The following is a 113,892-nucleotide window of genomic DNA, read 5'->3' as shown; positions in this document are numbered from 1 at the left end:
GACGGTGGCGGCGCCTGCCGATGCGGCACCGGCGGCGAGGAGCCCGGCGGCCAGCGGGATCGCGAGCAGGGAGGAGCGCAGCCGAGCGCGGCGGCTGGCAGAGCGCGGGGTGTGGGCAGGGTTCGGCGAGGTGGACGGGTTGGTGTCGATCATGGCTCTTCTCCCAGCGTTAATAGCTCTTACAATAGTTAGAAGCTATAACACTGTGGGAATGAGTGGCAATAGGAAACGTGAGAAGCTCTAACTAGACGTCGACGATGTCACGCCGACCAGTGAAGGAGCGGCTGATGACGGACCCAGGTGGGCAGAGCCCGCGGGAGCGCTACCGGGCTCAGGTACGCGCGGAGATCAAGCGGCACGCGTGGGAGCAGATCGCCACAGCGGGAGTGGCCGCGCTCTCGCTCAACGCGATCGCCAAGCAGGTGGGCATGAGCGGTCCCGCCCTGTACCGGTACTTCGCCAGCCGGGACGAGCTGATCACCACACTCATCCGCGACGCCTACCGAAGCCTCGCCGACACTGTCCGGGCGGCGTCCCACTCCGGTGCCGACCTGATCGGGCTGGCCCGCGTCATCCGGGAATGGGCCCGGAGCGACCCACAGCGGTACTTCCTCATCTATGGCACGCCCGTCCCCGGCTACCACGCACCCGACGACACCACCAAGATCTCATTCGAGGTCATGACGGTGCTGCTCGAGGTCTGCGGCGCGGTATCGGCGGACAAACCGGCGACGCCGTTCGACGCCCACCTGGAAACCCACCGTGAGTGGGCCTTCGGCCACCCGGCAGAGGCCACGACTCTGCATCGCGCCCTGTCCTTCTGGACCCGCCTGCACGGCGTGCTCTCGCTCGAACTCGCCGGCCACTTCACCGGCATGGAGATCGACCCCGATCTGCTGATCGCCGACGAACTGAATGCCCTGCTCGCGCAATGACCGCGGTCGTACGGATCCCGCCGGGCAACCGGACGCCGAGCCGCCGGGCAGGGCGGGCCGACTTCGCACATCCTTCGGGGTTATGAGGTGGGTTCGGTACGGCAAGCTGATGGTCGCAGCCAGCGCGCCGCCGCCCGTCAACCCCCGAGAGACTTCCCGGCCCGACCACTAAGTTTGAGGGGTGGATGTGACGAGTGTGGGTCTCGGCCTGGCGGCGCTCGGCCGCCCCGCCTACATCACGCTGGGGCGGGAGGCCGACCTCGGCGATGATCGCGGCGTCGAGGCGATGCGGTCGCGGACGTGGGCGGTGCTCGACGAGGCGTGGCGGCTGGGTGTGCGCTACTTCGACGTGGCCCGTTCGTACGGCAGGGCCGAGGAGTTCCTCGCCGGATGGCTGCGGGAGCGGGAGATCGCGCCGGAGGCGGTCACGGTCGCGTCCAAATGGGGATACACCTACGTCGGCGGCTGGCGGATGGACGCCGAGCGGCACGAGGTGAAGGACCTGTCGGCAGAGCGGTTCCGGCGGCAGTGGGCCGAGACCCGGGCGCTGCTGGGCGACCATCTGTTGCTGTACCAGATCCATTCGGCCACGGTGGAGAGCGGTGTCCTCCGCGACCCGGAGGTGCTCGGCCTGTTGCGCGGCCTGCGTGCCGACGGGATCGCGATCGGGCTCTCCACCACGGGTCCGCGCCAGGAGGACACGATCCGGCAGGCGATCGGCACCGGGATCTTCGACACCGTCCAGTCCACCTGGAACCTGCTGGCGCGTACGGCGGGGCCGGCGCTGGCCGAGGCGCACCGGGCCGGGATGCGGGTGATCGTCAAGGAGGGGATGGCGAACGGGCGACTGGCCGGTCGCACGGCGCCGCCCGCGCTCGCCGACGCCGCGCGCGACCACGGGGTCACCCCGGACGCCCTCGCGCTCGCGGCCGTCCTCGCCCAGCCGTGGGCGGGGATCGTGCTGAGCGGGGCCGCCACGGCCGGCCAGCTCGACGCCAACCTGCGCGCGACCGGCCTCACCTGGGACGCCACGCTCGACCACCGCCTCTCCGGCCTGGCGGAGGACCCTGACACCTACTGGACCACCCGCGCCTCCCTGCCCTGGGGCTGAAACCTTCGGCGCGCCGGCTGGACTCCGGCGCGTGCCGGGCCATCCGAGCGTCTCTTCCCCGAGGCCGATCTCCAGCGCCTGTGGGTCCGGGGCCTGATCGACGCGTACGGCGGCGCGCGGAAGTTCGACCGGAGGCACGGCTGCCGCCCCTCCTGGGTTCGGCCCGGTGACCGCCGCCTGAGCGCTGGACGGTTGGCCGGCCTCGTCGTCCGCGTGCCGCGATCGTTATCCGGCCACCGGCGGCGGCACCGTTTCGCAGGCGCGCTGTATAGTCCGTCGCGGAGGCGCCGATGAGAACGCGGTTGCTGGCCGTCGTGGCCTGCCTGGTCGTGCAGGGCTGCGCCGCCGGGCCCACCCCGGCGGTCAGATCAGAGCCGCCACCCGCGCCCGAGTCAGCGCCCGAGCCCACCCCCACGCCGACGTCGGCCGACGAGGATGTTCCGCTGTCGGCGCGATGGGAACTCGTCCCCGGCCTGCCCGACGACCACAACTGGGAGCGGGGCCTGTACGACGTGAGCGCCGCCTCCCCGGACCGCGCCTGGGCCGCCGGCTACAAGGGCTGGGAGGACGGCGTGGAGATGACCCTGCGCCACTGGGACGGCTCCCGCTGGCAGTCTCTGCCGGCGGGCCATTCCGGTAGCCTCGCGGCGGTCGACGCCGACGGGCCGGCCAACGCCTGGGCGGTGGGCGGCGGCACCTTCGACGAGCCCGTCGCCCTGCACTGGGACGGCGGCTCCTGGCGACGTCATCAGTCGCCGATAAAGGCGCGAGACGTCGCGGTGGACGGCGGTCGCGTCGTCCTCATCTCGTCCTCGGAGGTGGTGCAGGGGGACGGCGCCCGCTTCATCCGGAAGCTCATCGTCAACCGGCCGGCCAACGAGCTGCACGCGGTGAGCGCGGGCGCGGGGCACACCTGGATCGCCGGATCAAGCATGGGGCAGCCGATGGTCTGGCACGGCTCGGCCCGCGGGTTCGAGCAGGCCGAGATGCCCAGGGTGCCGGGTGGCGGCACGCTGGGCGCCGTCTGGCAGAACAGCCCGTCCGACGTGTGGGCGGTGGGACAGACCGGGGAAAGCCCCCTCGTCCTGCGGTGGGACGGCGCCTCCTGGAAGCGGGTCGCGCTGCCGCCGGACTGGCGAGGCGAGCTGACCAGCGTGACGGCCTTCGGCCCCCGCGACGTGTGGATCGCGAGCCTGCGCACCGAGACCACTCCGCGGCACGTCGTGCTGCTGCACTGGGACGGCCGGATGTGGACGCGCGAGCGCTCGCCGTCGCCCGGCGAGGTGACCCGGGCGGTGGTCGAGCGCATCCCGGGCTCGTCCCAGCTGTGGCTGGCGACCTCGATCGTGGACGGCGACTCCGAGTCGATCGTCCTCTACCGCCGCCGCTGAGGTCAGGCGGCCACCAGGACCATTGGATGCGCGGCCGGGTCGACGGGCAGCGGGTCCCGGGGGAGGCCAGGTACGGGATCGTGCTTGCTTTCCCGTCCTCGAGCCGATCGTCGGGTGGTTTGGACTAGGCTCCTGAGCCATGTTCGCGACGGTCCAGCCGGAGGTCGCACTGCCGGGCGGGATGGTCAACGACCGGGTGGTGCGCGTCGGAGACACGGTCCGGCGGCCGCTGAGGCGGTCGGCCCCGGCCGTGCACGCGCTGCTCAGGCATCTGGAGACGGCCGGATTCAGCGGTGCGCCGCGGGTCGTCGGGATCGACGGGCAGGGCCGGGAGGTCCTGACCTATCTGCCGGGCGAGGCGGCGACGCGTCCGCTGCCCGAGCATGCCGTACGGGAGGAGACGCTGGTCGCGCTGGCCGGGTTGCTGCGCCGCCTGCACGACGCCTCCGCCGGGTTCACGCCGCCGTCGCCCGCGGACTGGGAACGGGGATCGAACGACGATCGGCCGCCCGAGGTGATCGGGCACTGCGACGTCACCCCGGAGAACGTGATCTTCCGTGACGGCGTGCCGTACGCGCTGATCGACTTCGACCTGGCCCGGCCGACGACCCGGCTGTTCGACATCGTGACCACGTTGCGGCACTGGGCGCCGATCGCCGATCCGGTGGACCGCGACCCGTTGCAGTCCGGGCTGGATGTGGGCGCCCGGATGCGGGTGTTCTGCGACGCGTACGGCGTGACGGCGCGTGATCGGCGGCGGCTGCCGGATCTCGCGCGGTTGCGGTTCGACAGGTCGTACGCGGAGATGCGGTCCCGGGCCGCCGACACCGGGGGAGCGTGGGGGCGGATGTGGGCCTCGGGGGCGGGCGAGCGCATCAGGCGGGCTCGTGCCTGGCTCGACACCCACGAAGATGGTCTTCGTGACCATCTTGTCTGATTTTCTCCCTGATTCATCCTCCGGCGTGACGAAGACGTTCCTCCCCGGGCGCCGGGCGGGGCCGGTGAGGGCCGAAGCGGTGGGGATGGCCGCCGGAGTCGCGCTCGACCTGATGGCCGGGGATCCCCGCCGGGGACATCCGGTGGCCGGGTTCGGGCGGGCCGCCGGGCTGCTGGAGCAGCGGCTGTACGGCGACGCCCGGGCGAACGGGGTCGCGCACGCGGGGATCTGCGTGGGGGCGGCGCTGGGGCTGGGGCTGGTGGCCCAGCGGGTGACGCGGCACAGCCCGGTGGGGCGGGCCGTGGTCACGGCGGCGGCGACCTGGGCCGTGCTCGGCGGCACCACCCTGGCCAGGGAGGGGGCGGCGATGGCCGAGGCGCTGGAGGCGGGCGACGTCGAACGGGCCAGGACGCGGCTGCCCCACCTGTGCGGGCGCGATCCGAGCGGGCTCGACGGTCCGCAGCTCGCCAGGGCCACGGTCGAGTCGCTCGCGGAGAACACCTCCGACGCCGTGGTGGCGCCGCTGCTGTGGGGCGCGGTCGCGGGCGTGCCGGGCCTGCTCGCCTACCGGGCGGCCAACACGCTGGACGCGATGGTCGGGCACCGTTCGCCGAGGTACGAGCGGTTCGGCTGGGCCGCCGCCCGGCTGGACGACGTGGCCAACCTGGCCCCCGCCCGGCTCACCGGCCTCCTCACCGTCCTCGCCGCCCCTCTGGCCGGCGGCTCCGTACGGCGGGCCGCGGCCGTGCTGCGCAGGGACGGCCACCGTCACCCCAGCCCCAACGCGGGCAGGTGCGAGGCCGCCTTCGCGGGCGCGCTCGACGTCACCCTCGGCGGGACCAACGTCTACGGCGGCCGCGTCGAGCACCGCCCGGAGCTGGGCGACGGCGGCGAACCGGCCGTCCGTGACGTACGGCGGGCGGTACGCCTGACCCGGGCGGTCTCCCTGGCGGCGGTCGTCGTCGCGGGGATCGTGGCATGGCGGAGGCGTTGACATGGCGCTGACCTGTGCGGCCGGGAGGGCCGGTGCGGCGGAGACATCGCGTGCCCGGGTGGCTCGGGATGCTGGGTGCCGTTGCGGTCGGGTGGCTCGGGAGGACGGATGCCGTTGCGGTCGGGTGGTTTGGGATGGCGGGTGCCGTTGTCCGGGGGTGGCTCGGGATGCTGGGTGCCGTTGCCCCCGGGTGGTTTGGGATGGTGGGTGTCGTTGTGGTCGGGTGGTCGAGGTGGTGGGTGCCGGTGCGGCCGGTAGGGGAGGGCTGAGATGAAGGGGGCGCTGCTGGTCGCGGGGACGACCTCTGACGCGGGGAAGAGCGTGGTCACGGCGGGGATCTGCCGGTGGCTGGCCAGGCAGGGGATCAAGGTCGCGCCGTACAAGGCGCAGAACATGTCCCTGAACTCCTTCGTCACCGCCGACGGAGCGGAGATCGGCCGGGCGCAGGCGATGCAGGCGGCGGCGTGCGGGGTCGCGCCCGCGGCGGACATGAACCCGATCCTGCTCAAGCCCGGCAGCGACCGCAGGAGCCAGGTGGTGGTGATGGGCAGGCCGCTCGCCGACGTGGACGCGATGGAGTACGGCGAGCTGAAGGACAGGCTGCGGGACGTCGCGGTCGCCTCGCTCGACCGGCTGAGAAGCGCCTACGACGTGGTGATCTGTGAGGGCGCCGGCAGCCCGGCCGAGATCAACCTGCGGCGCGGCGACATCGCCAACATGGGTCTGGCCCGCGCCGCGAACCTGCCCGTGATCGTGGTCGGCGACATCGACAGGGGCGGCGTGTTCGCCGCGCTGCACGGCACGGTGGCGCTGCTGGAGCCCGAGGACCAGGCGCTGATCGCCGGCTTCGTGATCAACAAGTTCCGGGGCGCGCGGGAGCTGCTGGAACCGGGCCTCGACATGATCAGGAATCTCACCGGCCGCCCGGTCCACGGCGTGCTCCCCTGGCTCGACGGGCTCTGGCTCGACGCCGAGGACTCCCTCGCCCTCGACAACAGGTCCGTGGTCACCCGCCCGCCGTACGGCAGGCAGACCCTGCGGGTCGCGGTCGTGCGGCTGCCGCGGATCTCCAACTTCACCGACCTCGACGCGCTGGCGAGCGAGCCGGGCGTGGTGGTGAGGTTCGTCACCGGCCCGGCCGAGCTGGACGACGCCGACCTGATCGTGCTGCCGGGTTCCCGCGCGACGGTGCACGATCTGGGCTGGCTGCGCGAACGGGGCCTGGCCGAGGCGGTGTCCGCCGGTGACCGTCCCGTCCTGGGGATCTGCGGCGGCTACCAGATGCTGGCCCGCACGATCCGCGACGACGTGGAGTCGGGCGCCGGCGTCGTGCCGGGGCTCGGGCTGCTGCCCGCCGCCGTGGAGTTCGGCGCGGAGAAGCGTCTCGGCCGCCCCACCGGCAGCGGGTACGGCATGCCGGTCGCGGCGTACGAGATCCACCACGGGGTGGTCACCGCCGACGCCGACGCCGAACCGTTCCTCGACGGCTGCCGGGCCGGAGCGGTGTTCGGCACCACCTGGCACGGGGCGCTGGAGAACGACGGCTTCAGGCGGGCGTTCCTGGCCGAGGTGGCGGCGCTGGCCGGTCGCGACTTCGAGCCCGACCCCGGCGTCTCCTTCGCCGCGCTGCGCGAGGAGCGCCTGGACGCCCTCGGCGACCTCGTCGAACAGCACGCCGACACCGCCGCCCTGCTGCGTCTCATCGAAGGCGGACCGGTCCCCGGGCTTTCCATCCTGCCTCCTGCGGGGAGAATGTCCCCATGAGGTTTGTACTGATCCTCCTTTTCGTGATCGCGCTGCTGGCAGTGGTGGTCATCGGCGTGAGCCTGCTGGTGCGGTCCACCACGAGCCGCAAGCCGCCGCCACCGCGCACCGAGGACCCCCGTGAGCTGCTGCGGCGTCGCTACGCCGCGGGAGAGATCGACGAGGACGAGTATCTGAGGCGGATGTCGGGGCTGTCGCAGGAATGGTGACGCTTCCGGATCCGGGCAGCGAAGACCCGGCCAACTGTCCGGATCACGGCGTTTCCCACCACGTCCGGCAGGAGCAGGATGCGGTGCATGACAGCAGTTGTGGAGACCGAAGGGCTCACCAAGTTCTACGGTGACCGGCGCGGCCTGGAGGATCTCGACCTGGAGATCCGGCTGGGCGAGGTGTTCGGTTACCTGGGCCCCAACGGGGCGGGCAAGACGACCACGATCAGGTTGCTCCTCGACGTGATCAGGCCCACGCGCGGCCGGATGACCGTGCTCGGCGTGGATCCGCGTGACGCGCGGGTGCGGGGCAGGATCGGTTACCTGCCGGGCGAGCTGGCCCTGGCGGGCAGGGAGAAGGCGAGCGAGTATCTCTCCTTTCTGGCGGCCGCGCGCGGAGGCGTGCCCAGGGAGCGGATCGCGGAGCTGGCCGACCGGCTCGACGCCGATCTCTCGGTGCGGATGGGCAAGCTCTCCAAAGGCAACAAGCAGAAGATCGGCCTGATCCAGGCGTTCATGCACGAGCCGGAGTTCCTGATCCTCGACGAGCCGACCAGCGGCCTGGACCCGCTCCTGCAGCAGGAGTTCCTGGCGATGGTGCGCGAGGTGCGGACCGCCGGGCGGACCGTGCTGATGTCCTCGCACGTGCTCGCCGAGGTCGAGCACGCCTCCGACCGGGTCGGGATCGTCCGCGACGGGCGGCTGGTGGCCGTGGAGGACGTCGCCGCGCTGCGGGAGAAGGCGGTGCGCAAGGTGGAGTTCCACTTCGACGCGCCGGTGCCCCGCGAGGAGTTCGAAGGGCTGCCGGGCGTGCGGGAACTGCGCGTCGAGGGGGCCAGCGTGCGCTGCACGATCGACGGCAGGCCGGACGCCCTGATCAAGGCCGCCGCCCGGCACACCGTGGTGCACATGGTGAGCGCCGAGCCCGACCTGGAGGAGATCTTCCTCACCTACTACGGCGACGAGGAGACCCGGCATGCCCGCGCTGCTGTCGAAGAGCCTGCGTGACTACCGCTGGACACTGATCGGCTGGACGATCGGCATCAGCGCGTTCTTCGGGCTCTACCTGTCCATCTACCCCAGCATCGTCCGGAACCCGGAGGTGTACGGCCCGGCGGCGCTGGCCAAGTTCCCCGGCGCGATGCGGGATCTGATGGGCGGCATGTCCGACTTCACATCCGGTGTCGGCTTCCTGCAGACCGTCGTCTACCAGTTGATCGGGCCGATGCTGCTCATCTCGTGCGCGACGATCCTCGGCAACCGGGCCATCGCCCAGCCGGAGGAGGACGGCACGCTGGAGCTCACCCTCACGCTGCCCGTCGACCGCCGGCGGCTGCTCCTCGCACGCTTCGCCGGGCTGGTGCTCGGCCTGCTCGTCATCGCGGCGATCACTTTCCTGCTGGTGTGGGGCCTCGCCGCGGCCGGCGGCATGGAGGTGGCGGGGAGCCGGATCCTGGCCGGGCACACCGGGGTCTTCCTGCTGGCGCTGTGCTGCGGCACGCTCGGCCTGGCCGTGGGGGCGGCCACCGGGCGCAAGATGTACGCCAGTGCGGTGGTCGGCGTGGTGGCCTTGGGCGGCTACGTCGTGGAGACGATCGGCAGGAGCGTGGACGCGATCTCCTGGCTCGGCTGGATCTCGCCCTTCCACTACTACCTCGACGGGCAGCCCATTCAGCAGGGTTTCCCCGTCGTGGACTACCTTGTGCTCCTCACGGCTACAGCTGTGCTGGCGCTGACCGCTGTCCTCGCCTTCGACAGGCGTGACGTAGGAGTCTGATGGACGTTCTCGCTCGGGTGAGCGAGGCCACGGGGGTGCCCGCCGACCTGCTCGCCGGGCACCTGCGGGCCCTGGCGGAGGCGTCCGCCACCGGCAGGCTCCCCGGCCGGCCGGAACTCGACGCCTACCGGCGGTGCGGAAGACAGGCCGCCGAGCGCGGCGTCCCGCTGCGGGCCATGGTGGAGGCGGCACTGCTGGCCGCCGAACTCGTGGGCCACACGCCGATGCCCGCACTCCGGCGGGCGGTCTCCGCGCTGATGGACGGCTACGAGGAGGCCCAGCGTTCCGCGGTCAGGCACGAGGAGACGGCCCGCCGCGCGTTCGTGGACGACCTGCTGCAGGGCCGATCGGAACGGCTGGCGGAACGGGCCGAGCACTTCGGGCTGCGGCTGGCCGAGACGTATGTGGTGAGCGTGGCCAAGGGCACGAAGCCGATGGCGGAGGACGACCCGCTCACCGGCCGGATCGAGCGCGACCTGCTCGGCAGGTTCGGCTCGCACAACATCCTGGTCGCGGTCCGCGACGGCCTGCTCGTCTGCGTCGTGCCCGGCACCCTCGCCGCGGCGGCGGGAGAGTTCGCCCATCACGTGCGGGCGGGCTTCCCGCCGGGCTGGCGGGTCGGCGTCGGCCGGCCGCACCGGGGGCCCGGCGGGGTGGTCACCTCGTTCAGGGAGGGGGTCAACGCGATCGAGCTGGGCGACCGGCTGGGCCTGCCCGTCCCGGTGCTCAAGGCGGCCGACCTGCTGGTCTTCCCGGTGCTGATGCGCGACCGCGCCGCGATGGAGGACCTGGTCGGCTCGGTCCTCAGCCCGCTGATCGAGGCCAGGGGCGGCGCCGGCCCGCTGCTGGACACCTTGGAGGCGGTCTTCGCCTCGCAGGGCAACCAGAGCGCGGCGGCACGCAGGCTGAGCATCAGCACCCGGGCCGTGACCTACCGCCTCGAACGCGTCCGCAGGCTCACCGGCTTCTCGCCCGACGACGCCACGCAGCGCTTCACCCTGCAGACGGCCGTGCTCGGCGCCCGCCTGCTCGACTGGCCGGCCCGGCCCCTCACGGAATGAGCAGCAGCTTGCCGGTCGTACGGCGCGCCTCCAGATCCTCGTGGGCCTTGCGGGCGTCGGCCAGCGGGTAGCGGCTGGAGATGGTGACCTTCACCTTGCCCGAGGCGACCCACTCGAAGACGTCGGAGGCGCGCCAGGTCAGCTCCTCGCGGGTGGCGATGTAGTGGATGAGCGTCGGGCGGGTGAGGAAGAGGGAGCCCTTCTGGTTGAGCACCATCGGGTCGATCGGGGGCACCGGGCCGCTGGCTCCGCCGTACAGGGCCATCATGCCGCGGGGGCGCAGGGAGGAGAGGCTGCCCTCGAAGGTGGTCGCCCCCACGCCGTCGTAGACGACGTCGACGCCCGAGCCGGTCAGGTCCTTCACCGCGTCGGCGAACCCCTCGTAGCGGAACACCTCGTCGGCGCCCGCCTGCCGGGCGAGCAGCTCCTTCGCCTCGGTGGAGACGGTGCCGAAGACGCGCGCGCCGTACATCTTGGCGATCTGGACCAGCAGCAGGCCCATGCCGCCCGCCGCCGCGTGGACCAGCACGTTGTCGCCCGGCTTCACCTCATGCACCGAACGGGTCAGGTAGTGGGCCGTCATGCCCTGCAGGGGCAGGGCCGCGGCCTCGTCGAGAGGGAGGCCGTCCGGGACCCGCAGCGCCTTGGTGGCCGGCACCAGGACCTGCTCGGAGTAGCTGCCGAGCACGCTGGACCAGGCCACCCCGTCGCCCACGGCGAACTCGGTGACGTCCTCGCCCACGGCCGAGACGGTGCCCGCCCCCTCGTTGCCCGGCACGAACGGCAGCGGCAACGGGTAGCGGCCCATGCGCTGGTAGACGTCGATGAAGTTGACGCCGGCCGCGGCCACGTCGACCAGCAGTTCACCGGGGCCGGGAACGGGTGTGGGGCGCTCGGTGTACTCGAGCGCCTCCGGCCCGCCTGCGGCGGTGACGACTATGGCTCGCATCGCTTCTGGACTCCCTTGATCGAGACGGCGTTACGGTCTTGCCCAACCTCGCCGGGGCCACACGTTGTTCCCGCGCGGTCATGAGTTTCGCGGTCAGGGGCTCTTCGTCCCCGGCTTGGGCCCGTGCACGGTGAAGTTGTCGAAGGACGCCTTCAGCGTCGCCGTGCTCTTCTCGCCGACCCTGGTCAATATGCCGACCTCGCCGTTGACGAGCGGGGCGTCCGCGTCGGTGACCGAGAGGGCCTCGTCGCCGTCGACCCACATCGTCAGCGTGACGCCGGTTTCGTCGCCGGTGCACTCGGCCTGGAGCCGCTTGGTCTCCTGGCCGGGCACGCCGCCGATGGACACCTTGCCGAGGTCGCCGCCCGCGTTCTCCTGGACCTTCCTGATCCGCGCGTTGCCGGCGGTGTCGAGCAGGAACTCGTAGCGGGTGGCGTCGGTCTCGTCGGCGCCCCTGCAGTACAGGCCGTACTCGCCGACGCCCGTGGTGCCCTTCCTGATGGCGGTGTCCACCCCGAGGAGCAGGCGCTCCGGCGTGGTGGGCGTGGGCGTCGCGCCGGGGCTGGGGGTGGCGGGCTGCTGCGGGACGTAGGGGAGGGGGGCGGTCTCCCGCTGGACCGGGTCCCCGCCCGTGACGTCCATGGCGTAGAACCCCTGGGGGGTGTAGCCGTAGTTGCCGTACGGCGGCCCGGTGTAGGTGCCGCCCTTCCAGCCGGTGCCGGTCGCGGTGAAGTCGTCCTGGTAGAGCAGCGCCAGACCCTCGGGCGGCCCGCTTCCACCGAGCACCTTGTAGAGCCCGAGGGACGCGCCGCCCACCATGAGGAGGGCGACGACCGCCCCGATCGCGAGCTTCCTGCGACCCGTCACGGCCGCCGGTCCCGGGCCGCCGGGGTGGGTGGGGGCGAGGGTCTGCCGCATCGTCGTGCCGGGCGATGGGGGATTCTGTGCCGGATTCTGTGCGAGGTGCTGGGGGGGATACGGCGGCGGGCCGGCCGCGACGCCGGGCCAGGGGGCGGTCGGCTGGAGGGGCGGGGCCTGCTGTTGCCAGGCGGCCTGGACCGAGTGGGCCGTCTGCTCGGGGGCGGCGGCCCGGCCGACCATGTGGTCGAGGAGTTGCTGGGCGGTGGGCCGCCTGGCGGGGTCCTTCGACAGCCCGTAGACCACCAGCTCGTGCAGCCCCGGGTCCATGCCCTCGATCACCGGCTCGGTGTTGAGCACCTGGTAGAGCACGGCGTGCAGCGCCTCGCCGCCGAACGGGGGGTTGCCACTGGCCGCGAAGGCCACCAGGCAGGCCCAGGAGAAGACGTCGCAGGCGGGGGAGACGGCCTCGCCGCGCAGCACCTCGGGCGCCATGTAGCGGGGGGTGCCGATGAGCTCGCCGGTCCCGGTGACGCCGCCGAGCGAGTCGAGCGCCCTGGCGATGCCGAAGTCGATCACCCGCGGGCCGACCGGGGAGAGCAGCACGTTGGAGGGCTTGAGGTCGCGGTGCACGACGCCGGCGCCGTGGATGGCGGTCAGCGCGGTCGCCACCCCGACGGCGAGCGCGTCGAGGCTGGAGTCGCGCAGCGGCCCCGACGCGGCCACGGCCTCCTCCAGGTTGGGCCCCGGCACGTATTCGGTGACGACGTAGAGCTGGTCGCCGTCGAGCGCGGCCTCCAGCACCGCGGCGGTGCAGAACCTGCGGACCCGCTGGGCGGCGTCCGCCTCGCGGCGGAAGCGCATCCGGAACTGCTCGTGCTGGCTGTACTCGGCGTTGATCACCTTGATGGCGACCTTCTGCCCCGGGTCGTCCTCGCCGAGATAGACGGTGCCCATACCACCTCTCCCGAGGCGCCCTAGCAACCGATATCGCCCGATCTGGCGAGGGTCATCCGGACTTAGGTTGTTCACTACTGGACCTAACCGCTATGCGTCGTCACGTGAAGGGGCTCAGCCTATCGAGTGCCGACTTGCGCTCGACGCCGTAAGAACATATGTTCGAGGTAGCAGCACCCGCCTTCCCCCGGGTGGCTCACGAGAGAGAAGCCTGAGCCACAGGGAGAAGAAGCGCCTTGAGCAGACTTTACGGTGACCCGATCGAGGTCTGGACCAGAGACGGTGACCCCGCGCAGTTCGTGTGGCGGGATCGCCTCTACGTCGTACGCCAAGTGCTCGACCACTGGGTCGTCGCCCGCGAATGGTGGAAGACCTCGGAGAACGACCCCGGCGAGCGCAGGTTCTGGCGCCTAGAGGCGAGCCCCGACAAACAGGTCGGCACCTATGAGCTGCGGTTCGACACCGCCGGCGGCGGCTGGCTGCTCATGAGGGCGTGGGACTGATGTTCGCTCACCTGCACGTCTCCTCCGCCTACTCGCTGCGCTACGGCACGGCCTTCCCCCGGGCCCTGGTCCAGCGGGCCGCCGAGCACGGGATGGACATCCTCGGGCTGACCGACCGCGACGGCCTCTACGGCGCGGTCAAGCACGCCCAGGCGTGTCTGGAGGCCGGGATCTCCCCGGTCATCGGGGTGAACCTGGCCTGCGACTCCGCCGCCCGCCGGATCACCGTGCTCGCCAGGGCGGACGGCTGGGCCGCGCTGTGCCGCCTGGTCACCGCCGCACACCAAGCCGGCGACCGGGGCGAGCCGCTGGTGACCAGGGAACTGGTCGGGCGGCACGCGGACGGGCTCGTGGTGCTGCTCGGCCCCGATTCCGACGTCGGGCTCGCCGCCGCCGAACGCCGCGACGACCAGGCCAGGAGCCTGCTGCTGGCGTGGCGCGCCACGGTCCCGCACCTCGCGGTCGAACTCGTCGACCAGTACGGCTACCGCGAGGCGATCACCGCGTCCCGGATGCTCGCCCTGGCCGAGACGGCCGGCGTGCCCGCGGTGCTGACCAACGCGGTGCGCTACCTCGACCCGTTCGACTACCAGGTCGGCGACGTGCTCGACGCGGCGCGCAAACTGGTCCCGCTGCACCCCCGCCACCTGGAGCGCTCGGCCTCGCACGCCTACCTCAAGAGCCACAAGGAGATGGCCGGCGTCGCCGCGCGGGTCTGCGGCGGCGACGCGCGGCGGGCCGGCCGCCTGCTGTCGGCCACCAGAGACCTCGCGGAGCGGTGCGCCCTCGATCCCCTGGAACTGCTCGCCCTGCGGAACGACCCACCCCGGCTGCACCTGCCCGAGATCGGCGGGGACCCGGTGCCGATGCTGCGCGACCGCTGCGCCGACGGCCTGTCGCGGCGCGGCCTGGAACGATCCACCCACGCCAGGGAGCGGCTCGCCGCCGAACTGGCCGTCATCGAGAAGAAGCAGCTGTCCGGCTACTTCGTCGCGGTGGCGGGGATCACCGACATGATCCGCGGGATGGGCGTGCGCTGCTCGATCCGCGGCTCGGGCGCGGGCAGCCTGGTCAACTATCTGATCAGGATCGGCGAGGTGAACCCGCTCGACCACGGCCTGCTCATGGAGCGGTTCCTGTCCGAGGGCCGGGTCGGGCTGCCCGACATCGACATGGACGTGGAGTCCGCCCGCCGCCTCGACTGCTACCGCGCGATCTACGAGCGGTACGGCGAGAGCCGGGTCGCGTGCGTGTCGATGATGGAGACCTACCGGGCGCGCAGCGCGATCCGCGACGTGGGCGCGGCCATGGGTCTGCCGCCGCACGAGATCGACGTGATCGCCAAGGCGTTCCCGCACATCAGGGCGAAGCAGATCCGGGCCGCCCTGTCCGACCTGCCGGAGCTGCGCGAGAGCGGGCTGAACGACCGGGCGCTGGAGACCGTGTTCAGGCTCGCCGAGAAGCTCGACGGGCTGCCCAGGCACATCGCCCTGCACCCCTGCGGCGTGCTGATCGGCAACGCCGGACTCCGCGACCGCACCCCCGTCGAGCGCAGCCTGCTGGAGTTCCCCATGTCGCAGTTCGACAAGGACGACGTGGAGGAGGCGGGGCTGCTCAAGCTCGACGTCCTGGGGGTGCGGATGCAGTCGTCCATGGCGTACACGCTCGGTGAGATCGAGCGGGTCGACGGGCTCGCCGTACGGCTCGACGCCGTCCCGCACGACGACCGGGCGACCTACGACATGATCTGCACGGGCCGGACCCTCGGGTGCTTCCAGATCGAGTCGCCCGGCCAGCGGGAGCTCGTGGCCAAGCTGGAGCCGCGCACGATGCACGACCTGATCGTGGACATCTCGCTGTTCCGGCCCGGGCCGGTCAACTCCGACATGATCACCCCCTTCCTGGAGAGCAGGCACGGCTGGCGGCCGGTGACCTACCCGCACGACGACATGCGCCCGGCGCTCGCCGAGACCAACGGCGTGGTCATCTTCCACGAGCAGATCCTGAGGATCGTCGATGTGATGACCGGGTGCGGCCTGTCCAAGGCGGAGCAGATCCGCCGGACGCTCGACACCCCGGAGGGGCGGGCCAGGGTCCGCGTCTGGTGGGAGGTCCACGTGCGGGCGGAGTACGACAGGGAGACGGTGGAGCGGGCCTGGCAGGTGCTCGACGCGTTCGGCGCCTTCGGCTTCTGCAAGGCGCACGCCGCGGCGTTCGCGCTGCCCACCTACCAGTCGGCCTGGCTGAAACGGCACCACACGGCCGCCTTCTTCGCCGGAGTGCTCACCCACGAGCCCGGCATGTACCCCCAGCGGGTGATCCTCGACGAGGCCCGTCAGTGCGGCGTGTCCGTCCTGCCCCTCGACGTCAACCGCTCGGGCCGGCAGTGGCTCGTGGAACGGATCGGCCCCAGAACCGAGGACCTGACCCAGGCCCCGGACCTCCCTGGAGACCCCCCCGCGGACCCCTCCGCCGACCTCCCCGCCGACCTTCCCGCGGACCTTCCCGCCGACCTCTCCGAGGGCCGGGAGACCGGCGGGCCCGCGCGGCTCAGGGTCCGCCCGGCGGATCTCGTACGGCAGGCGGACCCGCGGCTCGCGGAGCTCGCGGAACTCGCGGAACTCGGGCGGGGATACGCCCTGCGGGTGCCCTTCTCCGCCGTCAGAGGCGTCAGCGAGGCCGAGGTCGACCGCATGGTCACCGGCCGGCCGTACACCTCGTTGGCCGACTTCTGGGATCGTGCGCGGCCCTCGCGGCCGATCGCGGAGCGGATCGTGCAGGTCGGCGGGCTCGACGCGCTGCACGGCCTGAGCCCGGGCGGTCCCCGCTGGCGGCCCGGCGAGCTGACCAGGCGCGACCTCGTCGCCCAGGTCGGGGTGCTGGAACGGGCCTCGTCCTCAGGGGTCAGGGGCGAGTCGGTGCAGCTGCCGCTCGGGTTCACCGAGCACATCGTGCCCGGGGAGCTGCCGGAGATGACCGAGACCGAGATGGTGGAGGCGGAGCTGGCGATCCTCGACATGGACGTCAGCCGGCACGTGGTGAGCTTCCACGACGAGCTGCTCGACGCGATCGGCGTCGTGCGCTCCACGGAACTGCTCGCCCAGCGCAACGGCGCGGAGATCCTGGTGGCCGGGGTGAAGGTGGCCACGCAGACCCCGGCCGTCAAGTCGGGTCAGCGGGTCATCTTCACCACTCTCGACGACTCCACGGGCCCGGTCGACCTGACGTTCTTCGAGTCGGTGCAGGGACACTGCGCCGCGACGGTCTTCGGCTCGTGGCTGATGGTCGCCCGCGGAGTGGTCCGGCGCACGGGGGCCAGGGCGGTGTCGCTTCGCGCCGTCGACTGCTGGAACCTCGTCGACCTCGACGCGGTGTGGCGGGCGGAGGGCCTGCCCGCCGTACGGGCCCTGCTGGACGCGGCGCCCGCCCGGGTCACGGGGGTCGGGGGGCGGCGCATCGAGTACGCCAACGGGTTCAGGCTCTCGCCGTACGCCGACATCGGGCCCGCGCCGGGGGTGCGCACCCCGCCACGGCGGCTGTGGCACGCCAGTCCGGGCAGTTCGGGCCCGGGACCGACGCGGCGCAGCGCCTGACCTCCGGCGGCCCCGGTCCCCTCTGCGCGGACCGGGCTCGCGGCCGGGATTCGGTCAGCGGACGATGCGCGCCCGGGCCTGGAGCAGGGCGGCCACGATCACCTCTTCACGGTCGGGGTCGAGGCGGACGATGGGGATGGAGCAGCTGAGGGCCTCGTTGGGGACGGGTCCGAAGGTGAGGGCGACGGCGAAGCAACGCAGGCCGAGGGTCGACTCCTGTTCGTCGACGGAGTGGCCCCGGTGCCGGATCTCCTGAAGTTCGGCGCGTAACGCCGCCCGGTCGGTGATGGTGTTGACGGTGCGCGGCTCCAGGGTCTCCGGCAGAAGCTCGTCGACCTCCTCCCAGGGGCGCCCGGCGAGGATCGCCTTGCCGAGCCCGGTCGCCCAGGACGGCAGGCGCCGGCCGGGCCGGGAGACGACGGCGAGGGAGTGCCGGGAGATGTTGGTGGCCAGGTAGACGACCTCCGCGCCGTCGAGGCGCGCCAGATGCACGGTCTCGCCGAGCGTGTCGTTCAGCTCGTTCATCACCGGCTGTGCCCGCTGGACCACGTCGTCCCGCTCGACGTACGATGCCCCGGCGCGGAGCGCGCGGATGCCGATCCGATAACGGCCGAGGCCGTCGGTCTCGACCCAGCCCGTGTTCACCAGCGTGGTGAGCAGTGCGTAACCACTGGCCCGGGGGAGGCCCAGGGTGGTGGCCACCTCGCGCAGCGAGCACGGCTTCTCGATGGAGCTGAGGTATTCGAGCACCGCGATGGTCCGCTCGGCCGATTTCACGCTGCGGACGCCTCCGCCGGCATCGGCGGTTTGAGCTGACGGGTCCGGGATGACGGGACGCGTCATCGACCACCTCTTGACGTTTGTGGAAACACCAATTTAATGTCTCGGCTACAAGTATAGATACTGTCTCCATATGTAGACAAGAGGTTTACTGTTGATGCCCCCCACCGCTGAGCGAGTCGCCAGTTCGCTGTCCGGTCTGCTTGCCTTCCCGGTCACGCCCTTCACGGCGGCGGGGGACGTGGACCTGCCCCGTTTCCGGGCCCACCTCACCGACGTGCTCGCCGCGAAGCCCAGCGCGCTCTTCGTCGCGTGCGGGACCGGGGAGCTGGCGTCGCTGACGGCCACCGAGCACCGGACGGTGGTCGCCGCCGCCGCCGAGCACGTCGCCGGAGCGGCCCCTGTGCTCGCCGGGGTCGGCGGCGGCACGCGGACGGCCGCGGAGTTCGCCCGTGCCGCCCAGGCCGCCGGAGCGGACGGCCTGCTGGCGCTTCCGCCGTACCTGCAGGTCGGCCCGCCGGCCGGGCTCGTGTCCCACTACCGGGAGGTGGCCGCCGCCACGGATCTGGACGTGATCCTCTACCAGCGCGGCACCGCGATCTTCTCCCCGGCGGCGGTGGCCGAGCTCGCCGAGGTGCCCAACATCGTCGCGCTGAAGGACGGGCACGGCGACATGGAGCTGCTCCAGCTCATCGGCACCGCCACCGCCGGACGGCTCCCCCTGCTGAACGGCATGCCCACCGCCGAGGTCTTCGCCCGCTCCTACGCCGGTCTCGGTGCCCGCGCCTACTCGTCGGCGGCGCTGGCCTTCCTTCCGGAGGTCGCCGTCGCGTTCTTCCAGGCGTTCGAGAACGGTGACAGCGCGACTCAGGAACTTCTGCTGCGCGAGTTCTACGCCCCGTTCGCCGAGCTGCGCCAGACGACCCCCGGCTACGCGGTCTCCCTCGTCAAGGCCGGCCTGGACATCCGCGGCCGCTCCGCCGGGCCCGTCCGGCCGCCGCTGGCGGAGGTCACCCCGGAACACCGCGAGCAGCTCGCCCGCATCATCGACCGCGGCCTCGCCGCCATCAACGCGACGCCTGTCGCATAGCCCGCGGCCTGTCCAGAGACAGGCTGTTTCGGAGGAACCATGATCACTACACCACGAGCGTCCGCCACCCCCCGCCGCCGGGTGGCCACCGCCCTCCTGGCACTCGCCGCCATGCTGTCGGCCGGCGCCTGCTCGGTCGCGAACAGCGGCCCCGAAGCCTCGTCCGGCGCGGCGAACACCGTCCGCGTCGTGCTGCCCGAGGAGCCTCCGACGCTGGAGCCGTGCGACGCCTCCCTCACCGCGACCGGGCGCGTCACCAGGGCCAACATCACCGAGGCGCTCACCGAGCGGGACCCGGGCACCGGTCAGCTCCAGCCCGCGCTGGCGACCAAGTGGAACCAGGACTCGCCGACCGAATGGACCTTCACCCTGCGCGAGGGCGTGAAGTTCCACGACGACACCGCGTTCGACGCCAAGGCGGCCGCGTTCTCCATCGACCGCACCGTCGGCTCCAAGATCGACTGCAATGTCGACGGCTACGTCTTCGGCGGCATCGAGCTCACGGCGACGGTCGTGGACGCCTCGACGCTCAAGGTGAAGACGGCCAAGCCGGACCCGATCCTCCCGCTGCGGCTGTCCTTCGTCGAGATCGTGCCGACCACCACCAGCACCACGGGCAAGGTCCGCGAGCCCGTCGGCACCGGCCCGTACAAGATCGCGAAGTGGGACACCGGCCGCAGCCTGCGCCTGGACCGGTTCGCCGGGTACTGGGGCAAGGCGCCGGACTTCGCCGCGGCGGAGTACGTCTGGCGCGCCGAGGGCAGCATCCGCGCGGCCATGATCAAGAGTGACGAGGCGGACGTCGCCGTCGGCCTCGCCGCCGAGGACGGCGTCGGCGACGCCGCCGTGCAGTTCCCCAACAACGAGACCTCCTACCTGCGCATCGACGCCACCAAGCCGCCGCTCGACGACATCCGCGTGCGCCAGGCGATCAACAGCGCCATCGACAGGGACGGGCTCGTCGCCTCGGTCTTCGCCGGGCTCGGCAAGCCGGCGGGCCAGCTCGTGCCCGAAGGCGTGACCGGGCACAGCTCCGCCATCCAGCCCTGGCCGTACGACATGGCGCAGGCCAAGAAGCTGATCGCGGAGGCCAAGGCCGACGGCGTCCCCACGGACACCACCATCAAGATCATCGGACGGAACGGGATCTACCCCAAGGCCGCCGAGGCGATGGAGGTCGTGCAGAACTCGCTGATCGAGGCCGGGCTCTCGGTGAAGATCGAGATGCTCGACGTGAACGCCTGGCTGGAGTACCTGCTGGCCCCGTTCCCCAAGAACCTCGGCCCCACCCTGCTGCAGGCCCAGCACGGCAACCAGGCGGGCGACGCGGCCTTCACGATGGGCCAGATCTACGGCAGCAAGGGCGCGCAGAGCAGCTACGGCACCGCCGAACTGGACGACCTGATCGGCGACGCCGAGCAGGCCTCGGGCGAGGAGCGCCAGACGGCGTTCGCCAAGGCCCTGGAGTACCAGAACAAGGACGTGGTGCGGGACGCGGTCATCGCCCACATGACGGGCATCCTCGGCCTGTCGAAGAAGGTCACCTACAAGCCCAACGCCGCCACGAATGACGAGATGCGTCTCGCCGACCTGCACCCGGCCGGCTGAGGGGAGCACGAGTGCTGACCTTCCTGCGGCGTCGCATCGCGTCCAGTGCGCTCCCGCTGGTCGTCGTGATCCTCGGAGTGTTCTGTCTGGCACGCCTCACCGGCGATCCGGGGAATCTCTACCTGCCCCTCAGCGCCACTCCGGAGATGCGGGCGGAGTTCGCCGCCCGGCACGGGTTCGACCAGCCGTTGTTCGTCCAGTTCGGTGATTACCTGACCCAGGTGTTCCGGCTGGACTTCGGCGAGTCGCTGCGGACCGCCGAGCCCGCCGCCGACGCCGTGCTGCGGGCCTTCCCGGCGACGCTGCAGCTGGCGGGGGCCACGATGATCCTGGCGATCCTCGGTGCGGTCGTCGTCGGAAGCTGGGCGGCCTACCGCCCGAACTCCGTGGCGGACCGGGTGGCCAGCTTCACCTCGACGACCGCGGCGAGCATGCCGGACTTCTGGTTCGCCATCATGGGCGTCCTGGTCTTCGCCGTGGCCCTCGGCTGGCTGCCCACCTCGGGCACGGAGGGCGCGGCGGCGTGGGTGCTGCCGGTGCTCACGTTGCTGATCCGGCCGTTCGGCGTGCTCGTGCAGGTGGTGCGCGGGGCGATGGTCACGGCGCTGTCCGCGCCGTACATCAAGGTCGCCCGGAGCAAGGGCGCGGGAGAGGTGCGCGTGGTCTTCGGCCACGCCCTGCGCAACGCCGCGCCACCGGCGCTGACGGTGGCCGGCGACCTCACGGTCGGACTGGTCAACGGGGCCGTGGTCGTCGAGACCATCTTCGGCTGGCCGGGCATCGGCAAGCTGATGATCACCTCGATTCTGCAGCGCGACTTCGCGGTGCTGCAGGCCGCGGTCCTGGTGACGGCGATCACCATCTTCGCGCTCAACATCGTCATCGACGCCTGTTACGCGCTCCTGGACTCCCGGGTCCGCCAGGGCGTGACGACGTGACCAACGGAGACCCCATGTCCACGACTCGGGCCGGGCTGGACAGCCCGGCCGACGCTCCCGACCCGGGGCCCGCCATTCGGCGGGCCACCTGGTGGCGGCTGCTGCTGCGGGACCGCTTCGCCTGCCTGGCGGTGGTGATCCTGCTGTTCGTGGGCGCCGCCGCCCTGGTGGGGCCGATGCTGTTCGGCGATCTGGCCACCCGGCAGAACCTGCGCGCGGTCAACCGGCCGCCGTTCAGCCTCGACGACGGCTGGGCGTTCCTGCTCGGCAGCGACTCGCTCGGGCGCAGCGTGCTCGCCAGGCTCGTCGTGGCGAGCCGTACGACGCTCTCCGTCGCGCTCCCGGCGGTGGTGATCTCCCTCGTCGTCGGGTCGATCTGGGGCATGTGGGCGGGCTTCCACCGGGGGTGGCGGGAGAACATCTCGATGCGCGTCGCCGACGTCATCCTCAGCTTCCCCGCGCTGCTGCTGGCCGTGGTCGTGCTGTACGTCTTCTCGCCCAGCGCCGCGAACATCATCCTGGTCCTGGCGATCGCCAGAATCCCGATCTACCTGCGGGCCGCGCGGGCGGAGTCGGCCGAGCTGCAGAGCCGGCTGTTCGTCGACGCGGCGCGGACGTTCGGCACCAGAAGCTGGGCGATCATCGGCAGGCACGTGGCGCCGACCGTGCTGCCCACCCTGTTCACCGTCGCGTCCCTGGACTTCTGTTTCGTGATGCTGACCGAATCGTCGCTGAGCTTCCTGGGCATCGGCATCCAGCCGCCCGACATGAGCTGGGGCCTGATGGTCGCCCAGGGCCGGCAGGTGCTGCAGAGCGCCTGGTGGATCGCCGTCTTCCCGGGGCTCGCCATCGTGGTGACCACCGTCTCGGCGACCGTCCTCGCGTCCTGGGCACGTCTGGCCATGGACCCCGGCCAGCGGTGGCGGCTCACCCTGCCCCGCTCCCGCCGCGCGAACAAGGCCCTGGTCAAGGAGGTACGGCCGTGAGCGAGCGAAACGACACGGAGCCCGGCCGTCCGGTGCTGGAGGTGGATCGGCTGGCGGTCGACATCCGGACCCCCGCGGGGACGGTCCGCGCCGTACGCGAGGTCAGCTTCTCCGTCCGCTCCGGTGAGACGCTTGCGCTCCTGGGCGAGTCGGGCTGTGGCAAGAGCATGACGGCGCAGGCCGTCGTCGGCCTCCTCGACCCGGTGGCCCACGTGGCGGGCGGCGCCGTACGGCTGGACGGGACCGACCTCCTCACCCTGTCACCGGCGCAGCGCCGGCGGCTGGCCGGGCCCGGCCTGTCCATCGTGTTCCAGGACGCGCTCACCGCGCTGAACCCCGTCCAGACGGTCGGCGCCCAGCTCGCCGAGCCGTTCCGGATCCACCAGCGCCTGTCCCGCCGCGCCGCGCGGAAACGGGCCGTCGAGCTGATGGAACGGGTCGGTATCCCCGAGCCGGCCGCCCGCGTCCGCGCCTATCCGCACCAGTTCTCCGGCGGCATGCGCCAGCGGCTGCTCATCGCGCTGGCGGTGGCGCTCCAGCCCAAGGTGCTGCTCGCCGACGAACCCACCACCGCCCTCGACGTCACCGTGCAGGCCCAGATCATGGAACTGCTGCGCGAGCTGCGCACCGAGCAGCAGACGGCGCTGATCCTGATCACCCACGACCTCGCGGTCGTGGCCGAGCAGGCCGACCACGTGGCCGTCATGTACGCGGGCGCCATCGTCGAGACCGGCCGGGTGGCGGACGTGTTCTCCCGGCCGCACCACCCGTACACCCGCGGGCTGATCGACTCGGTGCCGGCCGACGTGGCGCGCGGCACCATCCTGAAGTCCATCCCAGGCAGTCCGCCCGACCTGCACTCGGTGCCCTCGGGCTGCGCCTTCCGCGCGCGTTGCCCGATCGCCCGGGACGTGTGTGCGGAGCAGCGCCCGGTCCTCGTCGAGGCCGGGCCGAAACGCCTGTCCGCGTGCCACCACTGGAGGGAGCTGAGCCATGACTGAGCCTGCCGCGCCGCCGCTCGCCGAGGAGACGGCCGTTCCCCTGCTGGACGTGACAGGGCTGACCAAGACGTTCCACGTGGCCCGCGGCCCCTCCGGCCGCAACCGCCTGCGCGCGCTCGACGGAGTCGACCTGCGGCTCGGGCACGGCGAGACGCTGGGCCTGGTCGGGGAGTCCGGCTGCGGCAAGTCGACCCTCGCCCGGGTCCTGCTCATGCTGGAGCGCCCGGACCAGGGCCAGGTCAGGTTCGAGGGCAGGGACCCGTTCGCGCTGCGCGGCAAGGAACTGCTCCGGTGGCGTCGCCGGGTCCAGATGGTGTTCCAGGATCCGTTCGCGTCACTGAACGCCCGGCTGTGCGCCGAGGACATCGTCGCCGAGCCGTGGCGGACGCACCGTGACATGGTGCCGGCGAAGGAGCGCGGCAAGCGGGTGGCCGAACTCCTTGAGATGGTGGGGCTGCGCGGGAGAGACGGCCGTCGTTTCCCGCAGGAGTTCTCCGGCGGCCAGCGTCAGCGGCTGGGGATCGCCCGTGCGCTGGCCCTCGAACCGGACGTCATCGTGTGCGACGAGCCCGTGTCGGCGCTCGACCTGTCGGTCCAGGCGCAGGTGCTCAACCTCCTCACCGACCTGCAGGCCAGGCTGGGCGTGTCGTACGTGTTCATCTCCCATGACCTGTCCGTCGTCCGCCACCTCGCCGACCGCGTCGCGGTCATGTACCTCGGCAAGATCGTCGAGACGGGGCCGACGAAGCAGGTGTTCGATCATCCGCGTCATCCCTACACCGCCGCGCTGATGTCCGCGGCGCCGGTGCTCGACGTCACCGCGGGAGTGCGGCGCGAGCGGATCCTGCTCAAGGGCGAGGTGCCCTCCCCGCTCGACCCGCCGTCGGGGTGCCGGTTCCGGACCCGCTGCTGGCAGGCTCGCGACGTCTGCGCCCAGGAGGTGCCGCCGCTGGAGCAGGCAGGCGACGAGTCGCCGCACGCGGCCGCGTGTCACTTCCCGCTCCAGGAGGCGGCCGCCGGGTCCTGAGAACAGGAGCGCTCCCGGCTAGTCTCCGGCGGCCCTGGCCCTGATGGCGACCATAGGGGAGGCCGGTGACGGCAGGGCCCCACGGCGTCGCGCGGCGTGCTCGGTCGCGCGGTGCGGGCGGGTGCTGACCACCTGGATGCGGGTGACCTCCCTGACCGTCGCCGCGCAGAGCAGGGCGGCCAGCGCCACGATCGACAGGTCGGCCGGGCCGAGGCCGGTGAGGGCGGACTCCGCGCTCGCCGGCACCCGCAGCGCGATCAGCACCGGCGCCGCCAGCGTGCACAGCCACCAGGCCGACAACAGCGCGAGCCAGCGGCGGCGCTGGTCGGCGGGTGGATCGGCGTCCCGCCAGGCCCGGTCGACCAGGAGCGGCGGGGCGACGAGGTTGACCACGGGCACGAACCAGCCGGCGACCACGCCGCCCGCCGGGCGCGCGAACGGGTCGTTGGCCTGGATGGCCCGCACCAGCCAGGTGAGGTAGGTGGCGGCGGCCGCGCAGGTGGTGGTGATCGTGAGCAGCACGAGGATGGCGAAGACCGTCACGGCTCCGACGACGGCCTGCGCGCGGGGAGAGTCGGGGTCGCCGCCCAGGGCGGTGATCTCGACGGCGAGCCGGCTTCCTCGGACCGCCTCGAAGATCACCAAGGCGGTCATGGCGGTGAGCTGGGCAAGGAGTGTCGCGTAGACGGCAGAGGCGGACCTCCGCGGTGGTGGCGGGGCAAGGCGCATGGTTCTCTCCCCCCGGCATGCGCTGAAGGACCTTGTCCCTACTTCTATCCCTTCAGCCCTTCCGCTAATCAGCTCACGACACCCGACTCCCAAGCCCAGGCCGCGACCTCCACCCGGTTCCGCGCGCCGAGCTTCGCCTGGATGCTGCCGAGGTGCGTCTTCACCGTGGAAAGAGAGACGAACAGCTCGCCGGCCACCTCCAGATTGGTCCGCCCTCTGGCCACCAGCCTGGCCACGTCGAGCTCCCGCTCGGTGAGCGGGACGCCGGGCGACCGGTCGCCGAACCGTCTCGGTTGCGCCAGGTGCTCAAGGAGCCGGACGGTGACCGATGGCGAGACCAGGGCGTCGCCCACGGCGGCCGCCCTGACCGCCTCGATCAGCAGCGTGGGACCGCTGTCCTTGAGCAGGAACCCGCAGGCCCCCGACCGCAGCGCGCCGTAGACGTACTCGTCGAGGTCGAAGGTGGTCACGATCACCACGCGCAGCGGATCGGGCACCCCGGGCCCGGAGAGGATCCTGGTGACCTCCAGCCCGTCGAGCCTGGGCATCCGGATGTCGAGCAGGCACACGTCCGGCCGCAGCCGCCGCGCCTGCTCCACCGCCTGCGCCCCGTCGGCCACCGCCGCCACCACGTCGATGTCGGGCTGGGCGTCCAGGATCATCCGGAAACCCGTCCGCACCAGTTCCTGATCGTCGGCGATCAGCACCCGAGTAGTCACCCGCTCGATTGTGCCAGCCGCCGGGCTCGGCCATTCGGCCGATCGGAACTGGACAGTCGGCCGATCCGCCGGTGGGCCGCCGGCCGGGAGGCTCGTCCCCATGAGTGAGGGAATGGTTCTGCACGGCCGGGGACTGGTCAAGCGGTTCGGACCGGCCGTGGCGCTGGCCGGTGTCGAGCTGGCCGTACGGCAGGGCGAGACGATCGCGATCATGGGTCCCAGCGGGTCTGGCAAATCCACTTTGCTGCATTGCCTGGCGGGGATCACGAAACCGGACGAGGGCGAGGTGACCCTGCTCGGACGGCGGGTGGACACCATGCGCGAACGGGAACGCAGCGCGCTGCGGCGCACCCGTTTCGGGTTCGTCTTCCAGTTCGGTCAGCTTCTTCCGGAGTTGGCCGCCGAGGAGAACGTCGCGCTGCCGCTGATGCTCGGCGGGGTGCCCAGGGCCAAGGCCGTGACGCAGGCCAGGGAGTGGTTCGGGCCGCTCGGCCTCGGCGGCATGGAGCACCGGCGTCCCGGTGAGCTGTCCGGCGGGCAGGCGCAGCGGGTCGCCATCGCCCGGGCCCTGGTCACCGGCCCCGCGGTGGTCTTCGCCGACGAGCCGACCGGCGCGCTCGACCAGAGCACCGGCCACGACACGATGCGCATCCTGGTGGAGGCGACCAGGCGCAACGGAGCCTCGCTGGTCGTGGTCACCCACGACCCGCAGGTGGCCCGCTGGTGCGACAGCACGGTGGAGGTCCGTGACGGGCGAATCCTCCCGGCGGCGGCGGTGGCCCGATGAGGACGCTTGAGCTGAGCTGGCGGCTGCTGCGCGGCGGGGGCCGCCGCGAGCTGCTCGGCGCGGGGCTCACCCTGGTCGCGGTGGCCGTGTGCACGGCGTTGCTGCTGTTCGCGGCCGGGATCAACCTCGCTTTCGACGCGCGGAGCGACCGCGAGGCGTGGCGCAACCCGGTTCGGGCCTCGGACGCGGTGGCGGTGCAGGCCGTACGGCACGGCTTCGTGGCGGACCGTTCGATCACCGTGGTCGAACTCGCCGCGCTCAAGCAGGGGCTGGCTCCGCCTCCCGGGCTCAGCCGGTTTCCCGCGCCCGGCGAGGTGTGGACGTCACCTGCCCTGGCCGCGCTCATCGAACGGCTTCCCGCCGACCGGCTCGGCCGCCGGTTCCCGGTCCTTGCGGGGCTGGTCATCGGGGACGAGGGGCTGATCCATCCCGGGGAACTGGTCGCGGTGGTCGGCCGGGCCCCCGGAGACCCGGCGATGACCTGGCTTCAGTCCGCTGAGTCACTGCTGTCCACCGGTCCGACCAGGATCGCGGGCTTCGGCGGCGAGCCCTCCGACATGGCCGTCGGCTATTCGATCCTCGCCCTGATCGCGACCGTGCTGATGATCGTCCCGCTGCTGGTGTTCGGCGGCGCCTCGGCCAGGCTGACCGTCGCCAGGCGCGACCGGCGGCTGGCCGCGCTGCGTCTGGTGGGCGCGACGCCCGGCCAGGTGGTAGGCATGACGGCCGCCGAGGCCATGTTCGTCGCCGTGCTGGGGGCGCTGCTGGGCACGGTCGTGTACGGCGTGGCCGTGCCGCTGCTGGCCGGCATCCCGATCGCGGGCGGCACCTGGTTCGCCTGGGACCTCCTGCCCGGCCCGCAGTACGTGATCGGCGTGCTGCTCGCCGTACCTCTGCTGGTCGGGTTGTCGGCGGTGGTCGGGTTGCGCAGGGTGGTGGTCAGCCCGCTCGGGGTGGCCAAGCGGGAGACGCCGCCGGGGATGCGGTTCGTCCGGGTGGTGGTGACGGTGGCGCTCGTCGCGGCCGCCCCCGCCGTCGCCTCGGGGACGGCCTCGGTGGCCGCGCTCGTCCTGGCGGTCGCCTTGCCGTTCCTGTCGATCGCGGTGCTGGGACCCTGGGTGGTCGGCGTGATCGGCAGGATCACCGCCCGCTCGGCGCGGGGGCCCGCGCGGCTGCTGGCGGGGCGGCGGCTGATGGATGATCCGCGCTCGGCGTGGCGGACCGTGAGCGGGGTGGTGCTCACCGGGTTCGTGGCCGGGTTCATCGGGCTGCTCACCCCGGCGAGCGGCCTGCTGGGCGACGAGTCCGCCGGGCGGCTGCAGATCGAGGTGCCCGCGGCCCGGGTCGCGGAGACCGCCGACAAAGCCGGGGAACGACTGCGGTCCGCGGGCCTCGCGGGGCGGGTCGAGACGTCGGGCAAGGGCGACCACCGGCTGGTCACCGTCGTGCTCGCGACCGAGGAGACGGCGACCGTCGACCGTGCCCGCACCGCGCTCGCCGGCCTGGCGCCCGGCCACAGCGCCACCTCGCCGGCCGACGATCAGCACCAGGGCGAGGTGATGCTCGCCGACGTGCGCACCGGCACGATCGTCGTGCTCACCGTCTCCTTCCTGGTCGCCATCGCCAGCGCGGGCATCACGGCGGCCTCGTCCATCCTCGACCGCCGCCAGACCTACGCACTGCTGAGGCTGGCCGGGACGCCCCTGTCCGTGCTCGACCGGGCCCGCCGCGCCGAGACCCTCGTCCCGCTCGCCGTACTCGGCGGCGGCGCCATCCTGATCGGCATGTCCTCCGGCGCGGCGCTGGCCCCCGGAGCCCTGAACGGCAGCGGGATGACGACCCTCCTGGTGTGCGTCGTCCTGGGCTTCTGCGGGGTGATCGGCGCGGGCGCGCTCAGCCGTCCCCTGCTCCGCTCGGTGACCGACAACCCGGCCCCCCGCCCGGACTAGGTCGTAAGGAGGTACGGCGGGCAGCCGCGTCGGCACTGGTCAGCCGAGTACCAGGTCGCGGATCGCGCGCAGCGACGGCTCGTCGCGCGGGCCCATCACCAGCAGGTTGGTCACCGGGCTGCGCCGCCAGGCGTCCAGCCGTTCCCGGATCCGCCCGAGCGGCCCGACCAGGGAGATCCCGTCGGCGAGCTCGTCGGGGATCGCCTGGAACGCCTCGTCCCTGCGCCCGGCGAGGTAGAGCGCCTGGATCCGGGTCGCGGCCTCGGCGTAGCCCATCCTGCCGATGATGTCGGCGTGGAAGTTGCGGTCTCTGGCTCCCATGCCGCCGATGTAGAGGGTCAGCATCATCTTGACGCTGTTCAGCGCGGCCTGCACGTCGTCGCTGATGATCACCAGGACCATGGCGGCGATGTCGAAGCCGGGCCGGGCTCCCGACAGGGACTCGCCGTACATCTTCTCGATCTTCTCCGGGAAGGCGAACAGCGGCAGCCAGCCGTCGGTGACCTCGGCGGCGAGCGCGACGTTCCTGGGGCCCTCGGCGCCGAGGTAGAGCGGGATGTCCGGGCGCAGGGGGTGGGTGATGAGTTTGAGCGGCTTGCCGAGGCCGGCGCCGCCGGGGAGGGGGAGCGGGTAGTGGTCGCCGTCGCTGGTCACCGGCTCCTCGCGGCGCCAGATTTTACGCATGATCTCGATGTACTCGCGTGTTCTGGCCAGCGGTTTCGGGAAGGGCATTCCGTACCAGCCTTCGACGACCTGAGGGCCGGAGGCGCCGATGCCGAGCAGAAGGCGGCCGCCGGTCAGGTGGTCGAGGGTCATCGCCGTCATGGCGGTGGCGGCGGGCGTGCGGGCGGAGATCTGCACGACGCTGGTGCCCAGTTTGATGCGAGAGGTACGCGCGCCGTACCAGGCGAGGGGGGTGAAGGCGTCGCTGCCGTACGCCTCGGCGGTCCAGACCGAGTCGTAGCCGAGTCGTTCGGCGGTCTGGACGAGCTCGGTGGCGTCGTCGGGGCCGCGCTGCCAGTAGCCGAGGTTGAGGCCGAGCCGGAGATCAGTCGTCACCGGCCGATTAGAACACGTTCTAGCCGGACTGGTCGAGGGTCGGGTGTCGAGGGGGTGTGACCTGGGAATCCCTGAGCGTGTGAAGAAGATCGTCTGCTGGACCGCGTGTCTCCTCATGCTGCTCCTGGCCGGCGCGCAGCCGCTCGCGAGCGTCCCCGCCGACGCGGGCGCCCGCCCACGCCCCAACATCGTGCTGGTGCTCGCGGACGACCTGGACGCCGTCGACCTGCGGGCCTTTCCCAACATCTGGACCCAGCTCGTACGCCAGGGCACCTCGTTCGACCGCTACTTCGTCTCCAACTCCTGGTGCTGCCCCTCCCGTTCCACGATCCTTCGCTCGCAGTACGTCCACAGCCACGGCGTGATCACCAACACCCCGCCCGAAGGCGGATTCGCCAAGTTCTACACCTCCGGTCTGGAACGTTCCACCATGGGCACCTGGCTCAAGGCGGCCGGCTACCGGACCGGTCTGATGGGCAAGTACCTGAACCACTACCCCGGCCGCAAGGTCGAGGCGACGCACGTCCCGCCGGGCTGGGACGACTGGCAGGTGCCCGTCAAGCGCCTCTACAACGAGTTCGGCTACACCCTCAACGAGAACGGCACGCTGCGCCAGTACGGCTTCGCGCCGGAGGACTACCTCTCCGACGTGCTCGCCGCCAAGGCCGGGGAGTTCGTCTCCAGGGAGGGCAAGGAGCCCTTCTTCCTCTACCTCGCCCCGATCGCGCCGCACGCCCCGGCCAACCACGCGCCCCGCCACGCGGACGCCTTCACCGGCGCCATCGCGCCCCGCACGCCGTCCTTCGACCAGGAGGACCTGTCGGCCGAGCCGGCCTGGCTGCGCTCGATGCCCCGGCTGGACCCCGCCGCCATCGCGCGAATCGACGAGCGGTACCGGGCGCGGATGCGGGCCATGCTGGGCGTCGACGACCTCGTCGGGTCCCTGGTGGCGTCGCTGAGCCGGTCCGGGCGGCTGGCTAACACGTACATCTTCTTCACTTCTGACAACGGGTTCCACCTGGGCAGCCATCGGATCCCCAACGGCAAGACCACCCCGTTCGACGAGAGCATCCGGGTGCCCCTGGTGGTGCGCGGGCCGGGGGTCCGGGCCGGGGCGGACGTCACCAGCCTGGCGACCACCGTGGACCTCGGCCCCACCTTCGGCGCGATCGCCGGGGCGGAGGTCCCCGCGTTCGTCGAAGGGCGCTCGCTGGTGCCGCTGCTCACCGGCGTGCCGCCGCCCGGCTGGCGGCGGAACGTCCTGGTGGAGTTCTTCAGCCCGCCCGGCCTGCTGACCCTGTCCCCGGCGACCGTGCCGCCCTACCGGGGGCTGCGGACCGAGCGGTACACCTACGTGGAGTACGAAACGGGGGAGCGCCAGCTCTACGACCTCGCCTCGGACCCGTTCCAGCTCAGGAACCTGGCGGCGGAGGCGCCGCCGGAGCTGCTCAGCGCCCTCCAGCGGAGCCTGCAGGCGATGGCGACGTGCTCGGGCGCCGGCTGCCGGATAGCGGACACCCGCTGACCGGTCAGGCGGTGGGGTGGGCGCGGGCCGGATGCGGTGTGATCGGTCGGGTGGTGGGGTGGGCGCGGGCCGGATGCGGTGTGATCGGTCGGGTGGTGGGGTGGGCGCGGGCCGGATGCGGTGTGATCGGTCAGGCGGTGGGGTAGGCGCGGGCCAGATGCGCGGAGACGGCGGCCACCGCGGCCTCCCGGTCGCCCGCCGCGATCGCGTCGTAGATCTCCATGTGGTCGGCCGTCAGCCCCTCGGTCGTGCCCAGCCGGTGCACCGCCTCGATCGCGTACTCCTGGACGGCGGCGCGCAGGGCCCGCATGGTGGCGGCGAGCAGCCGGTTCCCCGACAGTTCGGCGATCGTGAGGTGGAAGTCGGTGTCGTGCTCGACGAACTCCGCCACCGTGGCCGCCGCCGCCATGTTCGCCAGCGCGGTCCGCATCCTGGCCAGGTGCTCGGCGGTGACGTGGTCGGCCGCGTGCGCCGCCGACCACCGCTCGATCATCATCCGGGTCTCGACCACCTCGCGCATGGACAGCGAGGACAGGCCGAGGTGCAGCCGCAGCAGGTCGGTGAGCGCGCCCTCCGGCCGGGAGATGAGCACGGCTCCCGCGTCGGGCCCACGTCCCGCCTGCGACGACACCACGCCCAGCGTCTCCAGCACCCGCAGCGCCTCCCGCACGGAGGACCTGCTGACCTGGAGTTGTTCGGCCATCTGCCGCTCGCCGGGAAGCCGGTCGCCGACGGCGAGCTCGTCGTCGGCGATCCGCCGCTCGATCTGGGCGAGCACGTCCTCGAAGGCACGGGCGCGGCGGACCGGGCGCCATCCGGAGTCTTGTGTCTCCATATGGTCGGACCATACAGTGGTCAGACCTCATAGGAAAGGGAGCATTGTGCGCGTCGCCCTGTTCATCACGTGTGTCAACGACACGCTCTTCCCTGGGACGGGCCGGGCGGTGGTCTCCCTGCTGCGCCGCCTCGGCTGCGAGGTCGAGTTCCCCGCCGCGCAGACCTGTTGCGGGCAGATGCACGTCAACACCGGCTACCAGGACGAGGGCGTACGGCTGGCCCGGCACTTCCTCGACGTCTTCGGCGACTACGACGCCGTGGTCGCCCCTTCGGGTTCGTGCGCCGCGATGGTCCGCGAGCAGTACCCTCGCCTGGCCAGGGCGGCCGCGGCCGGTCCTCGCCACGCGCCCGTCGGGGGCGGTCCCCGTCCGCCCGGCGGGTCGAGCGCGTTCTCCCGGGCGGCGGCGGAGATGGCGCCCAAGGTGTACGACCTGTCGGAGTTCCTGGTGGACGTGCTGGGCGTCACCGACGTAGGCGCATATTTCCCGCACCGGGTGACGTATCACCCGACCTGCCACTCGCTGCGCGGCCTGCACCTCGGCGACCGCCCCGCCCGCCTCCTGGCACAGGTCCGCGGGCTGGAGCTGCTCCCGCTGCCCGGCGCGGAGGAGTGCTGCGGCTTCGGCGGCACCTTCGCGGTGAAGAACCCGGCGATCTCCGCGGCGATGTGCGGCGACAAGGTCCGCGGCGTGCTCGACACCGGCGCCGAGGTGCTCTGCGCCGCCGACAACTCCTGCCTGATGCACATCGGCGGCGCCCTGAAACGGCAGCGCGCCGGGGTGCGCGTGATGCACCTCGCCGAGATCCTCGCGGCCACGGAGGTCCAGGCATGAGTGGCGCCTTCCTCGGCATGCCCGCCTTCCCGGCGAACGCGGCGCACGCCGTACAGGACTCCCAGCTTCGCTACAACCTGCGCAAGGCCACCCACACCATTCGCGGCAAGCGGGCCGCCGTGGTCGGCGAGCTGCCCGACTGGGCGGAGCTGCGGGCCGCCGCGGCGGCGATCAAGGACGAGGCGCTGCGCGACCTCGACACCCACCTGCTGACGCTGGAGGCGGCGGTGACGGACGCCGGCGGCCACGTGCACTGGGCAGCCGACGCCGAGGAGGCGAACCGGATCGTCACCGACCTGGTCAAGGCCACCGGCGAGACCTCGGTCGTCAAGGTGAAGTCGATGGCCACCCAGGAGATCGGCCTGAACGAGGCGCTGGCCGCGCAGGGGATCACCGCCTACGAGACCGACCTCGCCGAGCTGATCGTGCAGCTCGGCGACGACTGGCCCTCGCACATCCTGGTGCCCGCGATCCACCGCAACCGGTCGGAGATCAGGGAGGTGTTCCTGTCGAAGATGGCCGAATGGGGGCGTCCGGCGCCGGACGGGCTCACCGACGAGCCGCGCGCCCTCGCCGAGGCGGCCAGGCTGCACCTGCGCGAGAAGTTCCTGTCGGCCAAGGTCGCCGTCTCCGGGGCCAACTTCATGGTCGCCGAGACCGGCACCCTGGTGGTGCTGGAGTCCGAGGGCAACGGCCGGATGTGCCTCACCCTGCCGGAGACGCTGATCAGCGTCGTCGGCATCGAGAAGGTCGTGCCGAGCTGGCGTGATCTGGAGGTCTTCCTGCAGCTCCTGCCGCGCAGTTCCACCGGCGAGCGGATGAACCCCTACACCTCGACCTGGACCGGCTCGGCCGAGGGGCAGGAGTTCCACCTGGTGCTGCTCGACAACGGCCGCACCAAGGTGCTCGCCGACGAGGTCGGACGGCAGGCCCTCCGCTGCATCCGCTGCTCCGCGTGCCTCAACGTCTGCCCCGTCTACGAGCGCGCGGGCGGCCACTCCTACGGCTCGGTCTATCCCGGGCCGATCGGGGCGATCCTCACCCCTCAGCTCCGTGGCATGGGCTCCGAGCTCGACCGTTCCCTGCCCTACGCCTCCAGCCTGTGCGGCGCCTGCTACGACGTCTGCCCGGTCGCCATCGACATCCCCGAGGTCCTGGTCCACCTGCGGGCCAAGGCCAGGCACTCACCCGCCGAACGCGCCGGCATGCGCGCCGCGGGCTGGGTCCTCGACAAGTCCGTACGGCTGGCGAAGGCACAGCGGCTCGGCAGCCGGTTCCGCCGGCTGGCGCCCAAGCGGCTGCCCGGTCCGCTGGCCGGCTGGACCGACACCCGCGACATCCCGGAGATCCCCGCGGAGTCGTTCCGCGACTGGTGGAAGAAGACCGACGGAGGCCGCCGATGAGTTCCAGGGAGCAGATCCTGGCCCGGGTCCGCGCCGCCGTACGCGACGCGCCCGCCGTGGACATCCCGCGCGCCTACCGGACCGGCGGGCCGCGGGAAGGGCTCGTCGAGCTGTTCGCCGAACGGGTGGACGACTATCGCGCGATCGTGCACGTCGTGACCGGCGACCAGGTGGCGGCCACGATCGGCGCGGCACTGGCGGCCAGGGGAGTCACCCGGCTCGTCGTCCCCGAAGGGCTCGACGAGGAGTGGGCCCGCGCCGCCGCCCGGGCGGAAGGGGATGAGGCGGCGACGCGGGCGCTGGTCGGCGACGACCCGCCGCTCGGCGCCGGTGACCTCGACGCCGCCGGCGCGGTGCTCACCGGCTGCGCGGTCGCGGTGGCGGAGACCGGCACGATCGTGCTCGACACCGGCCCCGGCCAGGGCCGCCGGGTGCTCACCCTGGTCCCCGACTACCACCTGTGCGTGGTCCGCGCCGGGCAGATCGTGGGCAGCGTCCCCGAGGCGGTCGCCAGGCTCGATCCCGCCCGGCCGCTGACCTGGATCAGCGGCCCCTCGGCGACCAGCGACATCGAACTCGACCGGGTCGAGGGCGTCCACGGTCCCCGCACCCTCGAGGTGGTCATCGTCACCGACCGGTGACCGGCCGCGTCACCGCTGAGCGGCCGATGACCGCTGCCAACCGGTGCACGGGTGTCGCCACCGGCCGGTGGCGCCGTCGCTGTTCGGTGCCGTCATCACGGGTCGGGAGTGCCGTCACCGTTCGGCGACGGCGCTGCCGGTCAGTAGCGGAGGAGTGCGGCCACGTCCGTGCCGAGCGAGTCGCGGCGGACGAACCACAGGTCGGCGTCCGTCGTGGCGGCGGCCCGGGCGAGGGCCGCGTCCGCGCGGTCGCGCACCGGGTCGGCCACCCCCCACTGACGCAGCTCGTCACCGTCGAGCGCGAGCTGGGCGCCCTGCGGGCCGACCCACATCAGGCCGTCGGCGGACGGCTCGTCGGCGACCAGCAGCGTGTCCACCCGTCCCTCACGCAGGGCCTGCGCGGTCTCCCGCAGGCCGATCGCCGACGGTCCCTCGCCGTAGTGCTCGACCAGTTCGGAGCGCCGGCGCTCGACCCAGGTCTCGATGGCCGCCTCGGCGTCCTCGTCGAACGGCTCCGGGTCGGCGCCGTTCCCCCGGCTGCCGTGCTCGGCCATCACCACCCGGTCCGCCGCCCCGGTCCCGAGGTGGTCGCAGAGCAGCGCGCGGGACTTCGGCTCGCCCGCCACCACCACCAGCTCCGCGCCGATCCGGCGGACCTCCTCGTCCACGGTCTCGGCGACCACCACGGCGTTGCGTTCCCAGGTCTCCTCCACGCTCCGCTCGTACCGTTTCTGCGACCACCCGCCCTGGGCCGTCTTGGTGAGCGGCCAGTCCGCCGCATGCACCGCCGTATGGCGTGGCGAGCCCGCGGCGACCACCACCACGTCCGCGCCCGTGTGGTCGGCGATCACCCGCAGATGCGGGACGGTCTCGCCGCGCTGCGCGAGCAGCGGCATCACGTGCGGCAGCGGCGAGGACCTGGCGATCTCCCTGCGCGGCGGGGCGGCGAGCGCCTCGTCGTGGAGGACGCGACCCCCCGCGGCGAAGATCGCCCGGCCGGGCGCGGCCTCGGCGGGGGAGAGGACCCGCGCCTCGATGGCGTCGAGCGTCGTGTCGTCTGTTCCGGCCAGGTGGGTGCGCAGGTCCCGCCAGCGCAGCGCCACCTGTTCCGCGCCCCTTTCGTTCGACCGGCTCGCGTCGAGATAAACCGAGACGAAGGGCCCCGGCTGCTCGTACAGCGACCGGATCGCGTCCAATCTCATGTGCTCTCACCTACCGCGATGTTGTCCGACGCCGAGTCCCAGCGCCTGTGCGACCTCCGAGACGTTGGAGTAGTGCATCTCGGGAAGCGATCCGACCGCTTCGAGGACGGGATCGGGCGCGCCCGAGCGTTCCGCGTGCGCGAGCAGGGCCGCCTTGTTGGCGGGAAAATCGGCGTCGCTGAGCCATTTGGCGAGGTTGCTACGGCGCTCCACGTCGGCGGGACTGATTCCGGCCGCGGTGCCCGGTTCGTGCCCGGGAGGCCGAGGGGGCGTGCCCAGACTCTCCTCGGCCGGGCCCTTCGTGGGCTCGGGCTGCTTCCCCTCCTCCGCGTGTGTCGGGCCTCCGCCGCGGACGATTCCCTCGCTCTCATGCTTCTGCTGTTCGTCGATCCGCGGGCCGTGCTTGGCACTGCCGCGTTCCATGGTCGTCCCCCCTTTCAACCGGTTTCGGACCCCTACCCGGGTTTTCGATGGCAAACATGGTGGACAAGGCTTGCGTGCTGATCCTCCGTACGCTGAGCTGTAATGCGCCGAAATCCTGTTAAAAGGGGATACGTGTGCATGCCTTCGACCCGGGACTGATGATCCGCACCGAACGGCTGCTGCTGCGGCCCTTCGACACCGCCGACGCTCCGGCGATCCACGAAGTGATCCAGGCGCGGCACGAGTTCCTCCCGCCCGGCGCCCCCGGCCACGTCTCCGGCGTGTCCCAGTGGCTCAGGCACGGCGTGCACGAACTGTCCGCCTCCGGCCAGGGCATCCACCTGGCGATCACCACGGAGGGCGAGATCGTCGGCGGCATCAGCCTGTTCTCGACCCGCTGGGGCGCGGGCATCACCGAGATCGGGTACGGCGTGCATCCCGCCCACCGGGGCAACGGCTACGCGACGGAGGCGGTTCGCGGCCTGTCCCGGCACGTCATGGCCGAGACCGGGCTGCACCGCGCCGAGATCCGCGTCAACCTCGACAACGCGCCCTCGCTGCGGGTCGCCGACAAGGCGGGCTTCGTCAAGGAGGGAGTGCTCCGCGACGCGGGAATGGAGGACGACGGCCCGCACGACCTGGTCGTCTTCGGCCTGCTCCGGTCCGACCTCGCCGACGGCCCCGCCCGGCACGTGCCGTCCCTGGGCCCGGCACGCCTGGAGACCGCCCGCCTGACGCTGCGCCCCTTCGAGGCCGCCGACGCCGGCGACGTGCTCGCCGCCTCGGGCGACCCCGACATCCGCCGGTGGCTGAAGTGGGCACACGACTTCGACCGGGAACGCGCCCGGGACTTCTGCCTGCGCCGCGCCCACCTCGACCCCGGCACCACCGCCCTGTGCGCGTTCGTGGACCGGGAGACCGGCCGCCTGTCCGGCGCGGTCTCGCTCTTCGGCGCCGACTGGACCGACGGCTTCGCCTACTGCGGCTACTGGACGGCCCCCTGGGCGCGCCGCCGGGGCTACGCGGCCGAGGCCGCCGAGGCGATGGTCCAGCACGCCTTCTCCCGCGGCCTGGCCCGGGTCGACCTGTGGGCGGCCGTCGGCAACACGGCCTCGCAGCGGGTCGCCGAGCGATCCGGGTTCACCCGCGAGGGGCTGTTGCGCGGCGCGGGACTGCTGCCCAGCGGAGAACGCACCGACATGACCGTGTTCGGCCGCCTGCGTGACGACGTTCCCACTGGCACGGAGCCCTCCGGCCGGTCACTGTGGAGGGGAGGACGGTGAGCAGTGATGATCACGGTGATCGGATGTGACGGGTCGGACCTGTCGGCGGAGGCCCGGGAACGCATCGGCAGGGCCACCCTCGTCACCGGCCCCGAACGCGTCATGCGCAGAGTACGGCCGGCCCACGGCGTGTCCAGGGTCGTCGGCGGCGACCTCCTCGCGACCCTCCGGGAGCACCTCGAAACAGGGGAGGGCCACGCCGTCGTGCTCGCGGAGGGCGACCCGGGCTTCTTCGGCGGCGTGCGCGCGCTGCGCGACCACGGGCTGGTCCCCGAGGTCATCCCCGCCAGTTCGCTGATCTCCAGGGCGTTCGCGCACGCCGGGCTGGCCTGGGAGGACGCCCTCGTCGTCGGCACCTCCGACCTGCGGCGCGCGGCGAACGTCTGCCGAGCCCACCACAAGGTCGCGGTGCTCGCCGCCCCCGGGGTCGGCCCGGCCGAGCTCGCCAGGGAACTCGCCCCCACCACGCCGCGCGAGCTCATCGTCTTCGAGGATCTCGGCGGTTCCGGCGAGCGGGTCACCCACAGCAGGATGGGCGAGGCGACCACCCGCCCGTGGCGCAACCCGGACGTGGTCCTGGTACTCGATCCGCGGCGGCGCGTCGAGCCCGCCTGGCTCGCCGGCGCCCGCCCCGGCCCCGGGGTGTGGGCCCTGGGCTTCGACCGGCTGCGGCACGGCCCCGGCCCGGAGGCGCGCGCCTTCGTGCTGGCCAAGCTCGGTCCCCGGCTGGGCGACCTCGTCTGGGACGTCGGCGCGGGAGCCGGTGAGATCGCCGTGGAGTGCGCCCGTTTCGGCGCGGCCGTGGTCGCGGTGGAGCGCGACTTGGGCCGCTGCGAGACCATCAAGCGCAACGTGATCGCGCATGGCGTCAAGGTCGCCCTCGCCCGCGGGCGGGCGCCGGCCGCGCTCGAACCGCTGCCCGCGCCCGACAGCGTCCACGTGGGCGGCGGCGGCCCCGACGTGATCGCCGCCTGCGCGGCGCGACGCCCGTCCTCTCTGGTGACCGTGCTGCGTGCCGCCGAGGAGGCGCCCGCCGTACTGGCGATCATGAAGGAGCACGGTTTCCACGCCGAAGGGGTCCTGATCCAGACCGCCCGGCTCGGCGAGACGCGCGATCTCAGCCCGGCGGAGTCCGTCTTCGTGGTGCACGGATCACGTGTTTGACCCCATCTGTCACACAAGCATCGTTGCCACGCCGTTACCTGTCCACGGCCAGCCCTTATCGGATATCCTCGCGTGTCTTGCCTGAGTATCCCCAGGTCAGCTTGTCAAGGTGATGGAGAATCTGCATGAAGCCGCCACTGCTGCTCATCGGGCATGGTTCGAGCGATGACAGCGGTGCAGCCGAATTCGGCAGGTTCGTGCACCGGCTGCGCTGTCGACTCGACCACAGATCGACCGACGTCTCCGGCGGCTATCTGGAGAAGGCCAGACCCCGGCTGAGCGACTCGGTCGCCTCCCTCATCGCCAGGGGCCACCACCGCCTCGTCGCCCTCCCGCTCACGCTCAACGCCGAGCAGCGCGCCGGGGGCCGGATCCCGGCCGCCATGGCGCTCGAACAGCAGCGGCACCCCACCCTCATGTACGACTACGGCCGCCCCGTCGGCCCCGACCCCCGGGTCCTCGGCCTCCTGGCCGACCGGCTCGCCGACGCCGCCATCGAGGTCCCCCGGCTGCGCGCCGTGCCCACCTGGGGTCTCGACGAGGAACCCGCCCCCATCGAGCCCGGCGAGACCGCCGTCGTCCTCGTCGGCGACGGCTCCACCGACGCGACCGCCAACGCCGAGGTCCACCGCGTCTCCCGCCTCTTCTGGGAGACCCACGCCTACGACCTGATGACCGTGGAGACCGCCTTCGTCTCCCTCACCCCGCCCGGCGTCCCCGGCGGTCTCGAACGCTGCCGCCGCCTCGGCGCCCGCCGCGTCATCGTGCTGCCCTACCTCCTGTTCGCCGGCGGTCAGCTCGAACGCGTCTGGGCCCAGGCCCTGGCCTACGCGGCCGGCCACCCCGACCTCGACATCCGCTGCGCCGAGGTGATCGGCGACTGCGAGGCCCTGGCCGACGTCGTCATCGACCGCTACGAGGAAGCCCTCGACACCACCGCGTGGTGACCGGGCGCCGTTGACGTTGCGACCGCCTGGCGGAACCCTCCCCAGGCGCCCCCACATGACGGGAGACGTGAGTTGAGCCTGCTGGACGAGACGATCGCCGCTGTCCGCCCCGCCGACCGGTCCGCGATGGCGGACGCGCGTGCGCACCAGGACCGCCTCACCAAGCCACGCGGCTCCCTCGGCGTCCTGGAGGACGTCGCGGTACGGCTGGCCGGCGCCGCGGGCGTCAGCCCGCCCCCGCTGCCCGCCCCCGCCGCCCTGGCCATCTTCGCCGCCGACCACGGCGTGCACGCGCGGGGCGTCAGCCCCTGGCCCCAGGAGGTCACCACCCAGATGGTGGCCAACTTCACCGGGCGCGGAGCCGTGGCCAACGCCTTCGCCACCCAGGTCGGCGCCACCGTGACCGTCGTCGACGTCGGCGTGGCCACCGACCTCCCCGAGGCCCCCGGCCTGCTCATCCGCAAGGTCGCGTACGGCACCGCCGACCTGTCCCGCGGCCCCGCCATGACCGCCGAGCAGGCCGTCGCCGCGCTGGAGACCGGCATCTCGGTCGCGGCGCAACTCATCGCCTCCGGCGCCCGCTGCCTGATCACCGGCGACATGGGCATCGCCAACACCACCGCCTCGGCCGCCCTGATCTCGGCCTTCACCGGCCAGGACCCGGCCGCCACCACCGGCCGCGGCACCGGCATCGACGACGCCACCCACAACCACAAGATCGCGATCGTCCGAGAAGCCCTGGACGCCAACTTCGACGGGACCCTCCCCGCCGAGGGCGAGGCGCTGCGGACCCTGGCCGCGGTCGGCGGGCTGGAACACGCCGCGATCGCCGGATTCATCCTCGGCGCCGCCGCGACGGGCGTTCCCGTCATCCTCGACGGTGTGATCGCCGGGTCGGCGGCCCTCGCAGCGGCGGCCCTGGCGCCGTCCGTCGTGGACCACTGCGTCGCCGGTCACCGTTCGGCCGAACCCGGTCATCGGATCGCCCTCGACCATCTCGGCCTCCGTCCCCTGGTCGACCTGGAGCTCCGCCTCGGCGAGGGCACCGGCGGGCTCCTCGCCCACCCGCTGGTCTGCGCCGCCGTACGCGTCATGCACGAGGTGGCCACCTTCGACTCCGCCGGTGTCACCGACAAGCAGAGCTGAACGGGCGGTCCGAACGCGCACGCGCATCCTCATAACGGGCAGGGTAGGAGGACCCGGCGACAGAAGGGATGCGCGCAGTGCCCAGATACGGAGCGATGTACGGCCCGGACATCACGTTCCTCGGCGTGGACAGATGTGACGTGACCGACCCAGGCACCTTCGCCGACGCCGACGTGGTGATCATCGGAGCCCCCTTCGACGGCGGGACGACGAACAGGCCGGGGGCGCGGTTCGGTCCGATGGCGATGCGGCAGGCGTGCTACCTCCCGCACGACGGGTCGCGGCCCAGCCTGGCGATGCGCGTCGACGCCCTGCGCGACCTGAGAGTGCTGGACGCGGGCGACGTGCAGTGCTACTCGGGCGACGTCGAGAAGTCGATCCACGACATCGAGGAGGCCGTGCACCGGATCGCCTCCTGCGGAGCGATTCCCCTCGTGCTGGGCGGCGATCACACGATCGCGCTCCCCGACGCCCGCGGCGTGGCACGGGCCAGGGGGATGGGCCGCGTGTCGATGCTGCACTTCGACGCGCACGCCGACACCGGCGACATCGCCTTCGGCCACCTGTACGGCCACGGCCAGCCGATGCGCAGGCTGATCGAGTCGGGCGCGATCCGCGGCGACCGGTTCCTGCAGATCGGCCTGCGCGGCTACTGGCCGGGTCCCGAGACCCTGGCGTGGATGGCCGAGCAGAACATGCGGTCCTACGAGATGACCGAGATCGGCGCGCGCGGCCTGGAGGAGTGCCTGACGGAGGCGTTCGCCCTCGCGCTCGACGAGTGCGAGGGGGTCTACCTGTCGGTGGACATCGACGTGTGCGACCCGGGGGCGGCGCCGGGGACGGGCACCCCGGAGCCGGGCGGGCTGTCGGCCAGGCAACTCCTCGACTCGGTGCGCAGGATCTGCTACGAGCTGCCGGTGGTCGGGATGGAGATCGTCGAGGTCGCGCCGCCGTACGATCATGCCGATATCACCGTGGCTTTGGGCAATCGGGTCGTGCTGGAGGGCCTGTCCGGAATGGCGCGCAGGCGTAAGGACGCGGCGGGAGGGACCAGGTGGGATCCCCGTCAGCCCCTCCTTGACGACCGTTAACACAGGTGCCGCGAAAACCCTGGGCCTGAGCCGGTAGGTTTACGTCCTAACATGCAAGTTCTCGCGAACGGGAGATCGGCCGCCATGTCCCCCTACCTGCTCGGTCTGCGCCTATCCGGGCGGCGCGTCCTCGTCGTGGGCGGGGGCAGAGTCGCCCAGCGCAGGATTCCGGCGCTGCTGGAGGCGGGTGCGGTGGTCACGCTGGTCTCGCCGGGGGTCACCCCCGCGCTCGACGACCTCATCGCGGCCGGACAGGTCACCTGGGAGGCCAGGCCGTACGAGGTGGGCGACTGCGACGGCGCCTGGCTCGTGCAGGCGTGCACGGACGACCGGTCCGTGAACACCGCGGTGGCGGCCGAGGCGGAGGCCAAGCGCGTCTGGTGCGTGCGCGCCGACGACAAGGACGCGTCGGCGGCCTGGACCCCGGCGAGCGGCCGCGTCGAGGAGATCGGCGTCGCGGTGACCGCGGGCGGCGACCCTCACCGGGCCGCGGGGATCAGGGACGCGATCGTCGACGCGTTGCGCGACGGCACGGTCGACGCCAGGCGGAGCCGGACCAAGCCGGTCGGGGTCGCGCTGGTCGGCGGCGGACCGGGCGATCCCGCGTTGATCACCGTGCGCGGGCGGCAGCTCCTGTCACAGGCCGACGTGGTGGTCGCCGACCGGCTCGCGCCGCGCGCGCTGCTCGACGAACTGCCGGCCGACGTGGAGCTGATCGACGCCGCGAAGATCCCCTATGGTCGTTACCTCGCCCAGGAGAAGATCAACGAGCTGCTCGTCGAGCATGCGCGGGCGGGGAAGTTCGTGGTCAGGCTCAAGGGCGGTGATCCGTTCGTGTTCGGCCGGGGCGGCGAGGAGATGCTGGCCTGCGCCCGCGCGGGCATCCCGGTGACCGTGGTGCCGGGCATCACCAGCCCGGTGGCGGTCCCGGCGGCGGCCGGGGTGCCGGTCACGCACCGAGGGGTCAGCCAGGAGTTCCACGTGATCTCGGTGCACGTGGCGCCCGACGATCCGAAGTCCACCGTCGACTGGCCGGCGCTCGCCCGCTCGAACGGCACCCTGGTGTTCATGATGGCGGTCGAACGGATCGGGAAAGTCGCCGACACACTCCAACGAGACGGACGTTCTCCGGAAACTCCCGTAATGGTGGTACAGGACGGTACTCTTCCGACGCAACGGGCTCTCTACGCCACGCTCTCCACTGTGGCAGAGCGCGTCATCGCAGCTGGGATACGGCCACCGGCGATCGTTCTCGTCGGCGATGTCGTGAAGGTCGGCCAGGAGGTCGAGATGGTTCGAGCGGAGCGGGTTCCGTGAAATCAGCTGCCGACAGGCCCAGAGGGCTCGGCGACGCCGGAGACGACAGGACGGCCGCCCCCACCCCGGACGATCAGGAGTCGCCCGGGGAGCAGACCATGTCCTTCCGCCCCATCAGGGACGAGGACACGGGCACCGACCCGCCCGGCCCTGCCGACGACCCGCAGGACCGCCGCGAGCCCCCGGAGGGTACGGCAGGCGAGCCCGCCGGCCCCCGGGACGAGGCCGGCCCACCCGGGGGCGGTCGGCATGACCCCGCCCGGGGCGCCGGCGGGGAGCGAAACGAGCCCACGCGGACCGACGACGACGCTCCCGCTCGGGGCGGCGACGGCGAGTCCGGCGACGTTCCCGCTCAGGCCGCCGGTGGCGGGATGGATGATGGGCGGCGCGAGGTCGCTCGGAGCGAAGACGGCGAGTCCGCCGGCGGGCGGCGCACAGGCGCTCAGGGTGGCGACGGCGAGCCCGGTGACGCCGAGGGCGATCCCGCCCGGCGGCACGACGCGCGACGAGGTGAGCGGCCGGCCTCCCCGGGCGAAGCCGCGCAGCCCCGCCGTACCCCAGGACTGTTCGAGGCCGCCGGCGCGCAGTCGGCCGGTACGCAGTCGGCCGATAGCAGGGCGGACCCCGGGCGGCGCGCGGCGCGCTCACGTGAGATGGCGATGCCCGACGCGGCGGCGCAGGCCCTGACGGGTGCGCTCCACGCGCTCAGGGAGAGCGTCACCGGCCTGCGGTTCGGGTTGGTGGGGCCAGGCGCGGAGGAGGCGGGCAAGGCCAGGGAGGAGATCCTGGCGCAGCTCGACGACTACGTGATCCCGAGGGTCCGGATGAGCGACGCGCCCGCGCTGGTCGTCGTGGCCGGCTCGACGGGTGCGGGGAAGTCCACGATGGTCAACAGCCTGTCGGGCGGGAAGGTGAGCGCCACCGGCGTACGCCGCCCGACGACGGGGACCCCGGTGCTCGTCTGCCACCCCGACGATCTCCAGTGGTACGCCCAGGACGGCATGCTCGGCGGGCTCACGCGGGTCGAGCGGGCACGACCGGACACCGGGCCCGACAGCCTGGTCCTGACCACCACCGAACGCCTCCCGCAGGGGCTCGCGCTCCTCGACAGCCCCGACATCGACTCGGTGGTGGAGAGACACCACGAGATCGCGCACCGCATGCTCGACGCCGCCGACCTGTGGATCTTCGTGACCACCGCGGCACGCTACGCCGACGCGCCCGCCTGGCGGCTGCTCCGCCTGGCCAAGGAGCGGGGCGCGCGGCTGGCGATCGTGCTGTCGCGAGTGCCTCCGAAGTCGCGTGACGTCGTGGTCAAGCACTTCGTCCGGATGCTGACCGAGTACGGCCTGGGCGGCGCGGACCGGTTCGTGATCAACGAGTGCGCGGTCCGGGACGGCCGCCTCCCCGAGAGCGAGATCACCGAGCTGCGCAGGTGGCTGGCGGAGCTTTCCGTCGACGAGAACCGCAGGGAGCAGGCCGTACAGGCCACGCTGGCGGGCGTGCTCGACAGCTTCAGGACCAGGGTGCCCGCGCTCGCCAAGCATCTGGAGGCGCAGGTGGCCTTCCGCGGCGAGCTGCGCGCCGACGTGGACACCGCCTACATGGGCGCGCTCGCCGAGATCGACGAGGTGACCAGGAACGGCTCGCTGATGCGCGGCGAGGTACTGGCCCGCTGGCAGGACTTCGCCGGCTCGGGCGACCTCACCCGCACCCTCCACTTGCGCAAGCCGGGCAGGTTCGGCGGGAAGAGCTCACGGCAGGCCCCGGAGCGGCAGCGCGCCCTGGCCGCCGCGCTGCGCACCGGCCTCGAATCGGTGACCGTCTCCGCGGCCCAGCGCGCCGCCGAGGAGGTCGTCGGCCGCTGGGTGCGGCGAGGCGGCCCAGGCGACACGCTCGCCTCGACCCCAGGTCTCGCCGACCCGTCCGACGAGCTCGTACGGCGGGCCGGCCGTACGATCGCCGCCTGGCAGGAGCACATGGTCGCGCTGATCCGCAAGGAGGGCGTGACGAAGCGCTCGGTGGCCAGGGTGGTCTCGTTCGACGAGGAGTCGCTGGCGTTGATCTTCACGGTGGGGCTGCTGGGATACGGCACGCCCGAGGCGGACGGCGGCTCGGAGCCGATGCCCCAGCGGCTGCTGCGTTCGCTGCTGGGAGCCGAGTCGCTGCGGAACATCAGCGTCAAAGCACGTAACGACCTGCGCGCGAGGATCGGCATGCTGTTCGATGAGGAGACCCTGAGATATGTCCGGGCGTTAGACGGCGCCGGCATTCCCGACGAATCAGCCGCGACCCGCCTCTACCAGGCGACGTACAACCTCGAGGTCGCCAGATGACCGCCACCACTACCTCCACCAAAACCGCCCGGCCAGGACTCGGCTCCCGGCTCGCCGCCCTGTCACGGCTCGTCGAGCTCGGCCCCGGCCGGGTCGACCCGGAGCTGCTGGCAGAGGCGCAGCAGCTCCTGCTCCGCGCCGGCGACCGGCTGAAGCTCTCCTCCGACCACACGGTGGTCGCCCTCGCCGGCGGCACGGGCAGCGGCAAGTCCTCCCTGTTCAACGCGGTGTCCGGGCTGGAGCTGTCACCGACGGGCGTCCGCAGGCCGACCACCGCCCGCACCCACGCGTGCGTGTGGGGGCTGGAGGGCGCGGGGCCGCTGCTCGACTGGCTGCAGATCCAGTGGCGGCACAGGTTCGCCAGGGCCAGCGCGCTGGACAAGGGCGACAGCCAGCTCCACGGCCTGATCCTGCTCGACCTCCCCGACCACGACTCCATCCGCGCCCTCACCGACCACGAGGCCGACCGGCTGATCCAGGTGGCCGACCTGGTCGTGTGGGTGCTCGATCCACAGAAGTACGCCGACGCCTCCACACACCGGCGCTACGTCGTCGACCTGGCCGGTCACAACGCGGTGACCATGTTCGCGCTCAACCAGGCCGACCGGCTCGCCCCCGAGGAACTGGCCGAGTGCGTCGCCGACCTCACCGACCTGCTCGAACGCGAAGGCGTGGAGAATCCCTGCGTGGTGGCCACCGCGGCGACCACCGGGGGCGGCGCCGACAGCCTCAAGACGGTGCTCGCCCACACCGTGTCCAGGCGCAGAGCGGCGATCCAGCGCCTGGAGGCCGACATCGAGCGGGTGATCCGCAAGATGGTCGCGCTGATGCCCGAGGGCGACGCCGGCGGCGTGCCGTCCACCGTCGACGCCGCCCGCCGGGTCGGACTCACCGACGCGCTCTGCGACGCCGTCGGGGTACCGGCGCTGGGCGAGGCCATGGAGAACGTGTACGGCGCGCGATCGGCGGCCTGGGTCGGCTGGCCGTACGCGCGCTGGGTGGACCGGCTGCGCGGCGACCCGCTGAAGAGCCTGCGGCTCGGCGACCTGCGTGACGAGATCAGCGGTGTGCCCGGCGGTGAGCAGAGCGCGCAGCCGGCCGAGGTGGCCAACGCGATCCAGGCACTGGCGGACGGCGTGTCCGTGGGGATGCACGACTCCTGGCGCAACGGGGTGAAGCTCGCGGCACGCTCACAGGCGGCCAAACTGCCCGAGGCGCTGTCCGGCGAGCTGGCCCAGGTCGCACCCAGGCTCGACCGGGTCCCCGGCTCGTGGCGGCTGCTGAAGTTCTGGCAGTACAGCCTGGTGGCGCTGTTCGTCGCGGGAGTCGCCTGGGTCGGCACCACGCTCGCCTACGGGGTGTTGGAGGTGGGCGAGTTGCCCGTCGGGCTCCGGGTGCTGGGCGAGGTCGAGACGTTGCCCTGGGTGGGGCTGATGATGGTCGCCGTGCTCGGGCTGGGGCTGCTCTCCGCGGTGGCCAGCCGCAACTTCGTGGTGCTGGGGGCGGGCAGTGAGCGTGATCGCCTCGAACGGGAGATGCGGCGCAGGGTAGGGGCGTTGTCGGAGAGCATGGTGGTCGAGCCGGTCGAGCGTGAGCTGGCCAGGCACCACGACTTCTACGAGGCGCTGCGCGGCCTGCGGGGCTGACACGGCTCGCGCTGAGCTTTCGGCCTGCGGCCTGCGCTGCGCCTGCGGTTCGCGCTGCGCCTGCGGTTCGCTGCCTTTGCGGTTCGTGCTGAGCGTGCGGTTCGTGCTGAGCGTGCGCCGAGCTTTCGGCCTGCGGTCCGTGGTGAGCCTGCGGTCCGTGGTGAGCTTTGGTCTGCGGCTGAGCTTTGCGGTTCGTGCGTGGCCTGCGGTCTGCGCTGAGCCTGCGGTTCGTCCACAGGGGGCGGGTTATCCCCAGAGCGTGGTTCGGTGGCCTGTGCCCTGCGGGGTGCGGGCCACTGTTGTGCTCCGGGCCGCGGGTATCCGGGGCCCAGAGGGCAACGGGCCACATGGAAAGGCAAGCGCATGAACGACATCCACGTCACCATCACGGGCAACGTCACGGCGGAGCCACGCCAGCACACCTTCTCAGACGGATCACGGGTCACGTCGCTGCGCGTCATCACGACCAACCGTTACTTCGACAAGCGGGTCCAGGAGTGGCGCGACGGTGACAAGACGGTCTTCGCCATCCGCTGCTGGCGGGCGCTCGGCGACAACGTGGCCCAGTCGATCAGGGCCGGTCAGCCGGTCGTCGTCCACGGGCGGTTGCGGATCCGGGAGTTCGGGCCGGAGGGCGAGCGCCGGTTCATGGCAGAGGTAGAGGCCGGTTCCGTCGGTCACGATCTGCGCTGGGGAATGGGCAGCTTCACCAAGCCGCAGCGCGGCGGTGCGGCGCCCGCGCTCGACACCGAGAGCCGCGAACTGCTCGACCGCGAGACGGAGGACTGGGCGTTCGCCACCGCCCGGCCGGCGGCATCGGCCTCCCCCGAGGCGTCGCCCGCCTGGCCGGCGCGGCTGGAGCCGGTCGCCGCCACGGGGGAGGCGAGCGAAGAGTCGTCCACGGAGGAGCCGGCGGAGGAGCCTGTGGCCGCCTGACCGCTGCGGTGAGGCCGGTCCCGGGTTTCCCGGGTGGCTTGCCCGTGCTCGGCGGGGTGATGCCGGTCCTGGGCGGTGGTGATGCCGGTCCTCGGCTGTCGCGATGCCGGTCCTCGGCGCGTGGCGGGTCGAGGCCGGCGTCCAGGCGGAATCAAAAGGAGACGAAGCAAGGAACAGCAAGCAGAACGGAGGAGAGGAGAGGAGGGGCACCGGCCGTGAGCGGTCGCTGTTCTTCGGGAGGGCGCTTGTGGCGCAGTCTCACCAAACCCTCGAAGTGGCCGGCCGATGGTCTTCGCATTGATCGAACGAGTATGTGCTAGGTCCAAACCACGCCTCGCACCATGGCAGCTCCTTTCTCGCAGGGCCCCCGCGCAGTGAACGGTCTCCGGTAGCGGGTCACGGTTTACGTGACCACATGCCCCAAGGTAGCGGTTCGCTTCGCACATCGCACACTCTGCAACTATTGTGTTACACATCGGAGTCAGTGAGGGGGACGACATGGCGGCGACCAGTCATATCTCGGTCAAGCCCCCTGGCGGGGTCGCGGCGCTCGCCCGTCGGTGGCCCCTGCTCGGACAGCGCTGGCCACTCGTCGTCTACATCTGCGGCATCGTGGCGCTGTATCTGGTGGGGATCGGATACTTCGGCGTGACGACCCAAATTCGCTGGCCGGACGTGCTGACGTTCGGCGCGCTGATGGCCTGTGGCGCGGTCTGTATCGAGGCGACCAGGCGGCTGGGCATGCCGGCCGGGGTCTCTCGCGACCTGCTGTCGGCGTGGTGGCTGCCGGTCGCCCTGTTGTTGCCGCCCCTCTACGCGCTGCTCGCGCCCATCCCGCTGCAGATCCTGCTGCAGATGCGGGTCAGGCAGACGGTGGTCTACCGCCGGGTCTTCAGCAGCGCGGCCATCGGCCTGGCCGGTCTCACGGCCGCAGTGGTGTTCCATGCCACGATGGGCCGTCCTCCACGGCCCGAGTTCAGCGCGGTGGTGCCCAACGCGATGAGCTCGACCGTGCCGATCGCGGTGGCGATCGCCTGCGCGGCACTGTTCACGGTGGTCAACACGGCGCTGATCGCCGTCGCGGCCCACACGGCCGACCCCGACTCGCGCTGGCGCGACGTGCTGTGGGACCGGGAAAGCGTCCTCCTCGACGTGGTGGAGCTGTGCCTGGGCGTGATCGTGGCGATCAGTTGCGGGCTCGATCTCGCCCTGCTCGCACTCGCCCTGCCGCCCGTGGTGCTGCTTCAGCGCAGCCTGCTGCACGCCCAGCTTCAGGCCGCGGCCCGCACCGACCCCAAGACCGGCCTGCTCAACGCCGCGGCATGGCAGCGGGAGGCCGACACCGAGATCGCCCGCGCCCGGCGCACGGGCGACCCGCTCGCCCTGCTCATCATCGACATCGACCATTTCAAGCGGGTCAACGACACCTACGGCCACCTGGCCGGTGACCACGTCCTCGTTGAGGTGGCCGGTGTGCTCCGCAGCCAGATACGTGAATATGACCGAGTCGGCCGATTCGGCGGGGAGGAGTTCGTGGTCCTGCTGCCGGGGGCCGACATGACCGAGGCGCGCAGGGTCGCCGAGCGGCTCCGCGTCCGTGTCGGCCGGACGGCCGTGCCCGTCGACGACGAGTTGATCACCGTGACCGTCTCGGTCGGCATCGCGCTCAGGACCCTGCACGGCGACGACCTGCTCGATCTGCTGGCCGCCGCCGATGTGGCCCTCTACCAGGCGAAGTCGCTCGGCCGCGACCGAATCTGCCTGCCCGCGGCTGGCACTCCCGCGCCGCGACGGCCGGCCGACCGCTTGACCGGCCTGACCGGCCTGACCGGTTTGATCGGCCTGGCCGGCACGGCGGTCGATGGAGCGGCCGAGCGACCAGGGGACAGGCAGGAGGAAAGGCCGGGCGACAGGCTGGACGGTCTGGTGATCGAGCCACTCGCGGAAGGGCCGGTGGAGCGCCCGGCGAGGCTGGCCGAATGACCCTCGGCGGAGAACGGGCCCGGTTAGCGCCGAAACCGCTTTGCCGGGGCCACTAAGCTGGGGGACATGCCGGAGTACATCTACACGCTGCAGCGCGTGCGCAAGGCGCACGGCGACAAGGTGGTCCTCGACGATGTCACGCTGTCGTTCCTGCCCGGAGCCAAGATTGGCGTCCTCGGGCCGAACGGCACCGGAAAGTCGACGCTGCTGAAGATGATGGCGGGCCTGGAGCAGCCGTCCAACGGCGACGCCAAGCTCATGCCCGGCTTCAGCGTCGGAATGCTTCAGCAGGAGCCACCGCTCAACGAGGCGAAGACCGTCCTGGGCAATGTCGAGGAGGGTGTCGCCGAGACCAAGGCCCTCGTCGATCGTTACAACGAGATCGCCGAGCTGATGGCCACCGACTACAGCGACGATCTGCTGACCGAGATGGGCAAGCTGCAGGAGCAGCTCGACCACCGCAACGCGTGGGATCTCGACAGCCAGCTGGAGCAGGCGATGGACGCGCTCCGCTGCCCGCCGCCCGACGCCGACGTGACCACCCTGTCCGGTGGTGAGCGCCGCCGCGTGGCCCTGTGCAAGCTCCTGCTTCAGGCGCCCGACCTGCTGCTGCTCGACGAGCCCACCAACCACCTCGACGCGGAGAGCGTCCAGTGGCTGGAGCAGCACCTGGAGAAGTACGCGGGCACCGTCCTGGCCGTCACCCACGACCGCTACTTCCTCGACAACGTCGCAGGCTGGATCCTCGAGCTCGACCGCGGCCGCTGCCACCACTATGAGGGCAACTACTCCCTCTATCTGGAGAAGAAGACCTCTCGCCTCAAGGTCGAGGGCCAGCGCGACGTCAAGCGGAGAAAGCGCCTGGAAGACGAGCTGGAGTGGGTCCGCTCCAATCCCAAGGCCCGCCAGACCAAGAGCAAGGCCCGTCTCCAGCGCTACGAGGAGATGGCCGCCGAAGCCGACAAGTACCGCAAGCTCGACTTCGAGGAGATCCAGATCCCGCCGGGCCCACGCCTGGGTACCACGGTGATCGACGCGAACAAGCTCACCAAGGGCTTCGACGACCGCGTCCTGATCGAGAATCTGTCGTTCACCATGCCGCGCAACGGCATCGTCGGTGTCATCGGCCCCAACGGCGTCGGCAAGACCACGCTGTTCCGCATGATCACCGGCAACGACGCCCCCGACAGCGGAGCCATCACGGTCTCCGACTCGGTTCAGCTCTCCTACGTCGACCAGACCCGTTCGGGCATCGATCCGAAGAAGAACGTCTGGGAGGTCGTGTCCGACGGGCTCGATCACATCAAGGTCGGTCACGTCGAGATGCCGTCGCGCGCCTACATCGCGGCGTTCGGTTTCAAGGGCCCCGACCAGCAGAAGCCGGCCGGAGTGCTGTCGGGAGGCGAGCGCAACCGCCTCAACCTGGCGCTCACCCTCAAGCAGGGCGGCAATGTGCTCCTGCTCGACGAGCCGACGAACGACCTCGACACCGAGACCCTCTCCAGCCTGGAGAACGCGCTGCTCGACTTTCCGGGCTGCGCCGTGATCACCTCCCACGACCGGTGGTTCCTCGACCGCATCGCCACCCACATCCTGGCCTGGGAAGAGGGATCGAGCTGGTTCTGGTTCGAGGGCAACTTCGCCGACTACGAGAAGAACAAGATCGAACGACTCGGCAGTGAGGCCGCCCGCCCACACCGCGTCACCTATCGGCAGCTCAGGCGCGACTGAGCGTGTCCGGTCGTCTCACGGGCTGACACCCGGTGGCGCCCGGACGGCCCGAAGGCCGACTATCGATCGGTGGGTAATGAGCGACGGCGTTGGTGGATCCTGGCATTCGGGGTCAACGCACACACGCTGAGCACGGTGGGGCTGTTCGGGTTGCCGGCGATTCTCCCGGTGATCCGGCAGGACCTCGGCGTGTCGCTCGCCATGGCGGGCCTGATCACCGGTGCTCCGAGCATCGGTGCGATGGCGACCCTGATCCTCTGGGGCGCGCTGGCCGACCGGCGGGGTGAGCGGGTGGTCGTCGCCACCGGCGTGGGCACCTGCGCGGTGCTGCTCGCCGTGGCGGCCACGGTCTCCGATCCGGTCGTGCTGGCCGTGCTGCTGGTGCTGATGGGAGCCACCGGCGCGGCGGCCGTCGTGGGCGGCGGCCGGATCGTGCTGCGCTGGTTCCCGCCCCACGAGCGCGGCGTCGCCATGGGAGTGCGGCAGATCTCCTACACGCTGGGCATGGCCATCGGCGCGTTCGCGCTGCCACCGATCGCCCTCGCGTACGGTCTGTCGGGCGCCTTCCTCGCCTCGGCGGGAGCATGCCTGTTCGCGGCGATCCTCGGCGGTCTCTTCATCGCCGATCCCGCAGGCCGGCACACCACGTCCGAAGTCGTGCGCCGGCCGCGCTCGCCGTACGGGAGGCCCGAGTTGTGGCGGGTGCACGCGACGAGCGCGTTGCTGGTCGTTCCCCAGTTCGTGGTGAGCACCTTCGGTGTGAGTTGCCTGGTGGAGGCGCACGGCTGGGACCATGTGGTCGCCGGGCAGATCTTCGGCGTGGCGGCGCTCGCCGGAGCCGCGGCCCGGCTGGCCGCCGGGTACTGGTCGGACCGGATCAGCCGGCGGATGGCGCCGCTCCGACTCGTCGCGCTCGGCACGGCCTCGGTGATGGGGTTGCTCGCGGTCGCCGAGCAGGTCAGCCCGTGGCTCGCCGTACTGGCGCTCGCCGCCGCCTCCGTCATCTCCGTGAGCGGGAACGGCCTGGCCTACCTGGGCGCGGGCGAGCTGGCCGGTCCCGGCTGGGCGGGCCGGGTGCTCGGCGCCCACAACACGGTGCAGAACCTCGTCTCCTTCGCGGCGGTGCCCGCCCTCGGCGCCCTGATCGGGGCCTCGGGCTACTGGGCGGGCTTCGCGGTCGGCGCGGCGCTCGCCCTTGCCGCGGTGCCGCTCGTCCCGGTCAGGGCCGAGCGGCGCGCGGTGAGCGCGGGTGACAGGGCGGCCTCGATCTAGCTCAGCCAGACGGCCGTGTCGGGCGGGAGCGTCCCGGCGTGGATGCTTCCGCTGGACAGCAGCACCCGCTCGTGCGGCGGTAGCGGTACGGGATCGGGCCCGCAGTTGATCGCGCAGGTCAGGGTGCCGCGGGTGAAGACGAGCGCGCCCTCGGGGGAGTCGAGCCAGGCGATGCCGTCCGGCAGGGAACGGCGGAGCGAGCGGCGCAGCGCGAGCGCCCGCTGATAGTACGCCAGGGTCGAGCCGGGGTCGGCGGCCTGTCGTTCGGCGCTGAGCGCCGCCCATTCCACCGGTTGCGGCAGCCAGGGACGCGCGCCGTCAGGCGAGAATCCGTACGGCATGGCCGTACCGGACCAGGGGAGCGGGACACGGCAGCCGTCCCTGCCGAACAGTTCGCCGCCGGAACGCTCGAAGATGGGGTCCTGGCGGGTTCCCGGTGGCAGATCCGTCACCTCGGGCAGACCGAGTTCCTCCCCCTGGTAGAGATATGCCGATCCGGGGAGGGCGAGCATGACGAGCAGGGCGGCTTTGGCGCGGGCCAGACCGGTGCCGGGGTCGGTCTCGTCATACCTCGTGCGGTGCCGTACGACGTCGTGGTTGGACAGCACCCAGGTCGGCGACGGGACGGTGGCGAGCGTGTCGTCGATCACCTCGCGGAACGCCGTGGGCGACCAGGGCGCCTGGAGCCAGGCGAAGTTGAAGCTCTGCTGCAACTCGTCGGGGCGCACGTAGCGGGCGAGGTCCTCGGCGGAGTCGGTCCACACCTCGCCGACGGCCATCCGGTCGCCGGGGTAGGAGTCGAGGACCTTGCGCCATTCGCGGTAGACCTCGTGCGTCTCGGGGCGGCCCCAGATCGGTGACTCGGCCTTGAACGCCTGGTCCTCGGGCGGGGTGTCGGGCAGGCCGGCCGCCTTGTAGAGGCCCATCGCGACGTCGATGCGGAACCCGTCGACGCCCCGGTCCAGCCAGAACCGCAGCACGTCGAGGAACTCCGCGTGCACGACCGGGTCGCGCCAGTTGAGATCGGGCTGCTCAGGCGCGAACAGATGGAGGTACCACTGCCCGTCGGGCAGGCGGGTCCAGGCCGGGCCGCTGAAGGTCGACTGCCAGTTGTTGGGCGGCAGCTCGCCGCCGTCGGCGAACAGGTAGCGGGCACGCTCGGGACTGCCGGCGGGGGCGGCCAGCGCGGCCTGGAACCAGGCGTGCTCGTCGGAGCTGTGGTTCGGCACGATGTCGACGATCACCCGGAGCCCCCGCGCGTGCGCGTCGGTCACCAGCGCGTCGAAGTCGTCGAGCGAGCCGAAGAGCGGGTCGACGTCACGGTAGTCGGACACGTCGTACCCCCCGTCGGCCATCGGCGAGCGGTAGAACGGGCTCAGCCAGACCGCGTCCACCCCGAGGTCCGCGAGGTAGGGCAGGCGGCGGCGGACACCGGCCAGGTCGCCGACGCCGTCACCCGAGGCGTCGGCGAAGCTTCGGACATAGATCTCATAGACGACGGCATCACGCCACCAGGGGAAGTCCATGCCTGCATGGCTGCCCAGCCTGACCGCCGGCTATGCGCCCGCCCTGCCGGAAGGCGCGTTGATCAAACTCTGCGCGGCGTAGACGAGGTAGTCCCAGAGCCGGGTCTCCAGCTCCTGGGGCAGCTCCAGGGACAGCACGGCGTCGTGCATGTGCCGCAGCCACGCGTCGTGCTCGGCCTCGCCGATCACGAACGGGTTGTGCCGCATCCGCAGCCGGGGGTGCCCTCGTTGCTGGCTGTAGGTGCCCGGACCGCCCCAGTACTGGATGAGGAACATCCGCAGCCGGTCCTCCGCCCCGGTGAGGTCTTCCTCCGGGTAGAGCGGCCGAAGCAGTGGGTCGTCCGCCACTCCCTCGTAGAAGCGGTGCACGAGACGCCGGAACGCCTCATCGCCGCCCACCGCATCGTAAAAGGACTCCTCGCTCCCTGACATGTCACCCAGCCTAGGTCACCACGCGCCCCGGTCGGGCCGTCAGCCGGCGGTGATCGGGATGGACGCGCGGTCGAGTGCCGCCTTGACCCGGAAACGGAGTTCGCGGGCCACCTCGGCCTGGCGGGCGGGGAGGGTCTTGGCGCTGATCCGGAAGACGACGGCCGTGTCGGAGATCTGCTCCAGGCCCCACACCACGGGCTGCTCGACGATGATCTGGTCGCGGTAGTCGGGGTCGTCCCACAGCTCGTCGGCGATGCCGTTGAGGATCTCGCGGACGGCGGGGATGTCGGAGTCGTAGGCGACGGGGACGTCGACGGCGGCCCGGGACCAGCCCTGCGACTCGTTGCCGATCCGGGTGATGGTGCCGTTGCGCACGTACCAGACCCGGCCGTCGACGTCGCGCAGGCGGGTGATGCGCAGGGTGACCGCCTCGACCGTGCCGACGGCGGCCCCCACGTCGACGACGTCGCCGACGCCGTACTGGTCCTCCATGAGCATGAACATGCCGGCGATGAAGTCCTTGACCAGCTCCTGCGCGCCGAATCCGACGGCGACGCCGAGGATGCCGACGCTGGTCAGCAGGGGAGCGAGGTCGAAGCCGAAGCGGGAGAGGATCATCAGCGTGGCGGTGCCGAGGATCACTAGGGAGGCGATGTGGTTCAGCACCGAGGCCAGGGTGTCGGCGCGTTGCCGGCGACGCTCGTTGAGCAGCACCGTGCCGCCGTCGACGGCGGTGGCGCCGCGCTGCCGCAGCCGCTCGGGCATGACCCCCTGGGCGGCCCTGCGAGCGACTTTGTTGATCGTGCGGTGAATGAGCGCCCGCAGGAGAAGGGCGATGCCGAGAATCAGCACGATGATGATCAGCCAGGTGACGAACGGAGCCCACCCGCCCGGAAGGAGCCCCTCGAAAAGCGGGCAGATCACGTCACCGCCGGAACCGCGTGAGCACGATTCCGCGAAGGCGCTCCCCAAATCGGGCATCTCGATGGGCGATGGTTTCAGTGTCACTGGGCGGATCCCCCCGGATCGGTTCGGTCGGGTGTGTGGGAAGTCGTGTGGACCTCCCCATTTTGCCGACCGAACCGGCCGCCGTCACATTACGCCGGGGAAGCCGGGGCTGGCCGGTCCCGGGGCCGCGGAGGGCGGGACCGGTTGCTCCGGTGACGAACGGCTCGAGACGGGACATGCACCCGGAGCATGCCCCGTCCCGTTACCGAAGGGGAAATCCCCTCATAACCCTCCGTAGTTTCCCGGAGGGGGTTTCTGGCCGGCCCGGTCCTCCCGGGCCGGGTGAGCAGAGATCAGGGAGCCGACGGGGCGCCCAGCGTGCGGGCCGTCGGCCACGCACGCTCCGCACCGGTCACCCCGCCGGCTCCGCGGAGCCGCGGCAGGCGCGGTGACGCTCCGGTGGCTGCGCCCCACCGGAGCGTCACCGCCTACCTCACTCCCCCACCGCGGCGAGCACTCTGGCGACCTTGGTCGCCGCACCGGCCGGATCGTCGGCGCGATGCATTCTTTCTCCCCATGACCACCAGTAGTACCAATCGAGGTGGTCGGGGACGGTTACCTGGCGGCAAGTGACGTTCTCCGCCAAACTGGTGGCGTTCGGATTGATCACCCGGACGAATGCGCGACCCGTGGGAGTCCGCACCACCCGGGCGAGCAGACCGCGATCGCCGAGTTCTGAGACCAATTGCTCCAGATGTTCGAAATCGTCCTCCCCCATTACGCGCCCTCCTCATATCGGCGTCATTAGGGGGCACCGATCACAGCCCTTCCCTTGACCGCGATCGCTGCTGGTCGGCCAAAGATGTCTCACGAAACCTGAGAGGTCAACGAGGCGGTTACCCCACTCGGTAGGGGCGTTCTCCCAACTGGGTTGAAAGAAGTGTTCCGCCGGGGGACGATCCTTAGCCGTAACCCTCTAATCGGCGTTCATAACTCCTCAGTTGTGGTCCATCATTCGCATAGGCGCAGCGCGACCCGCGAGCTACGCTGAGTCAGCAGAGCGGGCGGTCGGGAACGACCGGTCCGCGTGTCTGGCCACGGGAAGGGGCCGGAATGTCCGGCAGGCAACACAGGGAGACGGAGTTAGCGCGGCGAATCAGGGCCAAAGGCCTTGCAACCGGGCGAAGCTACGCTCAGATCGCGGACGAGATCCACGAGACGTGCGGCCCTCAGTTCGGCACCACCCGCATCAAGAGTCACCGCCTCGCTTACGGCATCGCCCTCGCCGACGTGATCGAACAGGTCCGAGCGCTGTTCGAGCGGGACGGCAAGCCGGCGCCCGGCATCGGCGAGACGCTCCTGTCCGCGTACGAAAGCGGGCTCAAGCGTCCCGGCCCCGAATATCTGCACTACCTGTGCTCGGTCTACCGGGTGGAGCCTGTCTCGCTGGGCTACGACGGGCCGTGCATCTGCGGTCACGGGCACAAGATGCCGGTGCTCGTCCGCCCCGACCAGCAGGAGCTGAAAACCGAGACGCCGTCGACCCCGCGCGAGCAGTGGTTGCAGCCGGTCAGCAGCGACCTCACCCAGACAGGCGGCGAGGAGGACGAGAACACGCTGCGCAGGACCCTGCTCAGCATTCTGGCGGGCAACGGCGTGAAGCTCGACGGACAGGTCCTCGGCTCGATCGAGAACATCCGAAGACGGATGGACGACACGCTCGTGCTGGCCACGGTCTCGCCCGCGATGCTCGACCAGTGGGAGGACACCACCGCCGGCTTCGGCCGGCAGTACACCAACACCCCGCCGCTGCGGTTGCTCTGCGACGTGCTGCTGGAGTTCAGCGCGGTGCGCAAGGCGCTGGAGCGGCGTCAGCCCATCGACCTGCAGGACCGGCTCTGCCGGATGGCCGCTCAGCTCGCCGGGCTGGGCGGCATGATCATGATAAACCTGGGTGACCACCGGCTGGCCCGTTCGTTCTTCAGGACGGGCAGGACCGCGGCCGACGAGACCGGAGACCGGGCGCTGCGCGCCTGGATCACCGCTCGCGAGGCCCTCGTGCCGCTGTATCTCGGCGATCCCCGCGAGGCGCTCAACCTGGCCAAGAAGAGCCGTGACCTGGCCGGTCAGACCCCCTGCGCGGCGCAGGCGATGGCCCCGGTCGTGGAGGCGCGCGCGCTCGCCATGCTCTCCGGCTCCGGCAAGAAGGAAGTGGTCGACCAGGCGAAACGGGCGCTCTCCCGGGCCAGGACCGCCTTCGCCCAGATGCACCCGCACGAGCAGGACGACTTCACCTTCGGCTACACGGAGCGTCAGCTCTACTTCCACCAGGGTGACGCGCTGGTGAAGCTGGGCCAGGCGATGGAGGCCGACCTGGTTCTGGAGCAGGCGCTGACCAAGTACGGCCCGTCGGAGTGGCTCGACCCGATCCTCATCAAGTTCGACCGGGCGAGGTGCAAGCTGCTCGAAGGCGACGCCGACGAGGCGATGAAGATGGGCAAGGACCTCCTGAAGGCTCTCGACGAGACCTACCGCACCGACATCGTGATGAAGCGCGCGATCGAGCTGGCCAAGGCGGTGGAGGTCAAGCATCCGGAGCACCCGATGCTGGCCGAGTATCTCGACCTGCTGCGGGCCGTTCCCATCCCGACCAGGGAGGGCTGATTGCATGACGTTGACCATCAGGCGCTATCGCTGGTCTGACCTGGAGGCCGTGTGGGCACTCCATCAGATCTGCCTGGCTCAGGTGGGGCTGGCGTCCGGTGACGGGGTCTACTACGAAGACGATTTCCCGCGCATCAACGAGGTTTACCTGGCCGACCGGGGCGAGTTCCTGGTCGGCGAGGACGACGAGGGCGACGGGGCCCCGCGGATCGTCGCGATGGGCGGCCTGCGCCGGATCGACGCCCAGGCCGCCGAGATGTGCAGGCTCCGCGTCCACCCGGAGTTCCAGCGGCGAGGGTACGGCGAGCGGATCCTGCTGGCGCTGGAGTCACGCGCGATCGTCCTCGGTTACCAGACGGTCCGTGGCGACACGACGCTGAACCAGTCGGCGGCGATCGCGCTCTATCACAAGTACGGCTGGCGGGAGATCTCCCGGGCGGACGTCGGCGGCCTCGTGGTCATCTACGGAGAGAAGAATCTGGTCAAGGAGACGGCGCAGCAACTCGCCACCCCGGGCACGTGAAACCGTTCCAGGGCAAGGCGCTTTAAGCACTAAATTCCGAATTTTCCGGATTTAGGCTGGCGAATGGTCCTTTAGGGTTGCGAAGCATGGAACTGATATCACGAAGGGTCTTGTGTATTCGTGACGTCCCCGAATAATTGAAACCTTAGCCATAGGTCTCAAAGGGGAGACATGAAAAAGATCACTGTGCGCAAGCCCGGGCTTGCCAAGCTCACCGGCAGTTCAAGCGTCATCCACAAAGGGTGACCGACCATCTCACGTCACATTTGGCTTCAGGGCGAGCGCGCCGCCGACCGTGCGGCGGCGCTCGCCCGCCGAAATCCGCCCTGGCTGACGGTGGACGCACACCGGCGCCGTGCCGGGCCGTACACGCTCGGCCGTGCTCTCCTCCAGGCGCTGGTGCCCGATGCCCTGGAACGTTCCCCCGGCCTGGTGGCCGCCCACCACCTTGAGATCCGCGCCGCCGCCCCGGGCCTTCGTGACCTGGTGCGTCCCCGCTGGGAGAGCGTCGAGGAGCGGCTGCCCGACGACGAGCGCATCCTGGTGCCCGCGCCCCGCCGTACGCTCAGGGTCGCCAACGGCATCGCCGAGTTCGTCCGAGCCGCGACCCCGACCGCACCCTCACCCCCCGTTCCGGGAGGAGACCCGGCCGAGGCCGGTGCCGCGTCCAGAGGGAGAGGGAGAGGGGTGCGGGCGGCCGTCCTGGTCGTGGAGAACGTGCATGAGGCCGACGCGACCGACCGTGAGCTGCTGAAGGTCCTGCTGCGCCGGATCGATCCCGCGCTGATCACCATCGTTGTCTGCTCACCGGACCCGCCACCCGAAGACTTCGCCGGCAAGGTCCTGCGCGCCCCGGCGGCGGACCCCACGGGCGAGATTCCCGCCGATCCGGCCCGTGCCTACGTCGACTCCGACGGCACCTCTGACGATTCCCGGCTCCAGGCCGCCTATGACGCGCTGCCGGAGCGCGACAGGGCCGTGCTGCACGATCGCCGGGCGGGGGAACTGGCCGGCACGGGGGAGTGGTCCGCGCGGCTGGGCGCGATCCCCTACCATCGCGAGCACGGCGGCGACCCGCACGGAGCCGGTGCGCGGGCGCTCTGGACAGCCGTGGATCACTGCGTCCGGGAGGGCTTCCTGGACGCGGTCGCCGAGCTGGGGCTGCGCGGACTGCGCCTGGCCGAGGAGGGCTCCGACCTGTGGTGGCGCTTCACCCAGCGCACGGCCACCGCACTGGCCGCTCTCGGCCGGCGCGCTGAGGCGCGCGAGCTGTGGGACCAGGCCAGGCGAGCCAGCGTCGATCCGGCCGTGCACGCGGCCTCGGCGTACGGCACGGCCATGCTGGACGCCCGCCACCCCGATCCCGCCCGGCGTGACCTGGGCCGGGCGATGGCGTGGATCAACCAGGCGATCGCGATCTCCACCCTGCTTCCCGACCGGCGGGTACGCGCGTTCAAGCTGGGGTTCGACCGTAACGGCCGGGCTCTGATCGAGTTCCGGGAGGGACGTGTGGAGGCCGCGCTGGCCCTGGTCGAGTCGGCGATCGAACTGGCCGCGGCGGACCTGCCACCCGGCCGCCATCCCCTCCACCGCATGGTGCTGCTCGCCAACCGGGCCCAGCTCCTGGCCGTGCGGGGCAGGACGAAGGAGGCACTGGACGACTACGGCGCCGCCATCGCCCTCGACCCGGCCTTCCCCGACCACTACCTCGACCGCGGCAACCTGCTCTTCCGGCTCGGTCTGCTCGACGACGCGCTGTCCGACTACGAGACCGCGCTGCGGCTGAGCCCGCCGATGCCCGAGGCCCACTACAACCGCGCGGAGTTGCGCATCGCCCTGGACGATCAGGAGGCCGCGCTGGCCGACCTGGACCGTGTGCTGGAGCTCGATCCCGGCTATCTGGACGCCTACATCAACCGGGCGGGCCTGCTCGCCGTGTCCGGCCGTGCCGCCGAGGCGCGCTCCGACGTCGTCGCCGGCCTGGCGATCGACCCGGGGAACCCGCACCTGTGGTCGATACTCGGCCAGCTGGAGACGGCTGACGGGCACCACGCCGAGGCGGCCGCGGCCTTCGAGACCGCGCTGGCCGCCGCTCCCGGGCTGGGCGCCGCCTGGGCCAGCCGCGCCATTCTCCGTTTCGAGTCCGGCGACCCCGAAGGTGCCGTGGCCGATCTCACCCGGGCCATCGAACTCGACGCCGGCGCCGCGCTGTACTTCAACCGGGCGATGGCCCTCCGCGCCCTGTCCCGGACCACCGAAGCCGTCGCCGACCTCCACCGGGCCCTCGACCTCGCGCCCGACGACACCGACGTCCGGGCCGCCCTCGACGAACTCGGGGTGGAAGTTATCTCCCTAGGGATGGGTCCATCCACCCAGAGTGGCAAATCGTCCGCCGACGATCCCTCGGGTATGAATTCTTCTCCCGGAAGTTTCCTCCGGCCCTCCGGATGAGTTCTCTGCACCTCAGACGGTCATCTGTCACTCCGGGGGGCAACCCGCGACCAGTTCCTCGATCACCAGCATCAGCTCCGGCGGATCAAGGTCATCGACCAGTGAGCCGATCTCACCGGGAGAGAACCAGCCGAACCCGAGAAAGGTCTCCCTCTCCTCCGCCGTGAACCCCGCCGGCCGTACCTGTGGACGATGGTCGAAACGGGCCAGGTAGAACGGCTCCGTCGCGATGGAGCGGCGGCCCCGCCACCAGCCGTCCCGCCGTACGAGAACGCACACGTCGCGCACCGCGGCTTCCGGTAGTCCCGTCTCCTCGGCCAGTTCCCGGCGAGCCGCCTGCAACGGCGTCTCCCCGGCTTCGATCCCGCCTCCCGGCGGCTCCCACAGGATGCGCCCGCTCACCGGATCCCGCCAGCGCAGCAGCAGGACCCGATCCTCGCCGTCCAGGCACACCACCCGGGCCGCGGCCCGATCGATCGTCTCGTCCATGACGGATCATCGTTTCATGGCGCCGTCGGCGATGGCGTCGGCCGCCTCGCCGATGGCGATGCCGATGATCTCCAGGCGGCGTACCAGCTCGCGTTCCTTCATCGCCTCGGCGGTCAGCTCGTCGGAGAAGATGCGGGCGATCTCGTACTGGTACATCCGCTGGATGTTGCCGCCGATCTTCTTGGCCTCCAGGGCGTCGTGGCCGACGGCGGAGAAACGGGACGCGAGGTCGCGGACCGACTCCTCCAGCGCCTCGATGCCCACGACCACCTGGTCGAGCATGGGGGCGAACCGGCGCTGGCCCGGGACCCGGTAGAGGTAGGACTCGCGGACGAAGTCACGCAGGCCGTCGAGGATGTCGTCGATGGAACGGGAGAGGCGGAAGAGGTCCTCGCGGTCGATGGGCGTGACCAGGGCGCCGGACAACTCGGCGATCAGGTCGGCCCGGAAGGTGTCGCCGCGGTGCTCGATCGTCCGCATCCGCTCGTGCGCGTCGGTCCGCCCTATCTCGCCGCCGATCATGGCCATGGCGAGCCAGGCGCCTTCCTTGGTCGACTCCAGCTGGCCGATCAGCGCTTCGGTCAGCGCGCCGTCCATCCGTCCTGTCATGAGGTCCATCACGCGCCGGATCCTCTTCACGTGGTCACCCCCTTGACGGCGAGCGCCGCCACCGCGGCGAGCAGCCCGCTCACCGGCAGCGTCAGCGTCCACGCCATGACTATCTTCGTGGCGGCGGGCCAGCGGACCCGTCGCATGCTCTCGGCCATCCCGGCGCCGATCAGGCCGCCCGCGATGGACTGGGTCATGCTCACCGGCGCGCCCGCCGCCGCGCAGCCGAGCACGGTCAGGCCGCTGCCCACTTCGGCGGAGACCGCGTGCAGATGCCGTGAGGCGAGGATCTCTCTACTGAGAGTACGGCCGGCGCGCGGCAGGCCGTACACCGCGCCGATTCCGAACAGGACCGCGATCAGCACCGAGACGCCGGCCGGGACGCCGGACAGGCTGAGGGCGATCATGAAGACGGCCAGCATCTTCTGCCCGTCGTTCGCCGCGTAGGCGAGGCACTGCAGGGCGAATCCGCCCCGGTGCCAGCCGGGCAGCGTCGTGCTGGTCGCCACCCTCGTCAGCACCCGGCTGACCACACTGGAGACGAGGGCCCCGACGAACGGTGCGGCGAGGCCCACGGCGAGCACGAACACCACTCCGCCGAGCGAGACCGGCAGGCCCCAGCCGAGGCCCGCGCCGGTCACCGCGCCCACGATGGCGAGGGTCAGGCTGGTCGGCTGCCCGCGCGCGCTGAGCACGGTCACCACCACGAGCGCCGACACCACCGCCACGGCCATCGCGATCTGCCCGTCGGCGCCGCGCAGCACGGTGAGGCGGGTGGTGAAGGTGACGGCCACCTGCGAGGTGATCAGCGGCACGACGGCGACGGCGACCATCAGCATGAGGAGCCCCACGAGGGGGCGCACACTGGGCAGCTTGAGGCCGGTGCCGAGCAGGGCACCGCCGTCGTTGATCCCGGAGACCACCGCGAAGACGCACGCGAGGGCGACCAGGACCGTCGTCATGCCCCTCCATCCGCCCCGACCAGCGTGCCTATACGGGAAATACCTACCCAAGGCGGCGGGGATGATGAACGGAGACCGCACCTGTAACGGTAATCTGCCCACGTGGCATCCGAGTACGTGCTGACCTTGTCCTGCCCCGACCGCCCGGGAGTGGTGGCCGCCGTCTCCGGCCTGCTGGCAGCGCGGGGCTGCAACATCACCGAAAGCCAGCAGTACGGCGACCGCGTGGCCGACCGCTTCTTCATGCGCGTGCAGTTCGTCTCCACGCTCGCGGCCGATGACCTCCGTACGTCCTTCGCCTCGCTCGCCCCCGAGTTCGGCATGGACTTCAAGCTTCGCGACCCCGCAGTCAGGCCGCGCGTCCTCGTCATGGTCAGCAGGCTCGGCCACTGCCTGAACGACCTGCTCTACCGGGTGCGTTCCGGCCTGCTCGACATCGAGATCGTGGCCGTGGTCTCCAACCATCCCGACCTGCGCCCGCTCACGCAGTCGTACGGCATCGACTACCACCACCTGCCGGTCGTCCCGGACGCCAAGGCGCGGCAGGAGGCCGAGGTGCTCACGCTGGTCGAGCACTACCAGGCCGATCTGGTGGTGCTCGCCCGCTACATGCAGGTCCTGTCGGAGGATCTGTGCGCCAAGCTGGCCGGACGGGTGATCAACATTCATCACTCGTTCCTGCCGTCGTTCAAGGGCGCGAAGCCGTACCACCAGGCGTTCTCACGCGGAGTGAAGCTGATCGGCGCCACCGCGCACTACGTGACGCCCGACCTGGACGAGGGGCCGATCATCGAGCAGGAGGTCGCCCGGGTGAATCACACCCATTCCCCGGACGACCTCGCCGCCATCGGGCGCGACCTGGAGTGCCAGGCGCTCGCCCGCGCCGTCGGGTGGCACATCGAGCAGCGCATCCTGCTCGACGGCCACAAGACGATCATCTTCCAGCGCTGATCTCGCCCGGCGGCCCGGCCCCGCCCACTCGGTACCGCGGACAGGGCCACGGCCACCGGCCGGACGGCGTCTAGACCAGACCGGTGTGCTCGGCCAGGAAGCTGAGCTGGTCGGCGGCCAGCTCGACCGACTTGCTCACCGCGCGGGCGCCGTGTCCCACCTCCATCTCGTTCCTGAGCAGGACCGGCCGGTCGGCGGTCTGCGCGTGCTGGAGCGCCGCGCACATCTTCCAGGCGTGCAGCGGATGCACCCGCGTGTCGGACTGGAACACCGTGAACATCGTCGCCGGATAGGCGACGTCTTCGCGCACGCGGTGATACGGCGAGTAGGCGAGCAGCCAGCCGAATTCCTCGGCCACCTCGACCGAGCCGTACTCGACGTTCCAGGTCGCGCCCAGCCCGAACTTCTCGTAGCGGATCATGTCGAGCAGCGGGGCGGAGCAGACCACCGCGGCGTACAGGTCGGGGCGCTGGGTGAGGGCCGCGCCGACCAGCAGCCCGCCGTTGGACCCACCGGAGATGCCGAGCATCTCGGGGGTCGTCCTGCCGGTGGCCACGAGGTGCTCGGCCGCCGAGTGCAGGTCGTCGAAGACGTTCTGCTTGTGGGCGAGCATCCCCGCCCGGTGCCACTGCTCGCCCTGCTCGCCGCCGCCGCGGAGCTGGGCGATGGCGTAGACGCCGCCGGCCTCGACCCAGGTCAGGATCGACGCGGAGTAGCCGGGCGTCATCGAGATGCCGAAGCCGCCGTAGCCGTACAGGATCGTGGGACGCGGGCCCTCGTGGCCGGGGCGGGAGATGACCAGCATGTGCACCTCGGTGCCGTCGGCCGAGGCATAGGTGATCTGCTCGGTCGTGACGGCCGGCACCTCGACGGCGCCCGGGGAGGCGGCCCACAGGGTGGTCTCGCCGGTGCGCGCGTCGTAGCGCTGGATGGAGGGCGGGGTGGTGTTGTCGGTGTAACCGAACCAGGCTTCGTGCCCGCCCTCGGGACGCTCGATGATGCCGCCGATCGTGCCGAGACCGGGTGTGGGCACCTCGCCGATCCGCTCGCCGGACACCATGTCGTGCACGGTGATCTCGCTGATCGCGTGCCTGGTCCAGCCGACCAGCATGACGGGACGATCGAGGTCGTCGAGCAGCGCGAAGTCGGACAGCACGGCCTCGGGATCCTCCGGGACGAGGTCGTGCCAGTGCTCGAAGCCCGGCTCGGCCGGGTCGGTCACGCACACCCGGGCCCGCGGCGCGTCGCGGTCGGTGAAGACGTAGAGCCGGCCGTCGCGGCCGAAGTGCAGGGCCGTCTGGGCGTCGACGCCCTCCTGGACGGTGACCAGATCCGGGCTCTCGGGCGACGAGGCCGACAGGTCGGCCACCCACAGGTCGTTGCGCGGGGCCGTGCCCCGTGAGGCCGAGACCGTCAGCCAGCGGCCATCGCGCGATACCGAGACCCCGTAGTAGTTGGTCTTCTCCAACCCGGCACCGAAGATCATGACGTCGGTCTCGGTGGAGGTGCCCACGCGGTGCAGGTAGATGCGCCGGTGGAACTGCTCCTCGCCGTCGGGAACCTCAGTCGCGGGCAGCCGGCGCACATAGTAGAAAGCCTCGCCGCCGACCAGCCACGCGATCGGAGAGTAACGGCAGCGGTCGATCGGTCCTTCGATCCGGTCACCGTGCGCGACGTCGAGCACGTAGAGATTGGACTCCTCGTCACCGCCCACCGAGATCTGGTAGGCCAGCAGCCGGCCTTCCTTGTCGGGCTGCCAGGTGTCGAGGGTGGTGAGCCCGGTGGGATCGATCGCCATCGGGTCGAGCAGGACCCGCTCGGTGCCGTCGGGATCGACGGTGTAGAGCACCGCGTGCTCCTGGTCGGGCGTCCTGCGCATGAAGAACCGCCGCTCGCCGCGCCACACGGGAGCACTGACCGATCCGGAGCGCAGCAGCTCCGCGATCCGGTCGCGGAACTCCTTGCGCGGTTTCATCGCGGATCGGAAGAGGTCTTCCTGCGCGGCCAGCCACTCCTTGGTGGCCGGGTCGTCGGGGTTCTCCAGCCACCGGTAAGGGTCGGGAACGCCGGTGCCGTGCAGCTCGTCGAGATGGTCGCCGCGGTGCGCACGCGGGTAGGACTGTCGGGTCATGGGTCGAACCTTACATTTTCCGCGGGCCGCGGAAGCGGGTCACGAGGGCCCTGTGGATACGGAGTAAAGCGGTGTCCGAGCGGGGATAAACCGGGAAGGCGCCTCGCCCGTCATCCACACCTGGCGTTATGGGGTGGCGGGGGAGCCGAGCGAAACGCCAAACTGGGTGGAGGACGGTGCCGTGGTGACCAACCGCTGGGCCGTCCGGCGGAGGTCCCTGTGACGGAAGGAACCGGGCCCCAAGAGAACGGGCCACAATTCGGGTCGCGCCCAGGCGCGGCCCTTGATACGGCGCGTGCGGCGGGAAGTGTCCGCTGATGCGCCAGGTACTTTTGCTCAATGCCACCTTTGAGCCACTGACCACCCTCTCCCTGCACCGAGCCGTGGTGCTGGTGCTGAGGGAGAAGGCCGACGTCGTGCATCGCGACGGCCGGGGCGCGGTGCTGCGCTCGGCCAGCCGTACGCTCGACGTTCCTTCGGTGATCAGGCTCAGAAGATATGTCCGCATCCCCTACCGGTCCCGGATTCCCCTCACGCGCGCGGCCCTCATGCGCCGTGACGACTTCCGCTGCGCCTACTGCGCGCAGCGGGCCGAGACCATCGACCATGTCATCCCGCGTTCGCGGGGCGGCACGCACACGTGGGAGAACTGTGTTGCCTCCTGCATGGCGTGCAACCACCGCAAAGCCGACAAGTTCCTGGAGGAACTGGGGTGGACCCTACGTGTCCCCCCGGTGGTGCCACGCGGCGCCCACTGGCGATTGATCGGTGCGCAACTGATCGGCGATCCCCTTTGGGCGCCCTACCTCGCAGAGACCGCGGCCTAGCCTCGACCGCCCGGCCGCGGACCGGACCCGAAGCCGGGGGGACCTCCCCCCGGCTTCGGTGCGTGGGGCTCGCCGAGCCCCACGAACACCCAAGTACGGCACACCCAAGTACGGCACCCCCAAGTACGGCGGAGCCCACCCGGCGCCCCGCGCCGCCGCCACTCGCGCCCCGTGGCGACACGCCACTCCAGCGGCTGTGGTCCCCGCCGCGACGACTCGTGCGTCCCCTCGGCGACGATCCGCACTGCACCATGTCCACCGGGTGGTCCCGCCGGAGTAGTCTGACCGCATGCCGCGATATGACTTCCGGTGCCGCGCCTGTGGGCACACCTTCGAGCTGACCCGATCGATGGCGCAGTCCGGTGACCCCGCGCTGTGCCCCCAAGGGCACGACGACACCGTGAAGCTCCTGTCGACCGTCGCCGTGACCGGCGGCGCGCCGGCCCCGGGTGGTGGCGGTGGCGGCGGCGGTTGCTGTGGCGGGGGCTGCTGCGGCTGATCGTCTTGTGACCCAGGGCCAGGGCGGACGTGTGTCCTCTGCTCGTTGCCTCGGACAGTGCCGTCCACTGGGCGGTGGCAGGTGTCCGTGCTGTCCGCTGGGCGACCGCGGGTGACCTGGCCGTCCGCTGGGCGAATGCTGGTTTCCGGGCCGTCCGGTGGGCGAGCGCTGGTGTCCGGGCTGTCCGCAGGTGTCCGGGCCGTTACTGGGCGACCGCGGACGGCCTGGCCCGTCCGCTGGGCGACCGCGGGTGACCTGGCCGTCGTCGTGAGGTCGTACTGAGAAGGACCACCGCCGCGACCCCGCCGAACCACGGGTGCGGACGGGCGCGTGGTGCGCGGCGGGGCCGTCGGGGCTTCGGTCAGGCGGCCTTGCGGCGCTGGAAGGGGAGGAAGCGCTCGGCCAGGAGGGGGCGGGCGGGGGTCATGGTGGTCTCGACGGCGATGATCCGGTCGAAGCGGAAGGCTCTGATGGCGCCCCTGAGGCGGCACATGCCGACCAGGAACCAGTACTCGCGATGGACCAGGCAGGTCACCGGGTCGATCTCGCGAACGGTGATGCGGCCACCCGCGTCGCGGTAGTGCAGGCGGATCACGAGCCGGCCGGTTACGGCTCCGGCGATGACCCTGGCCCGGGTGGCCACCTCGGTGGGGAGCGGGGCGGTGAGAGTGGCGAGCGTGGTGGCCACGACGGCGTCATCGACGTCGAGGTGATCGAAGGCGTGGCTCAGCGCACGCCGTGCGGTGACCGACTGCGGGCCGGCGCCCAGGTGGGCTAGGGACAGGGCGAGGGCGGCGATCTCGGCGGTCGTCAGTGAACGGGTGGGGGCCTTCATGACGTTACCCATACCCAGAATTTTACCCTCCGGCACCGACATTTTTCGAACTCAACGTCGATCGGGACGGCATCATGCCGCCCTCGGCGAACCTCTTCCAGAGACGGCGCCAAGCTCTTCAAGTAGCAGAATGAAGCATTCCGTTCTGCTACTATGTTGGAGAACGTTCCGTTCCGCATTGAGGCCTGGGCATGAGGGAGAACATAATGACGATCTTGGTAACCGGAGCCACCGGAACCGTCGGCAGCCAGGTGGCCGGTCAGCTTGTCGAGGCCGGTCACCGGGTGCGTGCCCTGACGCGTGACCCGGCGAGGGCGAAGGCGGAGCTGCCGGCGGGAGTCGAGATCGTCGCCGGTGACCTCGCCGTACCGGACAGTCTCACCCCGGCCCTGGACGGCGTCACCGCGATCCACCTGATCAACTTCGCCGGAGACCACTACCAGCCGCTGACGTCCGGCAAGGAGATCGTGGAGAGCGCCGTCAAGTTCGGCGCGCGCCGCGTCACCGTCCTGGGCGGCCGGGCCGACGGGAGCCTGGAGCAGGCGCTGGCCGGCAGCGGCCTGGAATGGACGCTGCTCAACCCCGTCGAGTTCATGGCCAACACACTGAAGTGGTGGGGCCCCTCCGTACGTGCCGAAGACGTGGTCCGGGAGCCGTACGGTGACCGGCTGAGCGCGATGATCCACGAGGCCGACATCGCGGCGGTCGCGGCCACCATCCTCGCCGGGGGAGGCCACGGCGGCAAGACGTACACGCTGACCGGCCCCGAGGCGCTCACCATCGCGCAGAAGGTGCGCGTGCTCGGCGACGCCATCGGCCGTGAGATCGCGTTCGTCGAGCTCACCGAGGCGCAGGCGAAGGAGAAGTGGCGGAGTGAGGGCATGTCCGAGGAACTGGTCGAGTTCCTCGTCTCGGCGCTCGGTGACACGCCCGAGGAGGGCTACACGGTGCTCCCGACCGTCGAGCAGATCACCGGCCGCCCGGCTCGCACCTTCGCCCAGTGGGCCACCGAACACGCCGCGGCCTTCCGCCCGTGAGCACCCTCACGCGCGGACGCCGCGGCGGGGCGGTCAGCGGGAGAGCTGGGTCAGGTCGCGGGAGGCGCCGGTCGAGGCGGACGTGGTGAGGGCGGCGTACGCCTGGAGGGCGGCGGTCACCGGGCGGTGCCGGTCGCGGGGACGGTAACCGCCGAGGTCGGCGAGCAGGCGCTCGCGGCGGGCGGCGAGCTCGCCCTCGGAGACCTTGAGCTCCAGGGACCGGGCAGGGATGTCGATCTCGACGAGGTCGCCGTCCTCGACCAGGGCGATGATGCCGCCTTCCCCCGCCTCGGGAGACGCGTGCCCGATGGACAGGCCGGAGGTGCCGCCGGAGAAGCGGCCATCCGTGACCAGGGCGCACGTCTTGCCGAGGCCCTTCCCCTTGAGGAAGGAGGTCGGGTAGAGCATCTCCTGCATGCCGGGCCCGCCCTTGGGCCCCTCATACCTGATGACCACCACGTCGCCGGGCTTGACCTTGTTGTTTAGGATGCCTTCCACGGCGTCTTCCTGCGACTCGAAGACCACGGCCGGCCCGGTGAACCGCCAGATCGACTCGTCGACGCCGGCCGTCTTGACCACGGCGCCGTCCAGTGCGAGGTTGCCGTAGAGCACGGCCAGCCCGCCGTCGCGGGTGTAGGCGTGCTCCAGGTCGCGGACGCAGCCGGCGGCGCGGTCGAGATCGAGGTCGTCCCAGCGGGCGTCCTGCGAGTAGGGCTTGACGGTGCGCACGTTGCCGGGCCCGGCGTGCCACAACTCCATGGCCTCGGGCAGCACGGTGGGCGACATCGGGTCCCAGGCGGCGATGAAGTCGGCCAGGGTGCCCCCGTTGATGGTGGGCACGTCGCGGTGGAGCAGGCCCGCGCGGTCGAGCTCGCCGAGGATGGCGGGGATGCCACCGGCCCTGTGCACGTCTTCCACGTGGTACTTCTCGGTCGCGGGGGCCACCTTGCACAGGCAGGGCACCCGGAGCGAGACCTCGTTGATCTCCTTGAGGCCGAAGTCGACCTCCGCCTCGCGGGCGGCGGCCAGCAGGTGCAGGATCGTGTTCGTGGAGCCGCCCATCGAGACGTCGAGGGCCATGGCGTTCTCGAACGCGTCACGGGTGGCGATCGAGCGCGGCAGCACCGACTCGTCGTCCTGCTCGTAGTAGCGCCGCGTGATGTCCACCAGGGTACGGCCGGCCTGCTCGAACAGGGCGCGCCGCGCGACGTGCGTGGCCAGTGTGGTGCCGTTGCCGGGCAGCGCCAGGCCGAGGGCCTCCACGAGGCAGTTCATGGAGTTGGCGGTGAACATGCCGCTGCACGAGCCGCAGGTCGGGCAGGCGTTCTCCTCCATCTCCAGCAACTCGGCGTCGGAGACGCTGTCGTCGGCCGCGGCGATCATCGGATTGATCAGGTCGAGCTTGCGCCCGAGAGCCTTGCCGGCCTCCATCGGACCGCCGGAGACGAACACCGTCGGGATGTTGAGCCGGAAGGCGGCCAGCAGCATGCCAGGGGTGATCTTGTCGCAGTTGGAGACGCAGACCAGCGCGTCGGCGCAGTGGGCGTTCACCATGTACTCGACCGCGTCGGCGATCAGTTCGCGGCTGGGCAGCGAGTAGAGCATGCCGCCGTGCCCCATGGCGATGCCGTCGTCGACCGCGATCGTGTTGAACTCGCGGGGGATCGCGCCCGCCTCGCGCACGCCGCCCGCGACCACGTCCGCGACTTCGCGCAGGTGCACGTGCCCGGGCACGAACTGCGTGAAGCTGTTGGCGATCGCTACGATCGGTTTGCCGAAGTCGCCGGCTTCTACGCCGGTCGCCCGGAGCAGTGCCCGGGCACCGGCCATGTTCCTGCCGTGTGTGACCGTTCGCGACCTGAGGGCGGGCATGGCACATCTCCCATCGAAGACTGTCTGACTACAGACGCATCTTCAAATGGTACGGCCAGCGCCCAGTGCATGAGACGCCCGTCCACGACTCGGACCGCCAGACGGTCAGCCCTCCGCGTATCTGGGCGGCAGCGTCTGCTCGGCCGCCTCGAAGATCTCTTCGATCTCGGGCTCGGTCAGCGAGTGCTCCCGCTTGGTGATCCACTTGCGGGCTCGGCTGCCCTCGTAGACGTCGACGTTGCGGATGCTGAGGATCTTCCACGGGATCGCCGGGCCGTAGATCGCGAGCGACGGGACGACGGTGACCTCTCTGCCGATCTTCTTCGTGATCAGCTCACCCGCCTGTGACGCCTCCCAGGCCGCCTCGGTGAGACGCGGCTTCTGGTTGAACGGGCCGTGGAAGAGCCGTTTGCCCGACTGCACGCGAACGGGTAGTCGTTTGTCCCAGCTCTCCGAGTCGACCGCGTAGACGCCGGTCGGGCCGACCACCAGATGATCGATCTGGGCCTCGCTGCCGGGGATCGCGCGGGCGTGCAGCGTGCGGTAGCCGCCGCGTTCCAGCTTCTTCAGCTGGGCCTCGGTCCGCCGCTCGGCCGCGGATGATCGTCGGCGCCAGGCGGGCACGGAGGACGCCGAGCGCGCACGGTAGACGGTGTCGGCGATCGCCGCGAGAACCGCGCCTGTGACCCCGGCACGCCAGTCGGACACCAGCACGCCGACGACGAGCCCGGCGAGCACGGCGATCAGGGCGCGCAACCGCAGCGGCCGGTACTTCGGCTGCTGGAGCAGGCTGCGCAGCGAGGCCCGTTCGACAGGAGCGAACGTCGAGACGGGGGCGGTGGGGCGAGCCGACGACTGCGCCGGCCGGTCACTCACCCAAATCGGTGACGTATTGTGACCGTCTTCTGGAGATTGGCCAAGATCCACGTAACTCACGGTAGCCGAGTGGTAGAAGGATTGCCTAGTCTTCCCTGGTTCATACTTTTGTGGCCATCATCACCCGCTTCGCAACGCTGAAAACCGGGTATCTATGGCTTTCTTCTCTAGACAACCCTGGTGACAGCGCAGCGCTCAGCACGGCGTGACCGAGCACAGTCGTGATCTTACCGCGTCCGAGCAGGCAGAAGACGTGGAACGCCAGGGAAGTCTCACCTGGTGGTCCGGCCGGCTCCCGGTCCAGGACGACGACAGGCCGGGACGACCTGCTCGGCGGATACATGACTGTCACCTTCTGGTCGCCCTGTGACGTTCTCCACACGCTCGCTCTCGACGCGCCTCCGGGACGGGTCTACGTTCGTTGGTGTGGACAGCGCGATTGCGGTGCTCGGCGTTCTCATCGGGGTCTCGGCGGGGTTGTTCGTCGTGATCAGCCTGCTCGTGGCGCTGCCTGTCCGGGCCCGCGCCCAGCACAGCGGCCGCCCGCCGTCCCCGGACGCCGCGGTGTGGTTCGGCGGCCCGTCCCGGAGCGAGCACGGCGTCAGCAGTTCCGGCCTGGTGCTGATGGAGCGGCGGCCACTCTGGGTGACCGTCCCCGAGGCCGACTGGTCCGCGCTCGCCGAGGCCGCGGAGCCCGGCCGCCCCACCGGCGGCGCGTCGGCGGGCTGGTGACGGCCATGCGCACACTCACCTCCGTCCAGGCCGAGGACATCCGCCAGGCCGTACGGCACGCGGAACGCCGGACGGGCCTGCGGTTCGCCGTCTATGTCGGCCCGCACCCGGGTCGCCGCCGCCCCTTCGCCGAACGTCTGCACGCGGCGCTGGGGGAGGAGTCGGCCGACGCGGTCCTGGTCTACGTCGACCCCGCCGGCCACGCCCTGGAGGTGGTGACCGGCGAGCGGGCCCGCAGGAGACTGACGGATGACCGCTGCCGTCTGGTGGCGCTGTCCATGGCGACCGCCTTCAGCGGCGGAGACCTCGCCGGCGGCGTGGTCTACGGCCTCGCCGCCCTGGCCGAGCAGTCGGCCCGGTAGCGGCGCGGGTCACTTCGGGAGGTAGTCAGCCATATAGGTCTTGACCTTGCTGGTGTGGTCGAGCCACTTCTTGGGGACGCCGTTCGAGCGATGCATGGGCTCGACGCCGCTGCGGAAGAGGCCGGCGAGGTTCAGGGCGGGGTCGCCGGGCACGTCCGCGATCTGCGGCCCGAGGTGGCACATGAAGCGGCCCATCGACGTGATCGAGACCTCCGCCCCTAACGGCGGCTTGGGCAGCGGGGCCGCCAGACCGCCGGGCTGCCAGTGCCAGAGCACCTCCGGGGTCCAGCGCGCGATGCCGAACTCCGCGTTCTCGGGATCGTTCAGGTTGGGGTCGAAGCCGGACTCGGCCTTCAGCATCGCGGCGATCAGCGCGGGGCTCAGCCCCTTCAGCTTGCAGTTGGTGCCCGCCTTCACGATCCACGCGCGGTATTCACGGGGGATGTCGGAATCCTCGCGTAACCACTGGGCCGTGCCGTCCGACGGGCTCGCCGTACTGTCCGGGGGAGGGGCGATGGGGTCCTGCCCGCGGAGCAGTGCCACGCTCCCGGCGGTGATCGCGATGACGGCGGCCGCGGCCAGCAGGGAGAGCGTGAGCACGCGTCGCGGCCGCCGCCGGGGGGCGTCGTCGGGGGTTTCGTCCGCTGATTCGCCGGGAGGAACGTCGCCGGCGCGTGGTTTCACCGCGGTGACGGGGGAGATGGGCGCGACGGCGAGCGGCACCGGAGTGGTCCCGGTCAGGGCGGCCACGTAGGTGGCGGCGTCGGACCAGCGGTCCTCGCGGTCAGGGGCCAGAGCGCGCATGACGGCCTCGTCCACGGCGGGCGGGACGTCGGGACGCAGCGCGCTCGGCGGAACCCGGTCGGTGGGCTTGCCCGGGACGCGGCCGGTGAGCATGTGGTAGGTCAGCGCGCCCAGCCCGTGGACGTCGGCGCGGGCGTCTGGTGCGCCGTCGAAGTGGAGCTGCTCGGGAGCCTGGTAGCCGGGGGAGCCCGCGGGCAGGGTCAGCCCGGACAGGTGGTCGGTCGATCGCGCGATGCCCAGGTCGGCCACCATGACCCGCTCGCCGCCCTCGGGCCGGGAGCAGAACAACACGTTCGACGGCTTGAGGTCGCGGTGCACGACGCCGATGCTGTGCAGGACCGAGACGCCCTGGCAGATCTCGCCGATCACCTCGATCGTCTCCGCCACCCCCATCGGGGCACCGGCCAGGCGCTCCTCCAGGGTGCCCTTGTCGGCATAGGTCATCACGAAGTACGGCCGGCCGTCGTCGAGTTCGCCGAGGTCGAAGACCTGTACGAGCCGGTGGGAGTCGGCCTTGCGCAACAGCCGCGCCTCCTGCAGGAACCGCTCGCGAATGTGCGGCTGGCGGGACCAGTTGTCGGCGAGGATCTTGACTGCGACCGGAGAGCGGAGTTCGTCATCATGCCCGAGGTGAACGGATGCGAACCCGCCGACGCCGATTACCTGGTCGATTCGGTAGCGGCCGGCATGGGAGGGAGCCGTCATTCAGCACATCATGGCGGCTGATCCACTACCCGTCTATTCAACCCGCCGATTCAACCTGTCAGCTGCCAGCTTTCTTCGGCCGCTCCGCGTGGTGGATGATGTCGTCTCGACTCCTATCTGTAGAACAGGAGACCGAATGAACCCACACATTCGGCTACAAAGAGACACCCGATGGATATCCGGTGACGCACGAGTAAGGTCTCGCTGGTGCACAGCACGATTCTGATCCAACTCTCCGCGGTGCCGAGTCCCGACCGGCCCTACTCTCTGGAGCTCGAACCCGGGCAGCGGGCCGTTTTCGGCCGGGGGGCTCCGGGCACGCCGGTGGACATCGCGATCGAGGACCCCGCGGTGTCGCGGCAGGCCGGGCAGATCGCCGCCGTCGGCGACTACTGGCTGCTCTCGAACCTCAGCGGGGCCAAGACCTACGTGGTGGAGAACCCGGAGGGCGGCGGCGAGTTCGTCAAGATCCCGCCCGGCCGGATGGGCGCGCCCATCCCGTTCGAGTTCTCCCGGGTCTCGCTGCCGGCGGTGGACGGCAGCGTCTCCTTCCTGGTGTTCGCGCCGCAGCACGTGCACGCCCCGGCGGGACGCTCCAACGTCGGCGCGGAGACCCTGACCGCCTACCCGCTCGACCAGGAGGCCAAGTACTTCCGCATCCTGGTCGCGCTCTGCGAGCCGAGGCTGCGCGATCCCTCCTCCTCCCGGATCCCGACCATCCCGGAGATCATCGAGCGGCTGCCCGACATGGGGCTGAGCCGGACCGCCATCGGGTTCCACATCGGTTACCTCGCCGAGAAGAAGCTGCACGTCAAGCGGCCTAGCGATGGCGAGGGCAAGGCCGACTGGCAGCGGCACGCCCTGGTCTCGCTCGCCCTCCGCTTCGACCTGGTGACCAGCGAGCACCTGGCCCTGCTGCCCGTGCCGAGACGCTAGGACATCCGCGCGACCAGATGATCGGCGATGTCGTCGAGCAGGGTGGCGGGCTCGACGACCGCCCCGGCGACGGCGGAGAACAACGCGGACAGACCCCGGATCGGGAAGCCGTCGTCGCGGGTGGCCGCCCGGCCCACCGCGTTCTTGTCGAGTACGGCACGGCTGCGCTCCCAGGCGGACAGCACCTCCTCCGGCGACGGCACGCCGAACCCGTGGCCGACGGGCGCGGCGTGGCGCAGCCGGACCAGAGGGGTGTCGGCGAACGCCAGGGCCACCTTGGCGCGTAGCGCCAGCGGCTCGCGGTCGGCGGGGGCGACCCAGTCCATCGCGGTGCACGGGTTGCGGCACGTCGCCACGCAGGTGGCGAACGCGCCGGCCACCTGGCTGTGCTGCCGGTCGAAGTAGGCGCGCCACCCCTCGGCGGGCTCCGTCGCCACCCGCAGGGTGCGGTTCGCGGCGGACTGCTCGGCCTTGGTGTGGTCGCAGTCGCGGTCACCGATCACGCCGAACCTGCTGCCCGGCGCGTTGAGCCCGGCCGGCCACTCCGCCGGGTCCCCCGCATGGCCGAGCACCGGCTCGAAGGCCAGCAGCGGGAGGTACTCGCTGGCGATGTGCAGGGCCGCCATCATCGGGCTCATCTCGCGCCGGTGCCATCTGACCGCGATCACCTCAAGGAGCAGCGCGTAGGCCGGCCTGAGCGAGGTGAGCGCCCCCCGCGGCTGCTCACGCGGCGTCTGCGGCATGTGGCAGGCACGGGCCCGCCGTCGCAGCCCGGAGGGTACGGCGTGCGCCTCGACCGCGAAGTCCTCGGCGTCGAGTGACAGCAGGCGCTGGCCGAACTCGCACACGTCCGCGATCTCCTCCGCGTTGGGGAGGACCCGGGCGGCCAGCGCCCCGAGGTCGGCGAACGCGTGCCGTCTGGCGAGTTCGATCAGCAGTTCGTGTGCCGAGTCCATCGACCCACGATCCCACGCCCGCGAGAGTGGATCGACATAAGCCCCCACTACCACCAAATCACCACGCACCCCATCCAGGACATCACGTCCACCCACTGGGGTTTGGAACCGAAGAAACCACTCCAGCGTTTCGCCGTGACGGTGATCGGCGCCCGCACGTGAGCAGCGTTGACCCCGCGGACCGCGCCAGGTGCGGCGCGCGGCTCCGGCGTGGCCTGCCGTACGGGCATCACGGTCGGCACCCACCCCGGAACCGGGGGGCGGATCGACACATGATCCCCACGCCGCCGCGATGACGAAGGCGACCGGTTACGCTGGCAGCAATGTCTGAGAGCCGGCGCGGGATCCTCCTCGGCGCCGCCGCGTATGTGCTCTGGGGATTGTCGGCCCTCTACTGGCCGCTCGTGGAGCCGACCGGGCCGCTGGAGATCGTGGCTCTGCGGATCGTGTGGTCCCTGGCGGTGATCGTCGCGGTGGTGCTCCTCGCCCGCCGCTGGTCCCGCGTGCCGGCCCTGCTGCGCAACCGCAGGCACCTCGGCCTGCTCGTCCTGGCGGGCGTGCTCACCTCGGTCAACTGGGCCATGTTCATCTACGCGACGATGAACGGCCAGGTCGTGGACGCCTCCCTCGGCTACTTCATCACCCCGCTGGTCAGCATCGCCTTCGGGGTGATCGTCTATCGCGAGCGGTTGCGCCCCTGGCAGTGGGCGGCCGTCGCGCTGGGCCTGGTCACCGTCGTCGTGCTCACCGTCGACTACGGCCGGCCGCCGTGGATCGCGCTCGGCCTCGCGCTCACCTTCGGCACCTACGGCCTGATCAAGAAGCACGTGAACGCCGGAGCCGGCGAGGGCCTGCTGGTGGAGACCGGCGTGCTCTTCCTGCCCGCGCTCGGCTATCTCGTGGTGCTCCAGTGGACCGGGCACGCGACCTTCGGCCACGTCTCGGCGCTGAACACCTGGCTGGGCATCGGGGCAGGGTTCGTCATGGTGGTGCCGATGCTGCTGTTCGGCGCGGCGACCACCCGCATCCCGCTCAGTTCGACGGGCATGCTGCAGTACATCGAGCCGGCCGTGCAGTTCCTCCTCGGGGTGCTCGTCTTCCGGGAGGCCATGTCGCAGACCCGCTGGGCCGGGTTCGCGCTGCTGTGGGCGGCCCTGGCCGTGCTCACCGTCGACGGGCTGCGGGCGCGGCGCCCGGCCGCCGCCGAGCGCGATCAGGAGGTGCGCGCGCCGCTGCCCTGAGCGGTGGGCTCGTCGAGCTCCACGGCACTTCGCTCGATCATCTCGAACTGCCGCATCAGCCGCTCCAGGTCGGGCGGCGAGACGGTGAAGGTGTCGTGTACGGCCTCGCCGCCCGCCGTGTAGCTCAGCTCGTGGCCGCAGGAGTCGTCCCAGACCCCGGTGATCACCCGCATGTGCGGAGGCAACCGGTCGATGTGCACCCGCCGCACCTTGACACCCGCCGCCACCTGCTCACGGGCCAGCGCGTCAAGAGCGTCGGACCACTCCTGGTAGATGAAGACCCGGCGGATCTCGATCCCGCGCTTCAGCGCGTCGACCTGAGCCTGCCAGTACTGCCGGCCGACCGGCTCCAGCCACCAGTCGAGATCGACGGAGGGGACGCTGGTCACGCACATGGACCGCCGGCTGTTGGTGATCAGGCCGTGGAACACGCTGTTGTCGCCGTACGGCGCGCGGAAGTGGCCGCGTTCCAGGTCGGCGAGGGTACGCAGGCACTCCTCGAAGGCCGCGCGGCAGGCGGCCTCGGCCGGGGTGTCCTTGAACTCCCGCTCCACGTGCTTGGCGGCCCGCAGCATCGGCTCCATGAGGTCCGACAACCAGGCGATCTTCTCGATCGTGGCGACCATGGCGCCCACGCGCGTCTCGTGGTCGATCCGGCGCTGTTCCCGCAGCAGGGTCTGGATCTGCAGCGTGATGACTCCGCCGATGAGGCCCGCGACGGTGCCGAGCGCCTGTGCGGCGTCCTCGCGAACGTAGAAGATCACGGCCAGGACGATCGACAGACTCGTGCCGATGATCAGGACGGGATCGAGCGCAAGGGGCGCCCTGCGCACCGGTCTCTTCATCAACAGCTCCCCGAGACGCACCGAAGTGCCATTGTCCACCGGACGGCCGCCGGAGTCACGGGATAGATAAACACACGGCCGATCTTGCGGCAACCGCCGTCACCGAGAAGGGATCGGCCCGTGACCGGGCCGATCCCTTCCGTCCGGCTCGGTCACCCGGCGGCGGCGTCCCTCGCCCTGGCCCGGAGCGCGCGGCTGACGCCGTCGGAGCCTTCGAGCAGGAGACGGCGCAGCGCGTGCGGCGGCTCGGCGGCGGCGATGTACGACTCGGTCGCGTCCACGGTGCTCTGCTCGATCCGCAGCGCCGGATAGCAGCCGGTCGCGAAGGTCTGCGCCATGTCGGAGGTCCAGCGCTTCCAGAGGTCGCCGACCTCGGCGAAGTACTTCTCGCGGTAGGGGTCCAGCAACGCCGCGTGGTGCGGGTCCATGAAGCCCAGGACCGTCGATCGGAGCAGTGCGCCGCTCAGCTCGCCGCCGACGATCCTCGCCCAGGCCGCGGCCTTGCCCGCCTCGGTCGGGAGGGCGGCGGTGCACATCGCGGCCGAGCGCTCACCCGTGGCCGTGGCGTCGCGCAGCAGCTCGGCGTCGATGTCGGCCTGGTCCAGCACCGCACCCGACACCAGCGACCGGATCAGGGTCCAGCGCAGGTCGGTGTCGACGACGAGCCCGGCCGGCGCCCCCACGCCGTCCAGGATGGCACGGAGGAAGGCCAGGTCGTGGTCGGAAGTGGCCACCTGCGAGAACGCGTTGACGTAGGCGAGCTGATGGTCGGAGCTCGGCGCGGCCGTGCCGATCAGCTCACGCAGGGCGCCGGCCAGCAGGTCGAGCCCGGCGACCCGCCATTCCGGGTCCGCGTACTGCTGAACGGCGAGGCGTGCCTGGCGGAGCACGGTCTGGACGACCGAGATGTCCGTCACGGACGCGACACCGGACATGACCAGCTTGACGTAGTCGCGGGCCGCCATCTCGGTGTCACGGGTCATGTCCCAGGCGGCCGACCAGCAGAGCGCCCGGGGCAGGGACTCCTCGAAGCGGGAGATGCCGCCCTCGACCAGGGTGCGCAGCGAGCGGGCGTCGAGCCTGACCTTGGCGTACGTCAGGTCGTCGTCGTTGAGCAGGATCAGGTCGGGCTGGGTCTCGCCGATGAGTTCGGGCACCGCCGTACGGGCGCCGACGATGTCGAGCTCGATCCGCCTGGTCCGCTTCAGCTCGCCGCCGGACAGGGTGTACAGCCCGATGGCGACGCGGTGCGAGCGCAGCGTCGGGTACGTCGACGGGGCCTCCTGCAGCACGTCGAAGCCGGTGAACCTGCCCTCGTCGTCGGTCTCGAACGCCGGGCGCAGGGTGTTCACCCAGGCGGTCTCCAGCCATTCCTTCGACCACGACGACAACTCGCGGCCCGAGGTGCGCTCCAGGGCGGTGAGCAGATCGGCCAGGGAGGTGTTGCCCCAGGCGTGCTCGGCGAAGTAGTCGCGGACGCCGGCCAGGAAGTTGTCGATGCCGACGTAGGCGACGAGCTGCTTGAGCACCGAGGCGCCCTTGGCGTACGTGATGCCGTCGAAGTTGACCTCGACCGCCTGCATGTCCGGGATGTCGGCGGCGATCGGGTGCGTCGAGGGGAGCTGGTCCTGACGGTAGGCCCAGGACTTCTCCACGTTGGCGAAGGTGGTCCAGGCCCCCTGCCCCCAGCGGGTGGCCTCGGCCTGGCAGAGCACCGACATGTAGGTGGCGAACGACTCGTTCAGCCACAGGTCGTCCCACCAGCGCATGGTGACCAGGTCGCCGAACCACATGTGCGCCATCTCGTGCAGGATCGTCTCCGCGCGGCGCTCCACCATCGCGTCGGTGACCCGCGAGCGGAAGACGTAGTCCTCCAGGAACGTCACGCAGCCCGCGTTCTCCATCGCGCCCGCGTTGAACTCGGGGACGAAGAGCTGGTCGTACTTGCCGAACGGATACCGGACCCCGAAAACCTTGTGGTAGAAGTCGAAGCCCTGCTTGGTGACCTCGAAGATGTTCTCCGGGTCGAGGTGCTCGGCGAGCGAGGAGCGGCAGTAGATCCCCAGCGGGATGCCGTCGTGCTCGTCGGTCACCTTCTGGTACGGCCCGGCGACGAGGGCGGTGATGTAGGTGGACATCACCGGAGTCGTGGGGAAGTGCCAGCGCCTGGCGGCCTGCAGGGTGCCGTGCCTGCCCTGGTGCTCGGCCATCGACTCGACACCGTCGGGGGTGGCGTTGGAGACGACCTCCCAGGCGGCGGGCGCGAGCACGGTCAGTTCGAAGGTGGCCTTCAGGTCCGGCTGGTCGAAGCACGCGTACATCCGGTGGGCGTCAGCCGTCTCGAACTGCGTGTGCAGATAGACGTTCTGGTCGACCGGGTCGACGAAACGGTGCAGCCCCTCGCCGGTGCGCATGTACGCGCAGTCGGCGTCCACCACCAGCTCGTTCTCCGCGGCCAGGCCGGGCAGTGGGAAACGACCCCGCTCGGCGTCGTAGGCCGAGATGTCGAGCGCGGTGCCGTTGAGCGTGACATGCCGCAGGTGACCACCCGCCAGATCGATGAAGGTCGTGGCCCCCGGCCGGCCGGTCGAGAAACGAACCGTGGTCACGCTCTCGAACCGGTCCTCGCCCTCGGTGAGGTCGAGCTCGACGGCATAAGCCTGGACCTTCAGCAGCCGGGCACGCTCCCGGGCCTCGTCACGGGTGAGATTGCCTGCCACATCCACTCCTTTTTAACACAGCGTCATCACGCCCCGTCCTTCCGCGCCGTTGCGGAACGGATGTGTGAATCCTGCCACGACAGGCAGGGGAATGTCGCACCTGGAAGATCGGGTTATGTCCGGGTGTAAACCGGTGTCGTAGTCAAGGAGTCAATGATGACCGAGCGTATCCCCGTGGATCTGTGGTTCGATCCGTTCTGCCCGTGGGCGTGGATGACCTCTCGCTGGCTCCTGGAGGTCGAGCGTGTTCGCCCGATCGAGCCGCGCTGGCACATCATGAGCCTCAGCGTCCTCAACGAGGACAAGGACATCTCCAGCGACTACCGTGCGATGCTCAAGGACGCCATGGGCCCGGTCCGCGTGCTCGCCGCGGCCGCGGAGAAGTACGGCGAGGGCGTGCTCGGCCGCCTCTACACCGAGCTCGGCACCCGCTTCCACAACGACGGCAGACTGGCGGACCGGTCGACGTTGCGGGAGACGATCGCCGAGGCCCTGCGAGCCGCTGACCTCGACGTCGGCCTGGTCGACGCCATCGACTCCGGGGACTTCGACGAGCAGGTGCGCCGCTCCCACACCGAGGGCATCACACTGGTCGGGCAGGAGGTCGGCACGCCGGTCATCGCGGTCGAAGGCGCGGCGGGCAGGATCGCCTTCTTCGGGCCGGTCGTCACCCCGGTGCCGCGCGGCGAGGCGGCGGGCCGGCTCTGGGACGGGGTGCTCCTGGTGGCGGGCACCGACGGGTTCTTCGAACTGAAGAGGTCGCGCACCCGCTCCCCGATCTTCGACTGACCGGCGGATCTCCGGTATCGGCGGTGGGCGCGGGGCTGACGTCATAGTGTCGTCGGCGAGGGCGGTGCCCCGCGCCCTCGCCAGATACCGGTCCTCGGGTAAGGATGGGCACATGCGTCAGCTGTATCTGAACGGAGCATGGGCGGCGTCGACGTCAGGCGAGGGCATCGATGTCGTCAACCCCGCCACCGAGGAGATCGTGGACCGGGTGCCCGCCGGTTCCCCCGACGACGTGGAGGCCGCGGCCGCCGCGGCCGCCGCCGCCTTCCCCGGCTGGTCGGCCACCGCCCCCGCGGAGCGCGGCAAGTTGCTCGCCGCCGCGGCCGGCCTGCTCAAGGAACGTTCCGATCGGATCGCACGGCTCATCGCCACCGACATGGGCGCCCCGTACGGCATGGCGCTGAAGGTGCAGACCCTGATGCCCGCGGGCGTCCTCGCCTCCTTCGCCCAGCTCGCCGAGACCTACGACTTCGACGGCGGGCGGATCGGCAACTCCCGGATCATCAAGGAGCCGGTCGGCGTGGTCGGCGCGATCACGCCGTGGAACTACCCGCTGCACCAGATCGTGTGCAAGGTCGCGCCCGCGCTCGCCGCCGGCTGCACCGTGGTGCTCAAGCCGAGTGAGGTGGCCCCCCTCGCCGCGTACGCGCTGACCGAGATCTTCGACGAGATCGGGCTGCCCCCCGGGGTGTTCAACCTGGTCAGCGGTCGCGGGCCGGTCGTGGGCGAGGCCATCGCCGCCCACCCCGCGGTGGACATGGTCTCCTTCACCGGCTCCACGCGCGCCGGGCGCAGGGTCGCCGCGCTGGCGGCGGAGACGGTCAAGCGGGTGGCGCTGGAGCTGGGCGGCAAGTCGGCCAACGTGATCCTGCCCGACGCCGACCTGGCGGTCGCGGTCAAGGTGGGCGTGGCGAACGCGTTCATCAACTCCGGCCAGACCTGCTCGGCCCTCACCCGCATGATCGTCCACCGGGACCAGTACGACGAGATCGTCGCCATGGCCGTCGCGGCCGCGGAGAAGTACACCGTCGGCGATCCGTTCGAGGAGGGGACCAGGCTCGGCCCGCTGGTCTCCGCCGCGCAGCGGGAGCGGGTGGTCCGCTACATCAACCGCGGCGAGGAGGAGGGCGCCAGGCTGGTGACCGGAGGCACCGAACGCCCGCACGAGCGCGGTTTCTACGTGCTGCCCACGGTCTTCGCCGGAGTGGCCGCCGGGATGACCATCGAGCAGGAGGAGATCTTCGGTCCGGTGCTCTCGATCATCCCCTACACCCGCGAGGACGAGGCCGTGCGAATCGCGAACGGCACGCCGTACGGGCTGGCGGGGGCGGTCTGGGCGGGGAGCGAGGAGCGGGCCGTGGCGCTCGCGCGGCAGCTGCGCACCGGGCAGGTCGCGGTCAACGGCGGTTCGTTCAACCCGCTCGCGCCGTTCGGGGGGTACAAGCAGTCGGGGATCGGCAGGGAGCTCGGCGAGTTCGGCCTGGAGGAGTATCTGGAGGTCAAGTCGCTGCAGATGTAGCCGGCGAGGTTGGTCAGGGGGCCTGGAGAAGCACCGCGCGGGCGGTCTCCCTGGGCAGCCTGTCGACGTAGAGCTCGCCGTTGAGATGGTCGTTCTCGTGCTGGAAGCAGCGTGCGAGCGTCCCTCTCGCCTTGATCCGCAGTGGCCGTCCCAGCTTGTCGAATCCTGTGGCGGTGACCCCGGCGGCGCGCGGCGTCGGCGCGTAGAGCGGTGAGCCCTTGGCGCGGTCGGGCACCGACAGGCAGCCCTCCTCGTCGACGATCGGCTCGGGGTCGTCCACGGTCACCTCGGGATTGATCAGGTGCCCCTTCCTGCCGCTGATGTCGTAGACGAACAGGCGGCGTGACACGCCGATCTGCGGGCCCGCCAGTCCGACGCCGTCGACCGAGTACATCGCCGCGAACATCTCGTTGATCAGACGGCGGAGGTCGCGGTCGAAGTCGGTGACAGGCGTGGCGGGGGTGCGCAGGACCGGGTCGCCGATCACTCGGATGTCACGCATGGAGCGTTCTCCTGTAAGGACTGTTTGCCAGTAGCAGCTCTTACTCTAGTGGGCGCCGGGTCGTGCTCGACGTTCGAACCTGAAAGACTGGGCGGGTGCGCGTCTACATCGGTGCCGATCATGCCGGCTATGAGTTCAAGAACCACCTGTCCTCCTGGTTGAAGGAGCACGGACACGAGGTCATCGACTGTGGTCCGTTCGTCTACGACGCGGAGGACGACTATCCGACCTTCGTGCTGCGCGCGGCCCAGGGCGTGGCCGAGGATCCGGGCAGCCTGGGCGTGGTGATCGGCGGCTCGGGCAACGGCGAGCAGATCGCGGCCAACAAGGTGCGCGGGATCCGCGCCGCGCTCGCGTGGAGCGAGGAGACCGCCACGCTGGCCCGCGAGCACAACAACGCCAACGTGGTGAGCGTCGGCGCCCGGATGCACTCCGCGGAGGAGGCGACCAGGTTCGTCGAGGTGTTCCTCGGCACGTCCTTCTCCGGTAGCGAGCGGCACAGCCGGCGCATCGCCCAGATCGCGTCCTACGAGACGATCGGCCAGCTTCCCTCGCTGCCGTGAGCATCCGCTCAGCCTCTACTACGAGCGTCCGCTCAACTCTTGCTCTGAGTGGGCGCTCAACTGCTGCTCTGAGCGTCCGCTCAGCTTCTGCCGTTTGAGCGTCCGCTCAGCTCTTGCTCTGGGCGTCCGCTCAGCTTCTCCACGAGCGTCCGCTCGGCTCTTGCTCTGAATGGGCGCTCAGCTCACGCTGCGAGCTTTCGCTCAGCTTCTGCTGCGGCGTGAGTCGCGCCGCGGCGCTTCGTCTCGCAGCGGACGGCCGTCGGCGGCCTCCTGCTCCTCGGCGGTGGGCCGCGAGACGTCACGTGCGCGCATCGCGGTGGTCACGGTGATCTGTAAGCTCTGCAGCGCCATACCCGCGACTCTAGAACACCTGACCGCACCACGGGCGGGGGTCCCACGACATCGCGGTGGAGAGCCGTCGCACGGCGCCCGGGGTGATCTCCCCGATCGCGCCGCTCGCGACCAGCGCCGTGAGCGGCCGGCCGCCCAGATAGCCGGCGCCCAGCGCGGCGACCGCAAGGGTCAGGTCGGCGGCGGCCGACGTGGCCTCGCAGACCCCGCCCGACTCGTCGGCGGACAGCCGCCAGCGTCGCTCGTTCCACGGGCACAGCGGGTCGGCGACCTCGATCACCAGATCGACCGGCGCGGCATAGGCGCGGGCGGGCAGCGCCCGGCCGACGTCCACCAGCCGGATCCACAGTTCGTCCCCCCAGGCCGGGACCGACCTGCGGGGGTCGGCCAGCAGGTGGATGAGCGGGTCGTCCACCGGGCGGTTCGGCGCCCTGACCCGGGCGACCAGGTCGCGGTCGAGCAGGCCGCGCCAGAGCAGCGCGTACGCCGCGGGGTCCGTCGCGTAGAGGTCGTTCACCCGGATCTCTCCGTCGGGTACGGCGTGGCCGGTCCAGTCCATTTTGATCCGGAAGAGGGCGTATCCGCGGGCTCCCTCGTCGTCCTCTACGAGGAGGCACCGCAGGTGGCCGGTGCCCGCACGGTCGAAGTCCTCGTCGGCGAGGACGTGGTCCCAGCGGGTGGAGGTACGCGCGAAGTGTCCCGGCCGCCCGGCCAGCACCGTGTCGTAGATCCTCTCCAGTTCCTCGCGTGTCTCGGCCGGTTCGGCCAGGCGGCTGCGCAGCCGCTCGTCCACGGGGGCGCCCGGGACGAACCGGGAGCTCCGGGTGGGGATGGTGAAGGTCAGCTGGTCGGAGGCTCTGCCGTACCCGAACCTGCCGTAGATCGCGGATTCCGACGCGTACAACGCCGCGACGGCCTCGCCGTTCTCGTGCAGGTCGTCGAGCTGGCGTCGCATGAGGGCGGTCAGGATGCCCCGGCGCCGGTGCGAGGGCAGCACGGCCACCGCGGTCACGCCCGCCACGGGCAGGGGACCGCCGGGCACGGTCATGGTGAAGGTGAGCGCCGCCGCCGCGCCGACCGCCTGGCCCCCGTCGAAGGCGCCGAGACTGCGCTCGAACTCGATCAGGGACTTGTAGCGGGCGGTGAGCCCGGCGGGGTCCGTGGTGTTGAACGCCTCCTGGTCGACGCGTGCGAGGTCCGCCCACTCGGAGTCGGCGTAGGGTCTGATGGAGAACGTGTCCATTTGGCCACGGTAGGACTGCTGACCTGGGGAAGGCCACCGGATATCGGTGCCTGATCGGTCGTCTAATGATCAAGGTCTTGGTCAAGTGGGCTGCCCAATCAAGGGATAGACCGATACAGTCAGGCGCATCATGAGTTCCCGTCCGGTGCCGCTGATCCCTCCACGGCTCCGTGCGGTCTTGGTCCGAGTGCCGCTCCTGGTGCGGATCGTGCGCTTCGTCCGCCGCGGGCCACTCGCCCGAGACCGCAATCTGCTGCTCACGCTGGTCGCCCTCACCCTGGTGACCGGCGTTCTCGCCGCGCGCGTGTCCACCGAGTGGTTCTCGCCCTCGCTGCTGATCCTGATCACTCTGGTGGGCGGGTTGCAGCTCCGGTTGCGGAGTCTGTTCGGGCTGGTGTGCGCCGTGGTGGTCGTGCTCGGCTACGTCGGCGTGATGCGCGGGCTGCCGCACGTCGGCCCGGGGTTGCTGGTCACGCTGGGGTTCACCATCGTGCTGTCCGCGCTGATGGCCCGCACCCGGGGCAAACTCGGGGTGCAGGGGCTGCGCGGCGACGCGATGCTGCTCGAACTGCGCGACCGGCTCAAGAGCCAGAGCGAGATGCCCTCGCTGCCCAAGGACTGGGGCACCAAGGTGGTGCTCAAACAGGCGGGCGGCTCGTCCTTCGGCGGCGACTTCCTGGTGTCCATGCGCGAGGGGAACCGGCTGGAGCTCGCCCTGGTCGACGTCTCGGGCAAGGGGGTCGACGCCGGTACCAGGGCGCTGATGCTCTCGGGCACCTTCGGCGGGCTGCTCGGCTCGGTCACCGAGTTCCTGCCGGCCTGCAACACCTATCTGCACAGGCAACGCGAAGGTGAGGGTTTCGTCACCGCGGTTCATCTGAGCCTCGATCTCTCCACCGGCGACTACGTCATCACCTCCGCCGGGCATCCTCCGGTGGTGAAGTTCGAGGCGGGCACCGGCACCTGGCGGGTGGCCACCGCCAAGGGCGTGGTCCTCGGAGTGGTCCCTGACCTGCACTGCGAGCCCGACAGCGGGGTGCTGCGCAAGGGCGACGCGCTGATGCTCTACACCGACGGCCTGATCGAGCAGCCGGGGCGCGACATCGACGCTGGGCTCGACCGGCTGCTGGGCGAGGCCGAGCGGCTGCTGCCCTCGGGATTCCGCGACGGCGCCCGCACCCTGGTCAACTCCATGTCCGCGGGGCACAACGACGACTGCGCGCTGATTCTCATCTGGCGGCCGTGAGCCAGTGGATGGTCGGCAAAGGCCGTGATTCGGCTAGCCTGACAATGGGTACTTCGCGACTTCTCGGTAACGGGGGTTTCCACGGTGGTCTGGCTCTACGTTGCGGGACTCGTCATCTTCCTGATCGGATTGATGATCTCCATTGGCCTGCACGAGATCGGTCACCTCGTCCCCGCCAAGCGCTTCGGCGTCAGGGTGCCGCAGTACATGGTGGGGTTCGGGCCCACGCTGTGGTCCCGCAAGAAGGGCGAGACCGAGTACGGCGTGAAGTGGATCCCGTTCGGCGGTTACATCCGCATGATCGGGATGCTGCCGCCGCGGCCGGGCGACGATCCGACCAAGCTGCGCTCCAGCCGGACCGGCCCGTTCCAGGGACTGATCGACGCCGCCCGTGAGGTGTCGCTGGAGGAGATCCGCCCCGGCGACGAGAACCGGGTCTTCTACCGCAAGCCGTGGTGGCAGAAGGTCATCATCATGTTCGGCGGCCCGGCGATGAACTTCGTGCTCGCCTTCGTGTTGTTCGCCGTGGTGCTGATGGGCTTCGGCGTCCAGACCGAGCAGACGGTGCTGTCGAACGTGCCCAAGTGCGTGAAGACGGCGGAGCAGATGGCCAAGAACCCCGACTGCACGACCGCGGACAAGGCCAGCCCGGCCGCGGCGGCCGGCCTGCGCCCCGGCGACCGCATCATCTCGGTCGCCGGCAAGCCGACCGAGACCTGGGAGGAAGCGACCAGGGCGATCCGCGCGGAGCGGGCGGGCCCCGCGGTCATCGGCATCGAGCGCGGCGGTGCGCGGCTGTCGCTGAACGCCACGCTCATCGCGCAGGACCGCGAGTCGCTCGACGAGCCGGGAAAGATCGAGAAGGGCGTCGGCTATCTGGGCGTCTCGCCGGTCATCGAGATCCAGCGGCAGAGCATCGGCGCGGTCGGCGAGCACATGTGGAGCCTCACCGTGGCCACGGCGGGCGCCCTCGTCCGGCTCCCCGAGAAGATGGTCGGCGTGTGGAACGCCGCGTTCTCCGGAGACGAGCGCGATCCCAACGGCCCGATCGGCGTCATCGGCGCGGGGCGGATCGGCGGAGAGGTCGCGGCGTCGCAGGCGCCGGTCGAGAACAAGATCGCCTTCTTCATCAACCTGCTCGCCGGGTTCAACCTGGCGATGGGCATGTTCAACCTGATCCCGTTGCTCCCGCTGGACGGCGGGCATGTCGCGGGCGGCCTCTGGGAAGGGGTCAAGCGCGGGTTCGCCAGGATCGCCAGGCGGCCCACGCCCGGTCACGTCGACATCGCCAAGGCGCTGCCGCTGACCTACGCGATGGCGTTCATCATGATCATTATGGCTGGGCTGCTGATGTACGCGGACCTGGTCAACCCGATCCGCCTGGCGGGATGATCTACATTATGTGTAGCCTACACATATTGGTGATAGCCTGAGGGCGTGGAAGTCGAGCAGAGCACAGCCGGAGCCGTCATCGACGTCGCGCTCTTCCGCCTGCGCAGGATGTGGGCCCGGCCATTGCGTGCCCGCAGGGCCGGTGCCCCCACCAGGCCCATCCAGATGTCCAACGTCATGGTGACCAGCGCGGTCTACCGGCTGGGCCAGGAGTGCTCCGAGGTGACCGTCGGCGCGGTCGCCGAGCACATGGACGTCGACCCCTCCACCGCCAGCAGGCTGGTCAACGACGCGATCGCCGCCGGGTTCGTCGAGCGGGAGACCTCGCAGATCGACGCCAGGCGGGTCCGGCTGGTGCTGAGCGAGCCGGGACGCCGGGTCCTCGACGCCGTCGCCCGCTTCCGCCGCTCCTACCTCGACCGCCTCATCGCCGACTGGGAGCCGTCGGACCGCGAGACGTTCGCCCGGCTCATCACCAGGTTCGCCGAGGCGACCGTGGCACAGCCGGCCGACCCGGGGTCCCTCGACCAGATCATCGCCAAGGCGCTGGACGACTGATCAGCCGGGCGTCCATGCCGGCGCCCTCACCGGGCGCCGGTGGCCCCGTCGAAGCCTGGCTCAGCGCACCCTCGTCACCGCTCTGCCGCGCTGAGAAGGCAAACGTCCGGAGGCGGGCCTTGCCCGCCGGCCGAAGGGCAGCGAGCCGAACGGTGTCCAGCCGAAGGCCCGCCCGCTCAGTACATCGAGACGTGGACGTGGTCGAAGTGGTTCTCGGTGACGCTGCCGCGATTCGACATGCCGCGCCAGCCGGGGGAGCCGATGTTGTAGATGCGCTGCTTGTAGATCACGTACTTGACGCCCAGTTTGCGGGCGTTCTTGATGGTCCAGGCGGAGATCTGGTCGCCGAGCGCGGCCCGTGCGGCCCCGGGCATCGCGCCGCCGGAGCTGAGCATGAAGTCGCAGGCGCGGCCGAGCGGGTGCTCGCCCATGTTGTCGACCCGGTAGCAGCCCACGGTGGAGAGCTTGAAGCGATCCTTGATCTCGTCGCGCATCAGGCGCGTGCGGGGGGTGATGTTGTCGCTGCCCACGGGTAGTTCCGGAGCCCAGCTGCCGTCGGAACGCTTGCCCGTTCCGGTGGGGATGAGCTGATCGAGCTTCTTCTCGATCTGATCGATCAGTTTCTCGGCGTCCTTGCGCTTCCGGTCCACGTCTTCCGCCTGGAGGCGGATCTTCGTGGTGAGGGCGGCTGCCTCGTCGGCCGCCTTCTTCCTGCTGTCGCGCGCGGTGGAGAAACCCTGCAGGTGCGCGGTCTGCTCGGCGGCCATCTGCTCCAGCAGGGCGGCGCCGCCCATGCTCTCGCCCGTCGGCAGCGCGGGCACCGTGCTGTCGCTGACCTCGTAACGCAGCCTGGCGATGCTGCCGACCTCCTTCGCGGCGCGTTCGTAGGCGTCATCGGCCGCGTTGAGCCGTTTCTTGGCCTTCTTCTCCGTCTTCTGGGCCTCGGCGAGTGCCACGCGTTTGGCGTTGTAATCCTCGATCAGCGTGTCCACTCGTTTATTGAGCTGCCCGAGCTCGGCTTTGAGCTCTGACTTGGTCGGTTTTGGTTCCGCCATACCGGCGCCGGCCGGGCCGAGAGCCAAGGCTCCGGCGGTGGCCAGCACGCAGGCCGTGATCGCGGCATGACGACGAAACGTGGGGGACAGAGCCGCCACGCACACTCCTCTCCTCTCGCCGACCGGGTTAGCTGACGGGTTCGGGCGGAAGAGTTATGGTGCGCCCTACCACGGCTGAGGTGCCGTGGATTCACCCCATGTGCGGTGGGTCCCCGGTTCCCGGGCGAGGCGCCCGGTATTAGGCGATTCGGCTGGTGAGGCCGATGTGTGAGGATGGTAGTGGCAAACTGCTGGTCACGCGACATTAAAATGAAATCAGATAGAGATCATTTCGTGACTGCCTCGCAGCATGCGGGCCGCTTCCTCCGGCAGCACGTCGTTGACGAACGCGCCCATCGCCGATTCCGATCCTGCCAGATACTTCAGCTTGCCCGCCGCGCGCCGGATACTGAACAACTCCAGGTGGAGATAGGCGAGATCACGCCCCTGCCGGACCGGCGCCTGGTGCCAGGCCGCCACGTAGGGCATCGCGACGTCGAACAGCCCGTCGAGCCGGCGCAGCACCTCGGTGTAGAGCGGGCCGAAGGCGGCGCGCTCGGCGGGGCTCAGGGAGCCCAGGTCGGGCGCCTTCCGGTGCGGGTAGAAGTGCACCTCGAACGGCCAGCGGGCCGCGGCGGGCACGAACGCCGTCCAGTGCGCGTTGGCCGCCACCACGCGGACACCCGCCTCCCGCTCGGCCGCCAGCACCTCGGCGAACAGGTCGCCGCCCGTGCGCTGCCGGTGCCGCTCGGCCACGGCCAGCATCTGCCTGGTACGCGGGGTCACATAGGGATACGCGTAGATCTGGCCGTGCGGGTGGGCCAGCGTGATGCCGATCTCGGCGCCCCGGTTCTCGAAGCAGAACACCTGCTCGACGCCGGGCATCGCGGACAGCTCCGCCGTACGGTCGGCCCAGGCCTCGATGACCAGGTCGACCTGGTCGGGTGAGAGCGAGGAGAAGGACGCGTTGTGGTCGGCGGTGAAGCAGACCACCTCGCAGCGGCCAAGGCCCGGTCGGACCTCGCTCAGCCCGCCTCGCTGCGGGTAGTCGCCGAGGTTGGCCGAGAAGGAGGGGAAGCGGTTCTCGAAGACCGCCACGTCGTACTCCGCGGCGGGGACCTCCGTCAGATGGCCGGGCTTGGAGGGGCAGAGCGGGCACTCGTCGGCAGGGGGCAGGAACGTGCGGGTCTGCCGGTGGCCGGCGATCGCGATCCACTCGTCGGTGAGCGGATCGTGCCGCAGTTCGGAGGCGAGCGGGCGGGGCGGCAGGTCGCGCTCGTCGATCGCGCCGCGGTCGGCGTCGTCACGCCGGTCGAAGTAGATGATCTCCCGGCCGTCGGCGAGATGGGTGACGGTGCGCTTCACGAATTTTCTCCTGCGTTGGTGTGGTCCGCGATGATCAGCTCGCCGACCTGGCCGGCCAAGGTCTCCCTGGCCTCGTCGGGCAACCCCTCGTCACTGATCACCACGTGCGCCTCGGCGAGCTCCGCGATCGTGGCTATCCCGATCGTGTCCCACTTGGTGTGGTCGGCGGGCACGACGAGCCGGTGGGCCGAGGCGACGAGCTCCCGGTCGGTCTCGGCCTCCAGCAGGTTGGGAGTGGTGAATCCGGCGCGGGAACTCATCCCGTGTACGCCGAGGAAGAGCGTGTCCACGTGCAGCCGCCGGATCGCGGCCACCGCGACCGGACCCACCAGCGCGTCGGAGGGGGTGCGCACGCCGCCGGTGAGGACCACCGTGCGGTCGGCCCTGGGGACTCGGTGGAAGACGTCGGCGACGCGGATGGAGTTGGTGATGACGGTGAGCTCGGGCACGTCGACCAGATGGTGGGCGAGGGTCCAGATGGTGGTGCCGGCGGAGAGCGCGACGGCGGTGCCCGGCCGTACGAGTGCGGCGGCCAGCCGGGCGATGGTGTCCTTCTCCGGTTGCTGCCGGGCGGATTTGGCGGTGAACCCCGGCTCCTCGGTGGATCCGGGACCGGCGGCGGTCGCTCCGCCGTGGACCTTGGAGACCAGCCCGCGACCGGCCAGGACCTCCAGGTCGCGGCGGATGGTCATGTCGGAGACGCCGAGCTCCCGCACCAGGTCGGCGACCCGGGCGCCGCCGCTCGCGCGAACGCGCTCCAATATCGCCTGCCTGCGCTGCTGGGCGAGCATGGATCTCTCCTTCAAACAGATTCCCCCAAATTATGACACAACAGATGTTGGATCGTGGTGACGCGTGGGCTTGGGTCTTGTCTGACACGCGTCCGCGAGGGAGTGTGGAAGTCCAGAACCCGACGAAGGGCGGTGTGCGGATGGCACGACGCGCGCGCAAGAGCCGGGCACGGAAGAAGAGAAAGGCGAACCACGGCAAGAGGCCCACGGCTCGCTGACGCGCCGGCGCCCCGTCGCACGATGCCGCGGTCGAGCGACGGGGCCGGGCCATCGTGTGCCCGGGGTTCCAGCAGTTCACGTGGGCCGTACGCCGGTCGGGCCCGCCATCTTGAGCGGGTCTAGGGAGTGGTGGCCGTCGCCGTCTCCCGGGTGGCCGCGCTAGCCCCGCGGCGGGCCGGGATCGCCAGGGCGATGAGCAGTCCGACGGCCGCCGCGGCCGCGCCGAGGACCAGCGCGACCCGCAGCCCGGTGAGCGAGGGAGCCGTCCCGGAGGCGATGGTCATCTGAGCGAGCACCACGCTGATGACCGCGCTGGAGACGGCCGTGCCGACCGCCCGCATCAACGCGTTCAGCCCGTTGGCCGCGGCGGTCTCGGTGACCGGCACCGCGGACATGATCAGCGCGGGCATCGCGGAGTAGGCGAGCCCGATGCCCACCGAGACGATCGTCACCGTGATCACCACCTGCCAGGCGGCGCTCATCAGCCCCAGCCCCGCCGTGTATCCGCACGCGATGATCGCGGAGCCGGTGACGAGCGCCGTCTTGGGACCCCAGCGGGCGGACACCCGGGCCGACACCGGCGACAGGAGCATCATCACCAGCCCGCCGGGCGCCAGGCAGAGCGCGGCGTCCAGTAGCGAGAGCCCGAGCCCGTAACCGGTGCTCCGCGGAGCCTGCAACAACTGCGGGACGATCAGGGACATCGCGAAGAGCGAGAACCCGACCATCACCGAGGCCAGGTTGGTCAGCAGCACGGGACGCCGCGCGGAGGTGCGCAGATCGACCAGGGGCGACCGGGTCCGGAGCTGCAGCCGGCCCCACAGCGGCAGGACCACCGCCGCTCCGGCGAACAGGGCAAGCGTCACCGGGCTCGTCCAGCCCCAGTCGCCGCCCTTGGAGACCGCGAGGAGCAGGCACACCAGGCCGACGGTGAGCCCGAGCGCGCCGGGCAGGTCGAAGCGGCCGGGGGCGCGCAGCGGCGACTCGGCCACGAACAGCAGCACGAGCACGAGGTTGAGCGCGCCCGCGCCGGCCGCCATCCAGAACAGCGCGTGCCAGTCGGCCCGCTGGGCGACGAAGGCGGCGAGCGGCAGCCCGATCGCGCCGCCCGCGCCGAGGGTCGCGCTCATCAGCGCCATCGCCGGGCCGAGCCTGGCCGGCGGCAGCTCGTCGCGCATGATGCTGATCCCCAGCGGGATGACGCCGATCGCGCAGCCCTGCAAGACCCGGCCGACGACGACGGGGCCGAGCGAGCCGCTCAACGCGCACACGGTGGAACCGGCGACCATCAGGACGAGGCTGATGATCAGCATGCGGCGCTTGCCGTACATGTCGCCCAGGCGGCCGGCGACCGGGTTGCACACGGCGGCGGCCAGCAGGGTGGAGGTGATCACCCAGGACGCGTTGGCGGGCGAGGTGCCGAGCATCCGCGGCAGTTCCGGGATGAGGGGCACGACGAGGGTCTGCATGAGTGACACGACGATGCCGCTGAAGGAGAGGACAGCGACCATGGGGCCGAGCTTGGCGCGGGAATTCTCGGTCAAGCGGGGCTTCTCCCAACCAACGGCGACATATGTACCGTGCATGTTATCGCGGGCGTGGCGGTGACAGATAGTGCATTCTCTACGACAGAGTGTGCTGAATGAGCTTCTCGCGAGGTCTGCGGCTGCTGCTCGGGATGGGCGCGGCCGTGCTGGTGCTGTTCGGGATCCAGGCGGTGAGCGAGGTGGCGGGGCCCGCGTTCCTCGCCCTGACGCTGATCATCGCGGTCAGCCCGCTGCGGGTCTGGCTGCGCCGCAGGGGCGCGCCCGGGTGGCTGCTGGTCACGGTCCCGCTCCTGGTGATCCTGCTGGTGATCGTGGCGCTGATCGCGTCGCTGGCGATCTCGATCGCCCAGCTCGCGGCGCTGCTCCCGGCCTACGCGACGCAGTACACCGCGCTGCTGGCGGAGGCGACCCGGTGGCTCGGCACGTTCGGCGTCACCCCGGAGCAGGTCCAGGCGGTGCTGCGCGGCATCGACCCCGGCCGGCTCCTGGCGGTCGCGCAGGGCCTGCTGACCAGCCTGCTCGGCATCGCCACGGCACTCCTGCTGGTCATCCTCCTGGCGTACGGCATGAGCCTGGACGCCACCTTCCTGCAGGACGCCATCAGGGCCCTCGCCCCAGCCAGGCCCGAGCTGGTCGGCGCGCTGCGCGAGTTCGCCCGCGGCACCTGCCGCTACCTGGTGGTCACCAGCGTCTTCGGCCTCATCGTGGCCGTGCTCGACGCGCTGGCCCTGTGGCTGATCGGCGTGCCGTTGCCCCTGTTGTGGGGACTGCTGGCGTTCATCACCAACTACATTCCCAACATCGGGTTCGTCGTCGGGCTGGTGCCTCCCGCCCTGCTGGCGTTGCTCGACTCGGGACCGGTCACCATGATCTGGGTCATCGTCATCTACAGCGCGCTGAACTTCGTGATCCAGTCACTCATCCAGCCGAAGTTCGCCGGGCGGTCGGCGGGGTTGTCGACCACGCTCACCATCATGTCGCTGCTGGTGTGGACCCTGGTGCTCGGCCCGCTCGGCGCCGTGCTCGCGGTGCCGCTCAGCGCCCTGGTCAGGGCGCTGCTCGTGGACGCCGACCCGGAGACCCGCTGGGCGATCCCACTGATCACCGGCGGGCCGGGGGAGGTCACCGGAGCTCGTGCAGGGCGGCCTCGACCGCCCGGTGGAACGTCGGGTAGGCGTAGATCATCTCCCTGAGTCGCGGCACCGGCACCCGCTCGTGCACGGCCAGGGTGAGCAGCCCGAGCACCTCGCCGCCACAGGGACCCACGCTGGTCGCGCCGACCAGCGTGGCGCCGTCGGCCACCAGCTTGACGAGCCCCTCGGCGCGGTAGATCCAGCCGCGCGCGGAGGCCGCCAGGTCGGTCGTCGCCACCCGGACGTCGAGCCCCTTCTCACGGGCCTGCGCCTCGGTCAGCCCGACGGCGCCCACTTCGGGGTCGGTGAAGGTCACCCGGGGCACCGCGTGATACTCGGCATCGTGCACGGGCTCGCCCAGGATGTCGTTGACCACGATGTTCGCCTGATACATCGACATGTGGGTGAACGCACCCCTGCCGGTGATGTCACCCAGCGCCCACACGCCCTCCGCCGCGCGCATCCGCCCGTCGGTCTCGATCGACCCGGCCGACTCGTCGAGCCCGACCGCGCCGAGCCCGAGCGCCGCCAGACCGGTCCGCCGCCCGGTCGCCACCAGCAACCGCTCGGCCCGTACGGCGGAGCCGCCCTTGACCTCCAGCGTGAACAGCCGCCCGTCATGGGATACCCCGGTCGCCTTCGCACCGGTCCGCACCTCGATGCCGTCGCGCTCGAACGCGCCGGCGACCAGCCCGCTCGCCTCCGGCTCCTCCAGCGGGATCAGCCGGTCCATCGCCTCGACCACGGTCACCGAGGCCCCGAACCTGGCGAACACCTGCGCCAGCTCGACTCCGATCGCCCCGCCGCCGAGCACGATCAGCGACCCGGGCACGCTCTCGGTCTCGATCGCCTGATGGTTGGTCCAGTACGGCGTGCCGGACAGGCCGGGGATCGGGGGCACGGCCGGCTCGGTGCCGGTGGCGAGCACGATGCCCCTGCGGGCCCGCAACACCCGTTCGCCGTCGACGGTGACCTCGCCGGGACCGGTGATCCGCCCCCGGCCGCGCACGAAGTGGCCGCCCTTGCCGATGAAGCGGTCGACCGCGACCTTGTCGTCCCAGTCGTCGGTGGCCTCCTCGCGGATCCGCCTGGCGACCGGCGACCAGTCGGGCGTCACGCTCGACCGGCCCGCCATCCCGGGGACCCGCCGGGTCTCCGCGATCAGATCGGCGGCCCGGATCATCATCTTGGACGGCACGCATCCCCAGTAGGGGCACTCGCCGCCGGTCAGGCCCGCCTCCACGCCGGCGACCCGCAGCCCGGCCGCCGCCAGCCTCCCCGCGGCGTCCTCGCCGCCCGGTCCGAGACCCACCACGATGACGTCGTACTCTTCCTCAGCCATGCTGCCACTCTGCCCTGAGCTCACGGCAGGCGAACCTCGCACCACACGATCTTGCCGATGGGCGTGGGCCTGCTGCCCCAGCGGTAGGCGAGCCGGTTGACCAGGTTGAGCCCGCGGCCCGCCTCGTCGTCCAGGTCGGGATGGAGCAGCGTGGGACGCTGCGGAGACCGGTCGGCGACCTCGCAGAGCAGCGTGGCGCCGCGCAGCAGGCGCAGCTCGATCGGCCCGGTCCCGTAGTTGACGGCGTTCGCGACGAGTTCGCTGACCATCAGCTCGGTCGCGTCCAGGATGGAGATCTGCCCCCAGGCGCGCAGCGTGGCGCGGACCAGGCGTCTCGCCTCGCCGGCCGACCGCGCGTCGAACGGCAGCGTCCAGGTGACGAACTCGGCGGGGGAGAGGTCGTGGACCCGGGCGAGCATGAGGGCGATGTCGTCACGCTCGTCACCGGGACGCTGGGTGGCGATCGTGGCGTCGCACAGGTCCTCCAGGTCGTCGTGGGCGCACTCCAGTAACCGCCGCAGGTCCCTGATGCCGGAGTCGAGGTCGCGGTCCCTGCTCTCGACCAGCCCGTCGGTGTAGAGCGTGAGCACGCTGCCGGTCGGCAGGATCAGCTCGCGCATCTCGAACGGGTCGCCGCCGATGCCCAGCGGCAGCCCCGGCGGCAGGTCGATCAGCTCGGTGCGCCCGTCGGGGCCGAGCAGCACCGGCGGCACGTGTCCCGCCCTGGCGATCGCGCAGGAGTGCGTGATCGGGTCGTAGACGGCGTAGACGCAGGTCGCGATCTGGGTGGCGTCCAGGTCCTGGGTCATGAGGTTCAGCCGGAACAGCACCTCGTGCGGGTCGAGGTCCATGCTCGCCAGGGTGCGCGCCGCCGTACGGAGCTGGCCCATCGTCGCGGCGGCCCTGGTGCCGTGGCCCATCACGTCGCCCACCACCAGGGCGACCCGGTGGCCGGGCAGCGGGATCACGTCGTACCAGTCGCCGCCGACGCCGGTCAGGTCGCTGGCGGGCAGGTAGCGCGAGGCGATCTCCAGCCCCGGCGCGGTGGGCAGGTCGGCCGGCAGCAGGCTGCTCTGCAGAGTGAGCGCGGTGCGCCGCTCCCGGTCGTACAGGCGGGCGTTGTCGAGGCAGAGCGCGGTACGGCCGGCCAACTCCTCGGCGAGCGCCACGTCCTGCGGGTGGAAGGCGGGGCTCGGCGCGGTGCGGGTGAAGACCACCAGGCCGAGCACCCTGCCTCTGGCCTGGAGCGGTACGACGAGGAAGGAGGAGTTCGCCAGCAGCGGGGCGACCGCGGGCCGCCGCCGCGACATGGCGATGTCCCGGGCGGTGCCCGCGTCCATCCGGGGATAGAGGATGGGCTTCGCGGTCGCCATGCACCGGGCGTGGGGCGACCAGGCCGGATAGGACGTGATCTCGTCGAGGGGGAAGGCGGCCAGGTAGTCGTCCGGCCGGTCCGCCGTGCCCATGGCGATGCGCCGTACGATCGCGGACCCGTCGGTGGGCCGCGAGGGGAAGTCGCCCTCGGTGACCAGCCGGTCGTGGACGAAGATGCCGGCCGCGTCGGCGAAGCGCGGCACGGCCACCTCCATCAGCTCACGGCCCGTCTGGCACAGGTCCAGCGTGCTGCCGATCCGGCGGCTCGCCTCGTTAACCAGGGAGAGTTGTTCCTCGGTGGACGCGGGGCTGCCGACCCTCGGCCGGTCGGGTGAGGCGGGGTTCATCACGAATTCGAGGCTCATACGCCGTCGGCCCCGGGTGTGTGGTGCCGGTGGCCCGGCGTCGTCGGTTTCGGAGGGGCGCCGCCCGAGTCGTTCTCGGCGACCGTGACGGAGAGGGCGGCTCTGGCCGGGCGGCCCGCACAGTTGAGTCCGTCGAGCCCGCTGCACAGGACGCCGTCGAAATCGGTCACCGTCATCTCCTGCCGTGCTTTGCCTGTTTCTTGACCGGTGACGGGAATGGGGATACCCCCGATGGTGATGTGGGGGGATCTGACTCGTCGGACGGAGAGTCTATTCAAGGAGGATCTTCCCGACGTGGGGAAATCTCGGCGTGTGTCAAAAAAGCGAGTTTTTGCCAGCGGACTGTCAGGAATCTTGCTCTGTACGCAGGTGTTCCACCAGTTCGTCGGCGAAGCTCCCTCGCCCGCCTGGCTTCAAGACCTTCCTGTCGGACCGCGAACCTGAAGTCCGAGGTCTTCTCCTGAGCGCTCACCCGGCCGGCTCGGTCGCGGGCAGTCCTTCCAGCGCGTGGTCGATCCGCTTCTGAGCCGGTGCGACGTCCTTCATGTCCCCGGCCAGATACCGGTCATAGGCAGTGAGATCGAAGTGCCCGTGCCCGCACAACGCGGTGAGGATCACCTTCCGCTCGCCCGTCTCCTTGCACCTCAGCGCCTCCGCCACGGTCTCCGCGAGCGCGTGGGCCGGCTCGGGCGCGGGCACGATCCCCTCCGTGCGGGCGAACTGGAGTCCCGCCTCGAAGCACTCGCGCTGGGTCCTGGCCACCGCTCCGAACATCCCCAGGTCGTACATGTGCGACAGCAACGGAGACATCCCGTGATATCGGAGCCCGCCGGCGTGGATCGGATCAGGCACGAAGCCGTGCCCGAGGGTGTACATCTTCATCATCGGGGTGAACCCGGCGGCGTCGCCGTAGTCGTAGGCGTACGTGCCCCGGGTGAAGGACGGACACGCGGCGGGCTCCACCGCTCTGATCTCCGGGTCGATCCGGCCCGCCAGCTTCTCCCGCAGGAACGGGAACATGAGCCCGGCGAAGTTGGATCCCCCGCCCGTGCATCCCACGATCAGATCGGGCGTCTCCCCGAACGCCGCCAGCTGCTCCAGCGCCTCCTCGCCGATCACGGTCTGGTGCAGCAGCACATGGTTGAGCACCGAGCCGAGCGCGTACCGGGTGTCGTCGGACCCGCCGGCCGCCTCGACGGCCTCACTGATCGCGATCCCCAGGCTGCCGGGAGACCCGGGCTCCGCCGCGAGGATCTCGGATCCGGCCCCGGTGATCGCCGAAGGGCTGGGGTGCACGGTCGCGCCGTACACGCGCATCAGGGACCTGCGATGCGGTTTCTGGTCATAGGAGGCGCGGACCATCCAGATCTCGCACTCCAGGTCGTACTGCGCGCAGGCGAAGGCCAGCGCCGATCCCCACTGGCCCGCGCCGGTCTCGGTGGTCAGCCGCCGGATGCCCTGCTGGGCGTTGTAGTAGGCCTGCGGGACGGCGGTGTTGACCTTGTGCGACCCGGCGGGGGAGCCGCCCTCGTACTTGTAGTAGACGCGGGCCGGCGTGCCGAGCGCGCGCTCCAGCCGCCTCGCCCTGATCAGCGGGGTCGGCCGCCACAACCGGTACACGTCGCGCACGCTCTCCGGGATCGCGACGAACCGGTCGGCGGTGGCCTCCTGCCCGATCAGTTCCATCGGGAACAACGGCGCCAGATCCTCGGGCGCCACCGGCCGGCGCGTACCGGGATGCAGCGGGGGCGGGGGAGGAGAAGGGAGATCGGCCAGGATGTTGTACCAGGCGTGCGGGATCCGCGACTCGTCGAGCAGGACCCGGGTGGCGTTGTTCACCATGCCTCCACGTCTACGGGGAGTACGTCTCACCTCACCCAGTGTCCGCGCCCGCACTCTCCGGGGAAACCCGTTTCAGGCTCTTCTGTCGCTCCGTGCCCGTGCGGAGGCGTCCGCCAGCAGGCTCAGCACGGCATGCGTCTGCCGCCACGGGACAGGGCTCGGAGCGCCGCCGACCATCTCCAGGAACCGGTCGATGGTGGCCCGGTAGCCGAGTCCGCCGAGCATGTCGCCGTCGCCGGGCAGGACGATCTCCTGGTCGTCCTCCTTGCCGTACGCCGTCACCCGGTAGGTCTCCGTCGCCGCCACGCCCAGCATCTCGACGGTGCCGAGGAGCCCGTCGGACCACTCCAGGGTGATCACGGCGGTGTCCTCGCTGCGCAGCCCGGCGTACCGGCGCACCGAGGCCGCGACCCCGGTCAGCCGTACGTCGGGCCCGAACAGCGCGACCAGCAGTTCCACCCCGTGCAGCCCCATGGTGACCACGGCGCCGCCGCCCACCTCCGGATCGTCCTGCCAGGGCGTGCCGCCCGTCAGCCAGCGCCCCACGTCGTGCCGTACGGTCGCGCGCACGGCGAGCACCCCGGCCCGGTCCAGGCGCCGTCCCAGATCCAGTACGGCGGGCGCGAACCGCAGCACGGAGGTCGTCATCACCCGTTCCGGCGCGACGGCCACGACGTCGGCCAGCCGGGCGAGCTGCGCGGCGGTCGTGGCGGCCGGTTTGTTCACGAAGCACGGGATCCCGGCGGCCAGGACGGCGGCGAGCGTGTCGGCGACCTCGGTGGGCCGGGTGCTGATCACCACGCCGTCCGGCTCCGTGGCCAGGAGTGAGGAGAGGTCGGCCGCACGCCGGGCCTCCGGGTGCTCGGCGGTGAAGGTCGCCAGACGATCGTCCTCCGGTTCCCAGGCGACCAGGTCGCAACCGGTGAGCGCGCGGATCGTCCGGGCGTCGGTGTAGGGATGGCTGGTGGCCAGTCCGGCAAACGCGATTCGCATGATCGATCCTAACCAGGAGCACGTCCGTAGTTACGGTCTGGACCGTATTCTATCGGGTGGCAGTGTGACAACCGGCGCGGCCCGAACCCGGCTTGCGGGCCCGCGCTCCACTCGATTACGTTCGGGACCCCTATCCGTCGTACTCATAACCAGGCAGGACTCCCGGTGGAGATGGACCATCGCGCGGCCTCGGTGCGCGAACTACTACGCTGGCGGCTCGCAGCCGCCGCGCTCACTCCCGCCCACGCCGACGGCGAGGTGGAGCACGAGGCGCTGGAGCCCTATCTTCGCAGCCTCGTCGCCGACGGGGCCGGGGCGCTCGCCGTGTGCGTGCACACCGGGCGCGGGCCGTACCTCTCCGCCGGGACCCGGCGTGTGGTGCTCGACGCGGCCAAGTCCACCGGCGTCCCCGTGATCGTGGGCGTCGGCGGCGGGGGAGACGCCCTCGCCATGGCCCGCGCGGCGGCCGGAGCCGACGCGCTCCTGGTCTTCCCGCCGCCGCCCGGCGTCGACCCGCTCGCCCACCACGACGCGATCTGGCGCGAAGCGGGCATCCCGCTGATCGTGTTCGACCTCTATCCCGGCGACGGCCGGATCTCCTACACCGCCGAGCACCTCCGGCCGTTGCTCGCCCATCCCGGCGTCGCCGCGATCAAGATGGCCCGGCTGTACGACGCCGTCGCCTGTCAGACCGCCATCGGCCTCGCCAAGGCCGCCGGCCGGCTGCCCGTCACGGGCGAGGACCGCATGTTCGGCCCTTCGCTGATGTGGGGCTGCGAGGCCGCCCTGGTGGGCATCGCGGCCGCGGCCGTCCCCGTGACCGCCGCCGTCCTCACGGCCTATCACCAGGGGCGCCACGACGACTTCGTGGCCGCCTCCGCCCGCCTGGACCGCCTCGCGGAGGTCACCTTCACCGACCCCCTCGAAGGCTACGTCCAGCGGATGATGTGGATCGCCGCCGCCGAAGGCCGCCTCCCGGCCCGCGCGTCCCACGATCTCCATGGCCCCGCCCTGCCCGAATCCGACCGCGCCCGGGTCGCATCGGCGCTCGGACCCGTCTGAGTCTTCCCAGTTTCGCACCGAAGCGACACGAGGTCGAAACTTCGGAAAAGCCGAAAGGCCAGGTCCCCGAACATCGGTTGACCTGGCCTTTCACTATTCGGAGCGGACGACGGGAATCGAACCCGCGTAGCTAGTTTGGAAGACTAGGGCTCTACCATTGAGCTACGTCCGCGCGAGCCGGTCGTTGTCTGGTCTAGACTTCATCCGGTCGTCAGGGCGTAAGCGTACCGGAGTTCACGGGCGTTCGCGCACCGACGTTCACGGGGCGTGGCGCAGCTTGGTAGCGCGCGTGCTTTGGGTGCACGAAGTCGTGGGTTCAAATCCCGCCGCCCCGACCAAGACGAAGGCCGGCCCATCATCGATGGCGCCGGCCACGCGGTCCGCGAAGCCGTACGGACGATCGAGGTCAGCCCGTACGGCGGCGCGTGAGCGATGTGTATGCGGTGCTTGTGAGGCGCGTGTGAAGCGCTCAGCCCTCGGCGCTGAAGAGGGCGTGTGAAGTGCTCAGCCCTCGGCGCTGAAGAGAGCCCAGACGGCCTTGCCGCCGGTGTCGAGGTGATCCCAGCCCCAGTGCCGGCTGTAGGTCTCCACGATGTAGAGGCCGCGACCGTTCTCGGAGATGAAGTCGGGTTCCTTGGGAACGGGAGCCACTTCGCTCGGATCCGCAACCGCGAGGACGACATGAGGGGCCAGACGGAGGAGCATTAGGGTTATCGGCAGATCGCCGGTGGCCTGATGGAGGCACGAGGCGTAGCGGACCGCGTTGGTGACGAGTTCGGAGACCACCAGGGCGGCGTCATCGCCGAGATCGGAGAAGCCCCAGTTGTTCAATGTGGTGCGTGTCACATCGCGAGCCGTCTTCACGGAGTCGGCCTGTGGCGGGAGCGGGCAGGTGGCCGTCTCCGACGCCTTGCCCCGCAATAGGTCCGGAAACCGGAGACGACGATGAATCTGCAGGCAGTCAGCAGTGGACGTCGGCTCCTCCACCATCCTGCCGATACCTCCCGCTGTCATCGTGAAGTCTCCGCGACCATTGCCGTTTTCAGGTCGAGTGCACCATTAGCCCAAAATGGCACTAGGCCATCATGGGTCACCGGGAACGTCCGCTGCAAGACCCAAATGCACGTGCAGTTGCATTGTGCAGCCGCATGGGCGATTACGTGTCGGTGCTTGCGAATCGGACACGGGGTTGAGACCTTGTCATCGAGGCCGGAAGTAGTGACACTGTGTCTGGCTTAAGCCTGAGGGAGGCGATGTGACGCAGACACAGCCGGGAGCCGGTCCCACGGCGCTGCGTATCCTCCTAGGCTCGCAGCTGCGCCGCCTCCGTGAGGCGAGGGGCATCTCCCGAGAGGAGGCCGGGCATCTGATCCGGGGGTCTGAATCCAAGATCAGCCGGATGGAGCTCGGACGCGTCGGATTCAAGGAACGCGATGTGGCCGACCTGCTCACCTTCTACGGCGTGGAGGACGAGGATGCCCGGACGCCGGTGATGGACCTCGTGCTCAGAGCCAACGAACCCGGCTGGTGGCACCGCTTCAACGACCTGCTTCCCTCCTGGTTCCAGGCGTACGTCGGCCTTGAGGAGGCCGCCTCCCGCATCCGCACCTACGAGGTGCAGTTCGTCCCCGGGTTGTTGCAGACCAAGGAGTACGCGCGGGCCGTCATCACGGCCGGCGCCGCGGGGCTCGGATCGCACGAGATCGCCCGCCGCGTCGACCTGCGGATGGAGCGCCAGCGGGTGCTCGAAGGGCAGGGGCCGTTCTTCTGGGCGGTCATCGACGAGGCCGCGCTGCGCCGTCCGATCGGCGGGGCCGACGTGATGCGCGCGCAGCTGGAGCACCTGCTGGAGCTGATGCGCCAGCCCAACATCACGATCCAGGTCATGCCGTTCAGCTTCGGCGGTCACAGTGCGGAGGGCGGCGCGTACAGCGTGCTGCGCTTTCAGGACAACGAGCTGCCCGACGTCGTCTACGTCGAGCAACTCGCCAGCGCCCTCTACCTTGACAAGCGCGAGGACGTCGACCGGTACAGCGAGGTCATGGAGCGGTTGTGCGCCGTGAGCACCACGCCTGATGAGACCGTGGAGATCCTTGTCAAGATCATGAAGGAGATCTGACGCCGGCATCGTCGCTCGCCGGTGCGTATCTGCCCTAGACTGGTCAGCGGCGCTGGACACCCGCCACGACTGTGCATGTCCGGAAGATGGGAATCAGCGCCGCTCATGTGGGCGCGGCGCGCGAGCTTGCCGCGGTAGCCGTAACGGGAGAAGAAGTCGAGCCGAGAACGGCGGGGGCGTCGCGAGGTGAGACGGACTCGACCGGAGAAGCACGACTTGACGCGCCCGCGATCACTCGAAGCTTGATCAAGGAGACCACCCCGTGAAGACCGCTGTCGAGGAGCTCAGCCCCACTCGGGTGAAGCTCACCGTCGAGGTGCCGTTCGAGGAGCTCGGCGAAAGCATGCAGGCGGCGTACAAGAAGGTCGCGCAGCAGGTCCGCGTGCCCGGCTTCCGCCCCGGCAAGGTCCCGGCCCGCATCATCGAGCAGCGCTTCGGCCGCGCGGTGGTGCTGGAGGAGACCCTCAACGACGCGGTTCCGAAGCTGTACAGCCAGGCCGTGGACGAGAGCGAGATCTTCCCGGTCAGCCAGCCGGACATCGAGGTCACCAAGATCGAGGACGGCGAGCAGGTCGAGTTCACCGCCGAGGTGGACATCCGGCCTAACTTCGACGTCCCCGATTTCGCCGACATCGAGGTCACGGTTGAGACGGCCGAGGTCGCCGACGACGACATCGACTCCCAGCTCGACTCCCTGCGCCAGCGCTTCGCCACCCTCTCGGGTGTCGAGCGCCCGGCCGCGACCGGCGACTACGTGGTCATGGACCTCGCCGCCGCGATCGATGGGAAGAACATCGAGGAGCAGCAGGCGAGCGAGGTGTCCTACGAGGTCGGCGCGGGTTCCGTGCTCCAGGGCCTCGACGACACGCTCGAAGGCATGTCCGCGGAGGAGGAGAAGTCCTTCACCTCGACCCTGGTCGGCGGCGAGAACGCCGGCGAGGAGGCCGAGATCACGGTCTCGGTGAAGTCGGTCAAGGAGAAGGTGCTCCCGGAGCTGGACGACGAGTTCGCCCAGCTGGCCAGCGAGTTCGACACGCTTGAGGAGCTCCGCGACAGCCTGCGCGGGCAGGTCCGCCGCAACAAGCTGATCGACCAGGTCATGCAGGCCCGTGAGAAGGCCATGGACGCCCTGCTCGGCAAGCTGGACATCCCGCTGCCCGACAGCGCGCTCACCACCGAGATCGACGCGCGCAAGCACAACCTCGAGCACCAGATCGCCGAGAGCGGCCTGAGCAAGGAGGCGTTCTTCCGCCTCTACCAGACCACCGAGGAAGATCGCTACAAGGAGTTCGACGAGGCCGCCGCGAAGGCGCTCAAGACGGGCTTCGTGCTCGACAAGATCGCCAAGCAGGAGGAGCTGGGGGTCTCCGAGTCGGAGCTCACCAACTTCGTGGTGCGCCGCGCGATGGAGCTCAACGTCGCGCCCAACACCCTCGCGCAGCACCTGGCCGACAACGACCAGCTCACGCTGGCCATGGTCGAGATCGTCCGTGACAAGGCCAAGTCGGTCGTCGGCGACGCCGCCAAGGTGACCGACGAGGCCGGCAACGAAGTCGACCTCAAGGCCATTTACACCGAGATCAACCCGCCGTCCGAGGAGGAGTCCGAGGACGAGGCGCCCGCTGCGGAGCAGCCCGCCGCGCAGTAGGCTCACCCACGCGAACCGGCGCCCCGTCGTGCACCTGCGGCGGGGCGCCGTCGTATTCCCATCGGTGTGCTACCTGCGCCGACAGCGAACAGCCCGTGGAGGCGGCATGTCCGGTACGTGGCGCGCGTTAGGGTCACAAGCAAAGCCAAAATCGATTACGACGCATCGGAAGGTGACGCTGTGACCAGCCCGCCGACCTTCTTCCAGCCGACCGGATCCGGTCCTGAGTCGATGAGTCAGCCGAACGGCTCGTTCCGGCTCGAAGACCAGCTCTACCAGCGGCTGCTGCGCGAGCGCATCATCGTGCTGGGCACCCAGGTCAACGACGAGATCGCCAACCGAATCTGCGCGGAGCTGCTGCTCCTCGCCGCCGACGACTCCGACCGTGACATCTGGCTGTACATCAACTCGCCAGGCGGCTCCGTGACAGCCGGCATGGCGATTTACGACATGATGGAATACGTGCCTAACAACGTGTGCACGGTGGCCATGGGGCTCGCCGCCTCGATGGGGCAGTTCCTGCTCTGCGCCGGTGCGCAGGGCAAGCGTTACGCGCTGCCGCACGCACGCGTGATGATGCACCAGCCTTCGGGTGGCATCGGCGGCACCGCCGCCGACATCGCCATCCAGGCGGAGCAGATGCTTTACGTCAAGAAGACCCTGGCCGAGCGCATCGCCCACCACACGGGCCAGCCGCTCGACCAGATCGAGAAGGACTCCGACCGTGACCGCTGGTTCACCGCCGACGAGGCCAAGGATTACGGCTTCATCGACCAGGTCGTCCGCAGCGCACGGCAGGTGCCCTCATCCGGCGCCGTCTCCTGAAGGGGCATAAGGTGAGTGAGCTGATCCGGCCGGGAGACATCAACGGCCGATACATCATCCCTTCGTTCGTCGAACGCACGACGTACGGCGTGAAGGAGATGAACCCCTATAACAAGCTCTTCGAGGACCGCATCATCTTCCTCGGAGTGCAGATCGACGACGCGTCGGCCAACGATGTGATGGCCCAGCTCCTGACACTGGAGTCGCTCGATCCCGACCGTGACATCAGCATCTACATCAACTCGCCGGGTGGGTCGTTCACCGCGATGACGGCGATCTATGACACGATGCAGTTCGTCCGGCCGGAGATCCAGACGGTCTGCCTCGGCCAGGCGGCGTCGGCGGCGGCCGTGCTGCTGGCAGGCGGCACGCAGGGCAAGCGTTTCGCACTGCCGAACGCGCGGGTCCTGATCCACCAGCCCTCCACCGAGGGCGGCGGTCAGGGAAGCGACATCGAGATCCAGGCGAGGGAGATCCTGCGGATGCGGGCCCTCCTCGAGGAGATCGTGGCGAGGCACTCTGGCAAGGACGCCGACGAGGTGCGTCGCGACATCGAGCGCGACAAGATTCTCAGCGCCGACGAGGCGAAGGCATACGGCCTGGTGGATGACATCATCCCGTCGCGGAAGAAGCGAGCGCAGGCTGTCGCTTCTTAACAGGGACGCGCGCACCGGAACCGTGCCCAATTGGGCACGTTCCGGTGCGACTCGCCGCCAGGGGGCTCACTGAGGGCCTGGGAGACGGTAACGTCGAAACCTGAGCGGGATGACTTTTCGGATCCGGCATCGGGCCGGGACGAAAGAAACGGACCGCGGTAGCAGGGCGGTCCCACGCAAAGGAGTATCTGGGGTGGCACGCATCGGCGACGGGGGAGACCTGCTGAAGTGCTCGTTCTGCGGAAAGAGCCAGAAGCAAGTCAAGAAGCTCATCGCCGGGCCCGGCGTGTACATCTGCGATGAGTGCATCGATCTCTGCAACGAGATCATCGAGGAGGAGCTCTCCGAGTCCTCCGAGCTCAAGTGGGACAACCTGCCCAAGCCCCGCGAGATCTACGAGTTCCTCGACGCCTACGTCATCGGTCAGGACAAGGCGAAGAAGGCGCTCTCGGTCGCCGTCTACAACCACTACAAGCGGGTGCAGTCAGGCGAGCGCAGCCGCGACGACGGTGTCGAGCTGGCGAAGTCCAACATCCTGCTGCTGGGTCCGACCGGTTCCGGCAAGACCCTCCTGGCGCAGACGCTCGCGAAGATGCTGAACGTGCCCTTCGCCATCGCCGACGCGACCGCGCTCACCGAGGCGGGCTATGTCGGGGAGGACGTCGAGAACATCCTGCTGAAGCTGATCCAGGCCGCCGACTACGACGTCAAGAAGGCCGAGACCGGCATCATCTACATCGACGAGGTCGACAAGATCGCTCGAAAGAGCGAGAACCCGTCGATCACGCGTGACGTGTCGGGCGAGGGCGTCCAGCAGGCGCTGCTGAAGATCCTCGAGGGCACCACGGCGTCGGTGCCCCCGCAGGGCGGGCGCAAGCACCCCCACCAGGAGTTCATCCAGATCGACACCACCAACGTGCTGTTCATCTGCGGCGGCGCGTTCGCCGGCCTGGAAAAGATCATCGAGTCCCGGATCGGCAAGAAGGGGATCGGCTTCAACGCCATCCTGCACTCCAAGGACGAGATCGACGCCTCCGACATCTTCGGCGACGTCATGCCCGAGGACCTGCTCAAGTTCGGCATGATCCCCGAGTTCGTCGGCCGGTTGCCGGTCATCACGAGCGTGCACAACCTCGACCGTGAGGCGCTCATCCAGATCCTCACCGAGCCGCGCAACGCCCTCGTCAAGCAGTACCGGCGGCTCTTCGAGCTCGACGGGGTCGAGCTGGAGTTCGGTGACGACGCGCTGGAGGCCATCGCCGACCAGGCGATCCTGCGCGGCACCGGAGCACGTGGCCTGCGCGCGATCCTGGAGGAGGTGCTCCTCTCGGTGATGTACGAGGTGCCCAGCCGACAGGACGTCGCCCGGGTGATCATCGATCGGGCGTCCGTGCTGGAGCACGTCAACCCCACGCTGGTGCCCCGTGACCAGCTTCAGGCCAAGCAGCAGCGCGCGCCGCGGGAGAAGTCCGCCTGAGTTTGGGCAAGGGAGCCGGTGGACATCCGTAGAATTAACCACCGTGACCACGCCAGAGCTGCCCACCCAGTACACGCCCGCGGAAGTCGAGACCCGGAACTATGACCGCTGGGTATCCGAGGGCTACTTCACCGCGAGCCCGGGTAGCGACCGCGAGCCGTACTCGATCGTCCTTCCCCCGCCCAATGTGACGGGTTCGCTGCACATCGGCCACGCGCTGGACCACTCGATCCAGGACGCGCTGACCCGCCGTGCGCGGATGGCCGGTGCGGAGACCCTCTGGCTGCCGGGCATGGACCACGCCGGCATCGCCACCCAGAACGTCGTCGAACGTGAGATCGCCAAAGACGGGATGTCTCGCCACGACCTGGGCCGTGAGGCGTTCGTGGAGCGGGTCTGGCGGTGGAAGGAGGAGTCGGGCGGCCGGATCCTCGGCCAGATGCGCAAGCTCGGCGACGGCGTCGACTGGTCCCGCGAGCGGTTCACCATGGACGACAACCTCTCGCGCGCCGTACAGACCATCTTCAAGAGCCTGTTCGACGAGAAGCTCATCTATCGCGCCGAGCGCATCATCAACTGGTGCCCGCGCTGCCTGACCGCGCTGTCCGACATCGAGGTGGAGCACAGCGAGGACGAGGGCGAGCTCATCTCGATCAGGTACGGCGAGGGCGACGACGCCATCGTGGTCGCCACCACCCGGGCGGAGACGATGCTCGGCGACACCGCGGTGGCCGTCCACCCCGCCGACGAACGCTACGCGCACCTGATCGGGCGCGAGGTGGAGCTCCCGCTCACCGGGCGGCGGATCCCGATCGTGGCCGACGAACACGTCGACCCGGCATTCGGCACCGGCGCGGTCAAGGTCACCCCGGCGCACGACCCCAACGACTTCGAGATCGGCCGCCGTCACTCGCTGCCCTCCCTCACCGTGATGGACGAGCGCGGTGTGATCACCGCGCACGGTCCCTTCGAAGGGCTTGACCGGTTCGAGGCCAGGCCCGCCGTGGTCGCCGCGCTGCGCGCGGAGGGCCGGATCGTCGCCGAGAAGCGGCCCTACCTCCACTCCGTCGGGCACTGCTCGCGCTGCAAGACGGTCGTCGAGCCGAGGCTGTCCCTGCAGTGGTTCGTCAACGTGTCGCCGCTCGCCAAGGCCGCCGGCGACGCCGTGCGCGACGGCCGCACCACCATCCACCCGCCCGAGCTGGCCAAACGCTACTTCGAGTGGGTCGACGACATGCACGACTGGTGCATCTCGCGGCAGCTCTGGTGGGGACACCGCATCCCGGTCTGGTACGGCCCGGCAGGCGAGATCGTCTGCGTCGGCCCTGACGAGGAGCCCCCGGCGGGTTACGTTCAGGACCCTGACGTGCTCGACACCTGGTTCTCCTCGGGACTGTGGCCGTTCTCGACCCTCGGCTGGCCGGAGCAGACCCCGGAACTGGCGAAGTTCTACCCGACTTCGGTGCTCGTCACGGGCTACGACATCCTGTTCTTCTGGGTGGCCCGGATGATGATGCTCGGTCTCTACGCGATGGACGGGCAGCCGCCGTTCCGCGTGGTCGCCCTGCACGGCATGGTCCGCGACCAGCACGGCAAGAAGATGTCCAAGTCGTTCGGCAACGTGGTGGATCCGCTCGACTGGATCGAGCGCTACGGAGCCGACGCGACCCGCTTCACTCTTCTTCGCGGCGCCAACCCCGGGTCCGACGTCGCGGTCAGCGAGGAGTGGGCGGGGGGCTCGCGCAACTTCTGCAACAAGATCTGGAACGCCACCCGCTTCGCGCTGATGAACGGCGCCTCGGTCAGTGACGCGCTGCCCGCCGAACTGACCGCCGCCGACCGGTGGATCCTCTCCCGCCTGCAGACCGTGATCGCGTCGGTCGACGACGCGCTCGCCGGCTTCGAATTCGCGAAGGCGTCCGACCTCCTCTACCACTTCGCATGGGACGAGGTCTGCGACTGGTACGTCGAACTCGCCAAGATCCAGCTTTCGGCCGGCCTCGACGGAACCCGGCTCGTCCTCGGCCATGTCTTCGACGCCCTGCTCCGGCTGCTGCACCCGCTGGTGCCGTTCGTGACGGAGGAGTTGTGGCGCGCGCTGACCGGCCGGGATTCCCTCGTCGTCGCGTCCTGGCCGGTGGCCGACCCCGCCTACCGGAACCCTGCGGCCGAAGCCGAGATCCTCCAGGTCCAGGCTCTGGTCACCGAAGTCCGCCGCTTCCGTTCCGACCAGGGACTCAAGCCCGGTCAGCGGGTGGCCGCCCGGCTCTCCCTCGCGGGCGCGTCCCTCGCCCCGCACGAGCTCGCCATCCGCACACTGCTCCGCCTCGACCAGCCGTCGGACACGTTCAGTCCCACGGCCCGCCTGACCATCGGCACGGTAGAGGTGGAGATCGACACTGCGGGGACCATCGACGTCGTCGCCGAGCGGAAGCGGTTGGAGAAGGATCTGGCGGCTGCCCGTAAGGACGCGGCGCAGTCGGCGGGGAAGCTCGGCAACGAGCAGTTCATGGCCAAGGCTCCCGACGACGTCGTCGCAGGGGTCCGGGCCCGCGCCGTCCAGGCCGATGAGGACATCAGACGCCTTGAAGCCCAGCTGGCCGCCCTGCCCGAGGGCTGACCCCCAGGTCGTCACGTTGTGTTGATGTCGTGGGCCCCGTGCCGGATTTCGGGCGGTCCTGATCGCGGCCCGGCGTGGCGGTCCCCGGTCACGGGCTCCCGGCGCGCATTGGGTCGGGCCGTGACCGGCCGGCCGAGGTCCTGGTCACGCCGCTGGGCGACTTCACGGTCGTCGGCGGCGTGTTGCGTGCCGTGGTGGCGGAGCAGGCCTCGGTGTGACGCCGGGGTGCGTCGGCGAACCCTCGCGATCCCTGGTTGGCCAGACGTCATCGGTGCCGAGACGGGCGATCAGCGGGCGAACCCACCTGGGCATCCGGATCGGCCTGGACAGCAAGGGTGCGAGCAGGGAGCGGTTGCCGGGCGATCCGCCACCGGGCGTGCTGCATGTTTAGCCACCCTGAACCAGGGGTAGACCTCATCGTTACTGAAGATGAAGCCTTGGGCCGCGCTGAGAGTGCTAAGATTTCTCTTGTGGCGCTGAGAGGTGCTGCTCCCACTCTCCTTACCCCGGGTTCGGGCCTATCAGCACGATTTGGTGCAGGCCAGATGATGGAGTAAGTTGGAGGGGTTGTCCCAGAAACGGGACAACAAGAAAAAATCGAGCGATTTGACAAGAATCACTCGATATAGTAAAATAAGAGTGCGGAAGTACACGCCTCCGATCGGATCGGACCTGAGTGGTTCTGGTTCGGCGGTGTACGCGTCCGTTTCTTGAGAACTCAACAGTGTGTTCAAAAAGCCAGTGCATGATGCACAACCCCGTCACGTTTATTGTGACGGATTCCTTTGGTTGACATTTATGTCAGCCAGGTGAAGTTTCCAAGCATTTTTTGGAGAGTTTGATCCTGGCTCAGGACGAACGCTGGCGGCGTGCTTAACACATGCAAGTCGAGCGGA

101 protein-coding genes, 2 tRNA genes, 1 rRNA gene and 1 riboswitch (1 of these 105 only partly in view) are annotated in these 113,892 nt (G+C 70.6%); of the genes, 65 read left to right on the top strand and 39 right to left on the bottom strand.

The genetic code is table 11. From position 1 onward, the window contains the following. Positions 1 to 153, bottom strand: the 5' end (the start) of a protein-coding gene (locus tag MBA17_RS24125) for an SRPBCC family protein (protein WP_238498833.1). 555 nt of this gene lie to the left of the window's left edge; 153 of the gene's 708 nt are visible here — the first part of the coding sequence; it begins with the start codon at positions 151 to 153; its stop codon lies off the left edge, out of view. 134 nt (positions 154 to 287) lie between these two features. Here MBA17_RS24125 and MBA17_RS24120 point away from each other — a divergent pair, with 134 nt between their 5' ends. The 10 genes from MBA17_RS24120 to MBA17_RS24075 all read left to right on the top strand — a co-directional run bounded on the left by MBA17_RS24120 (position 288) and on the right by MBA17_RS24075 (position 10,179). Continuing rightward, on the top strand, positions 288 to 935 hold the full coding sequence (locus MBA17_RS24120; RefSeq protein WP_238498832.1) for a TetR/AcrR family transcriptional regulator: 648 nt from the start codon (positions 288 to 290) through the stop codon (positions 933 to 935). A 181-nt stretch (positions 936 to 1,116) separates the two neighbouring features. Continuing rightward, a complete protein-coding gene (locus MBA17_RS24115) occupies positions 1,117 to 2,046 on the top strand; it encodes an aldo/keto reductase (protein ID WP_238498831.1) in 930 nt (309 codons plus the stop codon). Positions 2,047 to 2,336: 290 nt separating this feature from the next. Then, positions 2,337 to 3,437: a hypothetical protein gene (locus MBA17_RS24110; protein WP_238498830.1), complete on the top strand. Its 1,101-nt coding sequence runs from the start codon at positions 2,337 to 2,339 to the stop codon at positions 3,435 to 3,437. A 139-nt stretch (positions 3,438 to 3,576) separates the two neighbouring features. Then, on the top strand, positions 3,577 to 4,374 hold the full coding sequence (locus tag MBA17_RS24105; protein ID WP_238498829.1) for a phosphotransferase enzyme family protein: 798 nt from the start codon (positions 3,577 to 3,579) through the stop codon (positions 4,372 to 4,374). 85 nt (positions 4,375 to 4,459) lie between these two features. Then, entirely contained in the window at positions 4,460 to 5,368 is a 909-nt protein-coding gene (locus tag MBA17_RS24100) for a cobalamin biosynthesis protein (protein WP_238499026.1), read from the top strand. A 270-nt stretch (positions 5,369 to 5,638) separates the two neighbouring features. Then, positions 5,639 to 7,132, top strand: a complete 1,494-nt coding sequence (locus MBA17_RS24095) for a cobyric acid synthase (RefSeq protein ID WP_238498828.1) — start codon at positions 5,639 to 5,641, stop codon at positions 7,130 to 7,132. Further along, positions 7,129 to 7,341, top strand: a complete 213-nt coding sequence (locus tag MBA17_RS24090) for an SHOCT domain-containing protein (RefSeq protein WP_238498827.1) — start codon at positions 7,129 to 7,131, stop codon at positions 7,339 to 7,341. Before MBA17_RS24095 ends, MBA17_RS24090 begins: the two co-directional genes overlap by 4 nt. An 87-nt stretch (positions 7,342 to 7,428) precedes the next feature. Then, on the top strand, positions 7,429 to 8,349 hold the full coding sequence (locus tag MBA17_RS24085; protein ID WP_238498826.1) for an ABC transporter ATP-binding protein: 921 nt from the start codon (positions 7,429 to 7,431) through the stop codon (positions 8,347 to 8,349). Further along, positions 8,318 to 9,118, top strand: a complete 801-nt coding sequence (locus MBA17_RS24080; RefSeq protein WP_238498825.1) for an ABC transporter permease subunit — start codon at positions 8,318 to 8,320, stop codon at positions 9,116 to 9,118. Before MBA17_RS24085 ends, MBA17_RS24080 begins: the two co-directional genes overlap by 32 nt. Continuing rightward, positions 9,118 to 10,179 carry a PucR family transcriptional regulator gene (locus MBA17_RS24075; protein ID WP_238498824.1) on the top strand — a complete coding sequence of 354 codons (1,062 nt, stop codon included), beginning with the start codon at positions 9,118 to 9,120 and terminating at the stop codon, positions 10,177 to 10,179. The genes MBA17_RS24080 and MBA17_RS24075 overlap by 1 nt, the downstream gene beginning before the upstream one ends. On the opposite strand, the gene MBA17_RS24070 is transcribed toward MBA17_RS24075, so the two are convergent. Continuing rightward, positions 10,169 to 11,128 (bottom strand): quinone oxidoreductase family protein, encoded by a 960-nt coding sequence (locus tag MBA17_RS24070; RefSeq protein ID WP_238498823.1) that lies wholly within the window; start codon positions 11,126 to 11,128, stop codon positions 10,169 to 10,171. The two genes, MBA17_RS24075 and MBA17_RS24070, sit on opposite strands and share 11 nt — an antisense overlap. A gap of 93 nt (positions 11,129 to 11,221) precedes the next feature. After that, positions 11,222 to 13,018 (bottom strand): serine/threonine-protein kinase, encoded by a 1,797-nt coding sequence (locus tag MBA17_RS24065; protein ID WP_455432835.1) that lies wholly within the window; start codon positions 13,016 to 13,018, stop codon positions 11,222 to 11,224. Positions 13,019 to 13,179: 161 nt separating this feature from the next. Between MBA17_RS24065 and MBA17_RS24060 the strand changes: the two genes are divergently transcribed. After that, on the top strand, positions 13,180 to 13,446 hold the full coding sequence (locus MBA17_RS24060; protein WP_238498821.1) for a DUF6504 family protein: 267 nt from the start codon (positions 13,180 to 13,182) through the stop codon (positions 13,444 to 13,446). Then, positions 13,446 to 17,039, top strand: a complete 3,594-nt coding sequence (locus MBA17_RS24055) for a DNA polymerase III subunit alpha (protein WP_238498820.1) — start codon at positions 13,446 to 13,448, stop codon at positions 17,037 to 17,039. Before MBA17_RS24060 ends, MBA17_RS24055 begins: the two co-directional genes overlap by 1 nt. A 54-nt stretch (positions 17,040 to 17,093) precedes the next feature. Here MBA17_RS24055 and MBA17_RS24050 read toward each other — a convergent pair whose 3' ends face one another. Then, positions 17,094 to 17,882, bottom strand: a complete 789-nt coding sequence (locus MBA17_RS24050) for an IclR family transcriptional regulator (RefSeq protein WP_238498819.1) — start codon at positions 17,880 to 17,882, stop codon at positions 17,094 to 17,096. A 94-nt stretch (positions 17,883 to 17,976) separates the two neighbouring features. Between MBA17_RS24050 and MBA17_RS24045 the strand changes: the two genes are divergently transcribed. From MBA17_RS24045 to MBA17_RS24020, 6 genes are read left to right on the top strand one after another with little or no spacing between them, the layout of a single operon-like run. Next, a complete protein-coding gene (locus MBA17_RS24045; protein ID WP_238498818.1) occupies positions 17,977 to 18,909 on the top strand; it encodes a 5-dehydro-4-deoxyglucarate dehydratase in 933 nt (310 codons plus the stop codon). 39 nt (positions 18,910 to 18,948) lie between these two features. Continuing rightward, positions 18,949 to 20,517 carry an ABC transporter substrate-binding protein gene (locus tag MBA17_RS24040; RefSeq protein WP_238498817.1) on the top strand — a complete coding sequence of 523 codons (1,569 nt, stop codon included), beginning with the start codon at positions 18,949 to 18,951 and terminating at the stop codon, positions 20,515 to 20,517. Between the two features lie 11 nt (positions 20,518 to 20,528). Beyond that, on the top strand, positions 20,529 to 21,455 hold the full coding sequence (locus MBA17_RS24035) for an ABC transporter permease (protein WP_238498816.1): 927 nt from the start codon (positions 20,529 to 20,531) through the stop codon (positions 21,453 to 21,455). A 14-nt stretch (positions 21,456 to 21,469) separates the two neighbouring features. Continuing rightward, positions 21,470 to 22,441: an ABC transporter permease gene (locus MBA17_RS24030; protein ID WP_238498815.1), complete on the top strand. Its 972-nt coding sequence runs from the start codon at positions 21,470 to 21,472 to the stop codon at positions 22,439 to 22,441. After that, positions 22,438 to 23,442: an ABC transporter ATP-binding protein gene (locus tag MBA17_RS24025; protein ID WP_238498814.1), complete on the top strand. Its 1,005-nt coding sequence runs from the start codon at positions 22,438 to 22,440 to the stop codon at positions 23,440 to 23,442. The genes MBA17_RS24030 and MBA17_RS24025 overlap by 4 nt, the downstream gene beginning before the upstream one ends. After that, a complete protein-coding gene (locus MBA17_RS24020; protein WP_238498813.1) occupies positions 23,435 to 24,469 on the top strand; it encodes an ABC transporter ATP-binding protein in 1,035 nt (344 codons plus the stop codon). The genes MBA17_RS24025 and MBA17_RS24020 overlap by 8 nt, the downstream gene beginning before the upstream one ends. An 18-nt stretch (positions 24,470 to 24,487) precedes the next feature. Here the strand turns inward: MBA17_RS24020 and MBA17_RS24015 are convergent, their stop codons facing one another. Together MBA17_RS24015 and MBA17_RS24010 are read right to left on the bottom strand one after the other, a co-directional pair. Further along, entirely contained in the window at positions 24,488 to 25,198 is a 711-nt protein-coding gene (locus tag MBA17_RS24015; RefSeq protein WP_238498812.1) for a DUF4328 domain-containing protein, read from the bottom strand. Between the two features lie 68 nt (positions 25,199 to 25,266). Further along, complete coding sequence (locus MBA17_RS24010) at positions 25,267 to 25,917, bottom strand: response regulator (protein ID WP_238498811.1); 651 nt, start codon at positions 25,915 to 25,917, stop codon at positions 25,267 to 25,269. A gap of 100 nt (positions 25,918 to 26,017) precedes the next feature. On the opposite strand from MBA17_RS24010, the gene MBA17_RS24005 reads away from it, so the two are divergent. Both MBA17_RS24005 and MBA17_RS24000 read left to right on the top strand, forming a co-directional pair. Next, positions 26,018 to 26,704 (top strand): ABC transporter ATP-binding protein, encoded by a 687-nt coding sequence (locus MBA17_RS24005; RefSeq protein WP_238498810.1) that lies wholly within the window; start codon positions 26,018 to 26,020, stop codon positions 26,702 to 26,704. Continuing rightward, complete coding sequence (locus MBA17_RS24000; RefSeq protein ID WP_238498809.1) at positions 26,701 to 28,653, top strand: FtsX-like permease family protein; 1,953 nt, start codon at positions 26,701 to 26,703, stop codon at positions 28,651 to 28,653. Before MBA17_RS24005 ends, MBA17_RS24000 begins: the two co-directional genes overlap by 4 nt. A 39-nt stretch (positions 28,654 to 28,692) precedes the next feature. Here the strand turns inward: MBA17_RS24000 and MBA17_RS23995 are convergent, their stop codons facing one another. After that, on the bottom strand, positions 28,693 to 29,712 hold the full coding sequence (locus tag MBA17_RS23995; RefSeq protein ID WP_238498808.1) for an LLM class F420-dependent oxidoreductase: 1,020 nt from the start codon (positions 29,710 to 29,712) through the stop codon (positions 28,693 to 28,695). A gap of 79 nt (positions 29,713 to 29,791) precedes the next feature. Between MBA17_RS23995 and MBA17_RS23990 the strand changes: the two genes are divergently transcribed. Next, entirely contained in the window at positions 29,792 to 31,237 is a 1,446-nt protein-coding gene (locus tag MBA17_RS23990; RefSeq protein ID WP_238498807.1) for a sulfatase family protein, read from the top strand. Between the two features lie 130 nt (positions 31,238 to 31,367). Here MBA17_RS23990 and MBA17_RS23985 read toward each other — a convergent pair whose 3' ends face one another. Then, complete coding sequence (locus MBA17_RS23985) at positions 31,368 to 32,072, bottom strand: FadR/GntR family transcriptional regulator (protein ID WP_238498806.1); 705 nt, start codon at positions 32,070 to 32,072, stop codon at positions 31,368 to 31,370. 46 nt (positions 32,073 to 32,118) lie between these two features. Between MBA17_RS23985 and MBA17_RS23980 the strand changes: the two genes are divergently transcribed. Genes MBA17_RS23980 through MBA17_RS23970 form a run of 3 tightly spaced genes read left to right on the top strand, consistent with a single transcriptional unit; the run spans position 32,119 to position 34,951 of the window. Continuing rightward, positions 32,119 to 32,907 carry a (Fe-S)-binding protein gene (locus MBA17_RS23980; RefSeq protein ID WP_238498805.1) on the top strand — a complete coding sequence of 263 codons (789 nt, stop codon included), beginning with the start codon at positions 32,119 to 32,121 and terminating at the stop codon, positions 32,905 to 32,907. Continuing rightward, positions 32,904 to 34,310, top strand: coding sequence for a lactate utilization protein B (locus MBA17_RS23975; RefSeq protein WP_238498804.1), 1,407 nt, complete (start codon positions 32,904 to 32,906; stop codon positions 34,308 to 34,310). The genes MBA17_RS23980 and MBA17_RS23975 overlap by 4 nt, the downstream gene beginning before the upstream one ends. Continuing rightward, positions 34,307 to 34,951 (top strand): LutC/YkgG family protein, encoded by a 645-nt coding sequence (locus tag MBA17_RS23970; protein WP_238498803.1) that lies wholly within the window; start codon positions 34,307 to 34,309, stop codon positions 34,949 to 34,951. The genes MBA17_RS23975 and MBA17_RS23970 overlap by 4 nt, the downstream gene beginning before the upstream one ends. 140 nt (positions 34,952 to 35,091) lie before the next feature. On the opposite strand, the gene MBA17_RS23965 is transcribed toward MBA17_RS23970, so the two are convergent. Then, entirely contained in the window at positions 35,092 to 36,153 is a 1,062-nt protein-coding gene (locus MBA17_RS23965; protein WP_238498802.1) for a baeRF2 domain-containing protein, read from the bottom strand. Between the two features lie 6 nt (positions 36,154 to 36,159). Then, complete coding sequence (locus MBA17_RS23960) at positions 36,160 to 36,576, bottom strand: DUF2795 domain-containing protein (protein ID WP_238498801.1); 417 nt, start codon at positions 36,574 to 36,576, stop codon at positions 36,160 to 36,162. Positions 36,577 to 36,710: 134 nt separating this feature from the next. Here MBA17_RS23960 and MBA17_RS23955 point away from each other — a divergent pair, with 134 nt between their 5' ends. From MBA17_RS23955 to MBA17_RS23900, 12 genes are all read left to right on the top strand, one after another. Next, entirely contained in the window at positions 36,711 to 37,859 is a 1,149-nt protein-coding gene (locus MBA17_RS23955; RefSeq protein WP_238498800.1) for a GNAT family N-acetyltransferase, read from the top strand. Between the two features lie 6 nt (positions 37,860 to 37,865). After that, a complete protein-coding gene (locus MBA17_RS23950; protein WP_238498799.1) occupies positions 37,866 to 39,023 on the top strand; it encodes a bifunctional cobalt-precorrin-7 (C(5))-methyltransferase/cobalt-precorrin-6B (C(15))-methyltransferase in 1,158 nt (385 codons plus the stop codon). A gap of 125 nt (positions 39,024 to 39,148) precedes the next feature. Next, positions 39,149 to 39,970 carry a sirohydrochlorin chelatase gene (locus MBA17_RS23945; RefSeq protein ID WP_238498798.1) on the top strand — a complete coding sequence of 274 codons (822 nt, stop codon included), beginning with the start codon at positions 39,149 to 39,151 and terminating at the stop codon, positions 39,968 to 39,970. A gap of 72 nt (positions 39,971 to 40,042) precedes the next feature. Further along, positions 40,043 to 41,116, top strand: coding sequence for a nicotinate-nucleotide--dimethylbenzimidazole phosphoribosyltransferase (gene cobT / locus MBA17_RS23940; protein WP_238498797.1), 1,074 nt, complete (start codon positions 40,043 to 40,045; stop codon positions 41,114 to 41,116). A 77-nt stretch (positions 41,117 to 41,193) separates the two neighbouring features. Then, the gene (locus MBA17_RS23935; protein ID WP_238498796.1) at positions 41,194 to 42,207 is read left to right on the top strand and encodes an agmatinase family protein; all 1,014 of its coding nucleotides are present in this window, start codon (positions 41,194 to 41,196) and stop codon (positions 42,205 to 42,207) included. Between the two features lie 84 nt (positions 42,208 to 42,291). Beyond that, complete coding sequence (gene cobA, locus MBA17_RS23930) at positions 42,292 to 43,524, top strand: uroporphyrinogen-III C-methyltransferase (protein ID WP_238499025.1); 1,233 nt, start codon at positions 42,292 to 42,294, stop codon at positions 43,522 to 43,524. Then, a complete protein-coding gene (locus tag MBA17_RS23925) occupies positions 43,521 to 45,860 on the top strand; it encodes a dynamin family protein (protein ID WP_238498795.1) in 2,340 nt (779 codons plus the stop codon). The genes cobA and MBA17_RS23925 overlap by 4 nt, the downstream gene beginning before the upstream one ends. Next, positions 45,857 to 47,506 carry a GTPase gene (locus MBA17_RS23920; protein WP_238498794.1) on the top strand — a complete coding sequence of 550 codons (1,650 nt, stop codon included), beginning with the start codon at positions 45,857 to 45,859 and terminating at the stop codon, positions 47,504 to 47,506. Before MBA17_RS23925 ends, MBA17_RS23920 begins: the two co-directional genes overlap by 4 nt. 363 nt (positions 47,507 to 47,869) lie before the next feature. Further along, positions 47,870 to 48,442, top strand: a complete 573-nt coding sequence (locus MBA17_RS23915; protein ID WP_238498793.1) for a single-stranded DNA-binding protein — start codon at positions 47,870 to 47,872, stop codon at positions 48,440 to 48,442. A gap of 498 nt (positions 48,443 to 48,940) precedes the next feature. Next, a complete protein-coding gene (locus MBA17_RS23910; RefSeq protein ID WP_238498792.1) occupies positions 48,941 to 50,425 on the top strand; it encodes a GGDEF domain-containing protein in 1,485 nt (494 codons plus the stop codon). Positions 50,426 to 50,491: 66 nt separating this feature from the next. After that, complete coding sequence (gene ettA / locus MBA17_RS23905) at positions 50,492 to 52,156, top strand: energy-dependent translational throttle protein EttA (RefSeq protein ID WP_238498791.1); 1,665 nt, start codon at positions 50,492 to 50,494, stop codon at positions 52,154 to 52,156. 69 nt (positions 52,157 to 52,225) lie between these two features. Further along, positions 52,226 to 53,428 carry an MFS transporter gene (locus MBA17_RS23900; RefSeq protein WP_238498790.1) on the top strand — a complete coding sequence of 401 codons (1,203 nt, stop codon included), beginning with the start codon at positions 52,226 to 52,228 and terminating at the stop codon, positions 53,426 to 53,428. On the opposite strand, the gene MBA17_RS23895 is transcribed toward MBA17_RS23900, so the two are convergent. The 4 genes from MBA17_RS23895 to MBA17_RS23880 form a co-directional block, all read right to left on the bottom strand. Further along, positions 53,425 to 54,954 (bottom strand): glycoside hydrolase family 13 protein, encoded by a 1,530-nt coding sequence (locus MBA17_RS23895; RefSeq protein WP_238498789.1) that lies wholly within the window; start codon positions 54,952 to 54,954, stop codon positions 53,425 to 53,427. The genes MBA17_RS23900 and MBA17_RS23895 overlap by 4 nt on opposite strands. Positions 54,955 to 54,984: 30 nt before the next feature. Continuing rightward, entirely contained in the window at positions 54,985 to 55,386 is a 402-nt protein-coding gene (locus MBA17_RS23890; RefSeq protein ID WP_238498788.1) for a globin, read from the bottom strand. 39 nt (positions 55,387 to 55,425) lie between these two features. Then, positions 55,426 to 56,310 carry a mechanosensitive ion channel family protein gene (locus MBA17_RS23885; RefSeq protein WP_238498787.1) on the bottom strand — a complete coding sequence of 295 codons (885 nt, stop codon included), beginning with the start codon at positions 56,308 to 56,310 and terminating at the stop codon, positions 55,426 to 55,428. A 517-nt stretch (positions 56,311 to 56,827) separates the two neighbouring features. Next, the gene (locus tag MBA17_RS23880) at positions 56,828 to 57,112 is read right to left on the bottom strand and encodes a hypothetical protein (protein ID WP_238498786.1); all 285 of its coding nucleotides are present in this window, start codon (positions 57,110 to 57,112) and stop codon (positions 56,828 to 56,830) included. Between the two features lie 335 nt (positions 57,113 to 57,447). Here MBA17_RS23880 and MBA17_RS23875 point away from each other — a divergent pair, with 335 nt between their 5' ends. The 3 genes from MBA17_RS23875 to MBA17_RS23865 all read left to right on the top strand — a co-directional run bounded on the left by MBA17_RS23875 (position 57,448) and on the right by MBA17_RS23865 (position 61,972). After that, positions 57,448 to 58,998 carry an NsdA family TPR-like regulatory protein gene (locus MBA17_RS23875; RefSeq protein ID WP_238498785.1) on the top strand — a complete coding sequence of 517 codons (1,551 nt, stop codon included), beginning with the start codon at positions 57,448 to 57,450 and terminating at the stop codon, positions 58,996 to 58,998. A gap of 4 nt (positions 58,999 to 59,002) precedes the next feature. Further along, positions 59,003 to 59,521 (top strand): GNAT family N-acetyltransferase, encoded by a 519-nt coding sequence (locus tag MBA17_RS23870; RefSeq protein WP_238498784.1) that lies wholly within the window; start codon positions 59,003 to 59,005, stop codon positions 59,519 to 59,521. A 336-nt stretch (positions 59,522 to 59,857) separates the two neighbouring features. After that, complete coding sequence (locus tag MBA17_RS23865) at positions 59,858 to 61,972, top strand: tetratricopeptide repeat protein (protein ID WP_238498783.1); 2,115 nt, start codon at positions 59,858 to 59,860, stop codon at positions 61,970 to 61,972. Between the two features lie 27 nt (positions 61,973 to 61,999). On the opposite strand, the gene MBA17_RS23860 is transcribed toward MBA17_RS23865, so the two are convergent. Genes MBA17_RS23860 through MBA17_RS23850 form a run of 3 tightly spaced genes read right to left on the bottom strand, consistent with a single transcriptional unit; the run spans position 62,000 to position 64,032 of the window. Next, complete coding sequence (locus MBA17_RS23860; RefSeq protein WP_238498782.1) at positions 62,000 to 62,461, bottom strand: NUDIX hydrolase; 462 nt, start codon at positions 62,459 to 62,461, stop codon at positions 62,000 to 62,002. Between the two features lie 6 nt (positions 62,462 to 62,467). Further along, positions 62,468 to 63,070 (bottom strand): DUF47 domain-containing protein, encoded by a 603-nt coding sequence (locus tag MBA17_RS23855; RefSeq protein ID WP_238498781.1) that lies wholly within the window; start codon positions 63,068 to 63,070, stop codon positions 62,468 to 62,470. Positions 63,071 to 63,096: 26 nt separating this feature from the next. Beyond that, positions 63,097 to 64,032, bottom strand: coding sequence for an inorganic phosphate transporter (locus tag MBA17_RS23850; protein WP_238498780.1), 936 nt, complete (start codon positions 64,030 to 64,032; stop codon positions 63,097 to 63,099). A 102-nt stretch (positions 64,033 to 64,134) separates the two neighbouring features. Here MBA17_RS23850 and purU point away from each other — a divergent pair, with 102 nt between their 5' ends. After that, a complete protein-coding gene (purU, locus tag MBA17_RS23845) occupies positions 64,135 to 64,983 on the top strand; it encodes a formyltetrahydrofolate deformylase (RefSeq protein ID WP_238498779.1) in 849 nt (282 codons plus the stop codon). Positions 64,984 to 65,053: 70 nt separating this feature from the next. On the opposite strand, the gene MBA17_RS23840 is transcribed toward purU, so the two are convergent. Further along, complete coding sequence (locus MBA17_RS23840) at positions 65,054 to 67,114, bottom strand: prolyl oligopeptidase family serine peptidase (protein WP_238498778.1); 2,061 nt, start codon at positions 67,112 to 67,114, stop codon at positions 65,054 to 65,056. 317 nt (positions 67,115 to 67,431) lie between these two features. Here MBA17_RS23840 and MBA17_RS23835 point away from each other — a divergent pair, with 317 nt between their 5' ends. Together MBA17_RS23835 and MBA17_RS23830 are read left to right on the top strand one after the other, a co-directional pair. Then, entirely contained in the window at positions 67,432 to 67,941 is a 510-nt protein-coding gene (locus MBA17_RS23835) for an HNH endonuclease (RefSeq protein ID WP_238498777.1), read from the top strand. A gap of 289 nt (positions 67,942 to 68,230) precedes the next feature. Continuing rightward, complete coding sequence (locus MBA17_RS23830) at positions 68,231 to 68,440, top strand: FmdB family zinc ribbon protein (RefSeq protein WP_238498776.1); 210 nt, start codon at positions 68,231 to 68,233, stop codon at positions 68,438 to 68,440. Positions 68,441 to 68,801: 361 nt separating this feature from the next. Here the strand turns inward: MBA17_RS23830 and MBA17_RS23825 are convergent, their stop codons facing one another. After that, positions 68,802 to 69,287, bottom strand: a complete 486-nt coding sequence (locus MBA17_RS23825; protein ID WP_238498775.1) for a helix-turn-helix transcriptional regulator — start codon at positions 69,285 to 69,287, stop codon at positions 68,802 to 68,804. Between the two features lie 194 nt (positions 69,288 to 69,481). On the opposite strand from MBA17_RS23825, the gene MBA17_RS23820 reads away from it, so the two are divergent. Beyond that, positions 69,482 to 70,312, top strand: a complete 831-nt coding sequence (locus tag MBA17_RS23820) for an NAD(P)H-binding protein (protein ID WP_238498774.1) — start codon at positions 69,482 to 69,484, stop codon at positions 70,310 to 70,312. Between the two features lie 33 nt (positions 70,313 to 70,345). Here MBA17_RS23820 and ilvD read toward each other — a convergent pair whose 3' ends face one another. Further along, positions 70,346 to 72,184, bottom strand: coding sequence for a dihydroxy-acid dehydratase (ilvD, locus tag MBA17_RS23815; RefSeq protein ID WP_238498773.1), 1,839 nt, complete (start codon positions 72,182 to 72,184; stop codon positions 70,346 to 70,348). Positions 72,185 to 72,289: 105 nt separating this feature from the next. After that, on the bottom strand, positions 72,290 to 73,060 hold the full coding sequence (locus MBA17_RS23810) for a nuclease-related domain-containing protein (RefSeq protein WP_238498772.1): 771 nt from the start codon (positions 73,058 to 73,060) through the stop codon (positions 72,290 to 72,292). A 426-nt stretch (positions 73,061 to 73,486) separates the two neighbouring features. Between MBA17_RS23810 and MBA17_RS23805 the strand changes: the two genes are divergently transcribed. Together MBA17_RS23805 and MBA17_RS23800 are read left to right on the top strand one after the other, a co-directional pair. Then, positions 73,487 to 73,792: a hypothetical protein gene (locus tag MBA17_RS23805; protein WP_238498771.1), complete on the top strand. Its 306-nt coding sequence runs from the start codon at positions 73,487 to 73,489 to the stop codon at positions 73,790 to 73,792. 5 nt (positions 73,793 to 73,797) lie between these two features. Beyond that, a complete protein-coding gene (locus tag MBA17_RS23800) occupies positions 73,798 to 74,154 on the top strand; it encodes a TPM domain-containing protein (RefSeq protein WP_238498770.1) in 357 nt (118 codons plus the stop codon). A 9-nt stretch (positions 74,155 to 74,163) separates the two neighbouring features. Here MBA17_RS23800 and MBA17_RS23795 read toward each other — a convergent pair whose 3' ends face one another. Further along, on the bottom strand, positions 74,164 to 75,663 hold the full coding sequence (locus tag MBA17_RS23795) for a protein kinase domain-containing protein (RefSeq protein WP_238498769.1): 1,500 nt from the start codon (positions 75,661 to 75,663) through the stop codon (positions 74,164 to 74,166). A 207-nt stretch (positions 75,664 to 75,870) separates the two neighbouring features. Here MBA17_RS23795 and MBA17_RS23790 point away from each other — a divergent pair, with 207 nt between their 5' ends. Further along, the gene (locus MBA17_RS23790) at positions 75,871 to 76,599 is read left to right on the top strand and encodes an FHA domain-containing protein (RefSeq protein ID WP_238498768.1); all 729 of its coding nucleotides are present in this window, start codon (positions 75,871 to 75,873) and stop codon (positions 76,597 to 76,599) included. On the opposite strand, the gene MBA17_RS23785 is transcribed toward MBA17_RS23790, so the two are convergent. Then, positions 76,596 to 77,555, bottom strand: a complete 960-nt coding sequence (locus tag MBA17_RS23785) for a hypothetical protein (RefSeq protein ID WP_238498767.1) — start codon at positions 77,553 to 77,555, stop codon at positions 76,596 to 76,598. The genes MBA17_RS23790 and MBA17_RS23785 overlap by 4 nt on opposite strands. Positions 77,556 to 77,878: 323 nt before the next feature. Here MBA17_RS23785 and rarD point away from each other — a divergent pair, with 323 nt between their 5' ends. After that, positions 77,879 to 78,796, top strand: a complete 918-nt coding sequence (gene rarD, locus MBA17_RS23780; protein WP_238498766.1) for an EamA family transporter RarD — start codon at positions 77,879 to 77,881, stop codon at positions 78,794 to 78,796. On the opposite strand, the gene MBA17_RS23775 is transcribed toward rarD, so the two are convergent. Both MBA17_RS23775 and pepN read right to left on the bottom strand, forming a co-directional pair. Beyond that, positions 78,769 to 79,641 (bottom strand): hypothetical protein, encoded by an 873-nt coding sequence (locus MBA17_RS23775; RefSeq protein ID WP_238498765.1) that lies wholly within the window; start codon positions 79,639 to 79,641, stop codon positions 78,769 to 78,771. The two genes, rarD and MBA17_RS23775, sit on opposite strands and share 28 nt — an antisense overlap. A gap of 152 nt (positions 79,642 to 79,793) precedes the next feature. After that, positions 79,794 to 82,361 (bottom strand): aminopeptidase N, encoded by a 2,568-nt coding sequence (gene pepN, locus MBA17_RS23770; protein ID WP_238498764.1) that lies wholly within the window; start codon positions 82,359 to 82,361, stop codon positions 79,794 to 79,796. A 153-nt stretch (positions 82,362 to 82,514) separates the two neighbouring features. Here pepN and MBA17_RS23765 point away from each other — a divergent pair, with 153 nt between their 5' ends. Then, on the top strand, positions 82,515 to 83,150 hold the full coding sequence (locus MBA17_RS23765) for a mycothiol-dependent nitroreductase Rv2466c family protein (RefSeq protein WP_455432834.1): 636 nt from the start codon (positions 82,515 to 82,517) through the stop codon (positions 83,148 to 83,150). Between the two features lie 112 nt (positions 83,151 to 83,262). Then, positions 83,263 to 84,669 carry an aldehyde dehydrogenase family protein gene (locus tag MBA17_RS23760; protein ID WP_238498762.1) on the top strand — a complete coding sequence of 469 codons (1,407 nt, stop codon included), beginning with the start codon at positions 83,263 to 83,265 and terminating at the stop codon, positions 84,667 to 84,669. A gap of 13 nt (positions 84,670 to 84,682) precedes the next feature. On the opposite strand, the gene def is transcribed toward MBA17_RS23760, so the two are convergent. Further along, positions 84,683 to 85,171, bottom strand: a complete 489-nt coding sequence (gene def, locus MBA17_RS23755; protein ID WP_238498761.1) for a peptide deformylase — start codon at positions 85,169 to 85,171, stop codon at positions 84,683 to 84,685. A 95-nt stretch (positions 85,172 to 85,266) separates the two neighbouring features. Between def and MBA17_RS23750 the strand changes: the two genes are divergently transcribed. Then, entirely contained in the window at positions 85,267 to 85,734 is a 468-nt protein-coding gene (locus tag MBA17_RS23750; protein WP_238498760.1) for a ribose-5-phosphate isomerase, read from the top strand. Positions 85,735 to 85,935: 201 nt separating this feature from the next. On the opposite strand, the gene MBA17_RS23745 is transcribed toward MBA17_RS23750, so the two are convergent. Both MBA17_RS23745 and MBA17_RS23740 read right to left on the bottom strand, forming a co-directional pair. Beyond that, positions 85,936 to 86,085 (bottom strand): hypothetical protein, encoded by a 150-nt coding sequence (locus MBA17_RS23745; RefSeq protein ID WP_238498759.1) that lies wholly within the window; start codon positions 86,083 to 86,085, stop codon positions 85,936 to 85,938. Between the two features lie 10 nt (positions 86,086 to 86,095). Continuing rightward, positions 86,096 to 87,328 (bottom strand): GNAT family N-acetyltransferase, encoded by a 1,233-nt coding sequence (locus MBA17_RS23740; RefSeq protein WP_238498758.1) that lies wholly within the window; start codon positions 87,326 to 87,328, stop codon positions 86,096 to 86,098. 130 nt (positions 87,329 to 87,458) lie between these two features. Here MBA17_RS23740 and MBA17_RS23735 point away from each other — a divergent pair, with 130 nt between their 5' ends. The 3 genes from MBA17_RS23735 (at position 87,459) to MBA17_RS23725 (ending at position 90,524) form a co-directional block, all read left to right on the top strand. Then, the gene (locus MBA17_RS23735; protein ID WP_238498757.1) at positions 87,459 to 88,574 is read left to right on the top strand and encodes a SpoIIE family protein phosphatase; all 1,116 of its coding nucleotides are present in this window, start codon (positions 87,459 to 87,461) and stop codon (positions 88,572 to 88,574) included. 84 nt (positions 88,575 to 88,658) lie between these two features. Next, the gene (locus MBA17_RS23730) at positions 88,659 to 89,966 is read left to right on the top strand and encodes a M50 family metallopeptidase (protein ID WP_455432832.1); all 1,308 of its coding nucleotides are present in this window, start codon (positions 88,659 to 88,661) and stop codon (positions 89,964 to 89,966) included. A 45-nt stretch (positions 89,967 to 90,011) separates the two neighbouring features. Further along, the gene (locus tag MBA17_RS23725) at positions 90,012 to 90,524 is read left to right on the top strand and encodes a MarR family winged helix-turn-helix transcriptional regulator (protein WP_238498755.1); all 513 of its coding nucleotides are present in this window, start codon (positions 90,012 to 90,014) and stop codon (positions 90,522 to 90,524) included. A gap of 176 nt (positions 90,525 to 90,700) precedes the next feature. Here the strand turns inward: MBA17_RS23725 and MBA17_RS23720 are convergent, their stop codons facing one another. From MBA17_RS23720 to MBA17_RS23710, 3 genes are all read right to left on the bottom strand, one after another. Further along, positions 90,701 to 91,678 carry a coiled-coil domain-containing protein gene (locus MBA17_RS23720; protein WP_238498754.1) on the bottom strand — a complete coding sequence of 326 codons (978 nt, stop codon included), beginning with the start codon at positions 91,676 to 91,678 and terminating at the stop codon, positions 90,701 to 90,703. 3 nt (positions 91,679 to 91,681) lie between these two features. Beyond that, a riboswitch (cyclic di-AMP (ydaO/yuaA leader) is annotated at positions 91,682 to 91,834 on the bottom strand. Positions 91,835 to 91,894: 60 nt separating this feature from the next. Then, positions 91,895 to 92,983: a galactose-1-phosphate uridylyltransferase gene (gene galT / locus MBA17_RS23715; RefSeq protein ID WP_238498753.1), complete on the bottom strand. Its 1,089-nt coding sequence runs from the start codon at positions 92,981 to 92,983 to the stop codon at positions 91,895 to 91,897. After that, entirely contained in the window at positions 92,980 to 93,774 is a 795-nt protein-coding gene (locus tag MBA17_RS23710) for a DeoR/GlpR family DNA-binding transcription regulator (RefSeq protein ID WP_238498752.1), read from the bottom strand. Before MBA17_RS23710 ends, galT begins: the two co-directional genes overlap by 4 nt. A gap of 32 nt (positions 93,775 to 93,806) precedes the next feature. On the opposite strand from MBA17_RS23710, the gene MBA17_RS50530 reads away from it, so the two are divergent. Continuing rightward, positions 93,807 to 93,992: a 50S ribosomal protein bL37 gene (locus MBA17_RS50530; protein ID WP_455432831.1), complete on the top strand. Its 186-nt coding sequence runs from the start codon at positions 93,807 to 93,809 to the stop codon at positions 93,990 to 93,992. A gap of 120 nt (positions 93,993 to 94,112) precedes the next feature. Here the strand turns inward: MBA17_RS50530 and MBA17_RS23705 are convergent, their stop codons facing one another. Then, positions 94,113 to 95,537 carry an MFS transporter gene (locus tag MBA17_RS23705; RefSeq protein WP_455432830.1) on the bottom strand — a complete coding sequence of 475 codons (1,425 nt, stop codon included), beginning with the start codon at positions 95,535 to 95,537 and terminating at the stop codon, positions 94,113 to 94,115. A 98-nt stretch (positions 95,538 to 95,635) separates the two neighbouring features. Here MBA17_RS23705 and MBA17_RS23700 point away from each other — a divergent pair, with 98 nt between their 5' ends. Continuing rightward, the gene (locus tag MBA17_RS23700) at positions 95,636 to 96,733 is read left to right on the top strand and encodes an AI-2E family transporter (protein WP_238498751.1); all 1,098 of its coding nucleotides are present in this window, start codon (positions 95,636 to 95,638) and stop codon (positions 96,731 to 96,733) included. Here MBA17_RS23700 and MBA17_RS23695 read toward each other — a convergent pair. The 5 genes from MBA17_RS23695 to MBA17_RS23675 form a co-directional block, all read right to left on the bottom strand. Further along, the gene (locus tag MBA17_RS23695) at positions 96,663 to 98,015 is read right to left on the bottom strand and encodes a dihydrolipoyl dehydrogenase family protein (protein WP_238498750.1); all 1,353 of its coding nucleotides are present in this window, start codon (positions 98,013 to 98,015) and stop codon (positions 96,663 to 96,665) included. The genes MBA17_RS23700 and MBA17_RS23695 overlap by 71 nt on opposite strands. A gap of 20 nt (positions 98,016 to 98,035) precedes the next feature. Beyond that, complete coding sequence (locus tag MBA17_RS23690) at positions 98,036 to 99,736, bottom strand: ATP-binding SpoIIE family protein phosphatase (protein ID WP_238499023.1); 1,701 nt, start codon at positions 99,734 to 99,736, stop codon at positions 98,036 to 98,038. Between the two features lie 14 nt (positions 99,737 to 99,750). Continuing rightward, positions 99,751 to 99,924 (bottom strand): hypothetical protein, encoded by a 174-nt coding sequence (locus MBA17_RS23685; RefSeq protein WP_238498749.1) that lies wholly within the window; start codon positions 99,922 to 99,924, stop codon positions 99,751 to 99,753. 298 nt (positions 99,925 to 100,222) lie between these two features. Continuing rightward, positions 100,223 to 101,596 (bottom strand): TrpB-like pyridoxal phosphate-dependent enzyme, encoded by a 1,374-nt coding sequence (locus tag MBA17_RS23680; RefSeq protein ID WP_238498748.1) that lies wholly within the window; start codon positions 101,594 to 101,596, stop codon positions 100,223 to 100,225. Between the two features lie 72 nt (positions 101,597 to 101,668). Then, positions 101,669 to 102,589 carry a Gfo/Idh/MocA family protein gene (locus MBA17_RS23675; protein WP_238498747.1) on the bottom strand — a complete coding sequence of 307 codons (921 nt, stop codon included), beginning with the start codon at positions 102,587 to 102,589 and terminating at the stop codon, positions 101,669 to 101,671. Positions 102,590 to 102,760: 171 nt separating this feature from the next. Here MBA17_RS23675 and MBA17_RS23670 point away from each other — a divergent pair, with 171 nt between their 5' ends. Then, a complete protein-coding gene (locus MBA17_RS23670; RefSeq protein ID WP_238499022.1) occupies positions 102,761 to 103,651 on the top strand; it encodes a dihydrodipicolinate synthase family protein in 891 nt (296 codons plus the stop codon). A 101-nt stretch (positions 103,652 to 103,752) separates the two neighbouring features. Here the strand turns inward: MBA17_RS23670 and MBA17_RS23665 are convergent. Beyond that, positions 103,753 to 103,823: transfer RNA gene (locus tag MBA17_RS23665), tRNA-Gly, on the bottom strand. 89 nt (positions 103,824 to 103,912) lie between these two features. Here MBA17_RS23665 and MBA17_RS23660 point away from each other — a divergent pair. Continuing rightward, a tRNA-Pro gene (locus MBA17_RS23660) sits at positions 103,913 to 103,989 on the top strand. Between the two features lie 166 nt (positions 103,990 to 104,155). Here the strand turns inward: MBA17_RS23660 and MBA17_RS23655 are convergent. Next, a complete protein-coding gene (locus MBA17_RS23655; protein ID WP_238498746.1) occupies positions 104,156 to 104,641 on the bottom strand; it encodes an ATP-binding protein in 486 nt (161 codons plus the stop codon). A gap of 265 nt (positions 104,642 to 104,906) precedes the next feature. Between MBA17_RS23655 and MBA17_RS23650 the strand changes: the two genes are divergently transcribed. The 8 genes from MBA17_RS23650 to MBA17_RS23615 all read left to right on the top strand — a co-directional run. Next, a complete protein-coding gene (locus MBA17_RS23650) occupies positions 104,907 to 105,770 on the top strand; it encodes a helix-turn-helix domain-containing protein (RefSeq protein WP_238498745.1) in 864 nt (287 codons plus the stop codon). 262 nt (positions 105,771 to 106,032) lie between these two features. After that, positions 106,033 to 107,418 carry a trigger factor gene (tig, locus tag MBA17_RS23645; RefSeq protein ID WP_238498744.1) on the top strand — a complete coding sequence of 462 codons (1,386 nt, stop codon included), beginning with the start codon at positions 106,033 to 106,035 and terminating at the stop codon, positions 107,416 to 107,418. 180 nt (positions 107,419 to 107,598) lie between these two features. Beyond that, the gene (locus tag MBA17_RS23640; protein ID WP_455432829.1) at positions 107,599 to 108,243 is read left to right on the top strand and encodes a ClpP family protease; all 645 of its coding nucleotides are present in this window, start codon (positions 107,599 to 107,601) and stop codon (positions 108,241 to 108,243) included. 11 nt (positions 108,244 to 108,254) lie between these two features. After that, the gene (locus MBA17_RS23635) at positions 108,255 to 108,899 is read left to right on the top strand and encodes an ATP-dependent Clp protease proteolytic subunit (RefSeq protein ID WP_455432828.1); all 645 of its coding nucleotides are present in this window, start codon (positions 108,255 to 108,257) and stop codon (positions 108,897 to 108,899) included. 193 nt (positions 108,900 to 109,092) lie between these two features. Next, entirely contained in the window at positions 109,093 to 110,376 is a 1,284-nt protein-coding gene (gene clpX, locus MBA17_RS23630; RefSeq protein WP_238498743.1) for an ATP-dependent Clp protease ATP-binding subunit ClpX, read from the top strand. A gap of 43 nt (positions 110,377 to 110,419) precedes the next feature. Next, positions 110,420 to 112,996 carry a valine--tRNA ligase gene (locus MBA17_RS23625; RefSeq protein WP_238498742.1) on the top strand — a complete coding sequence of 859 codons (2,577 nt, stop codon included), beginning with the start codon at positions 110,420 to 110,422 and terminating at the stop codon, positions 112,994 to 112,996. Positions 112,997 to 113,070: 74 nt separating this feature from the next. After that, positions 113,071 to 113,214: a hypothetical protein gene (locus tag MBA17_RS23620; protein WP_238498741.1), complete on the top strand. Its 144-nt coding sequence runs from the start codon at positions 113,071 to 113,073 to the stop codon at positions 113,212 to 113,214. Positions 113,215 to 113,822: 608 nt separating this feature from the next. Next, positions 113,823 to 113,892 (top strand): 16S ribosomal RNA (locus MBA17_RS23615); the annotation flags it as partial.

The sequence above is a fragment of the Dolomitihabitans soli genome (genome assembly GCF_022213955.1).
Taxonomy (GTDB): Bacteria; Actinomycetota; Actinomycetes; order Streptosporangiales; family Streptosporangiaceae; genus Streptosporangium_A; species Streptosporangium_A soli.
The sequence above is the reverse complement of the archived record's forward strand: the minus strand, read 5'-3'. Positions and strand labels throughout refer to the sequence as shown.

Coding starts and splice junctions, on each gene's coding strand:
- MBA17_RS24120 (WP_238498832.1), top strand. CDS start 288: ATGACGGACCCAGGTGGGCAGAGCCCGCGGGAGCGCTACCGGGCTCAG.
- MBA17_RS24110 (WP_238498830.1), top strand. CDS start 2,337: ATGAGAACGCGGTTGCTGGCCGTCGTGGCCTGCCTGGTCGTGCAGGGC.
- MBA17_RS24105 (WP_238498829.1), top strand. CDS start 3,577: ATGTTCGCGACGGTCCAGCCGGAGGTCGCACTGCCGGGCGGGATGGTC.
- MBA17_RS24100 (WP_238499026.1), top strand. CDS start 4,460: ATGGCCGCCGGAGTCGCGCTCGACCTGATGGCCGGGGATCCCCGCCGG.
- MBA17_RS24095 (WP_238498828.1), top strand. CDS start 5,639: ATGAAGGGGGCGCTGCTGGTCGCGGGGACGACCTCTGACGCGGGGAAG.
- MBA17_RS24090 (WP_238498827.1), top strand. CDS start 7,129: ATGAGGTTTGTACTGATCCTCCTTTTCGTGATCGCGCTGCTGGCAGTG.
- MBA17_RS24085 (WP_238498826.1), top strand. CDS start 7,429: ATGACAGCAGTTGTGGAGACCGAAGGGCTCACCAAGTTCTACGGTGAC.
- MBA17_RS24080 (WP_238498825.1), top strand. CDS start 8,318: ATGCCCGCGCTGCTGTCGAAGAGCCTGCGTGACTACCGCTGGACACTG.
- MBA17_RS24075 (WP_238498824.1), top strand. CDS start 9,118: ATGGACGTTCTCGCTCGGGTGAGCGAGGCCACGGGGGTGCCCGCCGAC.
- MBA17_RS24070 (WP_238498823.1), bottom strand. CDS start 11,128: ATGCGAGCCATAGTCGTCACCGCCGCAGGCGGGCCGGAGGCGCTCGAG.
- MBA17_RS24055 (WP_238498820.1), top strand. CDS start 13,446: ATGTTCGCTCACCTGCACGTCTCCTCCGCCTACTCGCTGCGCTACGGC.
- MBA17_RS24050 (WP_238498819.1), bottom strand. CDS start 17,882: ATGACGCGTCCCGTCATCCCGGACCCGTCAGCTCAAACCGCCGATGCC.
- MBA17_RS24045 (WP_238498818.1), top strand. CDS start 17,977: ATGCCCCCCACCGCTGAGCGAGTCGCCAGTTCGCTGTCCGGTCTGCTT.
- MBA17_RS24040 (WP_238498817.1), top strand. CDS start 18,949: ATGATCACTACACCACGAGCGTCCGCCACCCCCCGCCGCCGGGTGGCC.
- MBA17_RS24030 (WP_238498815.1), top strand. CDS start 21,470: ATGTCCACGACTCGGGCCGGGCTGGACAGCCCGGCCGACGCTCCCGAC.
- MBA17_RS24020 (WP_238498813.1), top strand. CDS start 23,435: ATGACTGAGCCTGCCGCGCCGCCGCTCGCCGAGGAGACGGCCGTTCCC.
- MBA17_RS24015 (WP_238498812.1), bottom strand. CDS start 25,198: ATGCGCCTTGCCCCGCCACCACCGCGGAGGTCCGCCTCTGCCGTCTAC.
- MBA17_RS24005 (WP_238498810.1), top strand. CDS start 26,018: ATGAGTGAGGGAATGGTTCTGCACGGCCGGGGACTGGTCAAGCGGTTC.
- MBA17_RS24000 (WP_238498809.1), top strand. CDS start 26,701: ATGAGGACGCTTGAGCTGAGCTGGCGGCTGCTGCGCGGCGGGGGCCGC.
- MBA17_RS23985 (WP_238498806.1), bottom strand. CDS start 32,072: ATGGAGACACAAGACTCCGGATGGCGCCCGGTCCGCCGCGCCCGTGCC.
- MBA17_RS23975 (WP_238498804.1), top strand. CDS start 32,904: ATGAGTGGCGCCTTCCTCGGCATGCCCGCCTTCCCGGCGAACGCGGCG.
- MBA17_RS23970 (WP_238498803.1), top strand. CDS start 34,307: ATGAGTTCCAGGGAGCAGATCCTGGCCCGGGTCCGCGCCGCCGTACGC.
- MBA17_RS23965 (WP_238498802.1), bottom strand. CDS start 36,153: ATGAGATTGGACGCGATCCGGTCGCTGTACGAGCAGCCGGGGCCCTTC.
- MBA17_RS23960 (WP_238498801.1), bottom strand. CDS start 36,576: ATGGAACGCGGCAGTGCCAAGCACGGCCCGCGGATCGACGAACAGCAG.
- MBA17_RS23950 (WP_238498799.1), top strand. CDS start 37,866: ATGATCACGGTGATCGGATGTGACGGGTCGGACCTGTCGGCGGAGGCC.
- MBA17_RS23945 (WP_238498798.1), top strand. CDS start 39,149: ATGAAGCCGCCACTGCTGCTCATCGGGCATGGTTCGAGCGATGACAGC.
- cobA (WP_238499025.1), top strand. CDS start 42,292: ATGTCCCCCTACCTGCTCGGTCTGCGCCTATCCGGGCGGCGCGTCCTC.
- MBA17_RS23920 (WP_238498794.1), top strand. CDS start 45,857: ATGACCGCCACCACTACCTCCACCAAAACCGCCCGGCCAGGACTCGGC.
- MBA17_RS23915 (WP_238498793.1), top strand. CDS start 47,870: ATGAACGACATCCACGTCACCATCACGGGCAACGTCACGGCGGAGCCA.
- MBA17_RS23910 (WP_238498792.1), top strand. CDS start 48,941: ATGGCGGCGACCAGTCATATCTCGGTCAAGCCCCCTGGCGGGGTCGCG.
- ettA (WP_238498791.1), top strand. CDS start 50,492: ATGCCGGAGTACATCTACACGCTGCAGCGCGTGCGCAAGGCGCACGGC.
- MBA17_RS23895 (WP_238498789.1), bottom strand. CDS start 54,954: ATGGACTTCCCCTGGTGGCGTGATGCCGTCGTCTATGAGATCTATGTC.
- MBA17_RS23890 (WP_238498788.1), bottom strand. CDS start 55,386: ATGTCAGGGAGCGAGGAGTCCTTTTACGATGCGGTGGGCGGCGATGAG.
- MBA17_RS23880 (WP_238498786.1), bottom strand. CDS start 57,112: ATGGGGGAGGACGATTTCGAACATCTGGAGCAATTGGTCTCAGAACTC.
- MBA17_RS23875 (WP_238498785.1), top strand. CDS start 57,448: ATGTCCGGCAGGCAACACAGGGAGACGGAGTTAGCGCGGCGAATCAGG.
- MBA17_RS23870 (WP_238498784.1), top strand. CDS start 59,003: ATGACGTTGACCATCAGGCGCTATCGCTGGTCTGACCTGGAGGCCGTG.
- MBA17_RS23860 (WP_238498782.1), bottom strand. CDS start 62,461: ATGGACGAGACGATCGATCGGGCCGCGGCCCGGGTGGTGTGCCTGGAC.
- MBA17_RS23855 (WP_238498781.1), bottom strand. CDS start 63,070: ATGACAGGACGGATGGACGGCGCGCTGACCGAAGCGCTGATCGGCCAG.
- MBA17_RS23850 (WP_238498780.1), bottom strand. CDS start 64,032: ATGACGACGGTCCTGGTCGCCCTCGCGTGCGTCTTCGCGGTGGTCTCC.
- MBA17_RS23840 (WP_238498778.1), bottom strand. CDS start 67,114: ATGACCCGACAGTCCTACCCGCGTGCGCACCGCGGCGACCATCTCGAC.
- MBA17_RS23835 (WP_238498777.1), top strand. CDS start 67,432: ATGCGCCAGGTACTTTTGCTCAATGCCACCTTTGAGCCACTGACCACC.
- MBA17_RS23830 (WP_238498776.1), top strand. CDS start 68,231: ATGCCGCGATATGACTTCCGGTGCCGCGCCTGTGGGCACACCTTCGAG.
- MBA17_RS23825 (WP_238498775.1), bottom strand. CDS start 69,287: ATGGGTAACGTCATGAAGGCCCCCACCCGTTCACTGACGACCGCCGAG.
- MBA17_RS23820 (WP_238498774.1), top strand. CDS start 69,482: ATGACGATCTTGGTAACCGGAGCCACCGGAACCGTCGGCAGCCAGGTG.
- ilvD (WP_238498773.1), bottom strand. CDS start 72,184: ATGCCCGCCCTCAGGTCGCGAACGGTCACACACGGCAGGAACATGGCC.
- MBA17_RS23800 (WP_238498770.1), top strand. CDS start 73,798: ATGCGCACACTCACCTCCGTCCAGGCCGAGGACATCCGCCAGGCCGTA.
- MBA17_RS23795 (WP_238498769.1), bottom strand. CDS start 75,663: ATGACGGCTCCCTCCCATGCCGGCCGCTACCGAATCGACCAGGTAATC.
- MBA17_RS23785 (WP_238498767.1), bottom strand. CDS start 77,555: ATGGACTCGGCACACGAACTGCTGATCGAACTCGCCAGACGGCACGCG.
- rarD (WP_238498766.1), top strand. CDS start 77,879: ATGTCTGAGAGCCGGCGCGGGATCCTCCTCGGCGCCGCCGCGTATGTG.
- MBA17_RS23775 (WP_238498765.1), bottom strand. CDS start 79,641: ATGAAGAGACCGGTGCGCAGGGCGCCCCTTGCGCTCGATCCCGTCCTG.
- MBA17_RS23765 (WP_455432834.1), top strand. CDS start 82,515: ATGATGACCGAGCGTATCCCCGTGGATCTGTGGTTCGATCCGTTCTGC.
- MBA17_RS23760 (WP_238498762.1), top strand. CDS start 83,263: ATGCGTCAGCTGTATCTGAACGGAGCATGGGCGGCGTCGACGTCAGGC.
- def (WP_238498761.1), bottom strand. CDS start 85,171: ATGCGTGACATCCGAGTGATCGGCGACCCGGTCCTGCGCACCCCCGCC.
- MBA17_RS23745 (WP_238498759.1), bottom strand. CDS start 86,085: ATGGCGCTGCAGAGCTTACAGATCACCGTGACCACCGCGATGCGCGCA.
- MBA17_RS23740 (WP_238498758.1), bottom strand. CDS start 87,328: ATGGACACGTTCTCCATCAGACCCTACGCCGACTCCGAGTGGGCGGAC.
- MBA17_RS23735 (WP_238498757.1), top strand. CDS start 87,459: ATGAGTTCCCGTCCGGTGCCGCTGATCCCTCCACGGCTCCGTGCGGTC.
- MBA17_RS23710 (WP_238498752.1), bottom strand. CDS start 93,774: ATGCTCGCCCAGCAGCGCAGGCAGGCGATATTGGAGCGCGTTCGCGCG.
- MBA17_RS50530 (WP_455432831.1), top strand. CDS start 93,807: ATGACACAACAGATGTTGGATCGTGGTGACGCGTGGGCTTGGGTCTTG.
- MBA17_RS23700 (WP_238498751.1), top strand. CDS start 95,636: ATGAGCTTCTCGCGAGGTCTGCGGCTGCTGCTCGGGATGGGCGCGGCC.
- MBA17_RS23695 (WP_238498750.1), bottom strand. CDS start 98,015: ATGGCTGAGGAAGAGTACGACGTCATCGTGGTGGGTCTCGGACCGGGC.
- MBA17_RS23690 (WP_238499023.1), bottom strand. CDS start 99,736: ATGAACCCCGCCTCACCCGACCGGCCGAGGGTCGGCAGCCCCGCGTCC.
- MBA17_RS23680 (WP_238498748.1), bottom strand. CDS start 101,596: ATGGTGAACAACGCCACCCGGGTCCTGCTCGACGAGTCGCGGATCCCG.
- MBA17_RS23675 (WP_238498747.1), bottom strand. CDS start 102,589: ATGCGAATCGCGTTTGCCGGACTGGCCACCAGCCATCCCTACACCGAC.
- MBA17_RS23670 (WP_238499022.1), top strand. CDS start 102,761: ATGGACCATCGCGCGGCCTCGGTGCGCGAACTACTACGCTGGCGGCTC.
- MBA17_RS23655 (WP_238498746.1), bottom strand. CDS start 104,641: ATGGTGGAGGAGCCGACGTCCACTGCTGACTGCCTGCAGATTCATCGT.